Genomic DNA, 93,709 nt, shown 5'->3' on the forward strand with positions numbered 1-93,709 from the left:
CACTTAAATCAGGGTGCGTTGACATTAGTTTCATCATTGATGAATTGCCGCTAATTTTCATTGTCTGTACCGCTGTATCATCCGTATGATCATTCGCTTTTGCTCGGTTTACATACTGCTGTAAAGAGCGGAGTGCGTGGACCATCTTATCTCTACCGGCCAAATCTGCGCCACCACGATCGGCGTGGTATTCACGATGACGTGAATAAGCACTTATAACAAGGCTTCCTAAAATAGAGAATAAGATTTGCAGAATAATAATCGCTGCGAACTGAACAATAAACTGTAACTCAGGACGAACAAAGCGAGATAAGACAATTGCAATGACACGCGAGAAGAATACAACAAACGTATTCACAATTCCTTGAAGCAACGTCATTGTTACCATATCTCCGTTCGCTACGTGGGCTACTTCATGAGCAATAACGCCTTCAACCGAATCGTCATCCATCACGTCAAGCAAACCAGAAGAAACAGCCACAAGCGAACGCTTCTTTGAAGGTCCAGTTGCAAATGCATTCACCTCGCCTGACTGATAAATCCCGACTTCTGGCATATGAGTTAGACCAGCGGTCCGTGATAAGCGGTGCACCTTTTCTACTACTGCTTTTTCTTGATAATTAAGCGGACCATCTGGATCAAGCACTTTCACTTTCATCATCTTTTTTGCAATCCAACGAGACATACCAAGTGAAATGAATGAGCCAGCAAAACCAACGATTGCACTAAATAACAGAATGACGGCAAATTGAATGGATCCATCACTCGATACGAATGAACCATCAATGCCTGTAAATCGAATAATTAACGACCATACAATGAAGATCGTTGTTAATACAAGAACGTTTGTAGCTAAAAATAGAAGTAATCGTTTCCCCATTTTATCCCTCCGAAAATATAAATCATCTCTCTTCCTAGTGTACCATGTCTATAGGAGTTGCCTAAAGAAAAACCACTGCTTCTTCATCTTTTTAGATGATTAGCGATCTTTTCTAGTTATTCCCTAATGGTTAAGCCAAGAAGTTTTGCAAAACCAACCGCTTGCTCTTTAGACACAATTAAGCCCGCCATTTGATTTAAAGAAGTATGAATTTGATTGTATGTACACGTACTAATATCAAGCCCTGCTAAAGCCGTTTCACCAAAGTGGATCTGATCAATCGTGCATGTAAGGAATTCTACTTGTTTTAAAACTGAATCGGAGAAATTAGCTTGTTCAATAGATGATTGAGTAAAGGCAACAAGTTTTAATTTCGCTTCAACAAAATCACTGAAATTTAAAAGGCAATCTTCAAAATAAACATTACCAAGATGCGCTTTCGAAAAACTTGCCCCAGTTAATTTACAGCCTTTAAAGTGAACTCGATGGATAATCGCCTCTTCAAATTTCACATTTGAGAAGTCACAGTTCTCAAATACGACATCGGTTAGGTCTGCCCGCCACAATTCAGACTGATAAAATACAATCTGCTTAAAATAAGACTTTGTTATAACTATGCGATCCATATCCAAATCTTCGAGCGTTTCATTTTCAATACGCGCATTCTGGATAATTGGTTCTTCTTCCCCTAAGAATTCGTCTGTTTTTCGTATAGGTAATTCAAAAGGAATAACCGGTAATTTCAATTTGTTATTCACGATCAGCGCTCCTTGATTCATAATAAAAAAGCTAAACCAATTGTGACACACTTGGTTTAGCTTTGCCTATCTATTCTTTTGTTCCTTCAACGTCTTCTTTCTTTAAATCAACTGATCTCTCAATTGGACGGCTTGGTTTTTCAGAAGGACGATCTCCACAAGAAGAACATTTTCTTTGTTTACAACGACATCCTGGACAAATACGTGCTGAAAAGCCTTTTCTTTCATAGAAATGTCCATAACTACCTGATCCATAATTTTGACCCATACATTTCACCTCTCAATCATAAGTGTCCTAACAGCTTATGAGTGAAGAGTTTAATTGGTATGGTTAAACTTCCCCTATCTTCTACCTATTTTTTCGCTAATCTGATGTTCCCTATCCACTTAAATGCTCATGCCGCAGTTTCCAACCAGCTTCTGTATGTACAAAAAGATTCGTCGCTCTTCCTTTTCCTTCAGTCCAATCTCCATTGAGGTAACCTTGGTAATAGTAAGTATAGACACAGCAAGCGCTTGTTTCTGTTTCATTCACCCACACTACATCTCTTGCTTCATATACCTCTTCTTTAATCAAGTGCCAAGCATTTTCAAAATACGCTTTAATGGCTTCTGTTGTTTTACATGTTTGGTCACTAAAATAGTAGATCGCCTCACGATGGAGCACCTTCTTTACAACTTCAAAATCATGACTATTGGTTGCACGGATGTAGTCTTCTAATGCTTCTCTATTACCAAACCCCTGATTACGACTTCTATTCATTTTCATTCGTAAAATCAATAAGTCGAATAAAATTACCGTTCCAATCTTTACATACCGCATAACGCCCCGGTGGAATACTTTTCGGTTTTTTTATAAATTCAAACTTCATATGGTTTTCCTTATAGAAATCATCAACGCTATCCACAAGAAAAACTCCACCCGCTGCTAAATCTTGTTCATCTTCTTCGATTAACAGCTGTACGTCTGTATTCATCTTAAGCGCTGCAGTATGATCTCCTTCTCGCCAAGCCTCTTCAAATCCAAGAACTTCACGATAATGTCGCAATGATTCCTTTAGGTTTTTTACTGGGTGATACAGAAAAACAAGCTTCATATCAATAGCTCCTTTTTAGTAACATAATTAGGTTATGTTAACCGTAATTGATTTACGCCCATTCGTCAATATGGTAAAATGCATTTATGAAAAAGACTATTCCAATACCAGGTTCAAAGAGAGAAAGGGTACTTCAACAGGCATTAACAGCATTTTGCCAAGATGGTTTTGAGAACGTTCACTTATCAGACTTAGCAACAAAAGCTGATGTTACAACAGGAACCATTTACCATCATTTTGGTTCCAAATTAGGACTCTATGACATTATTTGTACCGAACTTGAACAACGTATTATCGATCGCATGGAGGCTGCCGCTGAACAACATCAAACACTCGCACATGCACTCAAAGCCGCTTTAACTGCTGGGATTAACTTTTCATTCAAAAAAGGATATTGCAAAGTCTTAGGAGAAAAACAACAGTATCTGATTCAAGTCGATGATAAGATTTCGTTTTTCTTCAGCCAATATAACCCAACAGTTGAGCTCAAAACAGATATACTCGTCTATTCAAGTTGGCAGATCGTCAATCTTAAACTTGCTGCCAATGAGCTAACTCTAGAGCAAGCACATGAGCTTTTTAATTGGTTGACTGTACGCGAATGAAACGAATCTATTTAAGGAGGTCGTTAAATGGAGTATGTACATAGCTTAAGAAAAAAAGTCGGAAACACTCCGCTTATTCTACCCGGTGCGGTAGTACTTATTTTAAACGAAAAACATGAACTACTATTGCAGCATCGGACAGATGGCGGTTGGGGCCTTCCAGGTGGACTAATGGAGCTGGGTGAAAGCATGGAGGAAACAGCTAGAAGAGAAGTTGAAGAGGAGACTGGATTACTGATTAATGACTTAAAGTTACTTGGTTTGTTTTCTGGTGCAGAGTATCATTTTACATTTGACAATGGTGATGAAATATACTCCGTCACAGCAGTCTATCAAACATCTACGTATAGCGGAAAGATTGTGCCGAATAAAGATGAATCGCTTGATGTTCGTTTTTTTGCAGAATTGCCTCCTGAATTATTGCCTGAGTACCGTACGTACATTGAACCTTATTACATCCCAAAAAAACCGAAATAACCGTATCGCGGTTATTTCGGGAAAGGTTTGCTTCATCGTAAGCTCAGGTCATTCTACCAATCAATACATCTAGGTCTATCGTTATCCTAAGCGATTCTAACTTCGCTAACGACTGTCTCTGTTCGTCAGCTGTAGACCAAACAAGTGGTGTCATTTCGGCTAGAGCGCTAATCTCTGAATGGTTAACTATGCGCGTATACGTTAATCGCTCCGTTTTAACAGTTGTGAACTGTTCGCGGAATAAGGTGACGGTCTTCTCATTAGAGTAGATCTTTTTTTCATCTTTTGAAAAGAAGTGATCTCTTAACTCCTGTAAGTAGCCCACTTGTGGAACAACTTTAATCACAAGTCCTTCCTGTTTTAACACGCGTTTGAATTCCTTATAGTTTGATGGTGAAAGTATATTTAAAATGACATCAATTGATTGATTTGCCAGCGGTATATTGGCTAAATCACCAACAATCCATAAGTGATCGCTATACGATTTAGCTGCTTTTTGAATTCCTTCTTTTGCAAGATCGAGCCCTACTGTTTTCATATTAGGTATAAGCTCTTTCGTTTTTTGCAAGTGCGAGCCTTCACCACAGCCTGCGTCAAGTAAGAGTCCTTCTGTTTCATCTAGTAAACGAAATAATCGCTCATGAAGCGGGTTAAATAAACCGGTCTCCATAATTGTTTCTTGCCTTGACTCAAACAGTGCTGCATCATAATGACTAGGTACCACGTTTGTGAGGAAATTAAGATACCCTTGTTTGGCAAAGTCAAATGAGTGTTGTTTTGCACAAACCACCCTTTTTTCGTCCGCAACGAGCATATTTGTCTGACATATTGGACACCGGAGTGATCCTTCGATTGCTGAAGCTAGCTGAATTGCTTTTTCTTTTTTACTCAAACTCATCTATCTTGTCCACCTCACTACTTGCTCTCTCACAGCCTGTCCCACTTATTATGCTATATGACTTAGCCGTTAAACACCATTTCGTTATTATATCTTTTTTTACAAAAGTTGTGCAGTTCTAATACATTCTCTTTCTATTTTTATTGCAATCTGTTAAGATTGAACTACTTTACAGCAACGCTTTAATGGAAATGAGGGCCAGTCATGCTCGATAACGCAGCTAAATTATTTATTTCTTTGAAGAAAGACATAGAAAAAAAGTTGGATCGCGAGCTTACACCTGAAGAAAAGCTGTTTTTACGAGATGTTTCCAAAAAGAACTTTGACGTTCAATAAAAGCCGTGTTTTTTAAAACACGGCTTGTTTATATGTTTTAGACATTCTGATTTATCTATATTTAAATTGGATCCCCAACAATTCAATTCCTCTAAGATACATGCTCTTCTCCTTGGTCCATCTTGCCACCTTTAGCAAGGAACAAAAATGCGCCTAAAGAGGCCGCACTTGCTAAAAACATAATTAACCCCATCGGTATTGCCGTTTCTTCTCCAGCTATTCCAACCAATGGTGCGGTTATTGCGCCAATGACAAAAGGAAGTAAACCTAATAATGCAGACGCACTACCAGCACGGTTTCCTTGCGTTTCCATTGCAAGCGAGAAGGAAGTTGTTCCTACCATACCAATCATTGAAACAAATAAAAAAATAGGAATCACGATCGAAAACAGAGGTCCTTCTAGTATCGTCATGACAAGGAGAACACTACTTGCGAGCACTGCCGTTATTAAACCAAATCGTAGAAACGCTTGCTCAGAAATAATTCCAGCATAACGACCAACTAAGTGAGTTCCGACGATAATGCCGAGACCATTCACCCCGAATAATATACTAAATACTTGTGGACTAACGCCATAAATTCCTTGATAGACAAATGGCGTACCGGAAACATAAGCGAAGATTCCACCCATCATTAAACCTTGTGTGAGCGCAAACCCCATAAACGCTCGGTCTACTAACAAGCTTTTAAATGTGCTCATTGTATGAGCTAAACTACTCGGTGTACGCTTTTCGGGCGGCAGCGTTTCTCCCAGTCGATTCATTACAACAAAGGCAATACTAATTCCTAGTAAGCCAAGAGCAAGAAAAATCCAGTTCCAATTCGCACCGGGTATTAGTAAAAGCGCGCTCCCAAACACAGGTGCAAGAATAGGGGCTAAACCGTTTATTAACATTAGTAATGAGAAAAATTTCGTTAATTCTCTTCCGTTAAATAAATCACGAACAACCGCTCGCGAGATAACAATTCCAGCTGCCGCCGTAAAGCCTTGCATAAAGCGTGCGGCAATGAGTGTCCCGATATTAGGCGCAAATGCACAGGCAACAGAAGCAAGCACATAAAGAAAAATAGAAATGACAAGAGGCTTCTTTCGACCTTTTGCATCACTTAATGGTCCAACAACAATCTGACCAAAGCCAAGCCCTAATAGACAAGCAGTTAAGCTAAGCTGTACAAGTGAAGCAGATGTATTTAATTCTGTAGCAATATGAGGAAAGCTAGGCAAATACATATCAATTGTTAATGGACCAAAAGCTGCAAGCATTCCTAATAAAAGTGCAAGTCCTAATCGTCGTTTTCCTGTTATAGCTGTTTTATCCACAAAAACCCTTCTCTCGCTAAAATGACTATCTGAAATCGATTTCACAACAAGTTTTATCCTACTGGTTTTATTTTGCCATGCATCCGTTAATAATGGAACCATTTAAATGAATTTAGAACACTGATTGAACAGATTGTACTTAGTAAAAACTAAAGGAACTAGCGTTTTTTCTAAAAGAATTCGGGTATGTATAAATCGGGTACAACTAGAAAGGGGCTTAATCGTGTTTGGATTTATGGATCTACTGCAATTATTTATGTCTGCATTAATTATTCTTCCTATCGTAACCGTTATCCGTGAATCGGGCTATTATGTCACAGCTGTTCTTTTAGGAGCTAAAAATAAAAGGCTTGTTGTCGGAAGCGGGCCTTTGCTCTTTTCAATGAAAACCATTGAAGTGCGCCGCTATTTTTTTATGTTTAGCTGGATGGAGTATGATGAGTTGAACCCAAGCAGCCGTTTTTGGCATGGCTTTATTTACGCTTCACCTATATTATCGTGTGCAGTCGTCGCGATTGCTGTTAATTCACTACTCGCAGCATCAATCATACCTGACAATATGTTTTGGAGCAGCTTTATGTTCTATATTTTTTACTTCATGTTATTTGATTTAATTCCTGTTTATTTGCCAGACGGGCAACCTACGAATGGCCGAGCAATTTTCGATTTAATCTGGCACGGTGAACGCTCCGACTTCTTAAAGCAACAGAAAGAACAGAATGAAAAACAAGAGCGTTCGCACACAGATGCTCAAGAAAAAACAATGAATAACCGCGATAAAGATAAGCAAAAACGTAACAACCACGCTAATCCCGATTCAAATGACCAGCAGGATAGCTATACGCAATCTCAAAAAGAAACAATGGCGCATAGTGATCAAAAAGAACGACAATTCCAAGATCACACCAAAAAAGAGACAAACTAATTGTCTCTTTTTTATTACGTTCAAAACGTATGTGATCCCGCATAAGGGTCATATTGAAAGTAAGGAGCCCATAAAGAACGAAACCTGCCTAATTCCTTCATCCATTCAACCTGTGTTTCATAGGTCTGGAGTCTTCCTCTTGAGACCGATTCATAATGGTACAATTCAGCTCGCGCAGCAAAAACATTATCTTTGCCAAGCTCGTGTAACTGCATACAAAAATGCATGTCGTTATAAGAAGATTGAAATTGCTCATCAAGACCGCCAACTTCTTCATACAGCTTCTTTTTTACCATCAAACATGCACCTGTTACCGCTAAAAAATTCCGATTAACTTTAAGTAATTTTGACAAATCGTTATCCGTTAAAAATCCTTTATAGAAAGAATGTATTGGCGCTGTTTGATTAAATACCGCACCTGCATGTTGTACATGATTTTCTGAATAATAAAGCATAGCGCCAACTGCACCAACACGTTCCTGTATGGCTAAACCCGCCATTTCTTCTAACCAGTCTGGTGTTATCACTTCCATATCATTGTTTAACATGAGGAGCAAATCGCCTCTTGCTTGTTTTGCCGCACGGTTGTTTAAAGCAGAAAAATTAAAAGGGCGTTCATCTCGAATAACCAAAAATCGTTCCGGCTCCGCTTCTTTCCACTGGTCAAATAGAGCAAATGTTGCTTCATCTTTACTTCCATTATCAACAACAATAACCTCAAAATTGGCGTAAGTTGTTTTCTCAAATATGGACTGAAGGCAAACACGCATTAATTCTGCTTTGTCTCGTGTGCAAATGATAATGGATACCATAGCTAAAGGCTTAAGCTTATACTTCACATGGAACAAGTTCGCTTGCTCATCAATAGTAGAGACTTCTGCATTAAAGCTTCTCCGATCTAACGTTTCTCTGACTACTTCTTTAGCAACTTCCGATATACCCTTTAGATCCCCTTCATATGAAGTACTGCTTGCTCCTATTCTCTTTTTATAAACAGCTTTAGAGACGTTTTTTACTGAGTTTGCATTTTCAGTCATACGGAGCAACAAATCATACTCTGCTGCTCCCTCTTTTTCCTTCCTTAATCCGCCCACATCGACATAGAGTTCTTTTGAGAACAGTACACCGCTTGATATATAGTGATGAGCAAGAAATAAATCAGGTGACCAGGCTGGTTTACGATAACAATCAATGACTTGACCCGTAGGCAAATAGTGAACTTCATCCCCATAAACAATATCTGCTTCTCTCTCTGCTAATAAAGAGAGACCCTTTGTTGTTAATTGGTCGTGAGGGTGAAGCAGAATAACTCGCTTCCCCTTACTATTGCGTACACCTTCATTTGCAAGCTCGGAAAACTGACCACCTCCGTTATAAAAAATCATTTGCCATCTATTTGTTTTAAACGTATCCTCCATCTCTTTTATTCGTTCATGCATCTTCTGATGAACGACTACTATTAGCTCAATTGTTTGATAGGTTTGTTTACTAATGGAATCAATTGCTTGTTTGAGTAAGGCTAAGTCCACTTGATAAACGGGAATAATGACAGATATAAGCGATTTAGCTTCCTTAGGCACCTCATCCTGATAGTCATTAAAATAATAAGCTGCCAAACCATCGCTTATTTGCGGTGATGCAATGAAAGCTAAAGAATTGATATCTCGTGTATTCTCAATTAATTTAAAAGAGCGATATTTTAAATAGGAGGTTGGAACCACCTGCCCATTCAACTTAATTGGGAACGTTTTTACCGTATGAGCCCAGGAAAACGTGTAGAAATGCCCTACATCGACCGGATTGATGGCTTCAAGTACTAATTCATACGGTGTTTTCTCTGTTTTCTCAAATGAGATAGCTAATTGCTTCGCTTCTGGCGGTAAATAGCAAAAAGAAGGCTGATTCCCTTCCAACTTAGCATCAATTATTCCGAGTTCTTCACTATGTTTCTCTTTAAAACCCGACCCTAAATCCCAATAAAGTTTAACTGGAAACGAGCGTTGCCCCGAATAGTTTAAAGAAAGATAAACCCACCCAGAAGTCCTTACTCCATCAACCAAAAACCATTTGTTTGTCTCATCATTAGGAACGTCTAATGGCACTAACTTCATTCGTTGCTACCTACTTTTACTGCATGTACGATGTACTGAAATGCCGTCGCTCGTTCATTTAAGTCAGCTGTAGCCAAACCGTATTTTTCCCCTACCTCCGCTAGCTCCTTAATCAGCTGGTTTTCTCGTTCATGCGTATTCATAAGCTGACTGATCGAAGAAACGTTAAAACCATTCTCCTCAAATAATTTATTAATCTCGTTTTTTGTAAAAAAACGAAAGTGCGTCTTATCGAGCAAGCCAGCTTCTGTGTATTTCCATGTCCCGTTTAACAACTGTTCGATGATGGTAATATGGCCGACGTTAGGGATACTGGCAAAGATGTCTCCACCTACCTTGATGTATGGAGAGAGCTTTCGAATGACAGACCATGGATCAAGCATATGTTCTAATACATCACCAAAAACAACCGCATCAAACTGCGCTTCTTTAAACGGCAGTTCTACCATTTCAATATTTCCACATAAAACAAAATCAAGTCGAGTCTCCGCTTCTCTTGCCGCTCCTTCAAAGAGCTCGATCCCCGAAACTTGCCCACCTGTTTTTTGTTTGATCGCTTCTCCTAGATAGCCAGACGCACAGCCAACATCCAACACGTGGGTAGCTGAAACAGGTATTAAGTGCAACAAGGCATGATTTAACACATGATAATATGCTGCGCCCTTCTCATCGGATTGATTAGACATGTTAACCACCCTTTCTTGGGTCCTCTTTCTATTATTATGAGGCCACGGGTTGTCAGCATTCGTTCCTTGTTTTTTAACGATGAAAAGAAAAAAACCTGTGCAGAATCGTTCAACACAGGGGCTTACATTTTATTTCTTATTTAAACTCAGATTGCCATTCATGAAAAAATTGTTCAAGGAAATTTTCCATAAATTGATGTCGTTCTTCTGCTATTTTTTGAGCAGTATTTGTATGCATCTGACTTTTTAATTTAAGTAGCTTTTCATAAAAATGATGAATGGCTGACGTCTTACCTAAGCGGTACTCTTCTTTCGTCATGTTTTCTCGAACAGAAAGGGTTGGATCATAGTAGGCATGCCCTTTAGCTCCAGCGTATTGGAATGTCCGGGCCACACCTATCGCTCCAATGGCATCAAGCCTGTCAGCATCTTGAACAATCTTTGCTTCAATTGACTGCAGCGTTGCTCCTTTACTAAAGGAGATTGTCTTAATAATATCACTAATCTCAGCTATCGTTGATTCATCAACTTGGTGCTCAATTAACCATTTCTCAATAAGTTGAATTCCTTCTGCTTCACTCGGCATAATCTTGTCGTCTGCTAGATCATGAAATAACGAAGCCAATGTCACAACAAAGAGATTCGCATTCTCTTCAATGGCTATTTGTTTTGCGATCGTCGTTACTCGTCTTATATGATGCCAATCATGCCCCGTTTTTTCTTCGTTCAGTAATTCTTTGACCCAATCCTCTGCTTGTACAACTATTTCTTCCATAGTGCCTCCCGATTATCTTTTCTTCTTAGGAAAATAAAAAATGACACGGATTAGGATGACAAGTAAATAAAAAACACTTACCCACATCCAAAGTCTCGCTAACTTTTCATCAACTAATAAACTTAAACCGTATCCAATAATAGGAATAGTTGACGCAAATGCCGTTAATTTATAAAGCATTAGATAGGTTAACTTGCGATCAGCTAATTTTGCGCATGTAAAAACAATAGCCGCTACTGCTGCCATTATTCCATAGATGGATAAAGCGAAGATCGGAAAGTAAATAAACAGAAAATAGACCGCAAACATTGGAAGCGCAAGATCTGCAACAACGCCTTCTGAATTCATATATAACTCGATAAACAACGGAATACAGACAAGTGCCAATAGCAAGCCAACGTACAGAAACGGAACCCCTATTCGCTCGCGATTTAATTGAAATACAATTTGTTTTTTCGGGAGTAGCATACATTGCCAAACCCTTTGTAAGAATGCTTTCATATGGATTCCTTTCCTCTAAAACGCTATCTCTATTTTACAACAGTCTCATCTCTTTTCAACAAATGATACATTTTTATCACGCTCTTGTTTCATTTTCCTTAAACAAGGGAATGGCGAATTAAAACCCGATCTTGCATAGAATAGGAGTTAACTTGTTATGAATCAGTTATTCAATAAATCACAGTTATTGACTAAGCTTTTAGACTTAACAAAGGTTGGTGTATTAGTCACTGATCCCGCTCAACCGGACAACCCCATTGTTTACTCAAACAGCGGCTTCTCTCTTATGACCGGCTATGAAGAATCAGAGGTTCTTGGAACAAACTGTCGCTTTCTTCAGGGCAATGAGACGGACAAAGCATCCATTGACACGTTACGCGAGGCCATTAAAAACGAACAATCAGTATCGATTGAACTCTTGAATTATAAAAAGGATGGTACACCATTCTGGAATGAGCTAAATATTGAATGTGTTTACTTAGAAAAGCATAACGCAAAATATTTTATCGGTATTCAGAAAGACGTCACCATTCAAAAAGAAATTGAATTAAATTATTTAGATTCAATGCAGAGGATTGAGACGATATCTACACCTATTGTACCCTTAGTTCATGGGGTTGCCGTTATTCCATTAGTCGGTGAAATGGGGCGGATGCGATTTGATCATATGTTTGAAATGGTCACAAAAGAAATGGCGCAGCTTGATATTGTTACTTTAATCGTTGATGTTTCAGGTCTTGAGGAATTTGATGAATATGTTGTGGAAGGTATTTTTCGCTTGCGTGATATCCTGCAGCTCATTGGAACTGAAACAGTTGTGACCGGTATGTCCCCTACCCTAGCGAAACAATCCGTTCACTTACCTGGGACTAGCCTGTCTGGCATAAAGACTGCCAGCTCAGTAAAAGCCTTTCTCGGTCATTACTTCGCTCAGACTGAATAAAATAAAATTGAAACTTTTTCCTCCATTACGCGTATTGTAAGTATTACTTAATTAGGAGGAAAACTAAATGGAACATTTTCCTTGGTGGGTGTTAATTCCACTCGCAGCTATATCAATTCCCGTAGTAACTTCACTTATAGCCAACCGTTCCAGACTAAAAGAGCTCGAATTGCGGCAGGGGATGGGTCCAGAAATTGAAGATGTTGATCAGAAGCTAGATGAGGTCCTTTTAAAATTAGACCGCCTCGAAAAGAAACTAGATCATGAAAAAGAGTGAGCGCTCAAATGAAATGAGCGTTCACTCTTTTTCTTATAGGCTATTCCAAATTCCTTTCGTATAGGCGATCTTCATGCCAGATTTCTCCATATTCGTCTGACTGATAGAGCCAAAGTTTGCTTGTCCCGAAATAATAGCTGTACCTCTAGCCTCTGCTTCTTTCATTCTTATATTAACCAATTGTTGATGAATGCCTCTCTGCCTGAAATTAGGTAAAGTTGCAGCTGCAGCAAGAACCGCCATCTTTTCCTCAACAAACAAAGAAGCGACAGCAGCTGGCTGGCCATCCCATTCCGCAATGTAAAAAGACCATCTCGGGTCGTCTAGAAGAACTTGATTGTGCTGGGCAACTCCTTGTTTCAATTCAATCGGTAGCTTAAAGCTTTTAAGATATATATCAGCATACAAGTCCATTTCTTGGGCTTTTACAGATCGAATGGTTAGGGCAGGTTCGTTCCGCATGTTCTCACATTGCGTTGTTCCGTACAGCACAGTGTGAAAACGTGTTTGACAATAGTTATTGCACATTAATGCACGGAATAAATCTGGCGATGTAAAGGCCGGGTTTAATTCAAACTGAGGTTTGAGCTTACTTATTTGATAAAAATGGATTAGGTCATCTAAGAGTGGGAGGTCTTCATGCTTAAATCCTCTTATGGTATTAAAGGCAGGTCCAGGCATTTTTACCGCTTTAAAAGCTGTCGTGGACCCAATCATTTGAATATCGATTTCCATCGGGTTGTTAGTAATTTCTTGAATTCGTTTCATTTTAGCTTGTAACATGGCTGTTTCTATCTCATCTAAAAGACGCGCTTGCTTAAGTGTGATTGCTTCCATCTGATCACCACCTTCATTTAAAATCAGGAACCTCGTTTACTTCTCCGTTGTTCAAGCACAATATAAACGCCATACATTAACCAAAATAAGCCAAGTGAAACCAGCTGTAGCACAAAGAGATAATAAGGCCACTCTCCAAACCAATCAAAGGGAGATGGACCTGCCGGCTTCCTCATCAGATACATATAATTTGCATTAGGAATTGTAAGGTTCACAACAAATACAAGTCCTGCGTAAATATTTAACCAGATCCAGACGCGCCAAACCGATAAGCGAGTAAGCTTTAGTTGGTGAACGAACAACATGTAGACAGCGGCGACAATGACCAAACCATGTGTAAGAAAGAAATGGAAATACCGAAAATGAGGATAGCCAAAACCACCAATATCAGGTGTGATGATGGTTAAAGCCGCACTCGCTATCCCTACAAAAAAGGTCAGCTCAAACCATATTTTTCTTTTCGTAAGAAGCATTAGCACGGCCGTTATCCAAACAATACTGCTTAAATGAAGAGGAAGTGCAAAATGAATTGCCCAAACACCATTGCTGATATACCATAGTTGATAGGCGACTTCAAATAAAAGCAGCATAGTAACAATAGATCGACGCACAACTAAATCCTGCTTCTCGTTCTGTCGAAAACGTTTCCTCGTTAAAAAGAAAATAACACAAAGGAGACATAGAAAAAGAATCATAAAGAGATGGGCCGTGCCAAACAGCACAAATGCCTTTCCTTCATAAGAAAAAGAAAACCACCAAGGCATATTGATCCCCCTATAGTCAACTAACAATCCCTGTTGTTATTTTCATATTCGGTGCAAACATTTTTAACCAAAAATGCTAAGTAATCATCATTATAATAAAGGTCTCGTGTTGCCTTTAGATAATTAATTTGACTGCCCCAATCTACCGTCATTTGTTTCCTCCTTTTGTAAGCGGGTCCCCATATGCGATATGCCAGTGCAAGTGTTTTGAATCTTGATAGTTACCGAGATTTGTTAAGACTCGGCACGCTCCATACTCATCTGTTATTTGCTGTGCAACGGTCTGTATAACCGATAATAATTCAAATAATATTGGCTGCTCCTCTTCCGTCACCGTTAGTAACGACAGGATATGTTTTTTCGGGACAGCTACAATATGAACAGGATAAAATGGTTTCGTATGGTGATATGCAAGAACATGTTCTGTTTCCAATACCTTTTTCACAGACGTTTTTCCACTCAACACTTCATCACAGTAAAAATCTTCAGTCATTTCCATCAGCTCCTTAATTTACGTTCTATCACTTTTTCCATCAACATTTATATCAAATTGATAATACACAAAATGCTGTATCTGACCTTTCCATTCAAATAATTCTTTGTCATTCCCCAGAAATGTAAAGCCATTTCGTTCTAGAACACGTTGAGAACCAATATTGGCTGAAGTTGTCTTTGCAATAAGGATTTGCTCCCATTTATTTGTTTTTACTAGCTTTATTGCTTGAGAGAGTGCTTCTTTCGCAAAGCCTTTCCCTATGTAATTCTCCCCAATGCGATAGCCTACTTCCAATCGCTGATCCTCAAGTTTAACTAGATTTAACCGGCCAATAATTTTATCGCTTTTGTTCACAAGTACAAAGTAATATCCCTGCTTGTTCATTTGCTCCGCTAACAATCCGTCTAGTGAATCTTTGAAGTGGCTCGTTAAATAGTAGCTATCCCCTCGACTTGGTACCATTGTTTCAAAATATGATCTATTTTCTAATTCAAATTGAAATAAATCTTTTTCATGTTTTTTATTAAGTGGAATAAGCCGAATTCGATTATTTATTTCTCTTATCTCAGTCAACATTTTCCCCATTTCTTCGCTTAATTCAGGAGGTTTTCATTACCTTTTAACTGGGTATAACAAGTACTTAAGCGCTTATTCATTTCTACGTAATCTATCTTATTGTACCATAATCTAACAAATCAGACTCTAATAGAAACGGCTTGTATTCTAAAAAGTTAGAACGTATAATTTTATTAGAATAACTCATTTCATTTCTATGAGAGGTGACACTTTATGTTTGATATAATGGCTGTTACGCTCGAACAACAGAAAGTCGTTTCCCATCCATTACGCAGTGAGATTATTGGGTTACTAGCGAACCAAGCAATGACTGCGAAACAGGTAGCTCGACGACTAGAAAAAACGACTGGAAGTATTCATTATCATATAAAATTACTTTTTACACATGGTATTCTTGACATTCACCACACAAATTCGATAAATGGGATTGTCGAAAAATATTATTATGCAAAAGCAGCACAGTTTTACTTGAACACAACAAGATCTAGCTTTCACCCAATACAAACTGTTCATTCCGTTGCATTGACAGCTAAAGAACTTGAAACATTGAATCAAGAAATTGGCGATCTCCTTGCTAAATACGGCTCAAACGTAAAAAGCACAAATCCTGCCAGACGGAACGAGCATGAAATCAGAATTTCCATTGAGCAAAGACCCATAAGGAACATGCCATCTTAATGCAAAATGGTCTGTTTCATCATATAGTATTGTATTAATCCTCGTTTCACTTTTGGTCAGCAAGTTCTTATTTGCCTAAATAAAGGAGTTGAAGTGATGAAGAAGAACTTCAGCCTTAAAAGCTGGCTCATGAACGCAGTAACTGTTTTTGCAACCATCATCATCATCTTAACTGCATTATTGATGTTTGTTGGTTACAAAGTAACAAATCCAGCTATTCGACTCCTTGAAAGCAACCCCACTAATTATGGTCTAGAGTACGAAGAGGTTCGATTTGAAAACCGCGTTGATCAGCTATCTTTAAGCGGTTGGTGGATACCTTCAGATAAACAAACGTTATTTAAAAATGATAAAGCTGTGATTTTTGCGCACGGGTATGGTTACAACCGAACCGAAATGCCATTTAGTAGCTTACAGCTTGCGAGTCGTATGAATGAAGAAGGCTACGATGTTTTTATGTTTGATTTTCGCAACTCTGGCTTATCCGATAAGGCTCCTACTACGTTTGGCGGAAATGAAAAATCGGATTTATTAAGTGCAATTGATTATGTCAGTCAGGAAAAAGGGGTAAAGGATATAGCCTTGATGGGCTGGTCAATGGGGGCTGTAACGTCGATTTTAGCTGGAGCAGAAGCTGACGAAGTAAAAGCCGTTATTGCAGATAGCCCTTTTGCTAATTTAAATGAATACGCGCAAGATAGTTTTCAATATTGGACTGGATTGCCTAAGTCATTTGCAGCAGGCACAACGAGGGCAATCGGTGTAATTGTTCCGGGATTTAACCCTGGTGAAGTAATGCCTCTTAATGCTGCACAAGCTTACCCAAGTGACAAAGGCCTATTTTTAATTCATTCAATAAAAGATGGCGCAATCCCCTATTCTGAATCTGAAGCCATCCATCGTCAAGCTGTTGGAAGCGAGATTTGGTTACCGGAAAAGGGCGGTCACATTCGCAGCTACTTTCACTTTCAAGATGAGTATGAAGACCGTGTCCTTGATTTTCTGCAAAGACAGTTCAGAAAACACGATCCATTTCTGTCAGACCCGATCTATTATTCATAAAACCGTCTAAATGAAATTAGACGGTTTTATTTAATAGGCCTAATGCTTTGTTCCTGATTTTCCATGTTTCTCACCACTTACTCACCTACTATTGTGTTCATGCGCTTTCGTTGTTCTTCTTTGTCGTGGTATTCAAATAACCCAAGTATATTCCCCCATGGATCAGAAAATGTTCCCCACTTAACGGGAACTTCTTCTCTTGAATGAACTTCAAAATTCTCAATTTCTAAATCCATCATTAATTGCGCTTTTGTTTCTGTTAAATCCATCACACCTAAACGTAAAGGACCATTACGAATTCCAGGTTCTCCTTCCGCTAGCTGTAACCAACAACCAGGTACTAATTCCCATTCAGCAAACCCTTGATGCGGAATAAAATCAGGCTGCCTCCCAATTAATGTCGTGTACCAAGCTTGTCCTCTTCCTATGTCAGAGACACGGTATTGAATTGTCATTTCAAAGATCATTGATTTTCTCCTTTCTCTACTTACTCCTTTTATATTATCATATTTTTCTGTTATTTATGTTTCATACAACTGGTAACACTTTTAAGTTAGACAATTCCTTTCCACGCGTTCTAAAAATACTTTAGGTTCATATATTCACTTTTAATTAACCTTACGCAAAAAGGAGGGCCTTTATGGCGATTAAGCCCCCAAAATTACAGTACGGCGATACAGTCGGAATTGTTTCATTAGGTAGCCCGATGTCTGAGACAACGATTCAAGCTCGTATTCAAGTAGTTGAACAGATGGGTTTTCGCACGCTTATAGGTGAAAGCGTTTATGTACGAACCGGTTTCTTATCAGGCTCCCCACAGTTACGCGCACAAGATTTTATGAACATGATTAACAATGATGAAGTAAAATGGATATTGCCTGTAAGAGGCGGTGTCGGCGTTGCAGGTATTTTACCTTACCTAGATTATGGAAATATCCGTACCAAGCCAAAAATTGTGTCAGGCTACAGTGACATAACGATTCTTCTTAACACTCTCTATCAATTCTCTGACTTGATCACGTATCAAAGCATCATGTTAACGGACTTTCAAGCATCCACCCCTGAATACAACTTTACACAGTTTTTTTCAAGTGTCATGGAACCTACCGCTCCCCGTTTGGTTGAGAATCCGCCTAATTTCCCCTTGTTTGGCCCAGTTCCTGGTACTGCGACAGGTGAGATTGTGGGTGGGAACCTTACCTCTTTTGTTGATTCTTTAGGCACACCGTATGAAACCGATACGCGTGGAAAAATTCTTTTTCTAGAAGATACAAATGAATCAGTAAACACCATTTATCGGTACTTAGCACATTTAGAAGCAGCTGGGAAGTTTAGAGATTGTCTTGGCATTGTCATGGGTACTTGTACAAATTGTTCGATCGCCTATGACACAACGTATAATGATTTAATTAATGGTTTTCTTGTTCCCCTTGGGAAGCCACTACTGACAAATCTGCAATCTGCCCATGATTTTTATAAGGCCTGTGTGCCAATTGGTGCCTTAGCTACTTTAGATGCCACAAACCGCACATTAACTATCATAGAAGATACTGTAAGCTGACAATTTACCTTGTCGGCTTTTCTCTTTGGTGTTCATACGCTATAATTTATGTAAACGCTTTATTTATCATTTTTTAGGAGGTTACTTCATGTCTGAACGATTTACCGAGCAGCAAGTAGAAGAATTAAAGCGGCATACGAAAGATACGTTAATTGAACATTTGGGAATTACATATGAGGAACTATCGTTGGATAAAGTCGTTATGTCAATGCCTGTTGGTCCAAAAACGCATCAACCATACGGTGTTTTACATGGCGGGGCATCGGTAGTTCTTGCTGAAACAGCTGCATCAATTGCGACCGCGATTAACATCAATCCAGAAACCCATGTATGTTTTGGCATGGAGATTAACGCTAACCATATTCGCTCAAAAAAGGATGGCATTGTTACCGCAACTGCAACTCCGTTCCACAAAGGTCGTACAACCATGGTTTGGCATATTGAGTTAACCGACGAACAAAACAAGACCATTTGTATCTCACGCTGCACGGTTGCGGTTATGGAAAAGAAAGGATAAAAAGAACAGCAGAATCCTCTGCTGTTCTTTTCTTCATTAGACTTGATACGTTTCTTCTTTTGGATGATATTCTTCCGTTTGATCAACTTCCTCTGAAATTAATCCGGACAACACATGGACTCTCAAGATAATGCCTTCTAGACGACCTTCACCACTTACTACAGCGATTGGATAAGCAGACTCAAGTGCTTTCGGTATTAAATCCGTTACATAGCAATCGCCTTCAACGCGTTGAATGTCTTCACAAACAACGTCCGCTAATTTCTTTTTCTCTTGAATTCCCTTAATCGCGTCATCAATCGTTAAAATTCCTTTTAAAATACGTCCACGATCAACAACAAAAACACTCGATAAACCGTTTTGTTGCATTTCCTTTATCGCCACGTTTAACCCGTCTTTTAACGAAACTATAGCGTTTGGCTTCATCATAATATGAGATGCTTGAAAGACCTTTGAGCGATCGATGTCTTTAATAAACTCAGATATATAATCAGTCGCCGGTTTTTCCATTATTTCTTCAGATGTGCCAATCTGGACGACTTTCCCGTCTTTCATAACGGCTACCCGATCGCCAATCTTAAAAGCTTCGTTTACATCGTGAGTAATGAAGATAATCGTTTTTTGTAGTCGCTCTTGAATATCGAGCAGTTCCAACTGCATTTCTCTTCTAATAAGCGGGTCGAGGGCACTGAATGGTTCGTCCATTAAAAGAATATCTGGATCATTCGTTAGCGCTCGCGCCAGACCAACACGTTGCTGCATTCCGCCAGAAAGCTCATCAGGGTATTTATCCTCGTACCCTTTCAAACCAACAATTTCAATATTCTTCATCGCAATTTCACGACGTTCTTGTTTAGAAATTTTTTTAATTTCTAAGCCGTATTCGACATTGGATAGAATCGTTCTATGTGTGAACAAACCGAAATGTTGAAAGACCATCGCAATTTTATTTTGACGAACTTTCTTCAGCTGTTGCCCAGAATATTTAACAATGTCTTCTCCATCGAGCAGAATTTGTCCGTCCGTTGGTTTGTTCAATAAATTAAAGCAGCGAATTAACGTTGATTTCCCACTACCTGATAAACCCATAATGACAAAAATTTCACCTTTTTTGATGTCCATCGTTGCATCATAGACACCAACCGTATGCTTTGTTTTTGCTAATATCTCTTCTTTCGACATTCCCTTTTTAATCATTGGAATGACAGACTTTGGTTTTGAACCAAATATCTTCGAAACATTTTTAAGTGAAATTTGTGTCGTCACGCCGCCACTCTCCTATGTTTTTGGATTTTGTCTGCTACGCCACTTGTTAAACGGTCAATAATAATTGCAATAAACACTATGCTTAAACCCGCTTCAAACCCAAGCGAGAAGTTTACTGTATTGATTGCAATAAGTACATCTTCACCTAAGCCTCTTGCACCAACCATTGATGCAATTACAACCATTGCTAAAGCCATCATTGTTGTTTGATTGACCCCTGCCATAATCGTTGGGACAGCTTGTGGCAATTGGACTTTCCATAGCGTTTGCCCTTTAGAAGAACCAAACGATTGTGCCGATTCAACCATTGATGGACTAACCCCACGAATTGCTAGTTCAGTTAACCGGATGACCGGAGGAACCGCATAAATAATCGTGGCAAAGATTGCTGATACATTCCCTAAGCCGAAGAAGAAAATGGCTGGAATGAGGTAAATAAAGCTGGGCATCGTCTGCATCGCGTCAAGAATAGGACGCATAATGATTGAAAACCATTTACTAAACGCCATTAAAATCCCTAATGGTACGCCAATAATTAAACAAACCAATACAGCACTCATAACAATAGACAATGTTGTTAACATCTCAGACCAGTAGTCAAATGTACCGATAATAAAGAGAAAAAGTCCATAAAGTAACCCTGAAATCCACCTTTGTAAATACCAACCTAGTGCAATGACAATTAGAATAAATAACCACCATGGAATCAATTCCAATCCGTCATTAATTCCATTGATTGTCGAAACACCAACTTGAAAAATCCAATCAAATAATAGAGAGAAGGTTTCTCTAAGCCACTGAACAACCGCTTCTGCATAGTCACCTAAATTAAATCGAACATCCGGAAATTCAAACATCGTTTAGATACATACTCATGTACCGATTCACCTCAACTTCAATTTTTTTCTAGCAACAACAAGTAGGCTAGCGCGAAGCTAGCCACACTTTTATTCCATAGCGTCTAAGACTTTATCTGCAATGTCATCTGGTAACCAGCTTGTCCATAGGTCTTGGTGCTCTTCCATCCAGCGCATTGCTGCTTCTTCTTCCGAAAGACCGTCTTCCTCCATATAAGCAAGTGCAACTTCAGTTAATTCACTGCTCGTCTCATAGTTCTCGAGAAATTCGACTACTTCTGGCGCTTGATCTGGCAAGTGCTGATTGACTGCAACGGTTACATCATTAGGTGGGAATTCTGTTGAACGATCTTCATTCCACTGCTCTTCATCATAAGGAGCTTCCTCAAGTAGCGTTAAATCATATTGAGCTGTAATGCCTGTTGGCTCCCAATAATAACCGACCCAACCTTCACCAGCTTCATATGCTCGCACTAAATCAATAACCATGGCAGAATCTGATCCTGGTGAGAATAAGTTAAATGTATCTCCTAATCCGTATGTTTCAAACTTAATGCTCATATCTTCATGTACCGCCCAATCACTTGGCGCATTTAAGATACGACCCATACTTGAATCTTCTGGATCTTGAAATACTTCTGGATAATTTGCTAAGTCTTCTACCGTTCTTAAATCAGGAGCCATTGGTTCAATGCCACGCTCCTCATCGCCTTCAATAACGTAGGTTGGGACATACAAACCTTGGACGTTATCATCAAAGTTTGTTGAAACTTCAATAATTTCTTCAGATTCAATCGACTCATCATAAAGCTCACGAATGTTATCTGTCCATATTTCCATATAGGCATTAATATCACCATCACGCAGCCCTTGAACGGTAATTGCAGTAGATCCCATTGTTGTTTCTGTCTCGTACTCATAGCCATTTTCTATAATAAATTGTGCAATGGCGTTGTGAACGCGGATACTTTCCCACCCTGCATCGGCAAACGTAATGACAGAGATTTCATCATCTCCTGAATCACTCCCGCATGCCGACAGCAGAGCGAGCGCTGCAACTAAACTTGACCCCATTATTAACTTCTTCATTGATTTACCCCTTTTTCATGTATTTTTACATCCAATAGTGGATGATGTTACTGTATAAAAGGTGTTTCTGTACCAATGCTATCCATTATAGTAAAGCGTTTTCTATTGAGCAAATAGGCTATATAGCGTTATTCATGAAGCAAACGTCTTAACCGTTGCTCACGCTAAACTGACTTTAGTCAAGCTTTTAAATCATGCCATATTCGACTCTATTCAACAATATTCGCTTTTTTTCGATCTCTTTCAACCTAAAGTCCATACGACAGGATACTTTCCCATTCCCGGATTATGTCGACTGTAAACCTTAAAATAAAAAAAACCAAAGCAAATGCTTTGGTTTATTCTTCTTCGTTCCTCTGTGGAAACACACCATTGGTTATTTTCCGAGCTGTTTTCTCGAGAAAGAACATCACTGTGAATAAAACAATGATAACAAATAAAAAGCGAAGAATTAGTTGAACAATACTATTTGAAATACTTTCTGTTAGCGGAAATCCAACGTAAACAATAGCTAATAGAATAAGTGCTATTGATAGTGAGTATGCAAGTAAGACCCCTACAATCTGTGCAAAGCTCAGTTGCTTCATAACTTCTTTATTCTTTTGATAAAGAAAGAACAGAATCGCAACCCCAGCAATTAATAGGAAATAAACGTTCATTCGTACCACCTTTTCTCATTCAATCTTACCTATTGTTGCCTTAATCTTTTCTTTTTTTCAAGTAAAATATGATAATCCTGTTCAAGCACGGCTTTTTCTTCTTCATCAGTTGCAAGACCCAATTTACCGATTATCTCTGTTAGCTTTAAATCAACCATTAATAATGAATCCTCTTCCAATGACCTTTCTCTTATTTTTGATTCAGCAAGCTCACGAATGACGGGCACTTCATCATAGAAAGAAAGCGTCAGTGTGAGTACGCTGTCCAATTTTGTTGGCCGCTTAAGCTTCGGCGTTATCTATGATCGATTTGGCTCTTATATTTCATTAATGATTAATCTAATCATGACGATTACAGCTCTTCTTTTAATGACGATGGATACGAATACTGTCTTCTCTACACTTTGCATTGTTTTACTTGGTTTTTCTTTTGGTGGACTGTTAGTGGTTTTCCCACCGCTCACAAAAACGACTTTTGGGGAAAAGAACTTTGGTATGAATTATGCGATTGTTTTTCTCGGCTATTCAGGAGGAGCCTTTGTTGGACCTAGGATCGCCTCCTATTTTCAAGAAACGACCGGCTCATTCACTACAGCTTACATTGTCGCCGCCATCCTTGGAGGCATTGGTGTTGGGCTCGTGGCATTAATTGTTTATGTAAATAAGCGAAGAGCTAAATTAGCTTGATGTATTAACAAAGCCTAAGAACATTTTATTTGTTCTTAGGCTTTGTTTCTTTTACAAACAATAGTTTGCTCTCTTCATTCTCTATTTGAATCTCTACTCCTTGATACCCTCTTCTTAATAAGCTTTCTTGCTCAGAAAGATTGTCCGAGGGCAACCACTGTTGATCATCAAACACTTGATTGACTTTGTTTTGGTTCAAATCTTTAAAGAAAACGTAGCGCCAGTTACCGTTGTACTTCTTTTTTAAAGCAACGATCTCCATATTTTGCTTTAATTTATCCTTCAAGCTTGCTATATTTCCGGGGGCAACCGTTGCACACACATAGCGGTACTTACCATCTGCGTTAACAAGCAAGTCCATTAGCCTTTCCCCCATTTGTTGCTGTAAGCGCCACCCTCTAAATAATGGATGTACAAGGCTAATTTCTTGGTAAATGACTTTACTTAATTCCTGCTTCTCTAGCCCAGCATCAATTCCTAGATGATCGTCATCACCTACTGATGGAATGAGCAAAGCCCGTGCGCCAATTAACTCATTGCCTTTAAAGGCTCCTATACATAAACCCTTTCCATTCAACAGGGCGGTGTATTCTGTCTTACTTAACGTAGCCAATGTGGCACGATTAGTTAATGTCTCATAAACATGATTTTGTAAAGATAGCAGCTGGCTCAAATCTTGTTCATTCAATATTCTAAAGTTAAATACAGTGTCAATCATGTTGTCGTCTATCCTTCTCTTCTCCTGACTTTAAATGGCTCATTTATTTTTCTGGTAGAGCTGGCACTCTATCGCTCAATCCGCTCAATTTCTCCAAGTCGTGCCTGAACTTCCTCAAGGTAAGGCAAACCCTCATTATCCCCAATTACTTCAACAACCATTGATCCTATTGTATTTGCGAATAACAGCATCTTTTCAAGCGACCAACCTTGCAAATAGCCATACAAAAAACCAGCATCAAATCCATCGCCTGCCCCAACTGTGTCCACAACTTTTGCTGCAAGTACAGGATTGGCTTTAAGTGTTTCTCCATTGTAGTGACCAATCGAACCATTTTCACCTCGTTTAATGATTGTATATTCAATACCCATCTCAACCGTTTGCTTAATCACTTCATCATGAGAACTTGTGCCGAGTAACAATTCTAATTCATCATCACCGGCTAGCAAAATATCAACATCTTTTAATAATGGAAATAGTGTCTGCCGAGCTTCTTCTTTACTCCAAAGACGTAAGCGTATGTTGGGATCAAAAGCAATTTTGACACCGTGTTCTTTTGCGAGCTTTATTGCTCGCTTCGTAACCTCGACATTCATTTGCGATAATGCAGGAAAAATACCGGTTAAATGCAGAATCTTAGCTTGTTTAAAATAATCTGGTTTTAAATCGTCTGGTGTTAATGTTTCTGTTGGCGACGGTTTGCGGTAATACAGCGTACGCCCTGCTCCGCTCGCCATTAATTCCTTAAATAACAAAGACGTTGCATACCCTTCAACAAGTCCAACTTCAGTCGTATCAATTCCTTCGCCTCGAGCAAATGTCTTAATGTGCTGTCCAAATTCATCTTTACCTAAGCGACTAATCCACCCAGATGATAGCCCTAATCGAGCACAACCAATTGCGACATTTAATTCTGCTCCACCAATTCTCCGTTCAAATGATTGAACAAACTTTAACGGGCCTGTCGAGCTTGGGGAAAAAGCAATCATTGCATCACCAATTGTAATAACATCTTTCATCATATGTCTTTACCTCCACATTTTTAGTTGGTTAAATTATGCATGGATTAAATCGAATTTCTTCCCTTAAAAATTGGTTTAAATCGATAGATTGAATACTCTTCTAGCCTGCTATCATCAGCGATTCCTTCAAGCAGTAAGGTAGCCGCTTTCTTACCAATGGCATAAGTTGGCTGCGCGACTGTAGTAATTGCTGGTTTCATAAAGGATGCAAAAGGAACGTCATCCAGTCCAACTAGTGCTAGTTCTTCCGGAACTTGAACAGCAAGCTCTTGTAAACAATGGAGTGTTTTTTTTAATACAAAATCATTACCTGCAATAATGGAATCAGGTCGATTTTTTCCGTTTAATATTGCCTTTAGTTCGGATGGAATTTTGTCTATTGGCACGGCAATCATTTGATTTTCCTGTTCGGATAAACCAAGTTCCATAATCATGGATTCAAATGCTTCTCGCCTTTCAATTCTTGGCGTAATAGGGTCGTTCATTTCAGGAAGCATTAACACAATCTTGCTTTTTCCTTTTGCCACTAATGCCCTTACAGCAATTCGAATCATCTCATTGTTATCAACAAGCACTGTGTTAACGCTTACCTGTTCAAGTATCCGGTCAACAAATACGAGGGGAAACCCTTCTTCTGCATAAGCCGCTAATAATTGTACATTTTTGTTTGTTGGAAAAACGATAAAACCATCGACCTGCTTTGCATAAAGCATCTCCAAATAGTTCTTCTCTTTTACAACATCATTATCAGTATTGCACACAATTACGTGTACACCTTGTTCATGACATGTGTCTTCAATAGCGCGTATTACCTCAGTTGAGAATGCGTGAAGAATGTTGGCCACAATTACCGCTATCGTTTTTGATTTTCTCTGTCGCAATCCTTGTGCAAGTGCATTTGGTCGATAATTTAGTTGCTTAATTGCCTCTTCAATTTTTTCTTTTGTATCAGTAGCCATATAATGAAAGCGTCCATTTACATATTGTGAAATGGTACTTTTAGAAACACCCGCTTTTTGTGCCACATCCTCCATCGTAATTCGCTTCACTACAGCTCTCCACCCTTAACTAAATCGATTTAGTATAAAGTAATTTTACCGCGATGTAAGCGCATTTACAATCTCTTTCCACTAAATTATTTAATAGTACTTTGACAGATAGAGTACTTCCCATTATGATTACTCTATCAGATAGTACTCATGTAGATAGAGTAATTACTGCTAAGGAGGTGTTCTCATTCGAAGTGACATCTTAAGAGGTCATTTGGATTCAATCGTATTAAGCTTGCTTATTGAAGACGATCGTTATGGCTACGATATTTCCAAAGAGATTAGTTTACGAACAGAAGGAAAGTTCGAAGTGAAAGAGGGCACGTTATATGCCGTATTTCAACGGCTAGAAAAAAAAGCATACATCAGCTCTTATTACGGGGAACATTCACATGGTGGCAAACGCAAGTACTATACAATTACTGGAAACGGGAAGTCATACCTAAGATCGCTCAGTGCTGAGTGGAAGGAATTAAAGCAAGTCGTTGATTTATTTATGAAGGAGTGAAGTGTAATGAAAACGATTCGATCTCATGTCGAGCATTTGTTTCGTAATACCCCACAGTCTAAACAAACTGTACTATTAAAAGAAGAGATTATAGCGAATTTAGAGGAGAAAGTTTATGATTTAATTGAAATTGGAAAGAACGAGGAAGATGCAATCAACAAAGCGATCGTTGATTTAGGCGATATTGATGACCTTATTTCTGAAGTAGGATTTGAACAAAATGAGGGAAAAACTCCTCCCACAGGCCAGCAACGATATCCTAAATTGAATTTAGGCTTTTCCTTATGGGGGAGCGCTTTAATTATTGCTCTATTTATTTTCATTAATTACTATTATTCTCCAAATACAATCTGGTTCGTCTATCCCACTTTTGTGGTGCTGTGGTGGCCATTAGCGATGTTTTACTATTGGCGCCGACAAAAAGGAGCGCAGCAATGAACATAACCTTCAAAGGGGGTTCTTTTCTGTTTTTGTTGGTAGGTGCATTATTAATTGTGACCTTGTTTACAGCTCCAGCCAATTGGTCACCTCTATATGTCGCTTTATTTTTACTCTTAAGCCCTTTTGTGCTTCTGTTAAACAAGCGATACGGTTATATTCTTTATTCCTCTCTTATGACCGTATCCATTCTTTTAATCATTTTGCTCATTAATTTATTAGAAACTCCTGAATACCTCTGGTTTATGTACTTCTGGTTTCCGCTTCTTTGGTGGCCTATTTCAGCTTTTGTTGGCCGTTATGCAAAAACGACTTTATTTGCAAGCGTTGCTTCACTGAGTATTATCCTTTATTACGTTGTCTTAAATGTTTACATGCAGACTTCATTTCCATGGGCGCTCTTTCCTGCCTTTGCTCTCTTGTGGTGGCCCCTGTCTCTGGCATTTGCTAAAAATTATAAGCTCTATTCCATTATAAGCTCTGTTTTCATTGCTAGCTTCTTTGTCTCACTTAATGCGATTACAACACCTGAAATTGCTTGGGCGATCTATCCCATTTTCGTTGTTCTCTGGTGGCCTGTTGCGCTCTACTTTAGTCAAAAGCCATTCTTATTTTCCATGATTGCTTTTAGCATGCTTTCGATTTTCTTTGTTTGCGTGAATTACATCACTTCCCCGGCAACCATTTGGGCCGTTTACCCCATTTTCATTGCCATTTGGTGGCCACTTTCTCTTTATTTTTTCTCCTATAAAAAAAGACAATCAGTCAGTTGACTGATTGTCTTTTGCATCATTTAGGTAGAGATACAGGCTTTACGTCTTGATCAACCGTTAGTTTCTGAATAAAACCAACTAATAGGTCAATTTCTTGTTCCATATCCTGCAAAGAGGCTACTTCCCTTGGCGCATGCATATAGCGAAGAGGAAGAGATACGAGCGCAACTGGCACACCTTTGCCTGTTAAGCGAAGCTGGTCCGCATCCGTACCAGTTCGTCTCGGCGTTAATTCATATTGTAGAGGGATGTCTTTCTCTTTCGCCACCGTTTCAAGTAGGCGATTCATTTTTAAATTTATTGGAGCGCCTTTAGCAAGTACAGGTCCTTTGCCCAAACGAACATCTCCATGCTTTTGTTTGTTGACACCGGGATAATCGGTTGCAAACGTTACATCAATTGCAATCGCCATGTCTGGTTTTATTTGCGCACCCGCAAAATAGGCTCCACCCATATTGGTTTCTTCGTTAACTGTACTAACACCACAAACACCAACGTCAGGGCGCTCAATTGCCAGACGCCTTATTACTTCCGCAACAATAAACGAACCCGTTCGATTGTCTAAACCACGTCCGCTTATGTAGCTATTCATCTTCATAGGCTCAACTTCATAGGTTACAGGATCACCAATCTGCACACAATTCTTCACCGTTTCTGCCGATTGAGCCCCACAGTCAATAAATAAATCATCCATTGAAAAAGAATCCGAGGCTCCGCCATGATGCTCTGCATTTGTTCCCATCACACCGCTCATTATTCCATTTTTGCCGTGAATTTGCACAGACATTCCTAGAGCTGGTTTGTGACTAATCCCTCCAAGTTTTTCAACAAAAACGAAACCGTTCTCATCAATTGATTTCACGAGGAAGCCTATTTCATCACAATGTCCAGCAAGTAGAACTTGGTAAGGAGAATCGGGGTTAATGCGGGCAATGGCATTTCCAGCATTATCTGTTGCTAGTTCATCTGCAGCATCCTTCAGATCGTCTAACCATTTGCTTTGAATAGTCGCTTCATGTCCTGATGGGGACGGTATTTTTAATAGCTCGATTAATTTAGATTCGTCCACAGAAATCAGTCCTCTTCTATTAATTGTTTGAATAGATATAAGCCCAGCTCAACGTTTCATCTAAAATAATATGCTGGTTTCCGACTTGATAATTACTTGTGTTTTCGTGCATCATTTGGTCTCCCTTTAAAGGGATAAGGAGGGCAACAATTGTTCCAAGCTCATTCACTTTGTACTGAATGCCCGTTTCAGTCTCGTAGTAGCCGAATCCATATTCATCTGCCGTCAGAAAATTGACTTGGTTAAGAACAGATTCTAGGCTCTCACCGATATAGGCAAGAGAAAAAGGTAAATAGAGCCTTACATCCTCAGACAAAAACGGTTCCATTCTGTCCCAATCAACATCAAGACCCTTATCTTCGATTAAAAAGAGATCCTCTTTTTTTAGAAATAAATCATCACCATCATTTTCAGTCACAACAAGGCTATTAGACTGATCATGTCCAATAACCTTAACTTCAGTTCCAAACGGCACATACAACTGGGGTGTTTCTAAATCCGGTTCTGTATAAATAGCTGTTTCAGCTGCTTGAACAACTGCATCAATGCTTGATTCGTACAAAACAAGCTCATTAAGCTCTTCTAAAGGAGCATTGACGCTCTCAACCATCTGCTCCTCATGAACACTCGCTTCGCTCGATCCAATCGATTCCAAAAATGGCTGTAGAGCAAGTAAATAAGCTGCTAACAAAAAAACCGTCAAAAACAATGCTAATTGGGTAAAAAATAAGACCGCCTGAACTCCACGTTTGTCATCCTTTACTTTACGAGCTTTTTTTCCTTTTTTGCTCTTCCTTAAAGGCGCTTGATCCGGATCGTAAGGTCGTTCTTCTTCCTCGGTTTCGATTGAATCTAACTGGACAGACCGCAGTTGCTTGAGCTCTTGTTTATGGGCCTTTTTTTCAACTTTTGGTAATTTGTTAAACCATTTAATATATTCTTTATAACTAGTTATGACAGACTTTGTTTCGCCAAAATCGCGAACTTCTCCATTGTGGAGCCACAGGACACGATCTGACAGATTTTTTACCTCTCTAATATTATGGCTAATAAAGATAATTGTTTTTCCTTCAGCTTTAAATTCATTAATTTTGTCCTTACACTTTTTATAAAATGTCTTATCGCCAACGGATAAAGCTTCATCAACAATCATAATATCAGGATTTGTATGGGCCGAAATGGCAAACCCTAGTCTTGACTTCATTCCAGATGAATAATTTTTAACTGGCTGATTTATAAAATCACCAATATCAGCGAACTCTTCAATAGAAGGCATCAATTCAGTAATTTGTTTTTTATTAAAACCATGCATTAAACACTTCTGTTCAATGTTTTCGTAACCATTTAAATTATTGCTTAGTCCAACATTAATTGCAATTAATGATGTCTCACCACGAATATCCATCTCTCCTTCAGTAGGAGGAATGACACTCGATAGGATGTTTGATATTGTTGATTTTCCCGAGCCATTAATTCCAACAATCCCGATTGTTTCGCCTTCAAAAATCTCAAGCGAGATATTTTTAAGTGCATAAAAATCGCGGTTCTGTTCTCTCATTTTCGGAAAGAACATCGCCTTTAGTTTCTCAACATTGTTATGAAACAATGTATATTTTTTTGATACACCTTCTAATTTAATCTTAGGGTTCATCAACAATTGCCCCTTTTATAAGTAATCCACAAAGCTATTTTTAAATTTATTAAACACATGCGCACCAACAAATCCAAGAATCAAAATACCTGACCAGAAATAAATCATATACGTTAAATCTTCAAAAAACCAAGTACCACCAATAAAAGAATCCCGGAAACCATTAATAATGTAGTAAAACGGATTTAACTGTAAAATGGGTAATAAGCTTGCAGGCATTGCACTTGGAACCCAAATGATTGGACTGAGAAAGAACATCATTCGCATCGCCGCTTCTAAGAGCTGAAAATAATCGCGAACAACTGTCGCAAGTGTTGCACTTAATATTGTAAAAACGTACAAAAATGCATATAAACACAACATATAGTAAGGCAATTGAAGTAAATAAATACCTGAGAAAATTGAATAAATCGCTAAGACGATGCATAAAATCCCCAGCATAACAAAGAAGCTAATTGAGTTTCCAGCTATAACAATTGATGGTAAAACACTAACTGGAAACTTCATCTTAGAAACCATTTTAATTTTTTTATATATGCTATCAGACCCTTGCAGCACAGTTGGCAATATAAAAAACCAAGGCACTAGACCACAGATTAACCAGACGAAAAACGGAGTGTCTCCAACATCTTGTCCTTGACGTATACCGAGACCAAAAATAACAAAAAAGACCACTACCTGCATAAGCGGACTAAATACTTGCCATAATGCACCTAAATAATGAAGCAAGAATTTACTTCGTTGTTCAAACGCAGCCAGTCTTAAAATCAAATGTTTGTTATCATACTGCTCTTTTAGCAGGTGTAAAACGGCTTTCATAGCTTGTACTCCTTGATTTCTTTAGTGAATTTCCAAAACACTGTAAGCAAACATGCAAATTGCACTTACTCATCATATCACTTACTACATCGTTTCGCCATTTTCACTTTAAATATTATAAGTGTCAATATTATTACGATTACATTAAAAAGCATCTGGTCAGCTAGATGCCAGATGCTACATATTCTTTATCGAATTGATACATTACCCATCGATCAATATCCTCAAAGCCAATCCGCTTGTAAATAATCCCAGCCTCTGGGTTATCATAAAATAAACAAGCCTCTTTTCCTTCAGAAAACAATTTGCTACATAATTGATAAACGCAAGCAGTGGCGTACCCTTTTCGTTTATGTGTTTGCAATGTTGCTACTCCGACAATCATTGCTGATGCAGAATTTTCGGCAGTCGTTGATGCACTCGCAACAATACGCCCATCTTGTTTTATTACAGTGGCACGGGAAAATCCATTCGCCAAGTCCTCTTGTTTCTTTTTAATCGTTGTTGGGATTGAATTAGCAAATTCGGGAATCTCTTTAAGAAAACAAAGCAACCCTTCGGCGTCAGCTACAGACGCTAGTTCAATTGAAGATGTATCAACCCGTTGATTGTTTTCTAGTTGACTACACTTCGCATAATACAATTGACGTTTTGATTTAGCTGTTTTTAAGTGTGGTTCGATCGCTTCTGTCACTTCTTTTAAACCCGACATTGCCTCAAAATGATCATCTTTACCCATAATAGAAGCAAACCCTTTAGCATCAAATGGGCCTTTTGCAAAAGGAATATAATTGGAGTAATATTTAAGTAAAATAGCAATTAACTGATTATCCTGATTAAATTCACCCCAAATCTTTTGAAAATCCTGATCAAAGCCAAATGCTTCAATATCCCCAATAATGAATAAATTCTCCGCAGCTTTTTGTTTTAAAAATTGCAAGCAAGACTCTTTGTCGTCGCTCGTTAAAATACGTATCATAGGCGTCACTCCTCTTGAGGTTTCTCCTATTCTACTTCATTATCTTGTCTAAGGCTAGAAGCGTTTGTTCATTTTTTTCTAAAGGAATTAAACAATATACAGAACAAAACGAGAGGGGAAAAACAGTGTCTGATTTTAAAAGGGAAGTTTGCTTGGAAAATATCACATTATTAGAAAAAGCGATTGCATCAGGAGCAGACCGCATTGAACTATGTAATCAATTGGAGGTTGGTGGGACAACCGTTAGCTACGGGATGGCTCAGTATGCAATCCATCGTTGTGCTGAAGTTTCGATCCCCGTTATGTTGCTCATTCGTCCTCGAGCCGGTGACTTTGTCTTTAATGAGAGTGAAATAACGGTCATGCTCTCCGATATAAAGCAATTGAAAGAGCTAAAGCCTGCTGGTTTTGTGATTGGCTGTTTAACGCAGGAAAATGCAATTGATTTAATGGCCATGGAAAGGTTAGTATCTGAAGCTCGTCCTCATGAAGTGACGTTCCACATGGCGTTTGACCAGGTTGCTGATCCATACGCTGCGATTGACCAACTTTTTGAGTTAGGCGTTTCACGTATATTAATGCACGGAACAAATTCGGCAATTGAAGACAATTGCGCTCAGATTGCTTCCTACATAGCTTACGCAGCAAACCGATTGATTATCATGCCAGGTGGCGGCGTAACAACACAAAATGCCTTGCTACTACACGAAGCAACTGGAGCAAAGGAGCTTCATGGCACCAGACTGTTATGGTGATCGTCACTTTTGAAACAATTGCTCATTAAAAGCATAGATAACTGCCTGAGTGCGGTCTTCCACGTTCAATTTCGACAAAATATGACTAACATGCGTTTTAACTGTCTTAATCGTAATAAATAGCGTTTCAGCAATTTGCTGGTTCGTTTTCCCGTTAGACATCAATTTCAGTATCTCTAATTCTCGGTTCGTAAGTGCTTGATGTAGGGGCGTCTCCGCTGTAAAGGCGGAGATCATTTGCCCTTGCACTTTAGCATCAAGCACGGATTCACCATTGTTTGTTTTTCGAATCGCATCTGCAATTTGCATTGCACTCGACGTTTTGAGAACATAGCTCAAAGCGCCAGCTTCTAGTGCTGGACGAAGCTTATCACTGTCAACAAAGCTTGTAACCACAACGATTTTCGCTTGAGGCCAACTCGCTTTTATTCTTCTCGTTGCTTCAATCCCATCCATTTCGTCCATGACCAAATCCATAACAATGACGTCTGGTTTCAAATTAAGTGCTTTCTCAACACCCTCTAATCCGTTTTTTGCTTCGTCTATTACATGGATATCTTCTTGCGTTGATAAAAAAGCAGAAACACCTAGACGGACTGTTTCATGATCATCAACAAGCAATACGTTAATCATTCAGCTCATCTCCTTCCACAATGGGCACCTTCACTTCAACACTTGTTCCTTGTCCTTTAACGCTGATAATCCGCATTGTCCCACCAATCTCTTCTGCTCTTTCCTCTATACCGTTTAGACCATAGCCACCCATAGACTCGGTTCGTTCAAACCCTGTACCGTCATCCGTTATTTTTAAAACAGTGAAGTGATCTAAATTCTCATAAAAGACGCTAATTTCATTGGCGTTTGCATGACGCAACGCGTTAGCAATTGCCTCTTGTGTAATTCGAAATAATTGATCCTCTACTCCTGGCGAAAGAGTTGTATCACTTAAGCGTACGGAAAAAGAAATTGGATGCTTTTCTGCGAGGCTTTGGACAAGTTGTTCAACTCCATCTTTAAAAGATTGATTTTCCAACTGGATTGGTCTTAGTTGCAAGAGCAGAGCCCTCATATCATTTTGGGCATCGTTAACGACTTTCTCAATTTGTTCACAACGTTTCTGTAAACTTTCTACATTACTGTTTTTTTGGTTAACGGCAGCTGACAGTAACATTGATGCTGCGTATAGTTGCTGCGACACTGAATCATGAAGTTCTCTGGCAATTCGATGCCGTTCTTGGAAGACCAATTCATTCTTTAATTCGTTTTCTTTTTCCGTCCACTGGTCGATTACCTTTTGAGATCGATCAGCTTGATTTCGAATACGTTGCTCCATTTCAGTTACGAGTATCGTGGCTTCCTTAAAGTCAATTGATAGTTCTTCAACTTCTTTTTTCCCTGAGCTAAGATGACCTTCACTTAGTTTTTGTACAGCGCTTCTGAATGTTTTAAGCCCTCTTTTCCAAGTGAGAACGACCGTCAAATAAATAATCACAGCAATAAGGAAGAACCATGCAACAAACCAGACAAATAAAGGAATTGGATAATTACCAGGTTCGAAGGAGACTAAGTACGACCATTCAAGAATCTCTTCATTTACCAGATAGCCATAAAATAAAAGCAACGAAACACTAAGTAATAGAAAAACAATTACACCAATCCAACGCATCGTTTTCATCGATACATCACCTCAATATCTCCAGCAACAAGGGATGTATAGATTCTCAAACGGCGAGGAGAATCCGAAAATAAAGGATTTTCTACCGTTACATTTTGATTAAAACCTAGTTCGGCCTGATCAAAGATAGTGGATTGACCATAAAAAGATGAATGATCAATTTGCACCCCAACATCATATGGTACGGAAATTTCAACACGACCAATAAACCCGCGCACAATAACTACCGTATCCCCTTTAGGTAATACCGTATTTTCAAAATGAATTACAGTTGAACCAATTCCCGTTTGAATATTAATGTTGTCACTTGAGAAAATCTGATTGCCAGTACGTTGATCCCCTAAAATGATGTTGCGGAAAAAGGTTTTCTTCCTTGTTTGTATGCCTTCCTCTAAACGAATTTCCATCGTATGAGGATGACGTGCCTTCTCCCAGAAAACGTACATCGTGTAAAACAGCAAAGCAAACAATGTAAGAATGAAAAATCCAGATGACAATAAAGTCAGTATGAAAATAACTAGACCACTGTAAAAAAAGAATTTCCCTTTTCTTTTTTTAATTTTTTTCAACCCATAGTAAATCATTAACGATGATCCTGCTAGAAAAATAAATGGACCTACGCTAATCAGTAATTCCAAAAAAGTAGCAGCAAGTAAGGCAAAGAGGATATACGCCGCAATATCGGTTCGATTTCTTTTCATGTCTTTGCCTCCTTCACTGCTGGTTTATACGCCCTGTTGTATTTGCAATCCTTATTATACTATAGGCGCTCTTCAACCTGTACGTTCAGTTTGGTTTTGTTTTAACTTTTCAATTTCAGCATCAAAATTTAACTGTAACGTTCTTTCTTCTTCCTTGTTCGGTTCAGTCTCTTCTTCATCAAGTCTGCCGTTTTCCTCCGAATAGTATGTCCATTTGGCTGCATCTTTTTCCGCTTTTGTCTCTTCAGATCGCGCAAATTCCGTCAGGTGGATTCGTTTCAATTTTTTTTGGATAAAGAAAAGTTCTCGGCCACGTTCCTCTAATTTTTTTACCCGTTCACGCTGTTCTTCATAGGATTCTTTGTATTCATTAGCAAGCTCTTCATAGCCAGTTATTTCTGCTTGTGCATGTTCAATTAAATCAGATGCATTCGCTTCCGTTGCCACTGCTAACTGGTCTCTTCTCTTCTTGCTCATCTCTTCTGCAGCTTTCCATTCATCCATAAAATAGTATTCAAGCTTACGCTGCTTTTCTATGGTTTGCTTCCACTGCTTCATCTGCTTCTCCATCTTCTTGGAATCTGAATCGAATGTCGTTGATTCCGCTTGGACTGATTTACTACTCTTTTCTAAAACCGACTCAATATCAGCTGTAACCTGATCTTTGATTTGTTTAAAAATAGACATTTCATTCCCTCATTTCATTTAGTCTTCGTATGAATACAGCTTCGTTTCTTTCCATTTTTCGTATAGCTTAATGAGTAAATAAAGCGCAATCACTCCTATAATCCCAGGTAAACTGCTAATCCCCACACACACACCAATCACTAAGATCATCCACCATAAGACTTTCATAACGATGCTTTCACTTAAAGTTGCTTGACGCCACCCTAAATAAGCAAGCGCTGCCCCTACCCCAAGTCCGATTACAGCACCTAGGGAAGATAAGAAAATAATTCCTAGCACGACAGCACCAATAATCATCCACGCCTTTGTCGACATTCTCATCCACCTCCTTCTTCATTTCATATACTTAGTTTACGTTTTTCCTTTTTAATCAGAAACGAGCTTGAGATTGAACTTAAACTAAGACCTGAGACTGATTAATACGTAAACCACCTCTTCTATAACGCACTTTTGAGGTGAAACGCGTCGTACTCATCATATATAAGCGAATGTTTCGGCTCTCTAACAAAATAATTTATAAGGTGTTATACTTTATAAAAAGTCGTTTAGTACATATCACATATCATCTTCTGCGGAATGAGTTGAACCAACTATGTTCTTTCTTGCCATTATCTTTATAGCTGTATTTATTGGGGCCTTCATCCAAGGTGCTACCGGACTTGGATTAGGGCTTGTTATTACAGCGATTCTCCCATTTTTTCTCACAGTCAAAGAAACAACCTTACTTGTTCTTTCTTTACTTGTTATTTCTGGTTTAACAGTCACCTTTAAGCATTATAAGCATTTGAAATGGAAAGAAATAATAGGCTTTCTTATTATTGTGCTGATCGGTCGCTTGATTGCTTTTTTCATTCTTGCTCAATACGGCGAAATGGACTTTTTAAAAACATGGCTCGGTGTTGCCCTTTTACTCATTGTCTTCTATCAAATGAGCTTAGCAAAAAGCCTTAAAAAAATTGGTGATTCCACTCAGAGCAAGAGAAGGGTATTACAAGTCGGACTCGGGTTAGCATCCGGTATTATCGGCGGTGTTTTTGGGCTTGGCGGACCCTTTCTAGTTATCTACTTCTTGCTTATTTATCCCACCCATAAATTCTCATATATTGTGAGTGTGCAGGCAGTCACAACAGTTGCGAGTATCTTCTCTGTATCCATACATGCTGTGAATGGTGATTTTTATCCCTCTTTTCTTACATACTTTCTTGTTGGGATTGTCGCTGTATTAATCGGTACCAATTTGGGTTTACGTATTTTTGAACGCGTAAACGTCAAGCTTGTAAAGCGATTTACATTTGCTTTAATTTGTATTTCTGCTATCAATATCATCCTGTTCGCATAAAAAAAGCATCAACCCGTGGGTTGATGCTTTTATGACGTCATTTTTGACCGCTGTACTTCTTTTTTTACATTTTTCCCCCCGCGTTCAATTGTCGTTTCAACTAAAACACGCTGGGCATCAATAACCGGGAAGCCGTGTAGTGGAGCGGTGTCTTCAATATAGGATAGTTCTGTACAGCCAAGAATGACAACATCGCAACCATATGAAGACATTTGCGCTAATACATAGTTATATGCTTGGTAATCAATTGGATCGCCATTTTTCACTTGATCAAAAATAAGCGCATTGACCGTCTCCTGCATCCAGCTAGGAGGTGCATAGCTTGTTAACCCAACTCGCTCAAGCTCACTTTGATAGAGATGTGCTTGCACAGTTCCTTCTGTAGCCAGTATCCCTACTTGCTTTGCTTTTGGATTGTTTCGTTTAATGGCGCCAACCGTTTCACGGATCATGTGCACAATCGGAACGTTCGTTTGTGCTTGTAGCTCATCATAAAAATAGTGGGCTGTATTACAAGGAATTGCAATAAAAGAAGCACCAGCCTGCTCCAGCTGTTTGACATCATCCACTAGCATTGGCAATGGATTCTCAGCTTGATCCGGCTCAAGTATATATGCTGTACGATCAGGTATGGATGAATGGTGGAACAGCAAAATATTTAGGTGGTCTTGATCACACGAAGCATCGGTTTGATCAACAATGCCTTTCATAAAGCTAATCGTCGCTTTAGGACCTAACCCACCTATTACACCAACCGGATTATCCAAAATGGATCTCTCCTTCCTGCAAGAACATTATTTATTAATTGGCGGAAACTTGCTGAATTTACGATAGTAATTAATCTTCGCCGCATTTTCATAAAAGCGACGCTTTAAGTTTTTACCGGCACCACTGTAATCAAGTGGTGATTTCACCTGCTTGTTCCGATAAAACTCTTTTACAATTTCTTTAAGCTTTGGATCTTCCACATATTTTAGCAACAAGTTTTTTGGAACAACAGAAAACAAGACTTCTTCTTGCCCTGTTACTGGTTCAATACGTTCATTATATAGAAAATCTTTTACGTAAAACTCGGCCGTATTATTTCCACCAGCCGTTACGTAATAATTGCTTCGCCCAAGGCGTGCATTCAGTTCAAAAAATTTATACTTGCCATCACGTTCGTCGTATTTTAAATCAAAGTTGGAAAACCCGACAAAGTTCATGTGTTCAATCAACTTCTTCGCTTGTTTGCCAACTTCTTCATTATTCATTGTCCGAATAACGACAGGGTTACCAATCGCGCTTGGCGTGTGATCTTCAAGCAATGTCTGTCCAAATGAAGCTAACTTCGTTTCACCATCTTGAGCTGTATAGCAGGTCAAGATATGCATAGATGTATCATCACCAGGGACAAACTCTTGCATAATAATTTCTTCCTGATAACCACCATTGCGCATTTTTTGTACATAAGATTTCAGTTCTTCTTCATTTTGAGCAAAATAGACTTTATTTTTTCCAGCAAATGATAGCGGCGAGAAGTAAATGCTTCTAGCGGGCTTAATCACAACAGGGTAGGTAAATGGAATCTCCGCCACCTCTGTTTCGTTTGCAGGAATTGTATGTTGTTTTGGATAATCTAATCCCAATTCTTCACATAGCTCATAGAACTTCGATTTATTTGTTAGAATATCGATATTTTCTCTTGTTGTATAAGGGACCATCCACTCGTCAGATGACAGAAATTCACGTATGGCGATAATGCGATCTACGTTTCCATCATCTGTTGCAATAAGGAATTTCGGGATATTCGCGTACGTTGTCTCAATCTCAGAAACAAGGTTTAGCAATTCTTTCTCATCTGTATAATTAGGTCTCTCAATTGTTTCAAGTATTGGCGCATGACTAATCGGACCTGATACATTACTGCTGATAACGATTGATTTTACATAATAAGCTTCATGAAATGATCGGGCAATGCTATAGACACCAAGATTTCCTCCCAGAATTACAGGGATAAATGGTTGGGATGCTACTGTCTCTGAACGGTTCAAAATCGTCCATCCTCTCTACTATCAATAGAATTATGCATAGGTAGAGTTTAAGCGTTTCTACTTTATCGCATTTAACTATGAATAAGCATACATGAGTTTCACTTATTGGTAAATGCCTTATATAGAAGAAAAACAACAACAACCTCAATGTTAGCGCTTACTCAAACTAACATCCAAATAAAACACAGTTAAAGAACCCGTGTGAAGCGTTTAAAAGAGCTCCCTCTTCAGTCATTCATCTTCCAACAAAGAAGCTGTGCTTTCATTAATCGATCAAGATTACAAGAAGTTTACTCCGCCTTCGTTACACCATCATATAAAATAAAAGCTGTATTTCTGTATACCCAGACCATTACAGTGCAAGTATAGAACGAAATGTTGTAACTTCTGCTACCGGACAATTGTAGCCACACCTCATTTAACCGTTCCATAAGCAAGTAAAAATCAAAGCGAGTATGATAAAATACATTAACAATTCAAATAGATGAAAGAGGCTCAATTATGCACATGGACGAGCTAGAAACGTTTGTAGCTCTTGTAAACGAACGTAGTTTCACAAAAGTCGCTTTAAAAAAATCGATATCTCAACCAACAGTCTCGGTTCACTTAAAAAATTTAGAACGCGAGTTTTCCACTACTTTACTAACGCGTACGACAAAACAGCTTCATCTAACTCCTGCAGGGGAACTTTTTTACCAAGAAGCATTAGTCATGCTTCACTCCTACAAGCGCCTGAAAGATACTCTTCATTTACGAAAAACTGAAGTAGCTGGACTGTTAAAGATTGGCGCTAGCTTCACGATTGGAGAATATCTCTTACCCGGTATTTTGGCGACCATGCAACAGCAATACCCAGACCTCGAATTTGAAATTACAATTAACAATACAGACGCGATCGTTAAAGCCGTTCACCAATTTGATGTTGAAATAGGCTTAATTGAAGGGACAAGCTTAGTAGAAAATGTGACTCAAACACCTTTTAAGCGTGACCGATTATTAATTGTAACTTGCTCAAATGATCATTCTCTTTATTCAACAATTGACCATTTGCAATATCAGGCTTGGGTAATTCGTGAAGAAGGCTCTGGTACAAGACGTTCATTTGACCATCTCATTCAAGCGAATCAACTAGTAGTCGCCTCTTCACTCGTTATTAGTTCCACCCAAGGAATAAAAGAAAGCGTCAAAAATGGATTAGGATTAGCCTTGCTCTCAGAAGCGACGATTAAAGAAGAATTAAAACATGGCACCTTGAAAGAAATAAACATACCTGACGTTTCTGAGACACGCTCTTTTTCCTACGTCATCAATAAAGAAAGTCCTCTCGAGAAAAATGCACATGCTCTCATTAAAGAACTTCAGAAAGAAGAAGCCTAATCGGTTTCTTCTTTTTTTATAGCAATTCACCTATTCTAGTAAAAACAAGCGCATGTACCGCTTCTATTGCCTATGCAACAAGCGCGCTTCTACATACATTATTAACATAGCAAAGAGAAAGGAGGTTCACTTCAATGGGATATGGATACGGAGGAAGCTACTCTAACTATTCTTACGGCAACTCACAAAACTGTGACTGTGATTCATTCTTTAAGAATATTGCTCGCGGTGAGTTTGTAAAAGTGTTATTAAAAGGTGGCGGTCACGTTAAAGGTGAGTTTGTTGACGTTCGTGGTAACGTTGTTACTCTTGCTAACGCTGACTGTTATGACAAATGTAAAAAAACGAGAATCATTACAATCTGTTGTGACGACATCACTGCAGTAGAAGTTTAATGAGAAAAGCTACAAAAATTGATGAATCTAGCTTGATTCTCTCGCCTACACAGTAAGAGAGTCCGAGCATATTGTAAAAGTATAGTATGGAAAGGAGGAAATTAAATGAGTTGGGGAAATTCTTCTTACGGATGTGGATGTAATTCTTACGGAAACTATGATAACAACAACTACGGTTCTGATTGTAACTGTGACTCTTTCTTTAAGCACATCGCACGCGGCGAGTATGTAAAAGTCATCTTAAAAGGTGGCGAAGCTGTAAAAGGTAGCTTTGTAGCAATTAAAGGCGATACAGTAGAACTAGCAAACGCAGACTGTCATCATGAGAGCGATTGTAAATGTGACAAGAAAAAAGTAAGAATCATCACAATCTGCTGTGACGAGATTGTAGCAGTAGAAGTTTAATAGATAGGAAGAACTCGAGTGCATGATGCGCTCGAGTTCTTCTTTTTTGGATAGCATGATTGCTTTTCTAACTATGAAATGATTTTAATAAACAATCAAAAATTCTATTTTCACCCGAAACAGAACTCCCCCTAGTTAAACCATCAATGGTTCATTCTTTAAAATGTGATGCCTCATCGTACTTAACGCTTGTTGTAGTTCTTTTCCACCTTTAGCGTGCAAAGATAGATAGAGATAGGAATAAATCTCTCTTTAGCACAAAAAGAAAGGCAATTGCTCAATTTGATGTTCCGTTAGAGGATGCTCACTTCTGTATCCTTCAATGAAACGTGTTGAAAATTCTTTAAAGCGTTTACTCCGTTCACTCGAATGCACCGTTTGCATGGCATGGTAAATGGCAATCGCGATATCATAAATGTACCAATGGTATCTCACATCGCCAAAGTCGAGTAAATACATTTTCTCTCGCCAAAGATGGATGTTCTCATGGTGGAGGTCATGGTGAATGACGCCGTACTCTTTCTCTTTCTTCGTTAATTGTTGCAGCTGTTTCATAAACCAATTCCATTTTTGCACCAATTCAGAATCAAATTCTTTGGAAATGACTTCAAATAAAGTTTCCTCTTCCCATTCCGGGAATACAACATTCTCATTCGTACGTTTAACAGCAAGTAGATGATGAAATTGTCCCATGCTCTTTCCCCATAACAGAACCCAATTAGGATTCTTCTTCCACTCAGTTAACGGTCCACCACCAATTTTATCCATCGCAAACGCATAAAACAGTTTCTGATTGTCTGCTATTGCTTCTACCTTATTACCCGAAACAGAACGAAGAATCTCAGCCGTACGAACTCCTGCATCTTTGATTAATTCCAATGTATTTACTTCATCTTGCACGTTTTCCTTCTGTACATCATTTTGTTTGTAACACTTAAGAACATACTCCTGTTGATTTTGAGTAAATTGGTATACGTTCTTGTTAAAGCCACCAATTAAATGCACGGAGTTTTGGTCTGCACCGTATTGTCTTGCGAGTTTGTTTATGATTGAATCCATGCTTCACCACCTCTCCATCTTCCTACGAGTAAAAAGGACGTACCGTTACAACGAAACCACCTGTCCTTAGGACAGGTGGTTTCGTTTTGCGGATTCGACCGTGTGTTTTAGCAATGTAGCAATAGTTACTGGTCCTACTCCACCAGGAACAGGTGTAATGGCTGAGGCTTTTTCTGCACAGCCTTCATAATCACAATCACCCACATTACCCTTATTGTATCCTGCATCAAGAACAACGGCCCCTTCTTTAATCCAGCTTCCTTTAATAAACTCTGGTTTTCCAACAGCAGCAACAACGATATCTGCTTGCTGCACATGGGAACTCACATCACTTGTACGTGAGTGACACGTTGTAACAGTCGCGTTTTTATTTAACAGCATTTGTGAAACCGGTTTTCCGAGAATCGGACTCCGTCCAACCACTACCGCATGTTTTCCTTCAATGTCTATCTGATAAAAATCGAGTATTGCCATAATGGCTGCAGGTGTACATGATGGGTAGTGCGCAAATCCAAATGCATTTTGAGCAAATCCAAGTGTTGTTACGCCATCTACATCTTTCTCAATGGCAATTGCATCAAATGCGGCTCGTTCATCGATCTGGCTCGGTACAGGATGTTGCAATAAAATGCCATGCACTTGTTCATCGTTATTTAACATGTTTATTTGCAACAACAGTTCTTCTGTTGTTGTCTGCTCAGGCAATTCAATTTTTCTTGATTCAATGCCAAGTTTTTGGCAGGCATTCCCTTTCATTCTGACATAGGTTGCTGATGAAGGATCATCACCTACAAGAATTGTAGCTAAACATGGAACAATTCCTTTTTGCTTAAGTTCTTTTACATCATCGGCTAAAGAACGTTTAATATCATTCGCTACTTCTACTCCATCCAATTGTATGGGCTGCTTCATTCAAACCATCCTTTCTTATTTGAACGTTCTAAAAAGGTAACTCTCCTTGCAAATTACCTCTGCCCAGGCGCACGGCTTTTTTATTCTATGCTTCCTCGTGGTTATCCACATTGCGCCAGTCACATAGAAAATACACGTTTTCAATAGTAGTTTACCACATAATGAGAAGAATTTGCATTTTCAACGACTGATTTCCGAACAAAAACACATTCTATCAATCTATTCGTACGTTAATTATCGAATTTTTCTACTGATATCGCATACATCTTGGGTCTTATTAGAATGTCTCTGCCACACCCTAAAAAGGAAACCCTGTTTTTTTTGTAAATTAGTCTTGTTCTCCTTATATTTTTTCAATAGAATAAGAAGAAAGAATACTTCGATTAGGAGGTTAACTTACTTGCATCTTCTACTAACAAAAACCGCTCGAATCCTTTTCGGTGCTTGCATCGGTGCTGTGTTTGGAGCAAGCCTCTACCTTCTATTAAATTAAAAATCGTCGTATCAGTTTGATTAACTGGTACGACGTTTTTTTATGATCAAATTGCTTCAAGAAGTAAGCTTATTCCCGCTACTAGTAACAATACATACGTAAGTTTCCGAAAAAATCCGACGTTAATGCGCTTGAACACTATTTGACCTAAAACAAGCCCAATTAAAACAAATGGGAGTGCATACGCACTTAACACCCATACTTCCCTTTGAATACCAACCAGAAGGTATTGTAGAAACAAGCTAATTGGATAGATAATCATAAAAAAACATAATGTTGTTGCTCGAATTGATTCTTTAGTCATGCGTGCACTTGCAAAATAAACAATAAGTGGTGGTCCTGGCATACCAATGCTTGAAGTGAGCATTCCTGATAAACTTCCTACTGACAGGTCTCTGGCACTGGTTTGTGTTACCGTCACGTTCCTTACCAATAAAAACGTAACAGCGAGCAATAAGAGGCCAACAGCTATCTTAACAAATTGTTCGTTTACTAAATATAATAATCCTACCCCAAGCGGAGCGCCAATCAAGCTGCCCCAAATCAAACGTTTTACTAACGGAAAATGAATATCCTCCTTAACTTTATAAAGTAAAATAAGTGAAATGATAATGGATAAGACCAAGTTCAATTGAATCGCTGTTTCAGGTACAAACAGCATAAGTAAAAAAGGGGTTGCAATGATTGAAAACCCAAACCCCGTGCTTGTCTGCAACAATGAGGCGACAAGTACAATACTAATAAATAACAAGCTCATGACTTCCTCCATTCCTTGCCCACTCTCACTGTACCATTTCTTAATCGAGTGAGAAAGAAACCCTATGTATTCAAGTCTAAAAAGGTGCTAAATTTTCTTATAAAAAAATACAAACCTTTTTTATGCTCGTTGCATACCTTGATATGGAGAAACGCAGGAAGGGGGCATGCCAAGTGTCATACGCAGGCGGTTACGGAGCTGGCGGTGGATTTGCATTAGTTGTTGTTCTATTCATCTTGCTTATCATCATCGGAGCTTCTTATGTAGGTGGCGGGTACGGTTACTAAGATTTCTTTGTAAATGAATGTACAAAAAACAGAAGGTGACCCGATTTCTTTACGGGCACCTTCTTTTACATTTTCTCAATAAAGATGCCTTCGTCATGTTTCCATTCTAAATAAAAAATATCTTCATAATGATCAATTCGTTGTTGATAAAGCTGTTTATCTAACCAGTTTTGATCAAACCCTGCTTTCTGTACATTTTCCCAGTCAACGATTCCATCATTAATAAATGTTACGGGTAAGTACACAGGCTTTTCTTCGACTTTTAAATCTTCATAAGTCGGTTTATCATATTGTTGTTTTTTTAGCACACTAATTGTGCCATCCGTTTCTAAAACGGCGTAAGCTACTTCTCGGACTGAGAAAGCATCTTTTTGTCTTAATAAATGTTGTAATTGATTGATATCAAGCTTATTCCGCTTCATTTCTCTTCGACTTAAATGTCCATTCTGAATAATAATTGATGGATTTCCTTCAAAGAACTTTCTTGTTTTGCGAAACCGTTGCGTGGACCACTCGATTACATAAAGAAGCAATCCCCAAATAAAAACTGAGAATAGTATTGTCCCTATTCTTGTTTCATTGTCATAAATGGCGTTTCCAACAAGCTCACCTAATATAAGAGCGGATATAAAATCAAAAGGTGTAATTTGCGCAAATGAGGTTTTTCCCATAACCTTCGTTAATATAAGTAATGCAAAAAGTCCAATCGTTAGTTCCAGTGTGGTTTGAAGTAAATTAGCCACTAAGACCCCCCTAATTCAGTTTCTTTTAACTATCATGGTCAAGAAACAGGCTAAACAGACATCATTATTTTCCACAATTATTTAACAAAAAATATATATTTCTTCATGACTAAAACGGGTATAGTGAAAAACGAGTTCTTATGGGAGGGCGTTTTATGACAATTGAGTCAGGCATAATCGGGGTCATACTTCTATTCATTCAGCTTTTTGCATTAAAAATTGTTACACACTCTCCTATTAGCGAAAGAAAATGGCTTTCTATCTCTGGCGGTGTAGCCATTGCTTATGTATTTGTTTACATCTTGCCAACGATGCACGAGGAACAAGATAAGCTTGGTGGATCCCTTGCTTTAGATTCTGAACTTTACTTTTTAGGACTAGTCGGTCTACTCGTGTATTACAGCGTCTATAAATTCGCAAAGTCTGATCGTTCCTCAAAGTATATCTTCCGCGTCCAGATTGGTTTTTTTGCATTTTATGCGTTTATGGTATCCTACATTGTTTTTGCCTCTGATGTTAAAACTGTTGAAGCGTTATTTTATGGTTTGGCAATCAGCTTACATTTCATTGGAATTTCTTACCATATTGGTATTGATTTTGAGAAAGCTCATCATAAAGTCGGCCGTTGGCTTCTCGCATCGGCCACATTAATCGGTGCAATTGCCGGGACAGTCGGACCATCGTCTGGTTTATTTGTAGATACATTAATCGCGTTTAGCTCCGGAGCAATGATTTTTAATGTTATCAGCAAGGAGTTACCAGAAGAACGGTATGCGCATTTACCAACATTTTTAATTGCCTCACTCGCTTTTTCGATTTCTTTGCTAACATTAAAAGCACTATTTAACTGGTAACCAAATAGGCAATCGCTCTTTAACGATTGCCTATTTGGTACGCTATAATGTTTAAATTTGTTCAATTGAAATCGTATGTCTTGTATGCACCATTATTACTTGAGTATATAAAAATATTTTGATTTTCCGGTACACCCTTAAAAAAAGCACCTATCATTCCTGTTGTACACTTATGACCTACAATTAACACATGCTGATGCATTGGCAAACTACGCTTTAACGAATTCATAAAAGCAAAAATTCGCTGCATATATCCTTCCACACTCTCTACACCATTATAGAATTCAGGATTAGGAATAGGACCCATAAAGTCAACTTCACTCTTTTTTAACCCATCTGCCTCACCCAAATCAAACACATCAAGCCGGTCATCAATCGCTGCTTTTTGATCCGTAATAATTTCAGCCGTTTCCATTGCTCTCGCTTGTGGCGAAGAATAAATATGACTAAATGAATAATTAGCTAATTCTTTTTTTACTTTTTTCGCTTGTTCAATGCCGGTTTGATTTAGCGCAAGTCCTTTTCTGCCTTGTAGCTTGCCTTCTAAATTTAAATCTGTTTCTCCGTGTCGGACAACGACAATCATGTTTGACCACCTTTACTTTTCATACATACAAAAGCCTTACCTAAAAAATTTTTCGCTTAAAGAGAAGAATTTTTTAGCCTGCATTAATCATTCACTTCTTGCACAAGAACAGAAGAAGCTGCGCTAGCAACTAATTTTCCGTTTTGCATTAACTCAGCAGTAACGTAACTCATTGTTTTCCCAAACTTTTTAACTATTGCCGTCACATTAATTTGCCCAGGAAGGGCCGGTCGATGAAACGTCGTAGTTAAATTGACCGATGCAAACGTTTGTTTTTCATTAACCAATGAGGAGATCGCATATGCAATGACAACATCGGCAGCCGATGAAATAAAACCACCCATGATTACCCCATTCCCATTTAACATTTGCTCGTCTGGGGTCCAAACAGCTTCAGCTATACCTTCAGAAACCTGGTTCATTTCTATCTTTATTAAAGAATCACATGGTGGCGGTTGTTTTCCTAACGAGATGACGTCCATTAATGGATGGGACATGTTCGTTCCTCCTAATTCTAAATCGTTTGCTTAGTCTGTTTAGACGGAGGTTGATGAATTGCAAGCCCTTCTAATCCTTCTACAGCCTCCATAACAACTTCCGCAAAACTTGGATGAGGATACATTGGAAAAATAAAATCTTCGTGACGAGCACCCATTTCCAAACCAATCGTACCGGAGTGAATGAGTTCAGCAGCCCCCTCACCAATGATATGTACACCCAAAAGTTCATCTGTTCCTGAATCTTTAATGACAGTGCATAATCCTTCTTGTGCTCCACTAATAGTCGCATAGCCGTTGCTTTTAAAAGTTGCCGTACTCACTTGGATCTCTCGTCCAGCTGTCTCCGCTTGTAAGGACGACCAACCAATTGAAGCGATCGGCGGCTGTGTTCGGTAAACCACAGGAATAAAATGATCGTCCCACTCAGCGTTTTTTCCTGCTAGACGTTCAGCAATCACCTTTCCTTGTTGGATTGCGACACTTGCAAGCTGGTGTGTCCCCGTTACATCTCCAATTGCGTAAATACGCGTACAGCTTGTTTGGAGCTCTGCTGACATTTCCACATACCCCATTTGATCAACTTTCACACCAATACGTTCCAATCCAAGCTCTTCTGTATTCCCTCTCCAATTAAAAGGGACATAGGCGTGACTTGATTGAATTGCGTGCAGTTGATCGTCTTTTTTATATTGGATTGTGACTTCTTCTAGATTTGGGTCAACAGTGACAAGCTCTATTTTTTTCTTAACCACAATTCCAGCTTTTTTTGCCGACCTTAAAAGTTCCTTCCCAATGGACGGTTCCAACAACAACTCTTGTTCTAGCAGCAATGTAACTTGAGTACCAAGGTGTTGGTAACTAAACGCCGCTTCCAATGCATATAGATCTGTGCCCACTATTGTCAGCGTATCTATTTTTTCATTTTGCTGATAGAGCGTATGTGGAGATAGCAAGCGTTCATGTTCAAGAAAGAGTGGTGCTGGCCGGTGACCGGTTGCGATTATCGCATGTTGAAAGCGAAACACATCAAATTGATGACCGCTGGATACCCCAATTCGATCGTCAGATAAAAAAGTTGCTTCTCCCTTTACGACTTCAATTTTATGGGCTTTACAGAGCTGTTCGATACCTTGCCGCAGTTGTATGATGACTTTGTCTTGATGCTGTTGCAGTTTGTTCCACTCAAATGGTTTAGTTTGTACTGGTATTCCAAGCGTGCTAGACATTTGGGTCTTATTCCAGATCTCAGCAGCTTGTGTCTGTACTTTAGATGGGATACACCCTTTATTTAAGCACACCCCGCCCAAATCTCGGTTCTCAATAAGCGTTACTTCCAAACCCAATTGTGCTGCACGAATTGCTGCATGATAGCCCCCTGGACCACCACCAACAATCACGAGTTGACGATCTTGAGCTAATTCTCCGACGACCATTTAAACCAACTCCAATACAAGGCGTTTGGGATCTTCCAACAATTCAACCCATCGATTCGTAAATGCAACTGCTTGCGCCCCGTCAGCGATCCGATGGTCGAATGACATGGACATTGTCATCACTTCACCAATGGCAATCTGATCATCCTTTGTTACAATAGGACGACGCTTTGTTTTGTGTATCGCCAGCAAAGCTGTTTGAGGAGCATTTATTATCGGTGTCGCTCCTGTACTTCCAAGAGGACCTACATTACTGACAGTGAACGTTCCGCCACGCAAATCTTCACCTTTTAATTCGTTGGTTTGTGCTCGTTTAGTCAATTCCTTCATTTCTTGATCAATCTCCATAATTGATTTTTGATCTACATTTTTTATTACCGGCACAATTAGTCCGTCAGGAGCATTCGTTGCTAAACCGATATTATAAAAATCAAGCAAGCGAATAACATCTTGTTTTTCGTCCAGCATTGAATTAAAAATCGGATGTTCTTTTAATGAAATGACCAATGCTTTAATGAAGTATGCACCTAGAGAAAAGGATAAACCCGTCTCTTTACAAGCCTTTCTCCAGCTCATTAATGCCGTTAAATCCGCTTCTTCAAAATGAGTAACATGAGGAATCGTATAAACGGATTCAGCCATCTTTACAGCAATTTGTTTACGACGCCCATTATACGGAATTATTCGCTCTTTTTTCGGTTTCTCCGTAAAATAAGAACTTGACCTAAGCTCAGGGGTTGGTTTTGCCTGTTTTTCTGGTTGCTTAGGCTTCTTAGTACCTTCTAGTAAGGCATAGAGATCCTCATCAATCACTCTTCCATTTATCCCAGAACCAACGACTTCTTCAATATCAATCTGATTTTCGCGCGCTATTTTTCTAGTATAAGGAGCTGCCAATACACGTCTAAAAGTCATTGCTTTTCCTGTAGTTTCTTTCTCAACCGTAATTGGAGCTGTTTTAGTCATAATTGTAGAATTTTCAGTGTCGCTTTCTAATACAACAAGTGTCGTACCAACCTTTACCGTTTGACCAGGTTCTGCCAAAATCTCTTTAACCACTCCCGCCTTTGGGGCCGATAATTCAGCTGCCACTTTATCGGTCTGGACTTCAACAAGCGGCTGATCCATTTTGACAGAATCACCAATCTTCACGAAATAATGAAGAATTTCACCTTCTGACATCCCTTCTCCAATATCATGAAGCTTTACTTCAATCATGAATTACACCTCCCTCAAAATTGAATAACACGCCGAATCGCTTCAATAACCCGAGCCTCATTGGGCAAGAAATGATCCTCTAAAGACCCTAAAGGAACTGGTACATCAAAACCAGTCACTCGTTCCACCGGTGCTCTCATATAGAGGAATGACGTATCGTTAATCAATGTAACTAAGTCATTTCCTAGTCCTCCGGTTGCATGCGCTTCATGCACAATGACTGCTCGACCCGTTTTCTGCACGGATGAAGAAATCATGTCTCGATCGAGCGGAAAGAGCGTTCGTAAGTCAATCACTTCACAAGTTGTTCCATCTTTCTCCAATACAGCAGCGGCAGCTTTCTTGGCGACTGATACCATCGCACCCCATGCCAACACAGTAACATCATCACCAGCTACAACTTTTTTAGCTTTGCCAATTTCGATCTCATATCCATTAACAGGCACTTCTTCTCGTTCGCCTCGATACAACCTTAAAGATTCCATAAACAAAACTGGGTCTGGATCAGCAAGAGATGCTAGTAATAATCCTTTCGCATCAGCTGGAGTTGACGGACAAACCACTTTAATTCCCGGCATATGAGTAAATAAGGCTTCCATTGAATCAGAATGAATTTCAGGCGCACGAATACCCGCTCCATAAGGCGCTCGAATAACCATTGGTACAGAGTAGTGCCCCATCGAACGCATTCGAATTCGCGTAACATGCGTCATGATTTGTTCAAACGCAGGATAGATAAAGCCCATAAACTGCATTTCTACGATTGGTTTTGAGCCCGAAAGTGCCAGCCCCACTCCCGTTCCAACTATCCCAGACTCACTGAGTGGCGTATCAATCACTCGATCTTCACCGAACTGATTTTGCAGCCCATCAGTTGCACGAAATACCCCACCGTTACGTCCAATATCTTCTCCTAATAAGAGCACATCACCGCTCATTTCTAACGCTACACGCAGGGCATCGTTGACAGCTTGCACAAGCGTCATTGGTTTTGTTTTTGTTTCATTCTGAACAGAAATCATGAGCTCACCCCTTTTACATGATCTAAATAACGGGCTTTCTGTTCTTCAATCGGCCAGACAGGTGTTGCAAACACATGGTCAAACAAGTCGTTCACATCTGGTTTTGAAAACGCTTCCATTTCTTCGACCGCGTTATTAATTTCTGCTGTTATCTTCGCCTGCAACTCCTCAAACCAATTGTCTGTCCATGCATTTATTTCTTTTAAGTGCATCTCTAAACGCTTTAATGGATCATTCGTTTTTCTATTTTCATCACTTTGTGTTTGATCACGATACTTCGTTGGATCGTCAGCTGTTGTATGTGCACCATATCGCCACGTTACCGCTTCAATCAACGTAGGACCTTTACCTGACCGAGCTCGCTCTAGAGCTTGTTGTACTGTTTTGTACACGGCAATGCAGTCGTTTCCATCAACTCGAATACCCGGGATTCCATATGCTACCGCTTTCTGGGCAATTGTCTCAGAGTTCATCTGCTTTTCAATGGGAACCGATATCGCATAGCCATTGTTTTGACAAAAAAACACGGTCGGCGTTTTGAATACGCTTCCAAAATTAAGACCTTCATGAAAATCTCCCTCAGACGTGGCTCCATCCCCAAAGTAAGCGATTGCTGCATTTCCTGTCTTCTTGCGTTTTTCCGTCATTGAAACTCCCACAGCATGGAGAATTTGCGTTGCAATCGGCACCGCCGGCGGAAAAATTCGCTTTCCCTCTGGTGGGACGCAACCTTCTAATCGTCCATTCCAATAAAGAAATGTCCTAGCCATATTTGCACCAAACGTTAATGTGGCTCCGTGATCGCGGTAGGTGGGAAAGAGCCAATCCCCTGCTTGTAGAGCCAAGGCACTACCTACTTGTGCAGCTTCCTGACCTTCAAACAACGCATACGTTCCTAAACGGCCTTGTCTTTGTAACGTTACCGCTTTTTTGTCAAAAGTTCGAATTCGCAACATATGGTAAAAAAACGACTTTAATTGTTCCACATCCAGCATTTCCTCATCGCACATCCAACGCCCTTCTTTGTCAATACACTGATACAACGGATAATCTGTCATTTAATACATCCCCTTTTCTTGCCGAATAGACCATTTTGGTCTGGTTCGATTCGTAAAGAAACTGTTCCGACTTGACCGACTTGCCATTCGACGTGCGACAAGCTGATCAGCCGCCTCTTCCGTTGGCAATTGATTTGCTTTAGAATACTCAAAAACTTCAATCAATGAATGGTAAATCGCTTGTGTCTTAGCAACCACTCTTGCTTTATTCCCTCCATATAGCTCGTCAGCAACTTGAATTAATCCTCCGCCATTAACGATGTAATCTGGAGCATATAGAATTCCCCGTGCTTGTAGCATGGCACCATGCCGCGTTTCTTTTAACTGATTATTTGCGGAGCCAGCAATCGCCTTTACATTTAAGTTAGAAATTGTGCGCTCATCTATGATCCCACCACGCGCGCAAGGAACAAGCACATCAGCGTGAACAGTGAAAATGCCATCCCCATCAACAATTTGCACATCACGACCAAGCTTTACTGCCTGTTCTTTTACCTTAACGCTTATGGCTGGCTGTAGATCCGTTACGTATAAGTCAGCACCTTCAGACAATAACTGCATCGCCACTTTATAACCAACTTTACCCAGTCCTTGGATTGCGTATGTGTGATCAGCAAGAGAAGGGTCCCCATTCAAAACCGTATTTACTGCTCTCAAGCTGTTTAAAACCCCTTCTGCCGTAGGTACCGATGAATCGCCACTACCACCAAATTCTTCAGGAACACCAACAATGCAGCGTGTTTCTTTCATCGCATGAACAAAATCATCCATTGTCGTCCCCATATCCGTTCCTGTGTAAAAGCGTCCCTGTAACGATTCTACAAACTGGCCAAAAGCACGAAACAGCTCAGGCGTTTTGTCTTTAGTGGGATCACCAATAATGACGGCTTTGCCACCGCCGAAATCTACATCGGCAGCGGCACATTTCTTCGTCATTCCTCGTGAAAGTCTTAAAACATCTTCAAGAGCATCTTCAGTTGTATGATACGGATACATGCGACAACCTCCGAGTGCTGGTCCGAGAGTTGTATCATGAATCGCAATAATCGCTTTTAGACCACTTGCTTGGTCATTACAGAACACAACTTGCTCATGTTCAGACATCTCATTAAAGATATCCCATTGCATCATTTGTTTTTCCGGGCTAAGTTCCATCATTCTCATCCCTTCATCTTCAAATTAACTACCAAAAATCCAATCAAATACGCCAATTACGTCAAGGAAAACAACGACAATGGCGAGTGGTACAACATATTTGATGAATAATAACCATGCAACAAAAAGTTTCTTCCCACTATTATTTCCTGCCGTGAATTCCGCTACCAATCGTTCACGTGGCATTCTTAAAGAAATAAAGAGTGCGATAAGAAGCGCTCCTACTGGTAACAAAATATTGCTGACTAAATAATCTACAGCATCAAAAAAGATTAATCCAAATAGCTCAAACTCCGACCAGACCCCATATGAGAGAGCTGACGGGATACCGACTATAAAGATTAGTAGCCCTATGATCCATGAGGATTTTTTTCGCTTTGTAACATCTCCTCTTGTTTGTGATGAAACAATAATCTCAAGCATTGAGAAAGCCGATGTTAGAGCAGCAAATAAAAAAAGAATTAAAAACAGCAGTAAAAAAACCATTCCAAAAGGGACTTGACTAAAAACGGTTGGTAATACAGCAAAAATTAGTGGTGGCCCTTGGGCTGGATTTAGCCCGAACGAGAATACCGCCGGGAAAATGGCAAGACCAGCGAGTAAAGCGACGATAAAATTCATGATGACGATCGCACTTGCTGACTGTAATAAATTTTCTTTTTTTGATAAATAAGAGCTATAGGTCACCATAACCGAAATCCCTAAGCTTAATGCGAAAAAGGACTGCCCAAGCGCAAATAAAACACCTTCACTTGTTAATAATTGGAAATCTGGCACAAGTAAAAATTGCACACCTTCCATTGCGCCATCCAACGTCAAAGAGCGAATAACAACAACCAAAAAGAGAATAAATAATGCGGGCATCATAATGACGCTAGCCTTTTCAATCCCTGACTGAACCCCTTTTGCAACAACTACTATAACCAGAACCAAGAAAAGAAAATGAAAACCCACAGCTAGGTACGGGTTGCTGATAGTCTGATTCAGAACAGCTTCATATCCTGCTCCATCGAGGCCGGTTAAATCTCCCGTTATCGTTTTCCAAATATAAATTAAAATCCAGCCACCGACGACGCTATAAAAAGAAAGCAATAAGAAAGCCGTAACCATGCCCATTCGACCTAATAAATGCCAGGATGAGCCCGGTGCAATTTCTTTATATGAATCTACGGCATTCTTTTGTGTGCTTCGACCAATAAGAAACTCACCTATCAATAAAGGCAGGCCAACAAATAATGTAAAGATAATAAATACGAGAAAGAACGCGCCTCCTCCATTAACTCCTGCTATGTATGGAAATTTCCAAATTGCCCCTAGACCGATGGCGGATCCAGCTGCGGCCAAGATAAATCCATATTTAGATGACCATTGTTGTGATTCCATGTTCAACTCCTCTTCCAGCTTTAATTAGCTTGTTCTTACGATACTTTTTTCTTCTTCATTCCCCTATAAAACGTAACGTGCCATTTGTTGCAAAGCCAACGCATTTACCAGTCCTTCGTGGACTTAATTGGATGGTTTTTTCCTAGGGTCAGTGAGTATAGCAAGAATAACGTATCTAAGCGAGCTGTGGCAAGTGTATACGGCATCGCGTGCAAGCGTGTAAGTTTGCACCTCCAATAAAAAAAAGGTAAGGTACAGCATCTGTCCTCTATTGCAATTGATTCAGAACTAGTTGCTTAGAATGTCTAAGGAATGAATCGCCTAACTCTTTCCATTGACTAATTGCTTAAATACCTTTAATTGATTTGTTATTTGAGTCTCTGCTTCGCTCATCATTCTTTCGATCAATTGCTTTACAGTTGGTAGATCACTTAATAGTCCTGCAACCTGGCCACTGTTTACAAAACCTAGCTGATCGTCCCCTTCTATTGCACCTAGAACATGTTGCTTTTCAGAAGTACTTGTTTGATAACCTTGTATAGAAAGCTTGTTTTCGTTTAACAAGAGTTTTTCGACATAAGGACCTTTCAATACGCGACGTACTTGCCCATACTTTCTACCAACTATAGTTGTAGACGTATCACTCGCTTCTAGTAATTTCTGTTTATACGATGCATGATAGGGTGCATCTTTAGTTGCAATAAAACGAGTACCCATCTGAACGCCAGACGCTCCAAGCATAAACGCCGCCGCTAACCCTCTCCCATCACCTACTCCACCTGCAGCAATAACAGGTATCTGAACAGCCGAAACAACTTGTGGTAAAAGAGTGAACGTTGTTAATTCTGTTGGAGCATTTATGCCAGCGGCTTCAAACCCTTCTGCAACAAGAATATCAGCACCCAACTCTTCTGCTTTTTTAGCATGAGCAACACTGGCAATAACAACAAGAACAACAATCCCCTTCGCTTTTAACAAGGGTAGATAAGAAGAAGGGTTGCCAGCGGATAATGACACAATCGGAATTTCTTTTTCAATGGCTAACTGCACCAGCTCTTTCGCCTGGGAATTAACAGCAATTGGGATGTTCAGTGCAAAAGGTTTCTTTGTTAAACGTTTCGTTTCTAAAATACGTTCTAACACTTCTTCCGTTGTCATCGTCCCACACCCAATTGTTCCGAGTCCTCCTGCTTCAGAAACACTTGCCACAAGACGTGGATCACTAATATTCCCCATACCACCTTGGACAATTGGATAATGGATCTGTAGTTTTTCTAACATATGCACCTCCTACCATTCATTTAAGAGTAATGGATGAATGCTTGCATCGTATGTCGGTGCTTTCTGACCAAGGTCATTGTCTTTTTTAAAAATTTGTTCAAAGAAACAACTCGCTGGATCCGCCAGCAGGAGATAGTATTGTTTAAATAACATCATTGCTCTGGTTCCGTTCCAGTTATCAGGCAGCAGTTCTTTAGGTAACCCAGGATCACTAAACAAAAACTTTCGATACTCATGTACAAGTTCAGTTCGAACAACAAAACAATCTGCTACAGACATCTGGTTGTCCTTCAACAACTTTTTGTGCTCAGTAAAGCTTCGGCTATAGCATGAGATGAATGCTTCATACTTTTGCTGTATTTCGTCAAGTGGCCAGCTTTTTTCGACTAATGCTTGGTTTTGCTTATTTTTGTATACTGCCTCAAAAAAATCAACGTAATCTGCAATACCATATTTCTTAATTAATAGATTCACTTGTTTTTCTAATGGATTTGGGGAAATCCAGCAGGATGCTGAAAAACTTCCAAAACCACTCCAAAGAAGCTCTTTTCTGAGCTCATCTCTTATTTGGCGTTGTTCTTCTGGAATCTTATATAGAAGCATTCGCCACTTCCCGTCCCAAGCATGTTCTTCAAATTTAAAAATTCGATCCCCTGCCTCATTCATACGCTCTGACCCTTGAGGAGTTAATGAGTAAAAGCTCTTTGCACCTCGACGTTCTGACACTAACCACCCTTGCTTTACCATTCTGGAGACAGATACTCGAACTGCCTGTTCATTATGTCCAAACTCTTTCAATAAACGAATTAAACTACCAATCCAAATCGTTGATCCGTAATGTCTAATATAATCACCATATATCGTAAATATCATTGATTGCGTATTTGCACTCATTCGTTTCCACTCTTCCTACTTAATGTTATTGTTCATTCTCTCTATCTAGTAATCGTTACTATTATTAGCGAGCCTGCCGTTGGTAGTACTTTCTACTCGTTCAAATATCCCAGCAATCCCTTGGCCAACACCAATACACATTGTCGCCAGGCCATACCTTGATTTTCTCTTGTTCATTTCGTGAAGAAGTGAGGTAACAATTCGCGCTCCACTCGCTCCTAATGGATGACCAAAAGCAATAGCTCCCCCGTTTACATTCACTTTCTCCACATCAAGTTCAAGTTCATTTATACAAGCAAGTGATTGAGCAGCAAAAGCTTCATTTAACTCAATAATATCTAAATCTTTTACAGACAACCCCGCTCGATCTAGTGCCTTGTTTGTTGCTGAAACGGGGCCGATCCCCATAATTCTTGGTTCAACTCCACTAACAGCACTAGTCACATAGCGAGCCATCGGTTTTAAACCAAGTTGCTTAGCCTTCACAGCTGACATTAACAGCACTGCGCTAGCACCATCATTTATACCCGAAGCGTTACCTGCGGTGACAGTGCCATTCGGAAATAAAGGCTTTAATTTTTTTAATGCTTCCAACGTCGATTCAGGACGCGGATGTTCATCTACAGTGACAGTAATAGACTGCCCTTTTCGATTTTTGAAGGTGACGGGCACGATTTCATCTTTAAATCGACTTTTGGACTGAGCAACACTAGCTTTCTCTTGACTCAATAGCGCGAATTGATCTTGCTCTTCTCTAGTAATGTTGTATTCCGTTGCCACATTTTCAGCCGTTTCCGGCATTGAATCTGCTCCATATGCTGTTTCTATTACGTTGTTCGTAAAGCGCCAGCCAATCGTCGTATCAAGTAAATTAATCTCTCCTCTAGGAAAATCAACCTCTGGTTTTGCCATTACGTATGGCGCACGTGTCATACTCTCTGTTCCTCCAGCAATAAAGACATCGCCCTCTCCGCAAGCTATGGCTCTAGCTGCATAGAGAATTGCATCTAACCCAGAGCCACATAAGCGATTAATTGTTGTTCCAGCACAGGAAACTGGTAGCCCTGCCAATAAAGCTGACATGCGTGCCACGTTCCGGTTATCTTCACCCGCTTGGTTGGCATTGCCTAAAACAACTTCTTCAATTAATGAAGGATCTACGCCACCGTTTCGATTTAGTAAGGCCTGTATCACCACTGCACCTAAATCATCGGGGCGAACGGTTTTTAATGCACCTTTATAGCGACCTATTGGTGTACGAACAGCATCAATAATGACAACTTCATTCATGTTGTCACCTCTTCTTCATTATACTGATACACGCCCTTGCCTGTTTTCCGTCCAAGCCTTCCCGCCTGCACGTATTGTTCGAGCAATGGTGCTGGGCGGTACTTCTCCCCTAACTTCTCATGTAGATAGCGTAAATTATTCAAGCGAGTATCCAAACCAACTAAGTCTCCAAGTTCAAAGGGCCCCATCGGGTAATTTAATCCAAGCTTTATTGCTTTATCAATATCTTCTGGTGTTCCTAAACCTTCTTGTAACATAAAAAAGGCCTCATTTCCGACAAGTGCACTCATCCGACTTGTAACAAAACCAGGAAACTCATTTATCACGACCGTCTCTTTACCCATTCGCCGCGCAACTTCTTTTACACTTTCAACGGTTTCATCACTTGTTTCTAATCCTCTTACAATTTCAATTAATCGCATCTTATGAACTGGATTAAAAAAATGCATGGCAATTGTTTTTGCTGGACGTGCTCCATATGATGCAATTTCTGTTGGGCTCATTGTTGATGTATTTGTCGCAAAGATACAGCTTGATTTAGCTACTTTTTCTAGTAATTGAAAAACTGCTTGCTTTAATTGGGGCTTTTCAGGAACTGCTTCAATGATTAAATCAGCGTCCATTACAGCAGTATTGAGTGAGGTCGTAAATGCGACATTTGCCAGTGCATATGCTCCTACCTGTTCAGACAGTTTTCCTCGTTGAATGCCGCTTTCAACAAGTTGATTTATCTCCGCTTCAGCACTTGCTAATGCACTGCTTTGGTTATCAGTAACTGTTGTAACAAAACCAGCAATAGCTGCTGCATAAGCAATTCCTCTTCCCATAACGCCTGAGCCCACAACAACAATCCTTTTCAATAAAAGCAACCTCCTTTGCCTTTCTTCGGAACCTGTTTTACCATTTTTTCTGAATACTGCAATTAGCTATATTGGTACTACTAAGTAATGAAAATCACCTGCTATTTCCCGTGAAACAAAGGAGGTCTTTTTTCATTAAATGCTTTTATCCCCTCTAAATGGTCTTCGGTCAATCCTGCAAGTCGCTGCGTTTGCGCTTCTTGCTCTAAATACGCATTCAAATTAGGCTGTACTAACTTTAAAGAACGTTTGATTAAAGCAATTGCTTTTGTTGGTAAATCGGCCACCTGTTTTGCAAAATGAATGCTTTCCTGCTCCCACCTATCAGCTGAAATTACCTTCGTTGCTAACCCTAGATGTCTCGCTTCATCGGCCGTAATCTTTTCTCCAAGCACAGCTAATTCGAGCGTTTTTGCTTCACCAATCATTCTCGTTAAAAATAGGAGATTTGCAGAATCGGGAATTAAACCAACATGGATAAACGCGTTAACAAAGCTAGCTTTCTCATGTATGATTCTAAAGTCGCAAGCAAGCGCTAAACTAAATCCCGCCCCAGCAGCAACGCCATTTACCGCTGCGATAATTGGCTTCTCGCACGCCCTTAGTTGTTTAATTAATGGGGCATACCTCATCCGTATCATTTCACCATGATGGACCTGATCGTCAACCTCTTTCAAATCTTGACCAGAACAAAACCCTTTACCCGCTCCTGTTACTAGAATGCACCTCACATCAAAGGAAGTCTCGGCTCTCTTAAATGCTAGTTTTAACTCTAACAGCATTGCCTCTGAAAAAGCATTGTAAGAATTAGGACGGTTTAATGTGATCGTAGCAATTCCATCCCGCTCGCTATATTCTATATAATCCACTGTTATCTCCCCTCAAACCGAGGCTCCCTTTTATCCATAAAAGCCCTCATTCCCTCTGTTTGATCCTGACTAGCGAAAAGCAAATAGAAGTTCTTTCGTTCATAAAGCAATCCTTCTTGAAGCGATGAATGAACAGCTTGGTTAACGGAATCTTTAATTAACCGTAACGAGAGCGGCGGTTGCTTCGCTATACGCTGGGCAAATCTAAGTGCTTCTTCTTCAAGTAGCTCTGGCTGAATCAATCGATTTACGATTCGCTGTTCAAGTGCTTCATTAGCTGAAATACGTTCTCCAGTAAGCAGCCACTCTAGCGCCTTTGTTCGCCCTACTAATTTTGTTAAACGCTGTGTTCCTCCAGCTCCAGGCATAACACCGAGACTAACTTCAGGAAACGAGAACTCAGCAGTGGTAGCGGCAAGTAATAGATCACAACTTAAAGCAAGTTCAAACCCACCACCAAATACAAACCCATGCACAGCACCAATGATTGGTTTTTTCACTCGTGAAATGCGGTCCCAATCTGCAAACTGATTTAGTAGCTCTAACTGAATTGTACTACTATCCATCATTTCCGCTATGTCCGCTCCAGAGCTAAACGCTTTTCCTCTTCCAGAAAGTAGCACAACAGCCACTTCATCCTCCTGATCAAACTGCTCAATTATAGTGGCAATTTCTTTGATCATCGCGCGATTTAAGGCATTGTACTGCTGTTGGCGGTTTAGTTCGATCCTGCCGACTCCGTTCTCTATAGACGTTTCAATGTACTGAAACAGCTGCACCTTTATTAGTCCTCACTCATCATGAGCGTCACTAATTTCCCAGCAAACGACATCAAATCTTTTCCTGATGCTCTACCTTCTTCTGAACGCAGTCCCTGCTTTAAATCATCCATATTGTCATAAACCATTTCACACATTAAATAGTAAGGGGACTCCTCACCCATTGGTGTTCCCGAGAATGTGGTGACCTTCATTTCTCTTAATCCAGGAATCTTTTCAGTTATTGGGGCGTGAACGTTAAAATAATGATCATCAAATGCCTTCTTGTCCTCGGGTTGTTTATATAGCGCGATTAATTTAGCCATAATACATTCTCCTTTTTACGTTTAGATTGTTGAAACTGGCTTCATTGCTTCAAAGGGATTTTTACAAGACTTACAATATAAAATACTTCGACAAGCAGTTGGACCAAACAAATTTTCTAGCGTTACATATGTCGATTGACAAAATGGGCAGTCCACTTGCCACGAACCATCGTCCTGAAAATAGCGAGGTGGCGGGGCGATACCAAATTTTTTTAACCCTTCTCTTCCTGCTTTACTTATGCGATCAGAGGTCCATGGAGGAGAGTGAACAAACAGAACTTCAACTGATCGCACATCATCTAAATGAAGCAAGGTTTGCTCAATGTTCTTTTTAATAATCGGTAGTGCAGGGCATCCTAGAAACGTTGGCAAGAGCTCGATCGATACGCTCTTTTCAACAACTCGTATCGACTGAATCATTCCTAAATCAACGATACTAACGGTATCAATTTCTGGATCTTTTACTTCCTTTAATTTTTCAATCATGCGCTCTGTCGCTTCACTGAACTGTTTTACCAAATCAATTCACCCCCGCTCCTACCAGTTCGCTGCTGGGTCCACCTGATAAACTTCTGCTAAAGTTGCTAAAGCTTGATTTAGATCAGCAGTATGTTCACCGTTTCGACCATTCTGCTTAAGTGAGTAGGTAAATAAACTCATGTCTTGATTCACTTTTGAGAGAATGGCCTCAAGTTCCATAAGGAAGCGTTCTTTTACTGTTTTTGATGAGTGAATTAATTTTGCGGCGACTATTTCTTCTTCTTTTTCTCCGTATTCAAGCATGTCACCAAAGTCAGCCATAACGGCTCCTACAGCACTCTCCATTTTCAATCGCGCTTCATCTGTCGCATTAAATAATTCAATAAACCACGCTTTCCAATGCATGAGATGGTAGTGCAATTCCATCAATACTTTAATCGCTACATCATTTAAAGGTTCATAAGAACTTGTTCTTAATGATTCCATTTTTACCTTCTTTGCTATTGTATACATGAGATTCCTTACAACTGCATAAGCCCAATCATAAGTAGGAGTCCCCATATATGAACCTTCACCATTTACCCGCTCCAGTAAAATACTGTTTCTCCTTTCAGCAGCGGGACGAGCATGAGCCAACTCGTTCGCTTCAGGAAGACCGAGCTCTTCTGCAAGTTCATAAAACATCACCGCATGGCCCATGCTGTTTTGACTGATGGACGCAGAAGCCACATCTTCTTCGATATGAGGAGCCAGGCCTAACCATTCCGCTCCACGAAAAGCATAAATAAAATCATCATCACCTAGCTGTAAGAGGAGCTCAATCAAAGCAGCTCTTTGATTTGTTGTCATATGTTCACTCACCCTTACGCCCTCCCTGCCATGACATGATCTCTTTCTCATCCAGAATCTGCTGTTCATACTTGCTCCATATCTTCTTTAAATAACCGTAACCCTTGGTATTGCGATACGCTTTGTTATCTAAACGTTGGAGAGAAGCTTTTTCTTCGCTCGATAGAGGACGTATATGCACTCGTTCAACGACCCAAATATCCGAGACAGGTTCCCTCCGCATAAAGTTTTCCTGCGCCATTACAATAGCTAATTCTTTATTTGGAGCAGTCAAGCTAAATTGGTGGGTAAAAGGGGACGCATCGTTACGTTTGCTGAACACTTCGAATTCTTTATAAAAAGTTGTCTGATTCATCACATCGATCTCTCCCTAGTGAGCAAGAGCGCGCCTTACCCATGCATTATTGTCATAGGACACTCTGCGTAAATTTAAACGTTCCTGCGAGAACGGTCCTTCATTTCGGGTAATTTTCCTAAATTCATTCCAATCGGGCTGTTGGTAAGACCATGTTTTACTTGACTCATCATAAGATAGGGTTGAATCGGGAATTGTTAGCCCTAGTGCAAGAACACGGGGGATATATTTTGATAAAAATCGTTGCCTTAGCTCTTCATTCGTGTTCGTACGAATCTTATATTTAATGGTGACATCTTGCTTTGAAGAGCCCGTTGTTTCCTTGCTAGCTGGTCCAAAGAACATTAAGAGAGGTTCCCACCATCGATCAAGCGCTTCCTGAATCATAGCTCGCTGCATCTTGTTCCCTTCCGCAAGCGCTAAAATAATCGCTTCCCCGTGTTGTGCGTGAAAAACTTCTTCTGCACAAATTCGTTTTAATGCTCTAGCATAAGGACCATAGGAGGCACCAAGCATGTTTGTCTGTGTAATGATTGCAGCACCATCGACGAGCCAGCCAATAATACCAGCATCCGCCCATGTTTTCGTCTTCATATGAAATACGTTATGAAATTTCAGTTTTCCACTGAACAAATCTTGCATTAAATCAGCTCGATTCCGTCCATAAGGTTTCATTAAATCTTCAACAACTCTGAGTAACAATTGTCCATGACCCATTTCATCTTGAACCTTAGCCATAATACCTAGTTTACGATAAAGCGATGGAGCTCTAGGAACCCATTCTTTTTCTGGGAGCGCCCCCATTATTTCACTTATTCCATGCATAGAAATAAGCTTAATTAACGTTTGACGATACTCTTCAGGCATCCAGTCATCCGCTTCGATTTTTTCACCAGTTTCAATTCTTTCAACAAAAACACTCATTCGCTCTTCTTCTGTCATATGCTCTGTTATAACGTGCATATAGCTACCCCTCCCAAACGAACAGATAATGGTATTGATCCACCGAGCGTGTACTATACATTCGTTGCCTCTTTGCAGGTGGATTAAGAAAGACTTTGACTTTATTCATGCTGTAAATACCTCTCAAACCCAACTTCAAATACCTCATGGATACCCAACGCTCTCCTGCTGTATTAAACTGGTACATCTTTACGGTCTTAGACATTGACAATTGCTTAGGTCTTTAAACAACACCCTTAGCTGCATTTTTCCTTTGATCAATAACTCGTAATGCCTTTCCTTCCGACCGGGGAATGACACCAGGTTTCTCTATCATCAGATCAACACTAACCAAACATGTCGATTTAATTTGTTCAACTACTGTTGCCTTTAGATTTTTAACTAACGGGTGAGCTAAATCCGCGCCAACCTGCATATAAAACAACTCATCAATCTCGATATGAATTCGCACCTCTTCCATTGATGCCTTCGTTGTCCAATAAATTTGATAATGAGGTGCAAGGTTCATTGCTTCTAGCAAGACGCGCTCAAGCTCGGAAGGAAACACATTGACACCTCGAATAATAAGCATGTCATCCGTTCTTCCTTTAACTCGTGTCATTCGCGCAAGCGTTCGACCACAATGACAGGAATCGGTACGTAAAGCGGCTACATCACCTGTGCGATATCGTATAATTGGCATTGCTTCTTTCGTTAAACTTGTAAAAACAAGTTCTCCATACTCGCCCTCCTCAACAGGCTCCAGCGTAATTGGATCAATTACTTCAGTTATGAAATGATCTTCTGCAATATGCAGACCGTCTTGGGCTTCATGACACTCACTGGCAACTCCCGGACCCATCACTTCACTTAGGCCATATATGTCGACCGCTTTTATTCCCAATAAACGTTCTAACTTTTTTCTCATTCCCTCTGACCAAGGCTCCGCCCCAAAAATGCCATAGCGAAGTCCAATTGATTGAGGATCAATTCCTTTTTTGATTAATTTTTCAGTTAAATGAACCATGTATGATGGTGTTGCACAAATTCCTTGCGGTTGAAAATCTTGGAGTACTAACAGCTGTCTTTCCGTATTGCCACTAGAAATAGGAATTGTGGCTGCTCCAAGCGCTTCAATACCAGCGTGAAGACCCAAACCACCGGTAAAGAGTCCATATCCATATGCATTATGGATCAAATCAGTCGATTTTCCTCCTGCCGCAACAATAGTACGTGAGACCATTTCACTCCAATTTCTTAAGTCTTGAGCTGTGTAACCAACAACAGTCGGCTTTCCACTCGTACCTGAAGAGGCATGAATTCGCGCTAGTTTCTCTTTAGGAACAGCTAATAATCCAAATGGATAGTGATCTCTTAGGTCTTGTTTTGTCGTAAAGGGTAATTTTTTTAAGTCTGACAAGGTGTTTATTTGTTCCGGTTTTATTCCTAGATCATCAAACTTAGCTTTGTAAAAGGTAACATCCTGATACACTGTTTTTACTGTCTGTTTAAGTAATATCGTTTGCATTTCATATAAGTCCGCTCTGTTAGCTGACTCCATTCTTGGAGTAAACATCGTCAACCTCTCCTTGTCACGAGTGATGATCATTATCTACTAACAAAATAAAAACGACAAACTAATTTATGTTATAAAAAAGCGTACCACTTAATGTAAGCGCTGTCAATTATGAAAAATTGAAAGTATTAAATGATCTAATAAAAAAATAAGACTAAACCGCGGGGTGCTTTAAACGACGGTTTAGTCTTATTTCTTTAACATCATTTGCTTCATTTGCTACATCTGTTAAAAATTTATCCGACTTTATTTTTAAGGCACAACCGTTAGATGATACCTTGAGCTATCATGACATCGGCAACTTTTTTAAAACCTGCTATATTTGCTCCAGCTATTAAATTGCCCTCCTGTCCATATTCTTGAGCAGCATTCTTACTCTTATCATAAATATCCGTCATGATGTCTTGCAGCATCTGATCGATTGCTTCAAATGACCATGAAACCCTTGAGCTGTTTTGCGCCATCTCCAAAGCAGATACGGCAACACCTCCAGCATTCGCTGCTTTACCAGGACCAAACGCAACATCGCTTTCTTGAAATGCAAGTATCGCATCATGTGTGCAGGGCATGTTGGCACCTTCCGCAATGACTGATACGCCATTCTCGATTAGTGCTCTAGCATTGTTCTCATCTAGTTCATTTTGTGTCGCGCACGGTAGAGCGACATCACACGGAATCGTCCAAATCGACTCTTCATTGTCAAAAGTAGTATTGGAATTAAACTTCGTATACTCTGAAATACGCTTGTTTTCAACTTCTTTTAGCTGCTTTATTTTCTCAACATCCAGTCCTGCTTCATCGAAAATATAACCACTGGAGTCACTGCACGCAATAACTTTTGCACCTAGTTCAATCGCTTTTTCCATTGCATAGATTGAGACTTTTCCAGCGCCTGACACGATAACTCGTTGCCCCTCTAACGACTTATCCTGATCTTCAAGCATTCGCTTCGCAAAATAAACCGTGCCATAACCTGTTGACTCCTGCCTCATCCAACTTCCGCCAACATCAATGCCTTTGCCAGTAAAAGCTCCTTTTTCAAATGCACCACGAAGCCGTTTATATTGACCAACCATGTAATCGATCTCTCTACCTCCTACCCCTATATCGCCAGCAGGAACATCCACATTCGGACCAATGTACTTCGATAGTTCATTCATATAGCTTTGCGTAAAACGCATGATTTCCATATCGGATTTGCCTTTTGGATTAAAATCAGCGCCACCTTTTCCCGCACCAATTGCTTGTCCAGTTAAAGAGTTCTTAAAAATTTGTTCAAAGCCAAGAAACTTAATAATGCTTGCGTTAACGGAGGGATCGAAACGAAGACCGCCTTTATATGGCCCAATCGCATTATTAAATTGAACCCGGTACCCACGGTTAACATGGATAACGCCTTCGTCATCCATCCAGGCTACTCGAAACGTAATCATTCTGTCTGGCTCTGTCATTCTTTCAAGCACTGCGTGCTTTATGTAGTGAGGATGCTTTTCAAACACTGGAACAAGCGAGTAGGCAATTTCCTCTACAGCCTGATAAAACTCGGGTTCATTCGGGCTTCTCTCTTTTACCGTATGAATGACACGTTCAACGTATTGTTTTGCCGATTCTTCTTTATTAGTTCCCATAATTGTTCCCCTCTCATCAAACCATTTTCCATTCACTTCCCGTTCCTCTGGTAGATAAACCAGCTAGTTTACGAAAATTAATCAACAACTGTTTGTTTCTGCGGATTATCATAAAAAGAAAAAAGTAGTTGAATCTGTTCAGTTGTATTTCTTCCGGTTGAGACTTCAGGCAAACAATCTCGAGAGAAAAAGCCAACTTGATCCGTTTCCAGACCCACCTCACCCTCTCCTCCTAATAATCTGCAATGAAAGAATAGTTTATAGTAATGAAAAGGCTGGACAGGGTGATTGTGTTTGTTCATATCGAGAAGGGCTACTAATCGTAATACCTCTGCATCATAGCCAGACTCTTCTTTTATTTCTTTAACAATATTTTCTTTTGCAGATAGCCCCACGTCGCAAAAACCACCTGGGAGAGACCAGCGATGCTCTGCTTTTTCACGCACTAATAAAATTTTATTTTCTTTAAATAAAGCTCCTCGTACATCTAGCTTTGGGGTTTGATACCCTTCTTCCTTCGCAAACCACTCATCTATCGTTTCCTTTTTAACCTCTGAATACTGTTCCATAATCTCTGCACTAAGTGAACGTAATTCTTCATACCTCTCCAAATCATAGACATCTCTTGAAAAAGCGATTCCGGATTGAGCAATAGCATGCATTTTTCTAGCCCAATGAATCCATTTTTGCTCCAATTTTACTCCTCCTTTCTAAACGTTCTGACCTCTATAGCTTTGCTCACAACCTCCTTTCACTTCATGTTTTATTATAATTGATCTGATTAAGTGTATATCAAACTCTTTTTCTACTTACAAGAAAAACCAATCTACTAGTTTCAAGAAGATTGGCATTCGTTTTGAGATGTTTTAGTACCTCTATACTAGTTTGAACGACTTTTGTTGTTTCGTTTAATTCTTCTTCTGTATTCTCTGATCCTCCAACAACAATCTTTAATGACGTATGATCTGTTGTGTCATCGAGAGCAACCTCTGTCAATATACCTCTACTCAATCCTGGTTTATATCTCTCCAAATAATTGTGCAATTGATAAGCAAGCTGCTTTTGTTCCTCGGCATTAGGAGCTCCCATATGAACTTGAAAAAGGACTCTCGCTTGTTCACTTGAATCTTGGATAAGCGTCGTATATGAACGATTAACTACTTCTTTTCCTATTTCAAAGCTTACATGAGCGGGTTGCTCAGTTCCACTAGCTTGTCCATCTGTTGGATGAGTTATAGGTTCTACAGAGGATTCACCTCCAGCTAAAAATACAGTCGTGATAAAACCAATCAGTAACCATTTATACAAAGCGATCACTCCTATTCATGAATATCTTTTCTAGTATTCTATGAACAGAAACTCGCTTTTATTCCATTACCTGTTTTATTTTTTCACCCATACCAGTTCAAGCCTGATTTCTACTTTGGTTAAAAATGATCGTTTTGCGTAGAACGTCAAATTACATATAAGCCGTTTCTTGAAACGTTTAACCTATTTTCATTAAGGGAATAAAACTTACGCTATTATATTTTTACTATTCTATGGAGGTGCTTAAACAATGCTTTGGACAATTATTGGTATCTTAATTGTTTTGTGGTTAGTTGGACTCGTTTTAGATATTGCTGGTGGGCTCATTTATATTCTTCTTGTTATCGCTCTTGTTGTTTTTATCATTCAGCTTATTACCGGAAAACGTGGTTCTTAGCCTAACTTTTATTAAAACGAGCTGCTAAAAATTGCGCTCGTTTTTTTTTTTGCTTAGTGTTAAGATTCATTCTTTTAATTAATTTAGGATCTATTTTTGGCCTCACAACTAAAGAAATGATGGTTTATTTACCTATCAAAAAGGTTACAGATATGTATGTTCATTTTATCAATAACGAGGAGAGATACATGATGGCTAGTAGCATCCAATCCACGAAAAAGACGAACAAGCAAATGGAACAAGAAAAACAAGATGAGACTAAGAATGAGAACCGCGATAAATTAACGTATGATAATGAAGTCATTAAGAAAATCGCTGCACTTGCCACAATTGAAACGAATGGTATTCTCGGTATGAGCGGTAATTTCTTTCAAGGCGTTCGTGAGACATTTGGCGGAGATGAAAGTATAACAAAAGGTATCCGTGCTGATGTTGGTGAAAAGCAAGTCGCAATTGACATTGAAGTTTTCGTTGAATATGGTCAAAGCATCCCTACCATATATAAAGAAATCAAAGAGAACATTTCTAGAAATATCCATCAAATGACTGGCTTAGAGCTTGTTGAATTTAATATGAATGTCGATGATGTTTTTACAAAACAAGAGTTTCATTCGAATAAGTCGAATTCAAATTCAGACCCAGATCGCGTTGAATAAATGAAAAAGCATGGAGCTTCATATGAAGCTCCATGCTTTTTTAGTCTAATTTCCCTTCTTTCCACCTAGCCCTTACTAAATACAGGGCAGGAACAACAAACAATGTTAATATTGCCGAAAATATGGCACCTGATACAATTGTGATTCCAAGCGGCTGAAACAGCGTACTATTGCCGAATGCGATCGGTAATAACCCGGCAATTGTTACAAGTGACGTTAAGACAATTGGTCGGAAACGCTGTTCTGCGGCGAGAAGCACCGCTTCTTTAGCACCAAGCCCTTCACGTCTTCTTTGTTCAATAAACTCGATTAACACAATTCCGTTTCGAACAACAATACCTGCAAGACTTACTCCACCCATTAGCGACATAAAACCAAGGCCCGTTTGAGTGATAAATAAGCCAATCATCGCACCCGAGAAAGCAAGATATACGGCGCTAAGAATGATAAATGGAATGGTTAAGGAATAAAACTGAACAACCATAGCAATTAAGATTAGGAAGACGACAATTAGGAAGATTTGTCCGATTTGAACAAACACTTCGGTACGCTCAGACGTTTCTCCACCAATTACAATGGAGTAGCCATCTTCTTCAAGCGCAAGCAATTCCTCTTCGACCGTTGCCACAATATCATCAGCAGATTGATCTTCGGACGGAAACGCTCGTACCGTAACGACTCTTTCTCCATCTTGATGTGGAATTCGCGGTTGAAGTTGCTCTTCATTTATTGAAACTAGATCGTTGAGAACAACAGCTTCTCCAGTTGTTCCAGTAACAGTAACCTCATCTAAAAGAGAAAGCTCGTCTCCTTCATAAGCTAGTCTCCAATCCAATAACTCTCCATCTGAATCAAACGTTCCGAGTGGAACCCCCTCACCAATTGCAGCTAGTGCACCAGCAATATCATTTGTCGATAAACCGTTCGATTCCATTTCATCTCTTTGCAAATCAAGTGTAATCGATGTCACAGAATTACCGACATCATCGTCGACGTTTAGTACACCTTCGGATTGTAAAAGGATGTCTTGTGCTTCCGCACTTTTATTCATGAGTGTCTCCATCGACTCACCGCTAATTTCAATTGCAATTGGTGCACCAACAGGAGGACCTGATTCAATAATTGACACTTCATAAGACTCAATTAGATTGAATTCCTCTGGCAAGGTCTCGCTCCATTGGTCCATTGCTGTTCTTGCTTCAATTTGGTCTTTGTCGATAAATACGAGGAAATTGGCTAAATTCTCGCTTTCTTCGCTTCCACCATCTGTATTAAATAAGCGCGGTATTGCTGTACCTGTGTAACTTGAAACAGATTGAACAAATTCGTGATTTGCAAGCCATTCCGCCATTTCTTCAGCCTGTTCTTCCGTTTCAATTAGCGGTGTGCCATCTGCTAAACTGGTTTCTACAAATACTTCTTCTCGATCAGAATCGGGAAAAAACTCAATAGGGATAAACGGAATAAGCCCATACGCTAACGTCCCAATAAACAATCCACCAAAACCAACAAGAAACGGACGATTTACTACTCCTTTCATCCATTTTCGCCCATACACTTGCCCAATCTTATCTAAACTAGGTCCTAATAAACCCGGGGCACGTTGCTCTTTTGACATCGGCTTGCGTTTTTCTCGCCAAACACGATAAATTGGAATTCCAATTAGCCCAACTACAGTAGAAGCAACAATTGCACTGATAATAACAACAGGCAACGGACGGATAAATTCTCCAGCTCCTCCCGGAAGAAATATAATCGGGAAGAATGTAAAAATGACGATTATGGTTGATGTAACGACTGAACCTAATACTTCAACCGTTCCTTTTCTGGCAGCTTCTTTGGGCGCTTTTCCTGCTCTTAACTGCCTTTCGATGTTGTCGTTTACGACAATGGCGTCATCAACAAGAATGGCCAGCACCAAAATATAGGCAATGAGGGAAATTTGATTTAAATCTACGCCGAAAAACGGCAAGGCAATTGATCCAATACTTAACGAAACTGGCACTGCAATAGCAACACTGATTGCTGAACCAATTCGTAAACCAAGCGAACATACAAAGAGTACAGCTATAACAGCAAAAGCGAAAGATAATGCTAAATCAGTAAATAGTTCAGAAACTAAATTTGCCTGAGTATAGAGCAATTCCATCGTTGCTTCATCTGGAAGATCCGCTTCTAGCCCTTCTACAAATTGATCAAGTTCGTCTTGTGCTGCTGGAACACTACTTCCTGCTTGCAGTGTAAACGTAAGTGATAAAGCAGGATTGCCATTAAACTGGACAGACTCTTCTCTCGCCTTAAATGTCTCTTCCATAGTACCAATGTCTTCAAGTCGTATAATATTTCCACTTTGGTCCACACCCACCGGCACCTGATTGTAATCAGCTATTGTTGAAAATGCGTTGAGATTAACAGGATAAATAGCTCCTTCACTTTCCCACTCACCAATGGGAGTTGTCTCATTTTCCTCCTGGAGAATACCTAACACTTGGCCATAGCTTAAATTATTTTCTTCCATGGCTGAAGCATCTAGAGAAACAAATACTTCTTTTTCTAACGCTCCTTGAACATCAAGTCCCGTAACATGAGCAAGCTGCGAAAGGTTATCAGCATATTGATTAATGACGTCTTGAAGTTCTTCTAGATTAACTCCTTCGTTTAACTTTATTTGATACGTAGCAAGCCCTTGGTCGCCTAAATCCGTTTCCACTTCTGGTTCCATGGCGTTATCCGGAAACGACGCTGTCACTTGATTTATTCGTTGTGTTACTTCATTCCATACAGATTCTTTATTTCCGACACTTTCGTCGAGTTCGACCGTAATAAGAGAAATACTCGGCGCAGAGACCGAATCATAGGATACAATTTCTTCAAATTGCCCCAGTACTTCTTCAATCGGGTCTGTCACTTGTCTTTCTACTTCCTCTGTTGAAGCACCAGGAAATGCAGTTGTAACTTGTCCAATTGGAGGTGAAAACTCCGGAATTTCTCGTTGTCCAAGCTGAGTGAAACTAATTATCCCAACAGCTGTTAACATAATAAAAAGTAGAGCAACCAATTTTGGTCTACTTAGGATCCAGTTCATATATTCCCTCTTTTCTAATCAACGTCATTTTCTCTTACCCCTATTTCCGATTATAAAAACACCTTTTTTCTGTTCTTCTTTTTCATTCATCTTCTGATTTTAAGTTAGGTACATTCCAGCTATCTTTTTGTACAATTTTTTAGGTCTGTTACATTCAGATAGAGTAGCAATCTCTAGTCTAAACGCCGAACACTCTCCTCTTTTCTATAAAAACTTCAATCTTTCAAAATTATTTTAGAAAAAAAGAAGGAAAAATCGCTTTTTATCGAATATATAGTATATGAATATCAATTCACTCACTATATATTGTGTATTCACAAAATTGTAGAGGGGGGCCTCGAGTGTTAGGCCAGCTGCCAAATGAGCTACTTCTGGAATCTTACTGTCGCGCAATTGAACATCAACTAAGCCCTGACTTTATTTCAATCCTAAAAGATGAATTATTTCGTCGCGGGATTATTCATCAGTGCAGTTAATATACACTATTAAGAAAGACATGATTGTAAAAATCATGTCTCTCTAACTCGTTTTATTGGTCAAGCTCTTTTAATTCAGTTTCTATAAAATCCATTAACGAACGAATTGTTTCTGCAGAGAAATCAAAGCGAATACCTGCTGTTTTGTACACATCTGCCAGTCCTTTAGAACTTCCTAACGTCAATGCTCTTTTGTAGCTTTCAAGGGTTTCTACTGGATTTTCTTTGTAAGCTTTATACATCTGAAGTGCACCAAGTTGAGCAATGACATACTCAACATAATAAAAAGGAACTTCAAAAATATGTAAGATTCGTAACCATGCCGTCTCCTGCCATTCCTCATGTTCAGACCAGTCGGCAACCTCCGAATCAATTGCTTTCAAAAGCTGTTTAAACGTCTGATTACGCTCTTCAACTGTATGCATTGTATTTTCATAGAGCCAATGCTGAAATTGGTCAATAACCATCCCTGCTGGCAAGAAGTCCACAATTGATTTTAACTGCATACGTTTCGCCCGCTTTAGCTCCTCATTATTACTGTAAAATTGCTCCCACTGATTCATTGTGAACAGCTCCATCGACATACTCGCAAGCTCACTTGACTCCATCGGCGTATCTCGATACAAATGCAATGGTATGTCTTTTTTTAAATCATTATGAATACAGTGACCCATTTCGTGCAGCAATGTAATTAGATCATCATGCGTGTGCGCGTGGTTCATGAAAACAAATGAGAGCCCAGAAACTGGTAAAGGTGCGCAAAACCCACCCGGTGATTTACTCTTCCTACTCTCCAAATCAAGCATTTTCTTATCATCCATTAAATGAAGCAGCTCACCGAAACGATCATCTATTGACGTCAGGACGCTGCGACTCTTAACGATTAACTCCTGCGTACTAGAGAAGGGCTTAAGCGGAGCTTGCTCCGGCAAAACAGCGCTCACGTCCCAAGGCTTATATGTTTCTACACCTAATGCATCTTGATGCTCTTTATGCAACTTTTCTTTTAATGGTTTTACATAGGTGGCGATGTTTTGTGCCAGCTCTTTGCAATCGCTCGGCGAGTAATCAAATCGTTCATATTTTTTAAACATGTAGTCACGATAATTAACAAAACCCGCATTTGTTGCTTTTTTCTGGCGGATTTCGATTAATTCGCTCATAATCTCTTGCAATGGCTTTTCTTTAACAAGAAAGGCTTCACGACTTAAACTCATCGCTTTTTTTCTTATTTCTCGATCACTATTCTCAGAGTAGGGAGAAAGCTGCGCTAACGTCTTTTCTTCTCCATCCCAATTAACGGTGAGGGATCCTGTATGTTCAAAATAAGCTGTCGTTAAACGGTTTTCTTCTATTTCTAAAGTAATGTTCTCTTCACGAAATAAAGCTTCGGCATTCTTTCTTCTTTTAACTAGATAGCCATAACGTTCTTCCGGTAAATTCTTAAGAGCTTTTGATCCTAAAAAAGCTGAGTCAAGCTTTGCAGAATACGTCTTTACAATAGGTTCAATAACTTCTTGGTCATGCTCAAATACTTTTTTCGTTTCTGTCGAATTGCTATAACAATTAAAATCAATATAGTGGCCTGTCAGCATCTCTTCTATTTGACCTAATAATTCAGATTCTTTCTGTAAAAACACTTCCAGCTGAACAACAGAATCTAGTGGAATAGCAAGAATTTCTTCGAATCGATTAACCACGTTTTCTGTATCATTAAAATCCAACGCAGATTGATAGAATTTTGACATAACGTATCAGCTCCTTTTCGCTATTCTAGCAAAATATCCAGGAATCAATCTAGTAAAAACTGTCACTAGCCTAAAGCTTGTAGGAATTTAGCGACTTAGGTTAAACTAGTTATACCTTTAACAAACGTTAATAGAAACCATCGGTTAGGAGGATTAATTAAAATGATTGAACCAGTACACGCTTCTTCATGGCACACGTATCCTAGCATGGTTGCAATTGTTACTTCACAGTATGATCAGGAGCACAATGTGATGGCATCTGGATGGCATACATTCATGGCTACTGACCCTGGTCACTATGGAATAGCCGTTCGTAAAGAAACCTATACATATGAGTTAATTAAGCAAAGCGGAGTTTTTGCTGTCCAATTTCTTCCTGCCGCTCAATCTGAGCAAATTCAGGCTTGCGGTACGTATAGCGGAAGAGAGATTGATAAATTCAGTTCATTCTCCATTCCTTATAGACCTGGAATAAAAGTAGATGTGCCTATCTTAAGTGATGCCTATTTTGCTTATGAATGCAAAGTCGTTGGTCAACACACATATGGAACACATGAATGGATTGTTGGTGAAGTTGTCCAAAGTTACCGTGACAAACAGCTTTTTACGGGTACAAATGCGGTTGACCTTAACAGACTTCAAGTTCCCTTGTATATTGGACGCTCAGAATATCGAGTGCTTACAAGTGATGCTCCGCGCAAAATCCACATAAAGCCTTAGAAAGCACAGCCTTCTGTTTTGAAATAACAACAATCAGAAGCTTTTTTCCATTGTTATTTGCTTGGAAAGCTCCCCTTATCTCTATCTAGCCACTCCCTTTTTTAAATTGAAACCAGTTATTCAGTTACGTAGTGTCAAAAAAAAACAGTGACATAAAGTCACCGTTACAATGCTCCCTTTTCAAATCGTTTTAAATCTTTATTCTCACCTAATATGATGATGACATCTCCTTCAGTCAGCGTGTCATCTGGCATCGGCGTAATTGTTAACCTTCCAGCTGATTTAATCCCTAATATATTGCACTTGTATTTTTTACGAATGTTCAATTTCGCTAAAGGTTGACCCGCAATCTTACTTGTAGCGCGCATTTCTAAAATACTGTGATCAGGTGAAATCTCAACATAATCTATTATCTTATCTGAATCTAAGCTGTGAGCAATTCGTATACCCATATCAAGTTCAGGATGGACAATTCGATCCGCACCGATTTTTTCAAGCACGCGGTGATGCTGTTCATTTCGTGCCTTTACCCAAACTTTTTTAACACCTAATTCTTTTAATAAGAGTGTTGTTAAAATGCTCTCCTGAATATGGTCGCCTATTGCTACTAATACACAGTCATAATTGGTTGGTTCAAGTGACCTTAGCGTTTTTTCTTGCGTCGTATCCGCAATAATCGCACGGCTAGTGAACGCATCCGCATCTTGCACTCTCTCTTCATTCTCATCAACCGCAATAACATCGTGACCTTGCTTATAAAGTTCCTTGCACACGCTTGTTCCAAAACGACCAAGACCGATAACTAGAAACTGTTTTTTTGACAATCCACTAACCTCCCGTTTAACTAACCAATGATGATTCGCTCTGTTGCATACCGGTATCGATCTGGTTCTTCCTCTTTACGTAGAGAGAATAGCAAAGCAACAATTCCCACACGTCCAATTAGCATCAGCACCATCAACACCACCTGACTTGAAAATGTTAGTTCAGACGTTACGCCTAATGACAATCCACATGTTCCAAATGCAGATGCTGTTTCTACAAAAACTTGGACTAATGATATACCAGATCCTTGCTCAAAATACATGATTAGTATCATTGCTACAATAAACATAAAAGCGAATATTGATATAACAATAAAGGATTTCTGTTGATCTTCTTCATGAATACGTCGTCCAAATACCTGCACATGTTTTCGTCCCAAAGTAAAACTCTTAATCGATAGAGCCATGACGGCAAGCGTCGTTGTCCGAATTCCCCCACCAACACTTGATGGACTTGCACCAATAATCATCAAACAAGACAGAAACAACAAAACAGGCACGTGAAACACGTTTAAATCAACAGTACTTAACCCAGCACTCCTTGCTGTTGCTGAGAAAAAAACAGACTGAGAAATTTGTTCATGCCAATTTAAATTTGCAAAAGCAAGATCTTTTTCTAAGAACCATATTCCTAATGCGCCTATAATAAAAACGATAAAATAAGTCGCAGTAGACAGCTTTGTGAACAAACTAAATTTAAATGTACGTTTTCGACTCTTAAGATATTCCGTGCATTCAAGCAACACCGGGAAACCAATTGATCCAGCAAAGATTAATAAAATAGTTAGGATTTGGACAACATAGTCATCTACAAACGGTATTAACGACTGGCCCGTTAAATCAAACCCAGCATTTGTGAACGCACTTAGTGCTGCAAAAGCCCCTTGTATATAAGCATCGATTGGATTCTCAAAAAACTGTAAATAATATGTACCTAATAATACAGCTGCCACACCTTCGATCATTAACGCAATCAATAATAAACTACTCATCAGCTTAACAAGGCCAGAAAATTGATTCTGTACCCGATTTTGATCAACCATGATGAGCAATTTTTGCGATACGTTAACTCTTCGACCAAATAAGATCCATGCAAACGTCCCAAGCGTCATAATTCCTACGCCACCCATTTGAATGGCTAACGCCAATACCAATATTCCAGCGGTATTAAAGGTCTCTACTACATTAATTGTAACTAAGCCCGTAACACTCACTGCACTTACTGATGTAAATAAAGCGTCTTTATAAGAAAGATCAACTCCTGGCTCATGAAAAATGGGTAGATAGAGCAACATGCTAAAGACAAACATAGCAATAATGTAAGCATAGAGAATCAGTCTAAATGGATTTCTTTTTCGCGAATTCATTGCCAAACTCCTCTTCATCTAACTCCAGCTTACTAAATGATTTTATTTTAGTGCACTCCCCACACTCTTTCAATCCTTATTTATCTTTTTTAACAAATAACCTTCATTCATTTTTGTCAGTTCGTTACAATGTCTCTTTCCTTTTCAGCTAAAACCTAACAGATTCCTTTCTATTCGCTGTCATCATAAAGAGACACCCTGTCGTATCAGCTCTTAATAACATTCCTGCTTTGTTTTTTAATTTAGATACAGTAAAATGAAAATAGTTCAACGTAGAACATCCCTTATCCCATTCGTTTTCATTTCCTATATACCATTGTTCACTCGTATATGAAAGGAGATACCTTGAAAGCCACTTTTGATGATTCAAAACCCATTTTCCAACAAATTGCAGACATGATTTCAGATGACATTATTGAAGGAAGCTTGACTGAAGGGGACAAACTCCCCTCAACTACTGACTTATCGACCTTTTATCAGATTAATCGCGCTACAGCACAAAAAGGATTAGCTTCTCTTGTAGATAAAGACCTTATTTATAAACAACGTGGTGTTGGAATGTTTGTACAAAGAGGAGCGAAAAAACGTCTATTAGATGAACGAAAGCAAGCTTTTTTTGTCAGTTACATTAAACCAATGCTTAGCGAGGCAAAACGAATCCAATTAACAGATACAGAAGTAATTGACTTCATAAAGAAAAAAGACGAGCGTACGGACAACGAATAGTCCTACGCTTTTTTTGTATGTCTTCCTGCGAAAAATTTTCTCTAATCCTTCTTTTATCCTCAGAGAAGCGGTTTGCAAACGACAGTGATATTCTCTGCCCCAATTTCATAGATTAAGATAGAAGGATGGTGAAGAATATGAGTCAACTACTTAAATGGCTAGGGACCATCTCAGCCATATTGCTGTCTCTTTTACTTGTTATTAGCATTCTGGCAACGAATAACACTTGGTATAACCGAGGCCTTAACGATATGGTTGCACCTTTAGATGGCGTAGACTTGCTTTCTCTTATTTCAACTGAAAATCATTCTTTCAAACAGGCATTACCGACAGATTATCAACAGCGTTCAATAGGTAACATGCTCGTCTCTTCCACAACAAGTCTCGATTTAAATAACCCTTTATCACTACTCGCTCAAGGAATTCCAATCATGTCTTCTTTTGACACAAGAATTGTACAGGCTGGTGAAGGGACTAACCTAACAAATATGCCAAGAGAATCAACTCCCCCTGAAGAGGCATTAGAAAAACTGGCTAAAGAACATGCCAACTCAACACCTACAGTTGAAACACCGGCAACGAACAATGACGGACAAGCCACAGAACCTTCCGTCCTTATCTATCATACACACAGCTATGAATCTTATTTACCGGAACTCGGTTTTGAAGGTGATCCCAATGCAGATAAAGCCATTTCAAGTGACCCTACTAAAAACATTATTAGAGTTGGTAACCGTTTTGCCGAAGTACTAGGTGAGCATGACATCATAGCCGATGTTGATCAAACGAATGTCAATGCCTATATGCTGGAGCGTGATATGAAAAATTATTATGCTGCATCGAGACAAATTGTCACGAAACAAATGGATGAGCAAGACTATGATTTAATTCTTGACTTCCACCGTGATTCAGTTCGAGCAGAACATACGGTTGCGACGATCAACAACGAACGTTTTGCCAGAATATTGTTTGTTGTTGGTACTGCTCACCCAAACGCTGACGCCCAAAGAAAAGCAGCCATCGAACTGAACGAGCGAATTGAAGCGGAATACCCTGGATTGAGTCGTGGTGTATTTGAGAAAGATAAATCACAAGGAAACGGCGTATACAATCAAGACCTTGCCGACACCGCCATGTTAATCGAATTCGGAGGCGTTGACAATACGATGGATGAAAGCTTACGCAGTGCTGAAGCTGTAGCCGGAATACTAGCCGATTACTATAAAGAAACCATTCGTGAATAATATAAAGACCGCCATTCGGCGGTCTTTATTGTCTTTCTATTGCTTGACTCGTTTCTCTTCTCACTAACCTGTGACCAACCTTAACAGCCTGCATAGGTAAGTCTGGATTTGCGATTCGCTTCCGCAGTAATTCAGCAGATTTAAACCCTAATTCATAGATTTGAATATCCATTGTCGTTAACGGAGGACTTGCTAGTTCTGACATCAACACATTATTAAAGCTGACAACAGATATATCTTTTGGAACTTGATAACCCATACTTGAAAGCATGCGGAGCACACCTAGAGCCATAAGGTCATCGGCTACGATGATCGCTGTTGGTGGAGTCACTTGTGCCATTAATTCAATAACAGCCTGTTCACCACCTTCAAACACTTCATCGTGGTAAACAAGATCACCTTCGTTTATCTCTAGACCAGCACTCGTCAAAGCTTCACAATAGCCTTCTCGATGGTCTAGCGTCACGTAGGCGTCTTTTCTCCCACCAATAAACCCGATACGCTGATGCTTTAAAAGCAGTAAATATTCAGTGAGCATCTTTGCTGCTTTTACGTTATCGTTGTTTACATATGAGACAACCCCTTCGAGTTGCTCTGGCGGTCTGCCTATAACAACAAACGGAAAATTTTCTTCTAGTAAAAACGGTATAACTGGATCTGCTGTTGTTGAATACAGCAAGATCATTCCATCAACCCGTCGACTATGAACCATTTCTTTTACTTCTTCTATAATGTCGGATTCCAATTGGCCTGTTGATAGATATAAGCCATACTTATCTTCATTAGCCTGAGCCGTTATTCCCCTTAACACTTCAGGAAAAAACGGATTCTGGAAAGGCGCGTAAGAAACGCTAGGCATGATGACACCAATCACATTCGTCTGTTTATTAACGAGGTTACGTGCATGTACATTTGGATGGTAACCTAATTCAGCCATTACGGCTTTTACACGCGCTTTCGTTTTCGCACTTATTTTCGGGCTGTCTGCAATCACGCGCGAAACTGTGGAAGGTGCAACCCCTGCCAGCTTTGCTACATCTTTAATTGTATGAGTCAATAGACGTCCACCCTCTTGATCGGCCATTTAACGTTCTCAAGTAGAAACTTAAGAGTTTGTTTTTCGGTAAATACGTGCTTCATAAGGCTTTAATTGTTGAGAATCTGCCTCATCATAATTGCTTAAAATGATTGTGCCGTTCCCTTCATGTTCAAACCGATGTGCTTCTTCCGACAAGTTAACTGCGATAGTAAACGTGTCATCTTGTCCATGTCTTTCATAAACAAACACTTCTTCCACTCCAACATCTCGAAGCTGATACGTGCCGTATACGAGTGTATCATATTGTTTACGTACTTCAATCATCTTCCGGTAAAAACTCAATATTGATGATGGATCAGCTTTCTGGGAATCCACATTAATTTCCCTGTAATTTGGATTCACTTTTAACCAAGTGTTGTCAGCCTGACTAAAGCCACCGTTTTTCTCAGTCGACCACTGTAAAGGCGTTCGTGAGTTGTCCCGACCTTGGCTCCATACGACTTGCATAATCTCTTCGTGCGGCACACCTTTAGCACTTTCTTGTTTATAATAATTACGCATCGAAACGTCATCATATTCTTCAATTGAATCAAATTGAACGTTCGTCATTCCTATTTCTTGTCCTTGATAGATAAACGGTGTTCCCTTCATGAAGAAATACATCGTTCCTAATGCTTTTGCACAAAGATTCCAGTATTCCTCATCATTGCCCCAAGACGACACCGCACGTGTTTGATCGTGGTTTTCAATAAATAAAGCGTTCCAGCCCAGACCTTCTAAACCATACTGCCATTTAGATAATGCTTCTTTCACAGCTGCTACATCAAGCTTCTGTTCGGCATCTTTTCCCCAGAGACCTAAGTGTTCAAACTGAAAGACCATGTTAAACACACCGTTGTTTTCACCAACCCAGGCAGCCACATCATCAGGATTTTCCATACGAACTCCATTTGCTTCACCGACGGTAAAAACATCATGTTGATCAAGTGTTTCCCGCTTCATCTCCTGAAGATAGTCATGAATGCCTGGACGATTCATATGCCCATCAAATGATTCAACAAACGTTTCTTCCGTTTCATTCGGTAGATCAGGTAATCCATCAATTTTTTTAATATGGCTAATCGCATCTACACGGAAACCGTCAATTCCTTTGTTCATCCACCAATTCATTGTTTCGTAAAGCGTGTCGCGGACTTCTTTGTTTTCCCAGTTCAAATCAGGTTGTTTCGTTGAAAAAATGTGCATATAATATTGTTCTGTTTTTTCGTCCCATTCCCATGCAGGTCCATTGAAGATCGAAGCCCAGTTATTTGGCTCTGAACCATCAGCCTGAGCATCACGCCAAATATACCAATCTCGCTTTTCACTTTCCTTCGATGATCTCGATTCAACAAACCACTCATGCTCATCTGACGTATGGTTAATAACGAGATCAATGATTAATTTCATTCCACGAGCATGTACCTCGTCCAGTAACTGATCAAAATCAGCCATGCTCCCGAATTCTTCCATGATTTCTTTATAGTCTCGAATATCATAGCCATTGTCGTCATTCGGTGAATCGTACATAGGGCTTAACCAAATAACATCGATGCCGAGCCATTTTAAATAATCTAATTTAGAAATCACACCTTGCAAATCACCAATACCATCGTTATTCGCATCATAAAAACTACGTGGGTATACTTGATAGCATACCGCTTCTTTCCACCATTTTTTTGACAATGTAAAAACTCCTATCCTAATAAGCAGGTTTTATATCTATAGGTGCCTTGTATATAAGCCACCCCTGAATGAATGTATCTAGCCTTTTGTTGCTCCTGAAGCAAGACCCGAGATGAGGTAACGCTGCAAGAATAAGAATACGATCGCGATTGGAACAGCGATTAAAACAGCACCCGCAGCAAACCGTGTGAAGTTATTCGCAAATTGATCGTTAACGAAATTGAATAAACCAAGCGCCAACGTGTAATTCTCAGGGCTTCTTAATACGATTCGAGGTAAAATGAAGTCCATCAAAGGGTTCATGAAGTTAAACAAGGCAACAACCGCAAGAATCGGCTTCGCAAGTGGCAAGACAATTGTGAAGAAAATTCGAAAATGGCCTGCACCATCTAATTTTGCGGATTCATCAAGCTCTTTCGGTAATGTATCAAAATACCCTTTAACCAAGAATGCATTCATCGGTATAGAACCACCAACGTAGATTAAAATTAACCCCCATAGAGAATCAAGCAAACCAATCGTGTTTAATAGTACATAAATTGCGACCATCGCCATAATAACAGGGAATATTTGCAAGACCAAAAACAAGTAAAGTCCATTTTTCTTCCCAACGAATTGATAGCGCGAAAATGCATAAGCAGTGAAGCAGACAACAATGGTTGAGAGAATCGATGTAATGGTTGCTACAAATAACGAGTTTTTATACCAAGTAGTATAGTTACTCTGTTCACTGAAGAACAACCATCTATAATTTTCTAATGACCATGAATCAGGTAAGAGACTTGCACCGTATATATTTGTTCCTGGGTTTAATGATAGCGCCAACGTCCAAATAAGCGGGTAGGCGATGATCACGAACATGAAGAAAATAAAAGCGTACATTAGAAAAACTTCTATTCTAGATCTTGTTTTCTGTTTCATGGCTTATTTGTCCTCCTTAAACGAAGCGCTACGACGGAATTGGAATACGGCGAACAACGCTACGAGAATACCGATGATAATCGAGATGGCTGCTGCCATACTGTACTGAGAATTTTCGAACGCAAGGCTATAAACCCACGAGATTAAAATATCTGAGCTCCCTGCGCTTTGACCACGTACCGGCGGGCCACCTTCATTAAATAAGTAAATTAAGTTGAAATTATTAAAGTTACCAGCGTACTGCATAATGAGCAGTGGTGCCGTTGCGAATAACACATGCGGCATCGTAATAAAGCGGAATTTAGAAAATCTACTCGCTCCATCCATGTCTGCTGCTTCATACCAATCATCTGATACACTCTGCAAAATTCCGGTAAATAACGCAAATACAAATGGGAATCCGAGCCATGTTTGAATCATGATTAACGCCATCCGAGTATAGAACGGGTCAGATAACCACGGTATAGCGGTGTCAAATAACGGAACCAACAAGTCACGATTTATTGCACCAAATCCATCATTAAACAAAGCCGCAAAGATTAAGATTGTTACAAAGCTTGGGACTGCCCAAGGTAGAATAAGTACAGTTCGAATTAATTTTTTATATTTAATCCGTTTATCATTAACGATTACTGCTAACAACATGGCTAATGCAATTTGTAAAGTTGTGGCAACTACTGTCCACACAATCGTCCAAGATAGAACAGAGAAGAACGTATTTCGCCAAATTGGAATGGTAGCTAAATCAATAAAGTTTTGAAATCCAACCCAATTCAAGACATTTCTTGGTGGCGCATTAAACAAGTTATAGTCGGTAAATGCAAGAATAACCATATAGATTAATGGAAAAACTACCGCTAATAAAAGCAGCGCTAAACCTGGTAAAACAAGCAAATAAGGGAAGCCTTTATCCCACGAATGACGAGTGCGCTCTCGCAACGTTGGAATGACTTCGCCAATTTGTCGTTTATGTGCAACACGTCGAGCATCTTTAATGTTTAACACAACTAACACGATGGCAAAGATCGTTAAGAAAATCGCTACAATCCCTTGTCCAATCAACACACGGGAATCATCTACTCCCGACCACGTACCGAGCGTAAATAAACCCCAAAATCCCATGTTAAACAGATCATAAAAAACCGTGAAGAAAGCAAGTGAAATGAACAAGAACAAGCTCCCTTTCAACCACTGACGGTTGTAAAGCTGTCCAAGACCAGGAATGATTGATAAGATACCTGCTAGCTTTGGATTATGATTTTGTTTTGGCTGTGCGTCCCTCATTCTCTTCCAGCTCCCATTATCTCAATTTCATCTCTAATCATCTGTACCGTTTCTTCAAGGACTTCCGCTACATCATCACCTTGTGATATGAAGACATTTGCATCTCCCATTGGTCCCCAAACGGCCGATACTTCTGGTACATTAGGCATGAAGTAAGCATGTTGCAATTGCTCTTGGAACCCTTCATATAACTCATTGTCTATCTCAAATTCTGCTCTTGCAGGTATTTCACGCTTGTTTTCAAAGAAAATTTGAGCGCTTTCATCATTGGTCATAAATAGAGCTAATTCCTTCGCCCAGCTAATATGATCACTATAGCCATTTACCATCCATGCTTTTACTCCACCCAATGAACGCATCGGTTCTCCATTAACGGTTGGAAGTGGTGCGGATTTTAATGTATCACCAAGCTCTTCTCCATATTCAGCAATATTCCACGGTCCTGAGAAAACTGCCCCTACGCTGCCATCTAAGAACAATCCATTCAAAATATCGGCATTTAAGTTTTGTGGCAAGTAGCCTTCTTGATGAAATTTCTGTAAAAGTTCTCCACCTTGAACAGCACCCTCATTTGCTAGTCCAATATCAGATGTGTCGTAGTCCTCCCCATCCTCAGCAAAGATGTAGCCTCCATAGGCATCATAGAACGGATAAGCAAAATACATTTCACGTGACTCTAGTAGAAAACCAAATTCATTCGCTGCTGCATTGGTATGTTCTTCACCGAGCGCTTCTAAATCTTCTATTGTTACAGGAGCCTCATCAACGATGTCTGTGTTGTAAAAAAGCGCGTATGTTTCTACTGCTGCCGGTACTCCAGCAAGTTCTCCTTCATAACTAAGGGCATCGAGTGTGCCATCTAAGTAGCCAGCTTCTTGTTCAGCTGTTAGATCAATATTTGCCGCTAAACCTTGCAGGGTGATACTGCCTACCATATCATTTGGCTGATAGAATAAATCTGGCCCTCCGCCAGCTGGCGCATCAAGCGACATCGCTTCTAACTGATCCCCCATACTAAATGGCGTTATGCGTACTTCAATGCCCGTCTCTCTTTCGAAGTTATCGCCAATTTCACGATAAGCCAATAATTCACGTTCATCGTCATTCACCCAGATCGTTAAAGAGTCTGGTTTATTCTCTTCTGTTGCTGGGTCCGGTTCTAAGTCATCAACAACACCCGTTCGATCTGGCCCGCATGCGCCAAGTAATCCAATGACAGCAAGCACGCTTGCACTCTTTAACCATTTATTCATCACAATGTCCTCCTTCAAACATGAAGTAATTCTCTTTAGGCAAACGTTTGCATAAATGCATGTAATTAATGCAACTAAATTTCTCACTCAGTATAAAGGTACAAGCCAATTTACACAATACCTAATTATTATTTTAGGAAATCGTTTGCAAAAAAATTGACAGTCATGATAGCCAATTTTATGATAGAAGCAAGAACGTACGATTATAGAGGAGGCTTCTATGAATAAAGCAGCTATCATTCATACACAAGAAAACCGCCACTTGTATTTAGTAAATTCAAACCGAGCCACTGTTCGGATTCAAACAGCAGTCGGCGATGTGACTTCTATTCAACTCATTCATGGTGACCCATATGATTGGCGTGAGGGGAAGTGGCTATCTCACGAGAGCGCAATGACGTTGATTGGTACGGATGGGACTCACGATTACTGGTCAACAACGATTCATCTACCTCATTCTCGTCTGCGCTACGCATTTAAGTTGTCCAGCAACGAGCATACATTAGTATTTACTGAACGAGGATTCTTTAATGAACAACCTGCTCATATTTCTCCCTACTTCTGTCTTCCTTACGCTCATGATTCAGAAGTTTTTTCACCACCTGACTGGGTCGAGCAGACCGTTTGGTATCAAATTTTTCCTGAACGATTTGCAAATGGTGACGAATCATTAAACCCTGCTCAAACACTTCCATGGGAAAGCGCTGAGCCTAAACCAGATTCCTTTTTCGGCGGAGATTTAGAAGGGATTATTCAAAATCTTGATTACTTAGAAACTCTCGGTATTAGTGGTATTTACTTAACACCTATTTTTAAAGCGTTCTCAAATCACAAATACGATACAATTGATTATTTTGAGCTTGACCCTCAATTTGGCGACAAACAGACTTTAAAAAAATTCGTAACAGCTTGTCATGAGCGTGGTATCCGGGTCATGCTTGACGCCGTCTTTAATCATAGCGGTTATTACTTCGCTCCTTTTCAAGATGTGCTTCACAACGGTGCGTCCTCAAAGTACGCAGACTGGTTTCATCCACATGAATTCCCGCTTAATTCAAGTCTAGCCAAGCCAAACTATGAAACGTTTGCTTTTGTTGGTTCAATGCCTAAACTGAACACAACTCATCCAGAAGTTAAAAACTACTTATTAAAGGCAGCTCGCTATTGGATTGAAGAGTTTGATATAGACGGGTGGCGACTCGATGTCGCAAACGAAGTCGATCATGCTTTTTGGAGGGAGTTTCGTCAAGCAGTAAAGACCGTTAAACAAGATGTCTATATTCTGGGAGAGATCTGGCATCAAGCTGGAGCATGGCTCCAGGGTGATCAATTTGATGCGGTCATGAATTACCCACTGACAGATGCGATTCAAGACTATGTTCTAAAGAATAAACCAGTGCAAGAAGTACAAAAATCACTCTCCCGTCACTTATTTAGTTATCCACACCCTGTTAATAAAGTTCAGTTTAACATGCTTGGTAGTCACGACACAGCTAGGGTCTTGACGGTCAGTGATCAAAACAAAAACTTAGTAAAACTTCAGTACTTTCTTTTATTCTCATTTCCTGGTTCACCTTGCATTTACTATGGAGATGAAATTGGAATGAGCGGTGACAACGATCCAGGTTGTCGAGCTTGCATGATTTGGGATCCTGAACGCCAAGACAGTGACATGTATTCGTTTTTACAACAATTAATTGGTTGGAAGAACCAGTATAAAGCGTTTGGAAATTATGATGCGCTCACCTTTTATGACTCAAGACACAAAGATGTTCTGATGTATGCTTTATCTAGTTCTGACGAAACGTTCGTTGTACTGGTCAACCGTTCACAACAGTCGGCGGCGGTTCAGTTACCTCATTCATTCCACTCAAAACCATATAAAGATCTTTTAGTAGGACAATCTCAGTCACAACAAACATCAAGCTCAGAACTATCGGTTGAGCCAGAAGCGTTTAAGCTGTTAAAGTTTTAAGAAATAAAGCCACCTTGCATATAAGAAGGTGGCTTCGTTTGATTTGTACACATATTTCTGTGTATAAGTAACCTAAGTCTGTTTATAAGTTAACTAATACTGTGTACATTTCCTGTTTTTATGTGAATAAGCTGTGCATAAATCATAATTTAGCAGCATTTAATCTTCTTCTAAAAGACGAAAACGCCACTAGCAGTTTGCTAGTGACGTTCAATACTACTTTTTATTTTATTAGTCTAAACTCTGCTTGCTCTGTATTTGAACTACTTGTACCAATAAATACACGGAAATTTCCTGGGTCACTTGTATAGGATAAGTCAGCATGATGATAACGCAACATGTCTTCAGTAATCGTAAAGGAAACGGTTTTTGATTCATTTGCTTCAATGATTATTTTTTTGAAGCCCTTTAACTCTTTAACCGGACGGACGACTTCCCCGACAATATCTTGAATATATAGCTGAACCGTTTCTTCTCCATCAAAATGACTAGTATTTGTAATGGTTATAGATGCATTAATAGATTCATGTCTTTGAATTTCTGTTTTATCTAGCGTCAGATTTTCATATTGGAAACTAGCGTAACTTAAGCCATGACCAAATGAATACAGCGGAGTGTTCGCTACATCAATGTATCTTGAAAAGAATCGTTCATCACTGTTTTCTGGAAGGGGTCTGCCTGTGCTATAGCTATTGTAATAAAGAGGCAGCTGCCCTACTGTTCGTGGGAATGACATTGATAGTTTTCCAGATGGGACAACGGAGCCGAACAAGATATTAGCTACAGCTGCTCCCCCTTCTGAACCAGGATGCCATGCCTCTAAGATTGCATCTGCCAGCTGATCCACTTCCGTTAAATCTAACGGCCGAGCATTAAACAGTACAACCACCACTTTTTTTCCGATTGCTTTAAGTTCCCTCAATAATTCTAACTGACACTCTTCAATCGTAATGTTGGCTCGACTTCTGCCCTCCCCACTACGATCTCTTCCTTCTCCAAGAGCTAGCACAACTGTATCTACAGATTTCGCCAAGACCATTGCTTCTTGAAAATGCTCTTGATCACGCTCATACATCTGAGCTCCTGCCGCGTAGACAATCTGCTCTGAATGAAGAGCTAATCCTTCTTTTAAGGTAACAGCTTCTTCCTGCTTACCAAAAATAGACCATTCGCCAAGTATGTCTTTATTATCTCCATATGGACCAATTAAAGCGATTTTCTTTGTCTTTAGAGGCAGCACGCCATTATTTTTAAGTAATACTGTGCTTTTTTCTGCTGTTTTTCTAGCTAATTCTCTGTGTTCGGCAGTGAATAAAGTTTGTTCTTCACGCCCCTCACTCACGCCTCTATAAGGATCATCGAAAAGACCTAGCTTTTCTTTTAATTGTAGGATTCGTAGAACTGCTTCATCAACTAAATCAATTGAAACTTCGCCTGTTTCCACCAACCCTTTTAAATCATTTTCATAGCATAAACTCATCATCTCAATATCAACACCAGCTGTGATTGCTTTCTGAGCCGCTTCTTTTTCATTCTCGGCGACACCGTGAGGAATGAGTTCACCTACTGCTCCATAATCTGAAATTAATACGCCTTCAAAACCAAATTCTTCTCTTAAAATTCCACGCATTAATGGTTTATTACCTGTAGCTGGAACGGAATCCACCGTATTAAAAGCTGTCATAACAAGCTCTGATCCAGCATCAAGTGCGGCTTTATATGCAGGTAAGTACTGCTCTCGCAACTCTCTTTCCGACATATCAACCGTATTATAATCGCGTCCAGCCTCTGCCGCACCATAAGCTGCAAAGTGCTTTACACACGCCGCTACGCGATCAAACTCTTTCCGTAAATCATTTCCTTGAAAACCTTTAACCGTTGCCTCTGCAAATCGGCTATTTAAAAATGAATCTTCACCTGTCGATTCCATTACTCTTCCCCACCTAGGATCACGAACGAGGTCAACCATTGGGGCAAAACAAACATGTACACCTGCACTTGCAGCTTCTTTAGCAGCCACAGACTGTGCTTGTTGCACTAGTTCTGGCTCCCAAGTTGATCCTAGTGCAAGCGGAATTGGAAAAATCGTCCTAAAACCGTTAATAACATCTGCCATAAAAAGAAGTGGAATCCCTAATCGATTCGACTTCAAATGTTCTTTTTGAATTCCTATCGTTTTTTTTGCTCCGGCTACGCCTAAAACAGAGCCACTTTTTTTAACTGCATGTTGATTAATCGGTAATTCTGCCGGTCCAGTAACTGGCGTATCATTCGCTTCTTCTGAATAAAATGCGCCAGCATATTGCATTAACTGACCAATCTTTTCATCTAGCGTCATCTTTTCTAAAAGTACATCAATTGCATATCTCTCCATTTTAAAGCCTCCTACAAAAGTTAAATTGAAACGTTTCAATAAATCATCAAAAAAATAAACCATTGTACAAATTTAAACGCTTTCATTTATGTCGAAACGTTTCAATATCAAGATCTTTATTTAGTATATACGTCACTGAATCTTGAAGCAATATAAATTTTAATTAAACGATTGATTAACGTTAAAGGAAAGCGAAGATCTTTACATGATAAACATAAATGTGTATAGTTGATTAGACGACTAATCAACTTATCACCTTAGTTGAAAGAAGCTCTGCTGAAAGCTCTATTCACGAGTATGAAACCAATTTATCAGCAAACGACTGATTTGGTTACTGACAACGTAATAGCAGGTCACTTAATTGAAAATCAGCAAATCCTTTCACCAACAGAAATTAAAAGCTTTTTTAAGTGAATTGAGCAACCGCACAAAAAGGATCAGCAGAGTTTGTTGAGGATGTTTTTTTATAAACAGTTGGTATCGGAACCTTTGTCCAGCCAGATGCAAAAACAAAGAAATGCAATTTTCTTCAACTTACGTCCAACAATGCTACTTGAGGCTTATCGAATTGAAATAACGGAACAGGAGATACTTAGATTAATAAGAGGAGGAGACTTATGATAAAAATGCAGAACGTTTCTTTTCAATATGGAGATTTTACCGCTTTGGACAGCGTATCACTCCATGAAAAAGAACCTATTATAGCTGGGCTTTGGGGAAGAAATGGAGCTGGAAAAACGACGTTAATGAAATTGCTTTCTGGACTCGAAAAGCCAACAAGCGGCGACATTTTAGTTAACACTACTAGCCCCTATAACAATTCCGAAGCTATGAAACATGTGACTTATATGCAGGAAAACCATCCATTTTCTCAACATTGGTCCGTAAATGACGCACTCCGATTCGGAGCATATTTTAATCCGCAATGGGATCAATCGTGGGCGGAGTATCTGGTAGAGTTGTTCGAATTACCAGGAAAAAAGAAAATCAATAAATTTTCAAAGGGCATGCAAACGATGGTCAAAATTGTTATTGGTTTAGCAAGCAAGGCACCTGTCACCATTATGGATGAACCAACAAACGGTCTTGATGCGCATATGAGAAAGAAATTTTATCAAGCTTTATTGGAGTCGTATGAAGATGACCCACGTTTCATCTTCTTATCTACACACCATATTGACGAAATCGAGTCTTTATGTGAAAAAATTGCTGTTATTCATGCAAAAACGATTATCCGCTATGAAGAAACGGACCAATTAAAACAACAAGGCATTCTTTTGAGCGGAGAAGAGTCTTTAGTAAGAGATTTTATTAAATCAAGCATCATTATTGAAGAGCGTAGGCTTGGCAAACAGATTAGCGTAATGATAGATCAACGATACACGGAAGAGTGGGAACAGCTCGCAAACCAAAAAGGAGTGAGCATTGAGAAAGCGCCACTTCAAGACTATTTAGTTAGTGTGACAACAGAAGGAGTACGTTGAAAGATGAGCACTTTTAAAGGTCCATTCCGCATTGTATTTGAAGAGCTTCGTATACAGTTTTACATCATTGCTATTATTACTATTGTTTTAACAGCACTTTACGTATGTTTAGGAATAATAAATGCTAATAACGATGAAACGTTTAATGTTGGCGCTAACTTCGGTCCTGTTTACGGCTTTTTATTGCTTTACCCGTTTTTCTTTTTCAACAATTCCTATCAATATACGTTGGCACTAGGCGGAACACGGAAACAATTCATGCTTGCAGCAAGCATTTCTGGCATCCTATTTATCGTCTGTTCTATGCTCATCATTAATCTCTTATTGGTGTTAAATGGTTGGTTAATTGAGCAACAGTATAGCTCCAGCACAATTTTTCATATGGGAGATTTACTTCCCACATCTAACCCTTTTCTTTATTATTGCCTAGACTTGTTCTACGGCGTGTTCTTATTTGGTACTGGCGTTTTTATTAGTTCAATCTGGTTCAAGTTTGGAACGGTTCGCACATTAGCTTTAGCTACTGTAATTGGAATGGTCGCTATAATAAGCATTACCTTTGGTGATTTATCTCTTGTTTGGGATACCTTCCTGCATGAGCAGCTGCTTTTTGCATTTATAGTAGGTGCTATAGGCATTATTGCGCTTGTATTTGCTTACTTTCTTATGAGAAATGGCCCACTAGAGCGAGGTGGAGATGGCGGGTTTTTCGGAAAAAAATCGCGATCCTAATTTTAAGAGGTCGTGCCATAGTGCACGACCTCTTTCATGTTGATAAACCATAGCTACAACCCAATTCTGAATGAAATGGATTGTGCATAAGCATATTTTCAACTCTATTTCTGTGAATTTCCTTATATGTCTAAAGCAATTCCTATACATTTCGCATAAGCTGAAACGTATTCGAATTCACTTTAGAAAAGGGTTGACATATCACATGTATAATGATTTTAACGATGGATGCCCCTCTAACATTCAGCGGTTTCAAAGAACCGCACGTAACGGAGGAGGGTTTTTTAACGGTATCGGACCGACCGGACCCACTGGGCCGACTGGACCAGGTGGCGGCGGCATCTCAGGAATTACCGGACCAACTGGTTTCACTGGAATTACCGGGCCAACAGGTCCTACTGGGCCGACTGGACCCACTGGTGCTACCGGAGCGCCAGGAATAACAGGATCAGGGTTAACAAATGTTGAACCTTTTGACGTAACGAGAGCTCCTGGTTATCAACCAGGTCAAGTCATTACGTTTCAGGGTAGCACCTATGTTGTAAATACCGCTTCACCTATAGGAATTCCGGGAATCTCACCTGAGTATACGTTAATTGCTGCTGTAGGTGCTACAGGAGCTACCGGTGTAACCGGCGCGGGTATCACCGGTACGACTGGGCCTTCTGGACCTACGGGGGCTACGGGCATTGGCTTTGAGGGCGTTGTTGCTTTTGATCCGGCTGTTGCTCCAACGTATCCGGTTGGGCAAGTTGTTACTTTCAACGGCAG

General features: G+C 39.6%; 101 protein-coding genes, 3 pseudogenes and 1 riboswitch (1 of these 105 running past the window's edge). Of the genes and pseudogenes, 31 read left to right on the forward strand and 73 right to left on the reverse strand.

Annotation, left to right across the window (positions count from 1 at the left end; all coding sequences use genetic code 11):
• The 5 genes from htpX to JOC54_RS15980 all read right to left on the reverse strand — a co-directional run.
• Positions 1 to 880: the 5' portion of a protease HtpX gene (gene htpX, locus JOC54_RS15960; protein ID WP_204467432.1), read on the reverse strand. The gene continues 29 nt to the left of window position 1, outside the view; 880 of the gene's 909 nt are visible here — the first part of the coding sequence; its start codon is at positions 878 to 880; its stop codon lies off the left edge, out of view.
• Positions 881 to 996: 116 nt separating this feature from the next.
• Positions 997 to 1,638, reverse strand: a complete 642-nt coding sequence (locus JOC54_RS15965; RefSeq protein ID WP_204467434.1) for a pentapeptide repeat-containing protein — start codon at positions 1,636 to 1,638, stop codon at positions 997 to 999.
• Between the two features lie 70 nt (positions 1,639 to 1,708).
• Positions 1,709 to 1,906, reverse strand: coding sequence for a hypothetical protein (locus JOC54_RS15970; protein ID WP_035418861.1), 198 nt, complete (start codon positions 1,904 to 1,906; stop codon positions 1,709 to 1,711).
• 111 nt (positions 1,907 to 2,017) lie between these two features.
• Positions 2,018 to 2,407: a YybH family protein gene (locus JOC54_RS15975; RefSeq protein ID WP_239586772.1), complete on the reverse strand. Its 390-nt coding sequence runs from the start codon at positions 2,405 to 2,407 to the stop codon at positions 2,018 to 2,020.
• Positions 2,394 to 2,735: a VOC family protein gene (locus JOC54_RS15980; protein WP_035418860.1), complete on the reverse strand. Its 342-nt coding sequence runs from the start codon at positions 2,733 to 2,735 to the stop codon at positions 2,394 to 2,396. Before JOC54_RS15980 ends, JOC54_RS15975 begins: the two co-directional genes overlap by 14 nt.
• 86 nt (positions 2,736 to 2,821) lie before the next feature.
• On the opposite strand from JOC54_RS15980, the gene JOC54_RS15985 reads away from it, so the two are divergent.
• Together JOC54_RS15985 and JOC54_RS15990 are read left to right on the forward strand one after the other, a co-directional pair.
• The gene (locus tag JOC54_RS15985) at positions 2,822 to 3,340 is read left to right on the forward strand and encodes a TetR/AcrR family transcriptional regulator (RefSeq protein WP_204467436.1); all 519 of its coding nucleotides are present in this window, start codon (positions 2,822 to 2,824) and stop codon (positions 3,338 to 3,340) included.
• Positions 3,341 to 3,367: 27 nt separating this feature from the next.
• A complete protein-coding gene (locus tag JOC54_RS15990; protein ID WP_204467438.1) occupies positions 3,368 to 3,817 on the forward strand; it encodes an NUDIX hydrolase in 450 nt (149 codons plus the stop codon).
• 43 nt (positions 3,818 to 3,860) lie between these two features.
• Here JOC54_RS15990 and JOC54_RS15995 read toward each other — a convergent pair whose 3' ends face one another.
• The gene (locus JOC54_RS15995) at positions 3,861 to 4,715 is read right to left on the reverse strand and encodes a putative RNA methyltransferase (protein WP_204467440.1); all 855 of its coding nucleotides are present in this window, start codon (positions 4,713 to 4,715) and stop codon (positions 3,861 to 3,863) included.
• Between the two features lie 204 nt (positions 4,716 to 4,919).
• Here JOC54_RS15995 and JOC54_RS23245 point away from each other — a divergent pair, with 204 nt between their 5' ends.
• Complete coding sequence (locus JOC54_RS23245; RefSeq protein ID WP_275582720.1) at positions 4,920 to 5,051, forward strand: hypothetical protein; 132 nt, start codon at positions 4,920 to 4,922, stop codon at positions 5,049 to 5,051.
• Positions 5,052 to 5,142: 91 nt separating this feature from the next.
• Here JOC54_RS23245 and JOC54_RS16000 read toward each other — a convergent pair whose 3' ends face one another.
• Positions 5,143 to 6,372, reverse strand: coding sequence for a multidrug effflux MFS transporter (locus tag JOC54_RS16000; protein ID WP_367617818.1), 1,230 nt, complete (start codon positions 6,370 to 6,372; stop codon positions 5,143 to 5,145).
• 223 nt (positions 6,373 to 6,595) lie between these two features.
• Here JOC54_RS16000 and JOC54_RS16005 point away from each other — a divergent pair, with 223 nt between their 5' ends.
• A complete protein-coding gene (locus JOC54_RS16005) occupies positions 6,596 to 7,297 on the forward strand; it encodes a cytidylyltransferase family protein (RefSeq protein WP_204467444.1) in 702 nt (233 codons plus the stop codon).
• 20 nt (positions 7,298 to 7,317) lie between these two features.
• On the opposite strand, the gene JOC54_RS16010 is transcribed toward JOC54_RS16005, so the two are convergent.
• From JOC54_RS16010 to JOC54_RS16025, 4 genes are all read right to left on the reverse strand, one after another.
• Positions 7,318 to 9,408, reverse strand: a complete 2,091-nt coding sequence (locus JOC54_RS16010) for a glycosyltransferase family 2 protein (protein WP_204467446.1) — start codon at positions 9,406 to 9,408, stop codon at positions 7,318 to 7,320.
• A complete protein-coding gene (locus tag JOC54_RS16015; protein ID WP_204467448.1) occupies positions 9,405 to 10,094 on the reverse strand; it encodes a class I SAM-dependent methyltransferase in 690 nt (229 codons plus the stop codon). The genes JOC54_RS16010 and JOC54_RS16015 overlap by 4 nt, the downstream gene beginning before the upstream one ends.
• A 136-nt stretch (positions 10,095 to 10,230) precedes the next feature.
• Positions 10,231 to 10,869 carry an HD domain-containing protein gene (locus JOC54_RS16020; protein ID WP_204467450.1) on the reverse strand — a complete coding sequence of 213 codons (639 nt, stop codon included), beginning with the start codon at positions 10,867 to 10,869 and terminating at the stop codon, positions 10,231 to 10,233.
• Positions 10,870 to 10,881: 12 nt separating this feature from the next.
• Positions 10,882 to 11,337, reverse strand: a complete 456-nt coding sequence (locus JOC54_RS16025) for a hypothetical protein (protein ID WP_204467452.1) — start codon at positions 11,335 to 11,337, stop codon at positions 10,882 to 10,884.
• Positions 11,338 to 11,527: 190 nt separating this feature from the next.
• Here JOC54_RS16025 and ytvA point away from each other — a divergent pair, with 190 nt between their 5' ends.
• Complete coding sequence (gene ytvA, locus JOC54_RS16030; RefSeq protein WP_054794566.1) at positions 11,528 to 12,313, forward strand: YtvA family blue-light photoreceptor; 786 nt, start codon at positions 11,528 to 11,530, stop codon at positions 12,311 to 12,313.
• A 67-nt stretch (positions 12,314 to 12,380) separates the two neighbouring features.
• Positions 12,381 to 12,590, forward strand: a complete 210-nt coding sequence (locus tag JOC54_RS16035) for an SNARE domain-containing protein (protein WP_035418851.1) — start codon at positions 12,381 to 12,383, stop codon at positions 12,588 to 12,590.
• Between the two features lie 33 nt (positions 12,591 to 12,623).
• Here JOC54_RS16035 and JOC54_RS16040 read toward each other — a convergent pair whose 3' ends face one another.
• From JOC54_RS16040 to JOC54_RS16055, 5 genes and pseudogenes are all read right to left on the reverse strand, one after another.
• On the reverse strand, positions 12,624 to 13,427 hold the full coding sequence (locus JOC54_RS16040; RefSeq protein WP_204467454.1) for a GNAT family N-acetyltransferase: 804 nt from the start codon (positions 13,425 to 13,427) through the stop codon (positions 12,624 to 12,626).
• Positions 13,428 to 13,450: 23 nt separating this feature from the next.
• Entirely contained in the window at positions 13,451 to 14,191 is a 741-nt protein-coding gene (locus JOC54_RS16045) for a YwaF family protein (protein WP_204467456.1), read from the reverse strand.
• Positions 14,192 to 14,247: 56 nt separating this feature from the next.
• Positions 14,248 to 14,343: pseudogene (locus JOC54_RS23520) on the reverse strand (class I SAM-dependent methyltransferase); the annotation flags it as partial.
• Positions 14,340 to 14,684 carry an HIT domain-containing protein gene (locus JOC54_RS16050; RefSeq protein WP_204467458.1) on the reverse strand — a complete coding sequence of 115 codons (345 nt, stop codon included), beginning with the start codon at positions 14,682 to 14,684 and terminating at the stop codon, positions 14,340 to 14,342. The gene JOC54_RS16050 and the pseudogene JOC54_RS23520, both read right to left, overlap by 4 nt.
• An 18-nt stretch (positions 14,685 to 14,702) precedes the next feature.
• Positions 14,703 to 15,260, reverse strand: coding sequence for a GNAT family N-acetyltransferase (locus tag JOC54_RS16055; RefSeq protein WP_204467460.1), 558 nt, complete (start codon positions 15,258 to 15,260; stop codon positions 14,703 to 14,705).
• Between the two features lie 216 nt (positions 15,261 to 15,476).
• Between JOC54_RS16055 and JOC54_RS16060 the strand changes: the two genes are divergently transcribed.
• Together JOC54_RS16060 and JOC54_RS16065 are read left to right on the forward strand one after the other, a co-directional pair.
• Positions 15,477 to 15,941 carry an ArsR/SmtB family transcription factor gene (locus JOC54_RS16060; protein ID WP_051991273.1) on the forward strand — a complete coding sequence of 155 codons (465 nt, stop codon included), beginning with the start codon at positions 15,477 to 15,479 and terminating at the stop codon, positions 15,939 to 15,941.
• A 96-nt stretch (positions 15,942 to 16,037) separates the two neighbouring features.
• Positions 16,038 to 17,003: an alpha/beta hydrolase gene (locus tag JOC54_RS16065; RefSeq protein WP_239586773.1), complete on the forward strand. Its 966-nt coding sequence runs from the start codon at positions 16,038 to 16,040 to the stop codon at positions 17,001 to 17,003.
• A 77-nt stretch (positions 17,004 to 17,080) separates the two neighbouring features.
• Here the strand turns inward: JOC54_RS16065 and JOC54_RS16070 are convergent, their stop codons facing one another.
• Entirely contained in the window at positions 17,081 to 17,470 is a 390-nt protein-coding gene (locus JOC54_RS16070) for a VOC family protein (RefSeq protein WP_035418845.1), read from the reverse strand.
• Positions 17,471 to 17,643: 173 nt separating this feature from the next.
• Here JOC54_RS16070 and JOC54_RS16075 point away from each other — a divergent pair, with 173 nt between their 5' ends.
• Positions 17,644 to 18,564, forward strand: coding sequence for a S66 peptidase family protein (locus JOC54_RS16075; protein ID WP_204467464.1), 921 nt, complete (start codon positions 17,644 to 17,646; stop codon positions 18,562 to 18,564).
• Between the two features lie 88 nt (positions 18,565 to 18,652).
• Positions 18,653 to 19,081 (forward strand): hotdog fold thioesterase, encoded by a 429-nt coding sequence (locus JOC54_RS16080; protein ID WP_204467466.1) that lies wholly within the window; start codon positions 18,653 to 18,655, stop codon positions 19,079 to 19,081.
• Between the two features lie 36 nt (positions 19,082 to 19,117).
• Here JOC54_RS16080 and JOC54_RS16085 read toward each other — a convergent pair whose 3' ends face one another.
• From JOC54_RS16085 to JOC54_RS16105, 5 genes are all read right to left on the reverse strand, one after another.
• Positions 19,118 to 20,347 carry a quaternary amine ABC transporter ATP-binding protein gene (locus tag JOC54_RS16085; RefSeq protein WP_035418843.1) on the reverse strand — a complete coding sequence of 410 codons (1,230 nt, stop codon included), beginning with the start codon at positions 20,345 to 20,347 and terminating at the stop codon, positions 19,118 to 19,120.
• On the reverse strand, positions 20,344 to 21,204 hold the full coding sequence (locus tag JOC54_RS16090) for an ABC transporter permease (protein ID WP_035441256.1): 861 nt from the start codon (positions 21,202 to 21,204) through the stop codon (positions 20,344 to 20,346). The genes JOC54_RS16085 and JOC54_RS16090 overlap by 4 nt, the downstream gene beginning before the upstream one ends.
• Positions 21,205 to 21,294: 90 nt before the next feature.
• Positions 21,295 to 22,293, reverse strand: a complete 999-nt coding sequence (locus tag JOC54_RS16095; RefSeq protein WP_035418841.1) for an ABC transporter substrate-binding protein — start codon at positions 22,291 to 22,293, stop codon at positions 21,295 to 21,297.
• Positions 22,294 to 22,631: 338 nt separating this feature from the next.
• Positions 22,632 to 22,952: a hypothetical protein gene (locus JOC54_RS16100; RefSeq protein ID WP_035418840.1), complete on the reverse strand. Its 321-nt coding sequence runs from the start codon at positions 22,950 to 22,952 to the stop codon at positions 22,632 to 22,634.
• 29 nt (positions 22,953 to 22,981) lie between these two features.
• Positions 22,982 to 23,221: a hypothetical protein gene (locus tag JOC54_RS16105; RefSeq protein WP_204467469.1), complete on the reverse strand. Its 240-nt coding sequence runs from the start codon at positions 23,219 to 23,221 to the stop codon at positions 22,982 to 22,984.
• Between JOC54_RS16105 and JOC54_RS16110 the strand changes: the two genes are divergently transcribed.
• Positions 23,205 to 23,639: an MFS transporter gene (locus JOC54_RS16110; protein WP_204467471.1), complete on the forward strand. Its 435-nt coding sequence runs from the start codon at positions 23,205 to 23,207 to the stop codon at positions 23,637 to 23,639. The two genes, JOC54_RS16105 and JOC54_RS16110, sit on opposite strands and share 17 nt — an antisense overlap.
• Positions 23,640 to 23,664: 25 nt before the next feature.
• Here JOC54_RS16110 and JOC54_RS16115 read toward each other — a convergent pair whose 3' ends face one another.
• The 3 genes from JOC54_RS16115 to JOC54_RS16125 form a co-directional block, all read right to left on the reverse strand.
• Complete coding sequence (locus JOC54_RS16115; protein ID WP_204467474.1) at positions 23,665 to 24,357, reverse strand: GNAT family N-acetyltransferase; 693 nt, start codon at positions 24,355 to 24,357, stop codon at positions 23,665 to 23,667.
• A 68-nt stretch (positions 24,358 to 24,425) separates the two neighbouring features.
• On the reverse strand, positions 24,426 to 25,376 hold the full coding sequence (locus JOC54_RS16120; RefSeq protein ID WP_204467575.1) for a sugar kinase: 951 nt from the start codon (positions 25,374 to 25,376) through the stop codon (positions 24,426 to 24,428).
• Between the two features lie 47 nt (positions 25,377 to 25,423).
• A complete protein-coding gene (locus JOC54_RS16125; protein ID WP_204467476.1) occupies positions 25,424 to 26,428 on the reverse strand; it encodes a LacI family DNA-binding transcriptional regulator in 1,005 nt (334 codons plus the stop codon).
• 214 nt (positions 26,429 to 26,642) lie between these two features.
• On the opposite strand from JOC54_RS16125, the gene JOC54_RS16130 reads away from it, so the two are divergent.
• Genes JOC54_RS16130 through JOC54_RS16140 form a run of 3 tightly spaced genes read left to right on the forward strand, consistent with a single transcriptional unit; the run spans position 26,643 to position 28,147 of the window.
• Positions 26,643 to 26,936, forward strand: a complete 294-nt coding sequence (locus tag JOC54_RS16130) for a PadR family transcriptional regulator (protein WP_235194505.1) — start codon at positions 26,643 to 26,645, stop codon at positions 26,934 to 26,936.
• A gap of 6 nt (positions 26,937 to 26,942) precedes the next feature.
• A complete protein-coding gene (locus JOC54_RS16135) occupies positions 26,943 to 27,374 on the forward strand; it encodes a permease prefix domain 1-containing protein (RefSeq protein ID WP_204467478.1) in 432 nt (143 codons plus the stop codon).
• A complete protein-coding gene (locus tag JOC54_RS16140) occupies positions 27,371 to 28,147 on the forward strand; it encodes a hypothetical protein (RefSeq protein ID WP_204467480.1) in 777 nt (258 codons plus the stop codon). Before JOC54_RS16135 ends, JOC54_RS16140 begins: the two co-directional genes overlap by 4 nt.
• Positions 28,148 to 28,163: 16 nt before the next feature.
• Here JOC54_RS16140 and JOC54_RS16145 read toward each other — a convergent pair whose 3' ends face one another.
• From JOC54_RS16145 to JOC54_RS16160, 4 genes and pseudogenes are all read right to left on the reverse strand, one after another.
• On the reverse strand, positions 28,164 to 29,225 hold the full coding sequence (locus JOC54_RS16145) for a zinc-binding metallopeptidase family protein (RefSeq protein ID WP_204467577.1): 1,062 nt from the start codon (positions 29,223 to 29,225) through the stop codon (positions 28,164 to 28,166).
• An 862-nt stretch (positions 29,226 to 30,087) separates the two neighbouring features.
• Positions 30,088 to 30,867: pseudogene (locus JOC54_RS23460) on the reverse strand (ABC transporter ATP-binding protein); the annotation flags it as partial.
• 15 nt (positions 30,868 to 30,882) lie between these two features.
• Positions 30,883 to 31,686 (reverse strand): ABC transporter permease, encoded by an 804-nt coding sequence (locus tag JOC54_RS16155; RefSeq protein ID WP_204467485.1) that lies wholly within the window; start codon positions 31,684 to 31,686, stop codon positions 30,883 to 30,885.
• A 163-nt stretch (positions 31,687 to 31,849) separates the two neighbouring features.
• Positions 31,850 to 32,665: a GNAT family N-acetyltransferase gene (locus JOC54_RS16160; protein ID WP_204467487.1), complete on the reverse strand. Its 816-nt coding sequence runs from the start codon at positions 32,663 to 32,665 to the stop codon at positions 31,850 to 31,852.
• A 125-nt stretch (positions 32,666 to 32,790) separates the two neighbouring features.
• Between JOC54_RS16160 and JOC54_RS16165 the strand changes: the two genes are divergently transcribed.
• Entirely contained in the window at positions 32,791 to 33,420 is a 630-nt protein-coding gene (locus JOC54_RS16165) for a copper homeostasis protein CutC (RefSeq protein WP_204467489.1), read from the forward strand.
• 3 nt (positions 33,421 to 33,423) lie between these two features.
• On the opposite strand, the gene JOC54_RS16170 is transcribed toward JOC54_RS16165, so the two are convergent.
• The 5 genes from JOC54_RS16170 to JOC54_RS16190 all read right to left on the reverse strand — a co-directional run bounded on the left by JOC54_RS16170 (position 33,424) and on the right by JOC54_RS16190 (position 36,798).
• Positions 33,424 to 34,053 carry a response regulator gene (locus JOC54_RS16170; protein WP_035418832.1) on the reverse strand — a complete coding sequence of 210 codons (630 nt, stop codon included), beginning with the start codon at positions 34,051 to 34,053 and terminating at the stop codon, positions 33,424 to 33,426.
• Entirely contained in the window at positions 34,046 to 35,095 is a 1,050-nt protein-coding gene (locus JOC54_RS16175; RefSeq protein ID WP_204467492.1) for a sensor histidine kinase, read from the reverse strand. Before JOC54_RS16175 ends, JOC54_RS16170 begins: the two co-directional genes overlap by 8 nt.
• The gene (gene liaF / locus JOC54_RS16180) at positions 35,092 to 35,796 is read right to left on the reverse strand and encodes a cell wall-active antibiotics response protein LiaF (RefSeq protein WP_204467494.1); all 705 of its coding nucleotides are present in this window, start codon (positions 35,794 to 35,796) and stop codon (positions 35,092 to 35,094) included. The genes JOC54_RS16175 and liaF overlap by 4 nt, the downstream gene beginning before the upstream one ends.
• Positions 35,797 to 35,868: 72 nt before the next feature.
• Positions 35,869 to 36,483, reverse strand: a complete 615-nt coding sequence (locus JOC54_RS16185) for a hypothetical protein (RefSeq protein ID WP_204467496.1) — start codon at positions 36,481 to 36,483, stop codon at positions 35,869 to 35,871.
• Positions 36,484 to 36,501: 18 nt separating this feature from the next.
• On the reverse strand, positions 36,502 to 36,798 hold the full coding sequence (locus JOC54_RS16190; protein WP_204467499.1) for a lmo0954 family membrane protein: 297 nt from the start codon (positions 36,796 to 36,798) through the stop codon (positions 36,502 to 36,504).
• A gap of 277 nt (positions 36,799 to 37,075) precedes the next feature.
• Here JOC54_RS16190 and JOC54_RS16195 point away from each other — a divergent pair, with 277 nt between their 5' ends.
• Positions 37,076 to 37,822 (forward strand): sulfite exporter TauE/SafE family protein, encoded by a 747-nt coding sequence (locus JOC54_RS16195; protein WP_204467501.1) that lies wholly within the window; start codon positions 37,076 to 37,078, stop codon positions 37,820 to 37,822.
• 29 nt (positions 37,823 to 37,851) lie between these two features.
• On the opposite strand, the gene cuyB is transcribed toward JOC54_RS16195, so the two are convergent.
• Together cuyB and JOC54_RS16205 are read right to left on the reverse strand one after the other, a co-directional pair.
• Complete coding sequence (gene cuyB / locus JOC54_RS16200) at positions 37,852 to 38,589, reverse strand: cysteate racemase (RefSeq protein ID WP_204467503.1); 738 nt, start codon at positions 38,587 to 38,589, stop codon at positions 37,852 to 37,854.
• Between the two features lie 27 nt (positions 38,590 to 38,616).
• Complete coding sequence (locus JOC54_RS16205) at positions 38,617 to 39,855, reverse strand: carboxylate--amine ligase (RefSeq protein ID WP_204467505.1); 1,239 nt, start codon at positions 39,853 to 39,855, stop codon at positions 38,617 to 38,619.
• Positions 39,856 to 40,356: 501 nt separating this feature from the next.
• Between JOC54_RS16205 and JOC54_RS16210 the strand changes: the two genes are divergently transcribed.
• The 3 genes from JOC54_RS16210 to JOC54_RS16220 all read left to right on the forward strand — a co-directional run bounded on the left by JOC54_RS16210 (position 40,357) and on the right by JOC54_RS16220 (position 42,032).
• The gene (locus tag JOC54_RS16210) at positions 40,357 to 41,232 is read left to right on the forward strand and encodes a LysR substrate-binding domain-containing protein (protein ID WP_204467507.1); all 876 of its coding nucleotides are present in this window, start codon (positions 40,357 to 40,359) and stop codon (positions 41,230 to 41,232) included.
• 134 nt (positions 41,233 to 41,366) lie between these two features.
• The gene (locus JOC54_RS16215; RefSeq protein WP_035418824.1) at positions 41,367 to 41,627 is read left to right on the forward strand and encodes a hypothetical protein; all 261 of its coding nucleotides are present in this window, start codon (positions 41,367 to 41,369) and stop codon (positions 41,625 to 41,627) included.
• Between the two features lie 105 nt (positions 41,628 to 41,732).
• On the forward strand, positions 41,733 to 42,032 hold the full coding sequence (locus JOC54_RS16220) for a hypothetical protein (protein ID WP_035418822.1): 300 nt from the start codon (positions 41,733 to 41,735) through the stop codon (positions 42,030 to 42,032).
• Between the two features lie 252 nt (positions 42,033 to 42,284).
• On the opposite strand, the gene JOC54_RS16225 is transcribed toward JOC54_RS16220, so the two are convergent.
• The 3 genes from JOC54_RS16225 to JOC54_RS16235 form a co-directional block, all read right to left on the reverse strand.
• On the reverse strand, positions 42,285 to 43,091 hold the full coding sequence (locus JOC54_RS16225) for a phosphotransferase enzyme family protein (protein WP_204467509.1): 807 nt from the start codon (positions 43,089 to 43,091) through the stop codon (positions 42,285 to 42,287).
• 66 nt (positions 43,092 to 43,157) lie between these two features.
• On the reverse strand, positions 43,158 to 44,003 hold the full coding sequence (locus JOC54_RS16230) for a bifunctional 5,10-methylenetetrahydrofolate dehydrogenase/5,10-methenyltetrahydrofolate cyclohydrolase (RefSeq protein ID WP_035418819.1): 846 nt from the start codon (positions 44,001 to 44,003) through the stop codon (positions 43,158 to 43,160).
• Between the two features lie 54 nt (positions 44,004 to 44,057).
• Positions 44,058 to 44,136: riboswitch (ZMP/ZTP riboswitch) on the reverse strand.
• A 406-nt stretch (positions 44,137 to 44,542) separates the two neighbouring features.
• Positions 44,543 to 45,253 carry a sulfite exporter TauE/SafE family protein gene (locus JOC54_RS16235; protein WP_239586774.1) on the reverse strand — a complete coding sequence of 237 codons (711 nt, stop codon included), beginning with the start codon at positions 45,251 to 45,253 and terminating at the stop codon, positions 44,543 to 44,545.
• Between the two features lie 173 nt (positions 45,254 to 45,426).
• Here JOC54_RS16235 and JOC54_RS16240 point away from each other — a divergent pair, with 173 nt between their 5' ends.
• Positions 45,427 to 45,540 (forward strand): YjcZ family sporulation protein, encoded by a 114-nt coding sequence (locus JOC54_RS16240; protein ID WP_321174445.1) that lies wholly within the window; start codon positions 45,427 to 45,429, stop codon positions 45,538 to 45,540.
• A 65-nt stretch (positions 45,541 to 45,605) separates the two neighbouring features.
• Here JOC54_RS16240 and JOC54_RS16245 read toward each other — a convergent pair whose 3' ends face one another.
• Positions 45,606 to 46,283 (reverse strand): DUF421 domain-containing protein, encoded by a 678-nt coding sequence (locus JOC54_RS16245; RefSeq protein WP_035418816.1) that lies wholly within the window; start codon positions 46,281 to 46,283, stop codon positions 45,606 to 45,608.
• A 155-nt stretch (positions 46,284 to 46,438) separates the two neighbouring features.
• Here JOC54_RS16245 and JOC54_RS16250 point away from each other — a divergent pair, with 155 nt between their 5' ends.
• The gene (locus JOC54_RS16250; protein WP_204467513.1) at positions 46,439 to 47,137 is read left to right on the forward strand and encodes a hypothetical protein; all 699 of its coding nucleotides are present in this window, start codon (positions 46,439 to 46,441) and stop codon (positions 47,135 to 47,137) included.
• Between the two features lie 61 nt (positions 47,138 to 47,198).
• Here JOC54_RS16250 and JOC54_RS16255 read toward each other — a convergent pair whose 3' ends face one another.
• The 23 genes from JOC54_RS16255 to JOC54_RS16365 all read right to left on the reverse strand — a co-directional run bounded on the left by JOC54_RS16255 (position 47,199) and on the right by JOC54_RS16365 (position 68,908).
• A complete protein-coding gene (locus JOC54_RS16255; RefSeq protein ID WP_204467515.1) occupies positions 47,199 to 47,723 on the reverse strand; it encodes a histidine phosphatase family protein in 525 nt (174 codons plus the stop codon).
• Between the two features lie 83 nt (positions 47,724 to 47,806).
• Positions 47,807 to 48,220 carry a PaaI family thioesterase gene (locus tag JOC54_RS16260; protein WP_035418815.1) on the reverse strand — a complete coding sequence of 138 codons (414 nt, stop codon included), beginning with the start codon at positions 48,218 to 48,220 and terminating at the stop codon, positions 47,807 to 47,809.
• Between the two features lie 17 nt (positions 48,221 to 48,237).
• A complete protein-coding gene (locus tag JOC54_RS16265) occupies positions 48,238 to 49,656 on the reverse strand; it encodes a dihydrolipoyl dehydrogenase family protein (protein ID WP_204467518.1) in 1,419 nt (472 codons plus the stop codon).
• Positions 49,657 to 50,874 (reverse strand): dihydrolipoamide acetyltransferase family protein, encoded by a 1,218-nt coding sequence (locus JOC54_RS16270; RefSeq protein WP_204467520.1) that lies wholly within the window; start codon positions 50,872 to 50,874, stop codon positions 49,657 to 49,659. It lies immediately after the preceding gene.
• A gap of 14 nt (positions 50,875 to 50,888) precedes the next feature.
• Entirely contained in the window at positions 50,889 to 51,896 is a 1,008-nt protein-coding gene (locus tag JOC54_RS16275; protein WP_204467522.1) for an alpha-ketoacid dehydrogenase subunit beta, read from the reverse strand.
• Entirely contained in the window at positions 51,893 to 52,906 is a 1,014-nt protein-coding gene (gene pdhA, locus JOC54_RS16280) for a pyruvate dehydrogenase (acetyl-transferring) E1 component subunit alpha (protein ID WP_437183562.1), read from the reverse strand. Before pdhA ends, JOC54_RS16275 begins: the two co-directional genes overlap by 4 nt.
• A 48-nt stretch (positions 52,907 to 52,954) precedes the next feature.
• Positions 52,955 to 54,118: a Leu/Phe/Val dehydrogenase gene (locus JOC54_RS16285; protein ID WP_204467526.1), complete on the reverse strand. Its 1,164-nt coding sequence runs from the start codon at positions 54,116 to 54,118 to the stop codon at positions 52,955 to 52,957.
• A gap of 15 nt (positions 54,119 to 54,133) precedes the next feature.
• Positions 54,134 to 55,492, reverse strand: a complete 1,359-nt coding sequence (locus JOC54_RS16290) for a sodium-dependent transporter (protein WP_204467528.1) — start codon at positions 55,490 to 55,492, stop codon at positions 54,134 to 54,136.
• A gap of 321 nt (positions 55,493 to 55,813) precedes the next feature.
• The gene (locus JOC54_RS16295; RefSeq protein WP_204467530.1) at positions 55,814 to 56,773 is read right to left on the reverse strand and encodes an NAD(P)H-dependent flavin oxidoreductase; all 960 of its coding nucleotides are present in this window, start codon (positions 56,771 to 56,773) and stop codon (positions 55,814 to 55,816) included.
• Positions 56,774 to 56,782: 9 nt separating this feature from the next.
• Positions 56,783 to 57,667, reverse strand: a complete 885-nt coding sequence (gene paaX / locus JOC54_RS16300; RefSeq protein WP_204467532.1) for a phenylacetic acid degradation operon negative regulatory protein PaaX — start codon at positions 57,665 to 57,667, stop codon at positions 56,783 to 56,785.
• Positions 57,668 to 57,712: 45 nt separating this feature from the next.
• A complete protein-coding gene (locus JOC54_RS16305) occupies positions 57,713 to 58,957 on the reverse strand; it encodes an acetyl-CoA C-acyltransferase (protein ID WP_204467534.1) in 1,245 nt (414 codons plus the stop codon).
• On the reverse strand, positions 58,954 to 59,826 hold the full coding sequence (locus JOC54_RS16310) for a 3-hydroxyacyl-CoA dehydrogenase (RefSeq protein ID WP_275582721.1): 873 nt from the start codon (positions 59,824 to 59,826) through the stop codon (positions 58,954 to 58,956). The genes JOC54_RS16305 and JOC54_RS16310 overlap by 4 nt, the downstream gene beginning before the upstream one ends.
• A 92-nt stretch (positions 59,827 to 59,918) precedes the next feature.
• Positions 59,919 to 60,686 (reverse strand): enoyl-CoA hydratase-related protein, encoded by a 768-nt coding sequence (locus tag JOC54_RS16315; protein ID WP_204467536.1) that lies wholly within the window; start codon positions 60,684 to 60,686, stop codon positions 59,919 to 59,921.
• Between the two features lie 2 nt (positions 60,687 to 60,688).
• Complete coding sequence (locus JOC54_RS16320) at positions 60,689 to 61,465, reverse strand: enoyl-CoA hydratase/isomerase family protein (protein WP_204467538.1); 777 nt, start codon at positions 61,463 to 61,465, stop codon at positions 60,689 to 60,691.
• Positions 61,466 to 61,470: 5 nt separating this feature from the next.
• Positions 61,471 to 61,770 (reverse strand): EthD family reductase, encoded by a 300-nt coding sequence (locus JOC54_RS16325; RefSeq protein ID WP_035418804.1) that lies wholly within the window; start codon positions 61,768 to 61,770, stop codon positions 61,471 to 61,473.
• A 21-nt stretch (positions 61,771 to 61,791) separates the two neighbouring features.
• Positions 61,792 to 62,256, reverse strand: coding sequence for a 1,2-phenylacetyl-CoA epoxidase subunit PaaD (paaD, locus tag JOC54_RS16330; RefSeq protein ID WP_204467582.1), 465 nt, complete (start codon positions 62,254 to 62,256; stop codon positions 61,792 to 61,794).
• 51 nt (positions 62,257 to 62,307) lie between these two features.
• Positions 62,308 to 63,099, reverse strand: coding sequence for a 1,2-phenylacetyl-CoA epoxidase subunit PaaC (gene paaC / locus JOC54_RS16335; protein WP_204467584.1), 792 nt, complete (start codon positions 63,097 to 63,099; stop codon positions 62,308 to 62,310).
• A gap of 4 nt (positions 63,100 to 63,103) precedes the next feature.
• Positions 63,104 to 63,454, reverse strand: a complete 351-nt coding sequence (paaB, locus tag JOC54_RS16340; protein ID WP_054794991.1) for a 1,2-phenylacetyl-CoA epoxidase subunit PaaB — start codon at positions 63,452 to 63,454, stop codon at positions 63,104 to 63,106.
• 15 nt (positions 63,455 to 63,469) lie between these two features.
• Positions 63,470 to 64,417, reverse strand: a complete 948-nt coding sequence (paaA, locus tag JOC54_RS16345) for a 1,2-phenylacetyl-CoA epoxidase subunit PaaA (protein WP_204467540.1) — start codon at positions 64,415 to 64,417, stop codon at positions 63,470 to 63,472.
• A 223-nt stretch (positions 64,418 to 64,640) separates the two neighbouring features.
• Positions 64,641 to 65,972: a phenylacetate--CoA ligase family protein gene (locus JOC54_RS16350; protein WP_204467542.1), complete on the reverse strand. Its 1,332-nt coding sequence runs from the start codon at positions 65,970 to 65,972 to the stop codon at positions 64,641 to 64,643.
• A gap of 266 nt (positions 65,973 to 66,238) precedes the next feature.
• A complete protein-coding gene (gdhA, locus tag JOC54_RS16355; protein WP_204467545.1) occupies positions 66,239 to 67,600 on the reverse strand; it encodes an NADP-specific glutamate dehydrogenase in 1,362 nt (453 codons plus the stop codon).
• 77 nt (positions 67,601 to 67,677) lie between these two features.
• Positions 67,678 to 68,295, reverse strand: a complete 618-nt coding sequence (locus JOC54_RS16360; protein WP_204467547.1) for an NUDIX hydrolase — start codon at positions 68,293 to 68,295, stop codon at positions 67,678 to 67,680.
• A 97-nt stretch (positions 68,296 to 68,392) separates the two neighbouring features.
• Positions 68,393 to 68,908 carry a stage II sporulation protein P gene (locus tag JOC54_RS16365; protein ID WP_204467549.1) on the reverse strand — a complete coding sequence of 172 codons (516 nt, stop codon included), beginning with the start codon at positions 68,906 to 68,908 and terminating at the stop codon, positions 68,393 to 68,395.
• Positions 68,909 to 69,158: 250 nt separating this feature from the next.
• On the opposite strand from JOC54_RS16365, the gene JOC54_RS16370 reads away from it, so the two are divergent.
• Positions 69,159 to 69,305 (forward strand): lmo0937 family membrane protein, encoded by a 147-nt coding sequence (locus tag JOC54_RS16370; RefSeq protein ID WP_148297904.1) that lies wholly within the window; start codon positions 69,159 to 69,161, stop codon positions 69,303 to 69,305.
• A gap of 191 nt (positions 69,306 to 69,496) precedes the next feature.
• Positions 69,497 to 69,961, forward strand: coding sequence for an Asp23/Gls24 family envelope stress response protein (locus tag JOC54_RS16375; protein ID WP_051991234.1), 465 nt, complete (start codon positions 69,497 to 69,499; stop codon positions 69,959 to 69,961).
• 40 nt (positions 69,962 to 70,001) lie between these two features.
• Here JOC54_RS16375 and JOC54_RS16380 read toward each other — a convergent pair whose 3' ends face one another.
• The gene (locus JOC54_RS16380) at positions 70,002 to 73,046 is read right to left on the reverse strand and encodes an efflux RND transporter permease subunit (protein WP_204467551.1); all 3,045 of its coding nucleotides are present in this window, start codon (positions 73,044 to 73,046) and stop codon (positions 70,002 to 70,004) included.
• A gap of 341 nt (positions 73,047 to 73,387) precedes the next feature.
• Here JOC54_RS16380 and sda point away from each other — a divergent pair, with 341 nt between their 5' ends.
• Entirely contained in the window at positions 73,388 to 73,522 is a 135-nt protein-coding gene (gene sda, locus JOC54_RS16385) for a sporulation histidine kinase inhibitor Sda (RefSeq protein WP_081761095.1), read from the forward strand.
• Positions 73,523 to 73,575: 53 nt separating this feature from the next.
• Here the strand turns inward: sda and JOC54_RS16390 are convergent, their stop codons facing one another.
• A complete protein-coding gene (locus JOC54_RS16390; RefSeq protein WP_204467553.1) occupies positions 73,576 to 75,270 on the reverse strand; it encodes a M3 family oligoendopeptidase in 1,695 nt (564 codons plus the stop codon).
• A gap of 162 nt (positions 75,271 to 75,432) precedes the next feature.
• Here JOC54_RS16390 and JOC54_RS16395 point away from each other — a divergent pair, with 162 nt between their 5' ends.
• Positions 75,433 to 75,990, forward strand: a complete 558-nt coding sequence (locus tag JOC54_RS16395; protein WP_204467555.1) for a flavin reductase family protein — start codon at positions 75,433 to 75,435, stop codon at positions 75,988 to 75,990.
• A gap of 164 nt (positions 75,991 to 76,154) precedes the next feature.
• On the opposite strand, the gene JOC54_RS16400 is transcribed toward JOC54_RS16395, so the two are convergent.
• Together JOC54_RS16400 and JOC54_RS16405 are read right to left on the reverse strand one after the other, a co-directional pair.
• On the reverse strand, positions 76,155 to 76,814 hold the full coding sequence (locus JOC54_RS16400; RefSeq protein ID WP_204467557.1) for a potassium channel family protein: 660 nt from the start codon (positions 76,812 to 76,814) through the stop codon (positions 76,155 to 76,157).
• Between the two features lie 20 nt (positions 76,815 to 76,834).
• On the reverse strand, positions 76,835 to 78,181 hold the full coding sequence (locus tag JOC54_RS16405; protein WP_239586775.1) for a TrkH family potassium uptake protein: 1,347 nt from the start codon (positions 78,179 to 78,181) through the stop codon (positions 76,835 to 76,837).
• Positions 78,182 to 78,526: 345 nt separating this feature from the next.
• Here JOC54_RS16405 and JOC54_RS16410 point away from each other — a divergent pair, with 345 nt between their 5' ends.
• On the forward strand, positions 78,527 to 78,907 hold the full coding sequence (locus tag JOC54_RS16410; RefSeq protein WP_204467559.1) for a GntR family transcriptional regulator: 381 nt from the start codon (positions 78,527 to 78,529) through the stop codon (positions 78,905 to 78,907).
• A 137-nt stretch (positions 78,908 to 79,044) separates the two neighbouring features.
• Positions 79,045 to 80,151: a stage II sporulation protein P gene (spoIIP, locus tag JOC54_RS16415; protein WP_204467562.1), complete on the forward strand. Its 1,107-nt coding sequence runs from the start codon at positions 79,045 to 79,047 to the stop codon at positions 80,149 to 80,151.
• A gap of 25 nt (positions 80,152 to 80,176) precedes the next feature.
• Here the strand turns inward: spoIIP and JOC54_RS16420 are convergent, their stop codons facing one another.
• The 5 genes from JOC54_RS16420 to JOC54_RS16440 all read right to left on the reverse strand — a co-directional run bounded on the left by JOC54_RS16420 (position 80,177) and on the right by JOC54_RS16440 (position 86,373).
• The gene (locus JOC54_RS16420) at positions 80,177 to 81,208 is read right to left on the reverse strand and encodes a LacI family DNA-binding transcriptional regulator (RefSeq protein ID WP_204467587.1); all 1,032 of its coding nucleotides are present in this window, start codon (positions 81,206 to 81,208) and stop codon (positions 80,177 to 80,179) included.
• Positions 81,209 to 81,256: 48 nt separating this feature from the next.
• The gene (locus JOC54_RS16425) at positions 81,257 to 82,915 is read right to left on the reverse strand and encodes a glycoside hydrolase family 13 protein (RefSeq protein ID WP_204467564.1); all 1,659 of its coding nucleotides are present in this window, start codon (positions 82,913 to 82,915) and stop codon (positions 81,257 to 81,259) included.
• A gap of 78 nt (positions 82,916 to 82,993) precedes the next feature.
• Positions 82,994 to 83,836, reverse strand: a complete 843-nt coding sequence (locus JOC54_RS16430) for a sugar ABC transporter permease (RefSeq protein WP_035422224.1) — start codon at positions 83,834 to 83,836, stop codon at positions 82,994 to 82,996.
• Between the two features lie 3 nt (positions 83,837 to 83,839).
• The gene (locus tag JOC54_RS16435; protein WP_035422226.1) at positions 83,840 to 85,120 is read right to left on the reverse strand and encodes a carbohydrate ABC transporter permease; all 1,281 of its coding nucleotides are present in this window, start codon (positions 85,118 to 85,120) and stop codon (positions 83,840 to 83,842) included.
• Complete coding sequence (locus JOC54_RS16440; protein ID WP_035422228.1) at positions 85,117 to 86,373, reverse strand: sugar ABC transporter substrate-binding protein; 1,257 nt, start codon at positions 86,371 to 86,373, stop codon at positions 85,117 to 85,119. Before JOC54_RS16440 ends, JOC54_RS16435 begins: the two co-directional genes overlap by 4 nt.
• A gap of 220 nt (positions 86,374 to 86,593) precedes the next feature.
• On the opposite strand from JOC54_RS16440, the gene JOC54_RS16445 reads away from it, so the two are divergent.
• Positions 86,594 to 88,348, forward strand: a complete 1,755-nt coding sequence (locus tag JOC54_RS16445; RefSeq protein ID WP_204467566.1) for a glycoside hydrolase family 13 protein — start codon at positions 86,594 to 86,596, stop codon at positions 88,346 to 88,348.
• A 223-nt stretch (positions 88,349 to 88,571) separates the two neighbouring features.
• Here the strand turns inward: JOC54_RS16445 and bglX are convergent, their stop codons facing one another.
• A complete protein-coding gene (gene bglX / locus JOC54_RS16450; protein WP_204467569.1) occupies positions 88,572 to 90,722 on the reverse strand; it encodes a beta-glucosidase BglX in 2,151 nt (716 codons plus the stop codon).
• Positions 90,723 to 91,339: 617 nt separating this feature from the next.
• Between bglX and JOC54_RS16455 the strand changes: the two genes are divergently transcribed.
• From JOC54_RS16455 to JOC54_RS16465, 3 genes and pseudogenes are all read left to right on the forward strand, one after another.
• The gene (locus JOC54_RS16455) at positions 91,340 to 92,206 is read left to right on the forward strand and encodes an ABC transporter ATP-binding protein (RefSeq protein WP_204467571.1); all 867 of its coding nucleotides are present in this window, start codon (positions 91,340 to 91,342) and stop codon (positions 92,204 to 92,206) included.
• Positions 92,207 to 92,209: 3 nt separating this feature from the next.
• On the forward strand, positions 92,210 to 92,938 hold the full coding sequence (locus JOC54_RS16460; protein WP_035422233.1) for a hypothetical protein: 729 nt from the start codon (positions 92,210 to 92,212) through the stop codon (positions 92,936 to 92,938).
• Between the two features lie 205 nt (positions 92,939 to 93,143).
• Positions 93,144 to 93,709: pseudogene (locus JOC54_RS16465) on the forward strand (collagen-like exosporium glycoprotein BclA1); the annotation flags it as partial.

The organism is Shouchella xiaoxiensis, assembly GCF_016907895.1.
GTDB lineage: Bacteria > Bacillota > Bacilli > Bacillales > Bacillaceae_D > Shouchella > Shouchella xiaoxiensis.

Bases quoted from the DNA above. Each gene is read 5' to 3' on its own strand.
- JOC54_RS15970 (WP_035418861.1), bottom strand. From the start codon at position 1,906: ATGGGTCAAAATTATGGATCAGGTAGTTATGGACATTTCTATGAAAGA.
- JOC54_RS15975 (WP_239586772.1), bottom strand. From the start codon at position 2,407: ATGAAAATGAATAGAAGTCGTAATCAGGGGTTTGGTAATAGAGAAGCA.
- JOC54_RS15980 (WP_035418860.1), bottom strand. From the start codon at position 2,735: ATGAAGCTTGTTTTTCTGTATCACCCAGTAAAAAACCTAAAGGAATCA.
- JOC54_RS15985 (WP_204467436.1), top strand. From the start codon at position 2,822: ATGAAAAAGACTATTCCAATACCAGGTTCAAAGAGAGAAAGGGTACTT.
- JOC54_RS15990 (WP_204467438.1), top strand. From the start codon at position 3,368: ATGGAGTATGTACATAGCTTAAGAAAAAAAGTCGGAAACACTCCGCTT.
- JOC54_RS15995 (WP_204467440.1), bottom strand. From the start codon at position 4,715: ATGAGTTTGAGTAAAAAAGAAAAAGCAATTCAGCTAGCTTCAGCAATC.
- JOC54_RS23245 (WP_275582720.1), top strand. From the start codon at position 4,920: ATGCTCGATAACGCAGCTAAATTATTTATTTCTTTGAAGAAAGACATA.
- JOC54_RS16010 (WP_204467446.1), bottom strand. From the start codon at position 9,408: ATGAAGTTAGTGCCATTAGACGTTCCTAATGATGAGACAAACAAATGG.
- JOC54_RS16015 (WP_204467448.1), bottom strand. From the start codon at position 10,094: ATGTCTAATCAATCCGATGAGAAGGGCGCAGCATATTATCATGTGTTA.
- JOC54_RS16020 (WP_204467450.1), bottom strand. From the start codon at position 10,869: ATGGAAGAAATAGTTGTACAAGCAGAGGATTGGGTCAAAGAATTACTG.
- JOC54_RS16025 (WP_204467452.1), bottom strand. From the start codon at position 11,337: ATGCTACTCCCGAAAAAACAAATTGTATTTCAATTAAATCGCGAGCGA.
- ytvA (WP_054794566.1), top strand. From the start codon at position 11,528: ATGAATCAGTTATTCAATAAATCACAGTTATTGACTAAGCTTTTAGAC.
- JOC54_RS16035 (WP_035418851.1), top strand. From the start codon at position 12,381: ATGGAACATTTTCCTTGGTGGGTGTTAATTCCACTCGCAGCTATATCA.
- JOC54_RS16040 (WP_204467454.1), bottom strand. From the start codon at position 13,427: ATGGAAGCAATCACACTTAAGCAAGCGCGTCTTTTAGATGAGATAGAA.
- JOC54_RS16045 (WP_204467456.1), bottom strand. From the start codon at position 14,191: ATGCCTTGGTGGTTTTCTTTTTCTTATGAAGGAAAGGCATTTGTGCTG.
- JOC54_RS16050 (WP_204467458.1), bottom strand. From the start codon at position 14,684: ATGACTGAAGATTTTTACTGTGATGAAGTGTTGAGTGGAAAAACGTCT.
- JOC54_RS16060 (WP_051991273.1), top strand. From the start codon at position 15,477: ATGTTTGATATAATGGCTGTTACGCTCGAACAACAGAAAGTCGTTTCC.
- JOC54_RS16065 (WP_239586773.1), top strand. From the start codon at position 16,038: ATGAAGAAGAACTTCAGCCTTAAAAGCTGGCTCATGAACGCAGTAACT.
- JOC54_RS16070 (WP_035418845.1), bottom strand. From the start codon at position 17,470: ATGATCTTTGAAATGACAATTCAATACCGTGTCTCTGACATAGGAAGA.
- JOC54_RS16075 (WP_204467464.1), top strand. From the start codon at position 17,644: ATGGCGATTAAGCCCCCAAAATTACAGTACGGCGATACAGTCGGAATT.
- JOC54_RS16080 (WP_204467466.1), top strand. From the start codon at position 18,653: ATGTCTGAACGATTTACCGAGCAGCAAGTAGAAGAATTAAAGCGGCAT.
- JOC54_RS16090 (WP_035441256.1), bottom strand. From the start codon at position 21,204: ATGTTTGAATTTCCGGATGTTCGATTTAATTTAGGTGACTATGCAGAA.
- JOC54_RS16095 (WP_035418841.1), bottom strand. From the start codon at position 22,293: ATGAAGAAGTTAATAATGGGGTCAAGTTTAGTTGCAGCGCTCGCTCTG.
- JOC54_RS16100 (WP_035418840.1), bottom strand. From the start codon at position 22,952: ATGAACGTTTATTTCCTATTAATTGCTGGGGTTGCGATTCTGTTCTTT.
- JOC54_RS16115 (WP_204467474.1), bottom strand. From the start codon at position 24,357: ATGATTGACACTGTATTTAACTTTAGAATATTGAATGAACAAGATTTG.
- JOC54_RS16120 (WP_204467575.1), bottom strand. From the start codon at position 25,376: ATGAAAGATGTTATTACAATTGGTGATGCAATGATTGCTTTTTCCCCA.
- JOC54_RS16135 (WP_204467478.1), top strand. From the start codon at position 26,943: ATGAAAACGATTCGATCTCATGTCGAGCATTTGTTTCGTAATACCCCA.
- JOC54_RS16140 (WP_204467480.1), top strand. From the start codon at position 27,371: ATGAACATAACCTTCAAAGGGGGTTCTTTTCTGTTTTTGTTGGTAGGT.
- JOC54_RS16155 (WP_204467485.1), bottom strand. From the start codon at position 31,686: ATGAAAGCCGTTTTACACCTGCTAAAAGAGCAGTATGATAACAAACAT.
- JOC54_RS16160 (WP_204467487.1), bottom strand. From the start codon at position 32,665: ATGATACGTATTTTAACGAGCGACGACAAAGAGTCTTGCTTGCAATTT.
- JOC54_RS16170 (WP_035418832.1), bottom strand. From the start codon at position 34,053: ATGATTAACGTATTGCTTGTTGATGATCATGAAACAGTCCGTCTAGGT.
- JOC54_RS16175 (WP_204467492.1), bottom strand. From the start codon at position 35,095: ATGAAAACGATGCGTTGGATTGGTGTAATTGTTTTTCTATTACTTAGT.
- liaF (WP_204467494.1), bottom strand. From the start codon at position 35,796: ATGAAAAGAAATCGAACCGATATTGCGGCGTATATCCTCTTTGCCTTA.
- JOC54_RS16185 (WP_204467496.1), bottom strand. From the start codon at position 36,483: ATGTCTATTTTTAAACAAATCAAAGATCAGGTTACAGCTGATATTGAG.
- JOC54_RS16190 (WP_204467499.1), bottom strand. From the start codon at position 36,798: ATGTCGACAAAGGCGTGGATGATTATTGGTGCTGTCGTGCTAGGAATT.
- JOC54_RS16195 (WP_204467501.1), top strand. From the start codon at position 37,076: ATGTTCTTTCTTGCCATTATCTTTATAGCTGTATTTATTGGGGCCTTC.
- JOC54_RS16210 (WP_204467507.1), top strand. From the start codon at position 40,357: ATGCACATGGACGAGCTAGAAACGTTTGTAGCTCTTGTAAACGAACGT.
- JOC54_RS16215 (WP_035418824.1), top strand. From the start codon at position 41,367: ATGGGATATGGATACGGAGGAAGCTACTCTAACTATTCTTACGGCAAC.
- JOC54_RS16220 (WP_035418822.1), top strand. From the start codon at position 41,733: ATGAGTTGGGGAAATTCTTCTTACGGATGTGGATGTAATTCTTACGGA.
- JOC54_RS16225 (WP_204467509.1), bottom strand. From the start codon at position 43,091: ATGGATTCAATCATAAACAAACTCGCAAGACAATACGGTGCAGACCAA.
- JOC54_RS16230 (WP_035418819.1), bottom strand. From the start codon at position 44,003: ATGAAGCAGCCCATACAATTGGATGGAGTAGAAGTAGCGAATGATATT.
- JOC54_RS16235 (WP_239586774.1), bottom strand. From the start codon at position 45,253: ATGAGCTTGTTATTTATTAGTATTGTACTTGTCGCCTCATTGTTGCAG.
- JOC54_RS16250 (WP_204467513.1), top strand. From the start codon at position 46,439: ATGACAATTGAGTCAGGCATAATCGGGGTCATACTTCTATTCATTCAG.
- JOC54_RS16255 (WP_204467515.1), bottom strand. From the start codon at position 47,723: ATGATTGTCGTTGTCCGACACGGAGAAACAGATTTAAATTTAGAAGGC.
- JOC54_RS16260 (WP_035418815.1), bottom strand. From the start codon at position 48,220: ATGTCCCATCCATTAATGGACGTCATCTCGTTAGGAAAACAACCGCCA.
- JOC54_RS16265 (WP_204467518.1), bottom strand. From the start codon at position 49,656: ATGGTCGTCGGAGAATTAGCTCAAGATCGTCAACTCGTGATTGTTGGT.
- JOC54_RS16270 (WP_204467520.1), bottom strand. From the start codon at position 50,874: ATGATTGAAGTAAAGCTTCATGATATTGGAGAAGGGATGTCAGAAGGT.
- JOC54_RS16275 (WP_204467522.1), bottom strand. From the start codon at position 51,896: ATGATTTCTGTTCAGAATGAAACAAAAACAAAACCAATGACGCTTGTG.
- pdhA (WP_437183562.1), bottom strand. From the start codon at position 52,906: ATGTGCGATGAGGAAATGCTGGATGTGGAACAATTAAAGTCGTTTTTT.
- JOC54_RS16285 (WP_204467526.1), bottom strand. From the start codon at position 54,118: ATGAGAATGATGGAACTTAGCCCGGAAAAACAAATGATGCAATGGGAT.
- JOC54_RS16290 (WP_204467528.1), bottom strand. From the start codon at position 55,492: ATGGAATCACAACAATGGTCATCTAAATATGGATTTATCTTGGCCGCA.
- JOC54_RS16295 (WP_204467530.1), bottom strand. From the start codon at position 56,773: ATGTTAGAAAAACTACAGATCCATTATCCAATTGTCCAAGGTGGTATG.
- paaX (WP_204467532.1), bottom strand. From the start codon at position 57,667: ATGAGTGCAAATACGCAATCAATGATATTTACGATATATGGTGATTAT.
- JOC54_RS16305 (WP_204467534.1), bottom strand. From the start codon at position 58,957: ATGAATGAAGTTGTCATTATTGATGCTGTTCGTACACCAATAGGTCGC.
- JOC54_RS16325 (WP_035418804.1), bottom strand. From the start codon at position 61,770: ATGGCTAAATTAATCGCGCTATATAAACAACCCGAGGACAAGAAGGCA.
- paaD (WP_204467582.1), bottom strand. From the start codon at position 62,256: ATGATTGAAAAATTAAAGGAAGTAAAAGATCCAGAAATTGATACCGTT.
- paaC (WP_204467584.1), bottom strand. From the start codon at position 63,099: ATGACAACAAATCAAAGAGCTGCTTTGATTGAGCTCCTCTTACAGCTA.
- paaB (WP_054794991.1), bottom strand. From the start codon at position 63,454: ATGAATCAGACAACTTTTTATAAAGAATTCGAAGTGTTCAGCAAACGT.
- paaA (WP_204467540.1), bottom strand. From the start codon at position 64,417: ATGCACGTTATAACAGAGCATATGACAGAAGAAGAGCGAATGAGTGTT.
- JOC54_RS16350 (WP_204467542.1), bottom strand. From the start codon at position 65,972: ATGTTTACTCCAAGAATGGAGTCAGCTAACAGAGCGGACTTATATGAA.
- gdhA (WP_204467545.1), bottom strand. From the start codon at position 67,600: ATGGGAACTAATAAAGAAGAATCGGCAAAACAATACGTTGAACGTGTC.
- JOC54_RS16370 (WP_148297904.1), top strand. From the start codon at position 69,159: ATGCTTTGGACAATTATTGGTATCTTAATTGTTTTGTGGTTAGTTGGA.
- JOC54_RS16375 (WP_051991234.1), top strand. From the start codon at position 69,497: ATGGCTAGTAGCATCCAATCCACGAAAAAGACGAACAAGCAAATGGAA.
- JOC54_RS16380 (WP_204467551.1), bottom strand. From the start codon at position 73,046: ATGAACTGGATCCTAAGTAGACCAAAATTGGTTGCTCTACTTTTTATT.
- JOC54_RS16390 (WP_204467553.1), bottom strand. From the start codon at position 75,270: ATGTCAAAATTCTATCAATCTGCGTTGGATTTTAATGATACAGAAAAC.
- JOC54_RS16395 (WP_204467555.1), top strand. From the start codon at position 75,433: ATGATTGAACCAGTACACGCTTCTTCATGGCACACGTATCCTAGCATG.
- JOC54_RS16405 (WP_239586775.1), bottom strand. From the start codon at position 78,181: ATGAATTCGCGAAAAAGAAATCCATTTAGACTGATTCTCTATGCTTAC.
- spoIIP (WP_204467562.1), top strand. From the start codon at position 79,045: ATGAGTCAACTACTTAAATGGCTAGGGACCATCTCAGCCATATTGCTG.
- JOC54_RS16430 (WP_035422224.1), bottom strand. From the start codon at position 83,836: ATGAAACAGAAAACAAGATCTAGAATAGAAGTTTTTCTAATGTACGCT.
- JOC54_RS16435 (WP_035422226.1), bottom strand. From the start codon at position 85,120: ATGAGGGACGCACAGCCAAAACAAAATCATAATCCAAAGCTAGCAGGT.
- JOC54_RS16440 (WP_035422228.1), bottom strand. From the start codon at position 86,373: ATGAATAAATGGTTAAAGAGTGCAAGCGTGCTTGCTGTCATTGGATTA.
- JOC54_RS16445 (WP_204467566.1), top strand. From the start codon at position 86,594: ATGAATAAAGCAGCTATCATTCATACACAAGAAAACCGCCACTTGTAT.
- bglX (WP_204467569.1), bottom strand. From the start codon at position 90,722: ATGGAGAGATATGCAATTGATGTACTTTTAGAAAAGATGACGCTAGAT.
- JOC54_RS16455 (WP_204467571.1), top strand. From the start codon at position 91,340: ATGATAAAAATGCAGAACGTTTCTTTTCAATATGGAGATTTTACCGCT.
- JOC54_RS16460 (WP_035422233.1), top strand. From the start codon at position 92,210: ATGAGCACTTTTAAAGGTCCATTCCGCATTGTATTTGAAGAGCTTCGT.